General features: G+C 47.9%; 106 protein-coding genes, 1 pseudogene and 1 other annotated feature (1 of these 108 running past the window's edge). Of the genes and pseudogenes, 59 read left to right on the forward strand and 48 right to left on the reverse strand.

The window, feature by feature from the left end:
- The coding region (locus Q1A40_RS03415; RefSeq protein ID WP_299997933.1) for a hypothetical protein at positions 1 to 191 on the forward strand (191 nt) is incomplete at its 5' end.
- Complete coding sequence (locus tag Q1A40_RS03420) at positions 166 to 504, forward strand: FlxA-like family protein (protein ID WP_299997935.1); 339 nt, start codon at positions 166 to 168, stop codon at positions 502 to 504. The genes Q1A40_RS03415 and Q1A40_RS03420, both read left to right, overlap by 26 nt.
- Here Q1A40_RS03420 and Q1A40_RS03425 read toward each other — a convergent pair.
- Entirely contained in the window at positions 495 to 1,439 is a 945-nt protein-coding gene (locus Q1A40_RS03425; protein ID WP_299997938.1) for a LysR family transcriptional regulator, read from the reverse strand. The genes Q1A40_RS03420 and Q1A40_RS03425 overlap by 10 nt on opposite strands.
- A gap of 89 nt (positions 1,440 to 1,528) precedes the next feature.
- Here Q1A40_RS03425 and Q1A40_RS03430 point away from each other — a divergent pair, with 89 nt between their 5' ends.
- Positions 1,529 to 2,527, forward strand: coding sequence for a bile acid:sodium symporter family protein (locus Q1A40_RS03430; protein WP_299997941.1), 999 nt, complete (start codon positions 1,529 to 1,531; stop codon positions 2,525 to 2,527).
- Here the strand turns inward: Q1A40_RS03430 and Q1A40_RS03435 are convergent.
- From Q1A40_RS03435 to zipA, 3 genes are all read right to left on the reverse strand, one after another.
- Complete coding sequence (locus tag Q1A40_RS03435) at positions 2,524 to 2,742, reverse strand: DUF3820 family protein (RefSeq protein WP_259049449.1); 219 nt, start codon at positions 2,740 to 2,742, stop codon at positions 2,524 to 2,526. The genes Q1A40_RS03430 and Q1A40_RS03435 overlap by 4 nt on opposite strands.
- On the reverse strand, positions 2,735 to 4,759 hold the full coding sequence (ligA, locus tag Q1A40_RS03440; RefSeq protein ID WP_299997948.1) for an NAD-dependent DNA ligase LigA: 2,025 nt from the start codon (positions 4,757 to 4,759) through the stop codon (positions 2,735 to 2,737). The genes Q1A40_RS03435 and ligA overlap by 8 nt, the downstream gene beginning before the upstream one ends.
- A 110-nt stretch (positions 4,760 to 4,869) precedes the next feature.
- Positions 4,870 to 5,823 carry a cell division protein ZipA gene (gene zipA, locus Q1A40_RS03445; RefSeq protein ID WP_299997951.1) on the reverse strand — a complete coding sequence of 318 codons (954 nt, stop codon included), beginning with the start codon at positions 5,821 to 5,823 and terminating at the stop codon, positions 4,870 to 4,872.
- A 231-nt stretch (positions 5,824 to 6,054) separates the two neighbouring features.
- Here zipA and cysZ point away from each other — a divergent pair, with 231 nt between their 5' ends.
- From cysZ to crr, 5 genes are all read left to right on the forward strand, one after another.
- Positions 6,055 to 6,816 carry a sulfate transporter CysZ gene (gene cysZ, locus Q1A40_RS03450; RefSeq protein ID WP_299997954.1) on the forward strand — a complete coding sequence of 254 codons (762 nt, stop codon included), beginning with the start codon at positions 6,055 to 6,057 and terminating at the stop codon, positions 6,814 to 6,816.
- Between the two features lie 362 nt (positions 6,817 to 7,178).
- Positions 7,179 to 8,150 (forward strand): cysteine synthase A, encoded by a 972-nt coding sequence (cysK, locus tag Q1A40_RS03455; protein ID WP_299997957.1) that lies wholly within the window; start codon positions 7,179 to 7,181, stop codon positions 8,148 to 8,150.
- A gap of 370 nt (positions 8,151 to 8,520) precedes the next feature.
- A complete protein-coding gene (ptsH, locus tag Q1A40_RS03460; protein ID WP_259049456.1) occupies positions 8,521 to 8,778 on the forward strand; it encodes a phosphocarrier protein Hpr in 258 nt (85 codons plus the stop codon).
- A gap of 46 nt (positions 8,779 to 8,824) precedes the next feature.
- Positions 8,825 to 10,552 (forward strand): phosphoenolpyruvate-protein phosphotransferase PtsI, encoded by a 1,728-nt coding sequence (gene ptsI / locus Q1A40_RS03465; RefSeq protein ID WP_299997962.1) that lies wholly within the window; start codon positions 8,825 to 8,827, stop codon positions 10,550 to 10,552.
- A 33-nt stretch (positions 10,553 to 10,585) separates the two neighbouring features.
- Positions 10,586 to 11,089 (forward strand): PTS glucose transporter subunit IIA, encoded by a 504-nt coding sequence (crr, locus tag Q1A40_RS03470; RefSeq protein ID WP_299997964.1) that lies wholly within the window; start codon positions 10,586 to 10,588, stop codon positions 11,087 to 11,089.
- Between the two features lie 48 nt (positions 11,090 to 11,137).
- On the opposite strand, the gene pdxK is transcribed toward crr, so the two are convergent.
- The 10 genes from pdxK to Q1A40_RS03520 form a co-directional block, all read right to left on the reverse strand.
- On the reverse strand, positions 11,138 to 11,992 hold the full coding sequence (gene pdxK, locus Q1A40_RS03475) for a pyridoxine/pyridoxal/pyridoxamine kinase (RefSeq protein WP_299997967.1): 855 nt from the start codon (positions 11,990 to 11,992) through the stop codon (positions 11,138 to 11,140).
- 132 nt (positions 11,993 to 12,124) lie between these two features.
- Entirely contained in the window at positions 12,125 to 13,036 is a 912-nt protein-coding gene (cysM, locus tag Q1A40_RS03480) for a cysteine synthase CysM (protein ID WP_299997970.1), read from the reverse strand.
- A gap of 187 nt (positions 13,037 to 13,223) precedes the next feature.
- On the reverse strand, positions 13,224 to 14,309 hold the full coding sequence (gene cysA, locus Q1A40_RS03485; protein ID WP_299997973.1) for a sulfate/thiosulfate ABC transporter ATP-binding protein CysA: 1,086 nt from the start codon (positions 14,307 to 14,309) through the stop codon (positions 13,224 to 13,226).
- Positions 14,299 to 15,174 (reverse strand): sulfate/thiosulfate ABC transporter permease CysW, encoded by an 876-nt coding sequence (gene cysW / locus Q1A40_RS03490; RefSeq protein WP_299997976.1) that lies wholly within the window; start codon positions 15,172 to 15,174, stop codon positions 14,299 to 14,301. The genes cysA and cysW overlap by 11 nt, the downstream gene beginning before the upstream one ends.
- The gene (cysT, locus tag Q1A40_RS03495; RefSeq protein WP_299997979.1) at positions 15,174 to 16,007 is read right to left on the reverse strand and encodes a sulfate/thiosulfate ABC transporter permease CysT; all 834 of its coding nucleotides are present in this window, start codon (positions 16,005 to 16,007) and stop codon (positions 15,174 to 15,176) included. Before cysT ends, cysW begins: the two co-directional genes overlap by 1 nt.
- Complete coding sequence (locus tag Q1A40_RS03500) at positions 16,007 to 17,023, reverse strand: sulfate ABC transporter substrate-binding protein (protein ID WP_299997982.1); 1,017 nt, start codon at positions 17,021 to 17,023, stop codon at positions 16,007 to 16,009. The genes cysT and Q1A40_RS03500 overlap by 1 nt, the downstream gene beginning before the upstream one ends.
- 154 nt (positions 17,024 to 17,177) lie before the next feature.
- Positions 17,178 to 18,077 carry a Dyp-type peroxidase gene (locus tag Q1A40_RS03505; RefSeq protein ID WP_299997985.1) on the reverse strand — a complete coding sequence of 300 codons (900 nt, stop codon included), beginning with the start codon at positions 18,075 to 18,077 and terminating at the stop codon, positions 17,178 to 17,180.
- Between the two features lie 475 nt (positions 18,078 to 18,552).
- The gene (locus Q1A40_RS03510; protein ID WP_299997987.1) at positions 18,553 to 19,128 is read right to left on the reverse strand and encodes an RpoE-regulated lipoprotein; all 576 of its coding nucleotides are present in this window, start codon (positions 19,126 to 19,128) and stop codon (positions 18,553 to 18,555) included.
- 42 nt (positions 19,129 to 19,170) lie between these two features.
- Entirely contained in the window at positions 19,171 to 19,626 is a 456-nt protein-coding gene (locus tag Q1A40_RS03515; RefSeq protein WP_299997990.1) for a DUF2919 domain-containing protein, read from the reverse strand.
- Positions 19,627 to 19,639: 13 nt separating this feature from the next.
- Entirely contained in the window at positions 19,640 to 20,065 is a 426-nt protein-coding gene (locus Q1A40_RS03520) for a GNAT family acetyltransferase (protein ID WP_299997993.1), read from the reverse strand.
- 328 nt (positions 20,066 to 20,393) lie between these two features.
- Here Q1A40_RS03520 and amiA point away from each other — a divergent pair, with 328 nt between their 5' ends.
- Positions 20,394 to 21,263 (forward strand): N-acetylmuramoyl-L-alanine amidase AmiA, encoded by an 870-nt coding sequence (gene amiA, locus Q1A40_RS03525; protein ID WP_299997996.1) that lies wholly within the window; start codon positions 20,394 to 20,396, stop codon positions 21,261 to 21,263.
- A gap of 4 nt (positions 21,264 to 21,267) precedes the next feature.
- A complete protein-coding gene (gene hemF / locus Q1A40_RS03530) occupies positions 21,268 to 22,173 on the forward strand; it encodes an oxygen-dependent coproporphyrinogen oxidase (RefSeq protein WP_299998330.1) in 906 nt (301 codons plus the stop codon).
- Positions 22,174 to 22,180: 7 nt separating this feature from the next.
- On the opposite strand, the gene maeB is transcribed toward hemF, so the two are convergent.
- The 3 genes from maeB to nudK all read right to left on the reverse strand — a co-directional run bounded on the left by maeB (position 22,181) and on the right by nudK (position 25,480).
- On the reverse strand, positions 22,181 to 24,460 hold the full coding sequence (gene maeB, locus Q1A40_RS03535) for an NADP-dependent oxaloacetate-decarboxylating malate dehydrogenase (RefSeq protein ID WP_299997999.1): 2,280 nt from the start codon (positions 24,458 to 24,460) through the stop codon (positions 22,181 to 22,183).
- Between the two features lie 307 nt (positions 24,461 to 24,767).
- Complete coding sequence (locus Q1A40_RS03540; protein WP_299998002.1) at positions 24,768 to 24,911, reverse strand: hypothetical protein; 144 nt, start codon at positions 24,909 to 24,911, stop codon at positions 24,768 to 24,770.
- Positions 24,908 to 25,480, reverse strand: coding sequence for a GDP-mannose pyrophosphatase NudK (gene nudK, locus Q1A40_RS03545; protein WP_299998006.1), 573 nt, complete (start codon positions 25,478 to 25,480; stop codon positions 24,908 to 24,910). The genes Q1A40_RS03540 and nudK overlap by 4 nt, the downstream gene beginning before the upstream one ends.
- A 264-nt stretch (positions 25,481 to 25,744) precedes the next feature.
- On the opposite strand from nudK, the gene acrD reads away from it, so the two are divergent.
- Entirely contained in the window at positions 25,745 to 28,858 is a 3,114-nt protein-coding gene (gene acrD / locus Q1A40_RS03550; protein WP_299998009.1) for a multidrug efflux RND transporter permease AcrD, read from the forward strand.
- A 220-nt stretch (positions 28,859 to 29,078) separates the two neighbouring features.
- On the opposite strand, the gene ypfM is transcribed toward acrD, so the two are convergent.
- Positions 29,079 to 29,138 carry a protein YpfM gene (gene ypfM / locus Q1A40_RS23160; protein WP_367275729.1) on the reverse strand — a complete coding sequence of 20 codons (60 nt, stop codon included), beginning with the start codon at positions 29,136 to 29,138 and terminating at the stop codon, positions 29,079 to 29,081.
- Between the two features lie 523 nt (positions 29,139 to 29,661).
- On the opposite strand from ypfM, the gene Q1A40_RS03555 reads away from it, so the two are divergent.
- The 3 genes from Q1A40_RS03555 to Q1A40_RS03565 are packed head-to-tail and all read left to right on the forward strand — an operon-like array spanning position 29,662 to position 31,359.
- Positions 29,662 to 30,018 (forward strand): ArsC family reductase, encoded by a 357-nt coding sequence (locus Q1A40_RS03555; protein ID WP_299998331.1) that lies wholly within the window; start codon positions 29,662 to 29,664, stop codon positions 30,016 to 30,018.
- Between the two features lie 4 nt (positions 30,019 to 30,022).
- Positions 30,023 to 31,150, forward strand: coding sequence for a succinyl-diaminopimelate desuccinylase (gene dapE / locus Q1A40_RS03560; RefSeq protein ID WP_299998012.1), 1,128 nt, complete (start codon positions 30,023 to 30,025; stop codon positions 31,148 to 31,150).
- Between the two features lie 17 nt (positions 31,151 to 31,167).
- Positions 31,168 to 31,359: a YpfN family protein gene (locus Q1A40_RS03565; protein WP_299998014.1), complete on the forward strand. Its 192-nt coding sequence runs from the start codon at positions 31,168 to 31,170 to the stop codon at positions 31,357 to 31,359.
- 38 nt (positions 31,360 to 31,397) lie between these two features.
- Here the strand turns inward: Q1A40_RS03565 and Q1A40_RS03570 are convergent, their stop codons facing one another.
- The 5 genes from Q1A40_RS03570 to dapA form a co-directional block, all read right to left on the reverse strand.
- Positions 31,398 to 33,452, reverse strand: coding sequence for a GNAT family N-acetyltransferase (locus Q1A40_RS03570; protein ID WP_299998017.1), 2,055 nt, complete (start codon positions 33,450 to 33,452; stop codon positions 31,398 to 31,400).
- 2 nt (positions 33,453 to 33,454) lie between these two features.
- Positions 33,455 to 34,303: a neutral zinc metallopeptidase gene (locus Q1A40_RS03575; protein ID WP_299998019.1), complete on the reverse strand. Its 849-nt coding sequence runs from the start codon at positions 34,301 to 34,303 to the stop codon at positions 33,455 to 33,457.
- Between the two features lie 130 nt (positions 34,304 to 34,433).
- Positions 34,434 to 35,147, reverse strand: coding sequence for a phosphoribosylaminoimidazolesuccinocarboxamide synthase (purC, locus tag Q1A40_RS03580; RefSeq protein WP_259049501.1), 714 nt, complete (start codon positions 35,145 to 35,147; stop codon positions 34,434 to 34,436).
- 96 nt (positions 35,148 to 35,243) lie between these two features.
- A complete protein-coding gene (bamC, locus tag Q1A40_RS03585; protein WP_299998023.1) occupies positions 35,244 to 36,278 on the reverse strand; it encodes an outer membrane protein assembly factor BamC in 1,035 nt (344 codons plus the stop codon).
- A gap of 16 nt (positions 36,279 to 36,294) precedes the next feature.
- A complete protein-coding gene (gene dapA / locus Q1A40_RS03590; protein WP_299998025.1) occupies positions 36,295 to 37,173 on the reverse strand; it encodes a 4-hydroxy-tetrahydrodipicolinate synthase in 879 nt (292 codons plus the stop codon).
- 146 nt (positions 37,174 to 37,319) lie between these two features.
- On the opposite strand from dapA, the gene Q1A40_RS03595 reads away from it, so the two are divergent.
- Both Q1A40_RS03595 and bcp read left to right on the forward strand, forming a co-directional pair.
- Positions 37,320 to 37,874 (forward strand): glycine cleavage system transcriptional repressor, encoded by a 555-nt coding sequence (locus tag Q1A40_RS03595; RefSeq protein WP_299998027.1) that lies wholly within the window; start codon positions 37,320 to 37,322, stop codon positions 37,872 to 37,874.
- A gap of 18 nt (positions 37,875 to 37,892) precedes the next feature.
- On the forward strand, positions 37,893 to 38,363 hold the full coding sequence (bcp, locus tag Q1A40_RS03600) for a thioredoxin-dependent thiol peroxidase (RefSeq protein ID WP_299998029.1): 471 nt from the start codon (positions 37,893 to 37,895) through the stop codon (positions 38,361 to 38,363).
- Between the two features lie 56 nt (positions 38,364 to 38,419).
- Here bcp and Q1A40_RS03605 read toward each other — a convergent pair whose 3' ends face one another.
- The 3 genes from Q1A40_RS03605 to Q1A40_RS03615 all read right to left on the reverse strand — a co-directional run bounded on the left by Q1A40_RS03605 (position 38,420) and on the right by Q1A40_RS03615 (position 42,577).
- Positions 38,420 to 39,280 carry an MIP/aquaporin family protein gene (locus tag Q1A40_RS03605; protein ID WP_299998031.1) on the reverse strand — a complete coding sequence of 287 codons (861 nt, stop codon included), beginning with the start codon at positions 39,278 to 39,280 and terminating at the stop codon, positions 38,420 to 38,422.
- 114 nt (positions 39,281 to 39,394) lie between these two features.
- Complete coding sequence (dhaR, locus tag Q1A40_RS03610) at positions 39,395 to 41,320, reverse strand: dihydroxyacetone kinase operon transcriptional regulator DhaR (protein ID WP_299998033.1); 1,926 nt, start codon at positions 41,318 to 41,320, stop codon at positions 39,395 to 39,397.
- A 156-nt stretch (positions 41,321 to 41,476) separates the two neighbouring features.
- On the reverse strand, positions 41,477 to 42,577 hold the full coding sequence (locus Q1A40_RS03615; protein WP_299998035.1) for a glycerol dehydrogenase: 1,101 nt from the start codon (positions 42,575 to 42,577) through the stop codon (positions 41,477 to 41,479).
- A gap of 584 nt (positions 42,578 to 43,161) precedes the next feature.
- Here Q1A40_RS03615 and dhaK point away from each other — a divergent pair.
- The 3 genes from dhaK to dhaM are packed head-to-tail and all read left to right on the forward strand — an operon-like array spanning position 43,162 to position 46,316.
- Positions 43,162 to 44,232, forward strand: a complete 1,071-nt coding sequence (gene dhaK / locus Q1A40_RS03620) for a dihydroxyacetone kinase subunit DhaK (RefSeq protein ID WP_299998037.1) — start codon at positions 43,162 to 43,164, stop codon at positions 44,230 to 44,232.
- 10 nt (positions 44,233 to 44,242) lie between these two features.
- Entirely contained in the window at positions 44,243 to 44,875 is a 633-nt protein-coding gene (gene dhaL / locus Q1A40_RS03625; protein WP_299998332.1) for a dihydroxyacetone kinase subunit DhaL, read from the forward strand.
- A 16-nt stretch (positions 44,876 to 44,891) separates the two neighbouring features.
- On the forward strand, positions 44,892 to 46,316 hold the full coding sequence (dhaM, locus tag Q1A40_RS03630) for a dihydroxyacetone kinase phosphoryl donor subunit DhaM (RefSeq protein ID WP_299998039.1): 1,425 nt from the start codon (positions 44,892 to 44,894) through the stop codon (positions 46,314 to 46,316).
- Positions 46,317 to 46,384: 68 nt separating this feature from the next.
- Here the strand turns inward: dhaM and Q1A40_RS03635 are convergent, their stop codons facing one another.
- Positions 46,385 to 47,464: an AI-2E family transporter gene (locus Q1A40_RS03635; protein ID WP_299998041.1), complete on the reverse strand. Its 1,080-nt coding sequence runs from the start codon at positions 47,462 to 47,464 to the stop codon at positions 46,385 to 46,387.
- Positions 47,465 to 47,704: 240 nt separating this feature from the next.
- On the opposite strand from Q1A40_RS03635, the gene Q1A40_RS03640 reads away from it, so the two are divergent.
- Both Q1A40_RS03640 and arsC read left to right on the forward strand, forming a co-directional pair.
- Positions 47,705 to 49,168, forward strand: coding sequence for a M48 family metallopeptidase (locus Q1A40_RS03640; protein WP_299998043.1), 1,464 nt, complete (start codon positions 47,705 to 47,707; stop codon positions 49,166 to 49,168).
- A 10-nt stretch (positions 49,169 to 49,178) separates the two neighbouring features.
- Entirely contained in the window at positions 49,179 to 49,541 is a 363-nt protein-coding gene (arsC, locus tag Q1A40_RS03645) for an arsenate reductase (glutaredoxin) (protein ID WP_299998045.1), read from the forward strand.
- A gap of 215 nt (positions 49,542 to 49,756) precedes the next feature.
- Here the strand turns inward: arsC and opgB are convergent, their stop codons facing one another.
- On the reverse strand, positions 49,757 to 52,066 hold the full coding sequence (gene opgB / locus Q1A40_RS03650; protein ID WP_299998047.1) for a phosphatidylglycerol--membrane-oligosaccharide glycerophosphotransferase: 2,310 nt from the start codon (positions 52,064 to 52,066) through the stop codon (positions 49,757 to 49,759).
- 749 nt (positions 52,067 to 52,815) lie between these two features.
- Here opgB and ahpC point away from each other — a divergent pair.
- Together ahpC and ahpF are read left to right on the forward strand one after the other, a co-directional pair.
- Positions 52,816 to 53,379, forward strand: coding sequence for an alkyl hydroperoxide reductase subunit C (ahpC, locus tag Q1A40_RS03655; protein WP_299998049.1), 564 nt, complete (start codon positions 52,816 to 52,818; stop codon positions 53,377 to 53,379).
- Between the two features lie 162 nt (positions 53,380 to 53,541).
- A complete protein-coding gene (ahpF, locus tag Q1A40_RS03660; RefSeq protein WP_299998051.1) occupies positions 53,542 to 55,122 on the forward strand; it encodes an alkyl hydroperoxide reductase subunit F in 1,581 nt (526 codons plus the stop codon).
- A gap of 78 nt (positions 55,123 to 55,200) precedes the next feature.
- Here ahpF and cysS read toward each other — a convergent pair whose 3' ends face one another.
- Positions 55,201 to 56,586, reverse strand: a complete 1,386-nt coding sequence (gene cysS / locus Q1A40_RS03665; protein ID WP_299998053.1) for a cysteine--tRNA ligase — start codon at positions 56,584 to 56,586, stop codon at positions 55,201 to 55,203.
- A gap of 176 nt (positions 56,587 to 56,762) precedes the next feature.
- Here cysS and ppiB point away from each other — a divergent pair, with 176 nt between their 5' ends.
- The 4 genes from ppiB to purK all read left to right on the forward strand — a co-directional run bounded on the left by ppiB (position 56,763) and on the right by purK (position 59,692).
- The gene (gene ppiB, locus Q1A40_RS03670; RefSeq protein WP_299998055.1) at positions 56,763 to 57,257 is read left to right on the forward strand and encodes a peptidylprolyl isomerase B; all 495 of its coding nucleotides are present in this window, start codon (positions 56,763 to 56,765) and stop codon (positions 57,255 to 57,257) included.
- Entirely contained in the window at positions 57,257 to 57,979 is a 723-nt protein-coding gene (lpxH, locus tag Q1A40_RS03675) for a UDP-2,3-diacylglucosamine diphosphatase (protein ID WP_299998057.1), read from the forward strand. The genes ppiB and lpxH overlap by 1 nt, the downstream gene beginning before the upstream one ends.
- A gap of 136 nt (positions 57,980 to 58,115) precedes the next feature.
- Positions 58,116 to 58,625: a 5-(carboxyamino)imidazole ribonucleotide mutase gene (gene purE, locus Q1A40_RS03680; protein WP_299998059.1), complete on the forward strand. Its 510-nt coding sequence runs from the start codon at positions 58,116 to 58,118 to the stop codon at positions 58,623 to 58,625.
- The gene (gene purK, locus Q1A40_RS03685) at positions 58,622 to 59,692 is read left to right on the forward strand and encodes a 5-(carboxyamino)imidazole ribonucleotide synthase (protein WP_299998061.1); all 1,071 of its coding nucleotides are present in this window, start codon (positions 58,622 to 58,624) and stop codon (positions 59,690 to 59,692) included. The genes purE and purK overlap by 4 nt, the downstream gene beginning before the upstream one ends.
- 663 nt (positions 59,693 to 60,355) lie before the next feature.
- Here the strand turns inward: purK and ybbP are convergent.
- Complete coding sequence (gene ybbP, locus Q1A40_RS03690; protein WP_299998063.1) at positions 60,356 to 62,770, reverse strand: putative ABC transporter permease subunit YbbP; 2,415 nt, start codon at positions 62,768 to 62,770, stop codon at positions 60,356 to 60,358.
- Entirely contained in the window at positions 62,767 to 63,453 is a 687-nt protein-coding gene (ybbA, locus tag Q1A40_RS03695; protein WP_299998065.1) for a putative ABC transporter ATP-binding protein YbbA, read from the reverse strand. The genes ybbP and ybbA overlap by 4 nt, the downstream gene beginning before the upstream one ends.
- Between ybbA and tesA the strand changes: the two genes are divergently transcribed.
- From tesA to Q1A40_RS03725, 6 genes and pseudogenes are all read left to right on the forward strand, one after another.
- Positions 63,424 to 64,044, forward strand: coding sequence for a multifunctional acyl-CoA thioesterase I/protease I/lysophospholipase L1 (tesA, locus tag Q1A40_RS03700; protein ID WP_299998333.1), 621 nt, complete (start codon positions 63,424 to 63,426; stop codon positions 64,042 to 64,044). The genes ybbA and tesA overlap by 30 nt on opposite strands.
- Before the next feature lie 83 nt (positions 64,045 to 64,127).
- Complete coding sequence (locus Q1A40_RS03705; protein ID WP_299998067.1) at positions 64,128 to 64,937, forward strand: SDR family oxidoreductase; 810 nt, start codon at positions 64,128 to 64,130, stop codon at positions 64,935 to 64,937.
- Positions 64,938 to 64,995: 58 nt separating this feature from the next.
- Positions 64,996 to 65,850, forward strand: coding sequence for a co-chaperone YbbN (locus Q1A40_RS03710; RefSeq protein ID WP_299998069.1), 855 nt, complete (start codon positions 64,996 to 64,998; stop codon positions 65,848 to 65,850).
- Positions 65,851 to 66,637: 787 nt separating this feature from the next.
- Positions 66,638 to 66,850: pseudogene (locus tag Q1A40_RS03715) on the forward strand (methyl-accepting chemotaxis protein); the annotation flags it as partial.
- 209 nt (positions 66,851 to 67,059) lie between these two features.
- Positions 67,060 to 67,974, forward strand: a complete 915-nt coding sequence (locus Q1A40_RS03720; protein ID WP_299998071.1) for an SPFH domain-containing protein — start codon at positions 67,060 to 67,062, stop codon at positions 67,972 to 67,974.
- Positions 67,971 to 68,417: an NfeD family protein gene (locus Q1A40_RS03725; protein WP_299998073.1), complete on the forward strand. Its 447-nt coding sequence runs from the start codon at positions 67,971 to 67,973 to the stop codon at positions 68,415 to 68,417. The genes Q1A40_RS03720 and Q1A40_RS03725 overlap by 4 nt, the downstream gene beginning before the upstream one ends.
- Here Q1A40_RS03725 and cueR read toward each other — a convergent pair.
- Positions 68,414 to 68,818 (reverse strand): Cu(I)-responsive transcriptional regulator, encoded by a 405-nt coding sequence (cueR, locus tag Q1A40_RS03730; protein ID WP_299998075.1) that lies wholly within the window; start codon positions 68,816 to 68,818, stop codon positions 68,414 to 68,416. The genes Q1A40_RS03725 and cueR overlap by 4 nt on opposite strands.
- Positions 68,819 to 68,925: 107 nt before the next feature.
- Here cueR and copA point away from each other — a divergent pair, with 107 nt between their 5' ends.
- The 3 genes from copA to ybaK all read left to right on the forward strand — a co-directional run bounded on the left by copA (position 68,926) and on the right by ybaK (position 72,890).
- Complete coding sequence (gene copA, locus Q1A40_RS03735) at positions 68,926 to 71,430, forward strand: copper-exporting P-type ATPase CopA (RefSeq protein ID WP_299998077.1); 2,505 nt, start codon at positions 68,926 to 68,928, stop codon at positions 71,428 to 71,430.
- A gap of 147 nt (positions 71,431 to 71,577) precedes the next feature.
- On the forward strand, positions 71,578 to 72,384 hold the full coding sequence (locus Q1A40_RS03740) for a TraB/GumN family protein (RefSeq protein ID WP_299998079.1): 807 nt from the start codon (positions 71,578 to 71,580) through the stop codon (positions 72,382 to 72,384).
- A 26-nt stretch (positions 72,385 to 72,410) separates the two neighbouring features.
- Entirely contained in the window at positions 72,411 to 72,890 is a 480-nt protein-coding gene (gene ybaK / locus Q1A40_RS03745) for a Cys-tRNA(Pro)/Cys-tRNA(Cys) deacylase YbaK (RefSeq protein ID WP_299998081.1), read from the forward strand.
- Positions 72,891 to 72,893: 3 nt separating this feature from the next.
- On the opposite strand, the gene ushA is transcribed toward ybaK, so the two are convergent.
- Entirely contained in the window at positions 72,894 to 74,546 is a 1,653-nt protein-coding gene (ushA, locus tag Q1A40_RS03750; RefSeq protein WP_299998334.1) for a bifunctional UDP-sugar hydrolase/5'-nucleotidase UshA, read from the reverse strand.
- 537 nt (positions 74,547 to 75,083) lie between these two features.
- Here ushA and Q1A40_RS03755 point away from each other — a divergent pair.
- Together Q1A40_RS03755 and ybaL are read left to right on the forward strand one after the other, a co-directional pair.
- The gene (locus Q1A40_RS03755) at positions 75,084 to 76,298 is read left to right on the forward strand and encodes an MFS transporter (RefSeq protein WP_299998083.1); all 1,215 of its coding nucleotides are present in this window, start codon (positions 75,084 to 75,086) and stop codon (positions 76,296 to 76,298) included.
- Between the two features lie 218 nt (positions 76,299 to 76,516).
- A complete protein-coding gene (gene ybaL / locus Q1A40_RS03760) occupies positions 76,517 to 78,196 on the forward strand; it encodes a YbaL family putative K(+) efflux transporter (protein ID WP_299998085.1) in 1,680 nt (559 codons plus the stop codon).
- A gap of 56 nt (positions 78,197 to 78,252) precedes the next feature.
- On the opposite strand, the gene Q1A40_RS03765 is transcribed toward ybaL, so the two are convergent.
- From Q1A40_RS03765 to Q1A40_RS03790, 6 genes are all read right to left on the reverse strand, one after another.
- Complete coding sequence (locus tag Q1A40_RS03765; RefSeq protein ID WP_299998087.1) at positions 78,253 to 79,557, reverse strand: inosine/guanosine kinase; 1,305 nt, start codon at positions 79,555 to 79,557, stop codon at positions 78,253 to 78,255.
- Positions 79,558 to 79,620: 63 nt separating this feature from the next.
- Entirely contained in the window at positions 79,621 to 80,583 is a 963-nt protein-coding gene (hemH, locus tag Q1A40_RS03770; protein ID WP_299998089.1) for a ferrochelatase, read from the reverse strand.
- Positions 80,584 to 80,712: 129 nt separating this feature from the next.
- Positions 80,713 to 81,357 carry an adenylate kinase gene (gene adk, locus Q1A40_RS03775; RefSeq protein WP_299998091.1) on the reverse strand — a complete coding sequence of 215 codons (645 nt, stop codon included), beginning with the start codon at positions 81,355 to 81,357 and terminating at the stop codon, positions 80,713 to 80,715.
- Between the two features lie 315 nt (positions 81,358 to 81,672).
- On the reverse strand, positions 81,673 to 83,547 hold the full coding sequence (gene htpG, locus Q1A40_RS03780; RefSeq protein WP_299998093.1) for a molecular chaperone HtpG: 1,875 nt from the start codon (positions 83,545 to 83,547) through the stop codon (positions 81,673 to 81,675).
- 194 nt (positions 83,548 to 83,741) lie between these two features.
- On the reverse strand, positions 83,742 to 84,347 hold the full coding sequence (gene recR / locus Q1A40_RS03785) for a recombination mediator RecR (RefSeq protein ID WP_299998095.1): 606 nt from the start codon (positions 84,345 to 84,347) through the stop codon (positions 83,742 to 83,744).
- Positions 84,348 to 84,428: 81 nt separating this feature from the next.
- On the reverse strand, positions 84,429 to 84,986 hold the full coding sequence (locus Q1A40_RS03790) for a GNAT family protein (protein ID WP_299998096.1): 558 nt from the start codon (positions 84,984 to 84,986) through the stop codon (positions 84,429 to 84,431).
- Between the two features lie 236 nt (positions 84,987 to 85,222).
- On the opposite strand from Q1A40_RS03790, the gene Q1A40_RS03795 reads away from it, so the two are divergent.
- On the forward strand, positions 85,223 to 85,981 hold the full coding sequence (locus Q1A40_RS03795) for an SDR family oxidoreductase (RefSeq protein WP_299998099.1): 759 nt from the start codon (positions 85,223 to 85,225) through the stop codon (positions 85,979 to 85,981).
- Positions 85,982 to 86,053: 72 nt separating this feature from the next.
- On the opposite strand, the gene Q1A40_RS03800 is transcribed toward Q1A40_RS03795, so the two are convergent.
- Together Q1A40_RS03800 and dnaX are read right to left on the reverse strand one after the other, a co-directional pair.
- Positions 86,054 to 86,383, reverse strand: a complete 330-nt coding sequence (locus Q1A40_RS03800) for a YbaB/EbfC family nucleoid-associated protein (RefSeq protein WP_211992658.1) — start codon at positions 86,381 to 86,383, stop codon at positions 86,054 to 86,056.
- Positions 86,384 to 86,469: 86 nt separating this feature from the next.
- On the reverse strand, positions 86,470 to 88,413 hold the full coding sequence (dnaX, locus tag Q1A40_RS03805) for a DNA polymerase III subunit gamma/tau (protein WP_299998335.1): 1,944 nt from the start codon (positions 88,411 to 88,413) through the stop codon (positions 86,470 to 86,472).
- Positions 87,079 to 87,143: a sequence feature (DnaX frameshifting element), on the reverse strand. (Overlaps the previous gene by 65 nt.)
- Before the next feature lie 205 nt (positions 88,414 to 88,618).
- On the opposite strand from dnaX, the gene msrB reads away from it, so the two are divergent.
- Together msrB and msrA are read left to right on the forward strand one after the other, a co-directional pair.
- A complete protein-coding gene (gene msrB / locus Q1A40_RS03810; protein WP_299998103.1) occupies positions 88,619 to 89,080 on the forward strand; it encodes a peptide-methionine (R)-S-oxide reductase MsrB in 462 nt (153 codons plus the stop codon).
- Positions 89,070 to 89,561 carry a peptide-methionine (S)-S-oxide reductase MsrA gene (gene msrA, locus Q1A40_RS03815; RefSeq protein WP_299998105.1) on the forward strand — a complete coding sequence of 164 codons (492 nt, stop codon included), beginning with the start codon at positions 89,070 to 89,072 and terminating at the stop codon, positions 89,559 to 89,561. The genes msrB and msrA overlap by 11 nt, the downstream gene beginning before the upstream one ends.
- 89 nt (positions 89,562 to 89,650) lie before the next feature.
- Here msrA and apt read toward each other — a convergent pair whose 3' ends face one another.
- Entirely contained in the window at positions 89,651 to 90,202 is a 552-nt protein-coding gene (apt, locus tag Q1A40_RS03820; RefSeq protein WP_299998107.1) for an adenine phosphoribosyltransferase, read from the reverse strand.
- Positions 90,203 to 90,571: 369 nt separating this feature from the next.
- Here apt and priC point away from each other — a divergent pair, with 369 nt between their 5' ends.
- Positions 90,572 to 91,108: a primosomal replication protein PriC gene (gene priC, locus Q1A40_RS03825; RefSeq protein WP_299998109.1), complete on the forward strand. Its 537-nt coding sequence runs from the start codon at positions 90,572 to 90,574 to the stop codon at positions 91,106 to 91,108.
- Positions 91,109 to 91,132: 24 nt separating this feature from the next.
- A complete protein-coding gene (locus tag Q1A40_RS03830; protein ID WP_299998111.1) occupies positions 91,133 to 91,303 on the forward strand; it encodes a YbaM family protein in 171 nt (56 codons plus the stop codon).
- 46 nt (positions 91,304 to 91,349) lie between these two features.
- Here Q1A40_RS03830 and acrR read toward each other — a convergent pair whose 3' ends face one another.
- A complete protein-coding gene (gene acrR, locus Q1A40_RS03835; protein ID WP_299998113.1) occupies positions 91,350 to 92,009 on the reverse strand; it encodes a multidrug efflux transporter transcriptional repressor AcrR in 660 nt (219 codons plus the stop codon).
- A 144-nt stretch (positions 92,010 to 92,153) separates the two neighbouring features.
- Here acrR and Q1A40_RS03840 point away from each other — a divergent pair, with 144 nt between their 5' ends.
- From Q1A40_RS03840 to Q1A40_RS03860, 5 genes are all read left to right on the forward strand, one after another.
- The gene (locus tag Q1A40_RS03840) at positions 92,154 to 93,341 is read left to right on the forward strand and encodes an efflux RND transporter periplasmic adaptor subunit (RefSeq protein WP_299998115.1); all 1,188 of its coding nucleotides are present in this window, start codon (positions 92,154 to 92,156) and stop codon (positions 93,339 to 93,341) included.
- 34 nt (positions 93,342 to 93,375) lie between these two features.
- Positions 93,376 to 96,522 carry a multidrug efflux RND transporter permease subunit AcrB gene (gene acrB / locus Q1A40_RS03845; RefSeq protein WP_299998117.1) on the forward strand — a complete coding sequence of 1,049 codons (3,147 nt, stop codon included), beginning with the start codon at positions 93,376 to 93,378 and terminating at the stop codon, positions 96,520 to 96,522.
- A 624-nt stretch (positions 96,523 to 97,146) separates the two neighbouring features.
- On the forward strand, positions 97,147 to 97,542 hold the full coding sequence (gene tomB, locus Q1A40_RS03850) for an Hha toxicity modulator TomB (protein WP_299998119.1): 396 nt from the start codon (positions 97,147 to 97,149) through the stop codon (positions 97,540 to 97,542).
- 9 nt (positions 97,543 to 97,551) lie between these two features.
- Complete coding sequence (locus Q1A40_RS03855) at positions 97,552 to 97,770, forward strand: HHA domain-containing protein (protein WP_299998120.1); 219 nt, start codon at positions 97,552 to 97,554, stop codon at positions 97,768 to 97,770.
- 340 nt (positions 97,771 to 98,110) lie between these two features.
- Positions 98,111 to 98,587, forward strand: coding sequence for a YlaC family protein (locus tag Q1A40_RS03860; RefSeq protein ID WP_299998121.1), 477 nt, complete (start codon positions 98,111 to 98,113; stop codon positions 98,585 to 98,587).
- 3 nt (positions 98,588 to 98,590) lie between these two features.
- Here the strand turns inward: Q1A40_RS03860 and ykgO are convergent, their stop codons facing one another.
- Both ykgO and Q1A40_RS03870 read right to left on the reverse strand, forming a co-directional pair.
- Positions 98,591 to 98,731, reverse strand: a complete 141-nt coding sequence (gene ykgO, locus Q1A40_RS03865; protein WP_299998122.1) for a type B 50S ribosomal protein L36 — start codon at positions 98,729 to 98,731, stop codon at positions 98,591 to 98,593.
- 3 nt (positions 98,732 to 98,734) lie between these two features.
- Entirely contained in the window at positions 98,735 to 98,995 is a 261-nt protein-coding gene (locus Q1A40_RS03870) for a type B 50S ribosomal protein L31 (protein WP_299998123.1), read from the reverse strand.
- A gap of 334 nt (positions 98,996 to 99,329) precedes the next feature.
- Between Q1A40_RS03870 and Q1A40_RS03875 the strand changes: the two genes are divergently transcribed.
- The 6 genes from Q1A40_RS03875 to Q1A40_RS03900 all read left to right on the forward strand — a co-directional run bounded on the left by Q1A40_RS03875 (position 99,330) and on the right by Q1A40_RS03900 (position 105,563).
- A complete protein-coding gene (locus Q1A40_RS03875) occupies positions 99,330 to 100,367 on the forward strand; it encodes an isopenicillin N synthase family oxygenase (protein ID WP_299998124.1) in 1,038 nt (345 codons plus the stop codon).
- Positions 100,368 to 100,383: 16 nt separating this feature from the next.
- The gene (locus tag Q1A40_RS03880) at positions 100,384 to 101,190 is read left to right on the forward strand and encodes a MetQ/NlpA family ABC transporter substrate-binding protein (protein ID WP_299998125.1); all 807 of its coding nucleotides are present in this window, start codon (positions 100,384 to 100,386) and stop codon (positions 101,188 to 101,190) included.
- Entirely contained in the window at positions 101,187 to 101,975 is a 789-nt protein-coding gene (locus tag Q1A40_RS03885; RefSeq protein ID WP_299998126.1) for a methionine ABC transporter ATP-binding protein, read from the forward strand. The genes Q1A40_RS03880 and Q1A40_RS03885 overlap by 4 nt, the downstream gene beginning before the upstream one ends.
- Positions 101,972 to 102,631, forward strand: a complete 660-nt coding sequence (locus tag Q1A40_RS03890) for a methionine ABC transporter permease (RefSeq protein WP_299998336.1) — start codon at positions 101,972 to 101,974, stop codon at positions 102,629 to 102,631. Before Q1A40_RS03885 ends, Q1A40_RS03890 begins: the two co-directional genes overlap by 4 nt.
- A 230-nt stretch (positions 102,632 to 102,861) precedes the next feature.
- Positions 102,862 to 104,112 carry an MFS transporter gene (locus tag Q1A40_RS03895; RefSeq protein WP_299998127.1) on the forward strand — a complete coding sequence of 417 codons (1,251 nt, stop codon included), beginning with the start codon at positions 102,862 to 102,864 and terminating at the stop codon, positions 104,110 to 104,112.
- A gap of 2 nt (positions 104,113 to 104,114) precedes the next feature.
- Positions 104,115 to 105,563, forward strand: coding sequence for a glycoside hydrolase family 32 protein (locus tag Q1A40_RS03900; RefSeq protein WP_299998337.1), 1,449 nt, complete (start codon positions 104,115 to 104,117; stop codon positions 105,561 to 105,563).
- On the opposite strand, the gene Q1A40_RS03905 is transcribed toward Q1A40_RS03900, so the two are convergent.
- Entirely contained in the window at positions 105,555 to 106,550 is a 996-nt protein-coding gene (locus Q1A40_RS03905) for a LacI family DNA-binding transcriptional regulator (protein ID WP_299998128.1), read from the reverse strand. The two genes, Q1A40_RS03900 and Q1A40_RS03905, sit on opposite strands and share 9 nt — an antisense overlap.
- Positions 106,551 to 106,664: 114 nt before the next feature.
- Positions 106,665 to 107,747, reverse strand: a complete 1,083-nt coding sequence (locus Q1A40_RS03910) for an oxidoreductase (protein ID WP_299998129.1) — start codon at positions 107,745 to 107,747, stop codon at positions 106,665 to 106,667.
- Between the two features lie 174 nt (positions 107,748 to 107,921).
- Between Q1A40_RS03910 and Q1A40_RS03915 the strand changes: the two genes are divergently transcribed.
- The 4 genes from Q1A40_RS03915 to Q1A40_RS03930 all read left to right on the forward strand — a co-directional run bounded on the left by Q1A40_RS03915 (position 107,922) and on the right by Q1A40_RS03930 (position 112,833).
- Positions 107,922 to 109,427, forward strand: a complete 1,506-nt coding sequence (locus tag Q1A40_RS03915; RefSeq protein ID WP_299998130.1) for a sugar ABC transporter ATP-binding protein — start codon at positions 107,922 to 107,924, stop codon at positions 109,425 to 109,427.
- The gene (locus Q1A40_RS03920; RefSeq protein ID WP_299998131.1) at positions 109,424 to 110,422 is read left to right on the forward strand and encodes an ABC transporter permease; all 999 of its coding nucleotides are present in this window, start codon (positions 109,424 to 109,426) and stop codon (positions 110,420 to 110,422) included. Before Q1A40_RS03915 ends, Q1A40_RS03920 begins: the two co-directional genes overlap by 4 nt.
- Positions 110,423 to 110,434: 12 nt before the next feature.
- The gene (locus Q1A40_RS03925) at positions 110,435 to 111,499 is read left to right on the forward strand and encodes a sugar ABC transporter substrate-binding protein (RefSeq protein ID WP_299998132.1); all 1,065 of its coding nucleotides are present in this window, start codon (positions 110,435 to 110,437) and stop codon (positions 111,497 to 111,499) included.
- A 95-nt stretch (positions 111,500 to 111,594) separates the two neighbouring features.
- Positions 111,595 to 112,833: an LVIVD repeat-containing protein gene (locus Q1A40_RS03930; RefSeq protein ID WP_299998133.1), complete on the forward strand. Its 1,239-nt coding sequence runs from the start codon at positions 111,595 to 111,597 to the stop codon at positions 112,831 to 112,833.
- Positions 112,834 to 112,911: 78 nt separating this feature from the next.
- On the opposite strand, the gene mtnK is transcribed toward Q1A40_RS03930, so the two are convergent.
- Positions 112,912 to 114,111, reverse strand: a complete 1,200-nt coding sequence (gene mtnK, locus Q1A40_RS03935; protein WP_299998134.1) for an S-methyl-5-thioribose kinase — start codon at positions 114,109 to 114,111, stop codon at positions 112,912 to 112,914.
- Positions 114,112 to 114,344: 233 nt separating this feature from the next.
- Between mtnK and mtnA the strand changes: the two genes are divergently transcribed.
- Positions 114,345 to 115,343: the 5' portion of an S-methyl-5-thioribose-1-phosphate isomerase gene (gene mtnA / locus Q1A40_RS03940; RefSeq protein ID WP_299998135.1), read on the forward strand. It continues 24 nt past the right edge of the window; 999 of the gene's 1,023 nt are visible here — the first part of the coding sequence; it begins with the start codon at positions 114,345 to 114,347; the stop codon falls past the right edge of the window.

Below are 115,343 nucleotides of genomic sequence, written 5' to 3' on the forward strand. Positions count from 1 at the left end.
CTAAAGGCGCCTTTTTGCTGTCTGCAATTCGGGCGGGGTTCGAACCTGCAGCAGGTTCGGGTGAAGCGCAGCGTAACTCCGTTCACTATCTTCACTATCTTCACTATCAACTTTCTCACGTCACTGCCGATAACGGACACAGATACAACTCACTCAGGAGTGACGATGACAACAATCAGTACAACGGTTAGCCTGGCAACTTCCTCCACTTCTTCATCGGGCGGAACGGATAATAGTCTGGCAGCAAAAATTAGCCGTCTCACCAGTCAAATTACCAAACTCACTCAGCAATTAAAGGATATTGCTGAGAGTCCAGGCACGACTGAAGAGAAAAAAACGCAGCAAGAGCTGATACAAACACAGATAAAGGTGCTGCAAGCGCAGCTGGCAGAACTACAACGCCAGCAAGCTGAACAAGCGACACAAAAAAATCAGTCTCAGTCAGTGCAGGAAATCGGTATTAACCATCCAACTAATGGTAATAAGGTTGATATCTATATCTGAGGGTAAAGAGAATCATCAAAGAGTGGATGACCCTGGCGAGCCTTGGTTAATAATTGAGCCTGGTGGTGAACCACTTCCCAGATAACCTCTGCTGCCCGGGAGAGTGAACGATTTCGACGGCGAACCAGCATAATTTTTCGCTCGACTGTCGGAATCAATCTCTTAACAACAAGTGACTGGCCTTTTGGCAAAGGCAAAGCGAGAGCCGGCAGAATACTGATACCAATTCCTGCTTCAACCATCGGGTAGAGTGTCGCAGGATGTCCTATCTGTTGCACAATCTGCGCTTCTATTCCTTGCTTACAGAGCACCTCATCGATTAAAGGGCGGCTACCGGAAGCATAGTCCTGTAGTACCAGCTTAGCCCCTTGTAATTGTTTCCATGCCACCTGAGGTATATCAGCCAGGGCGTCATCGCTACGGCAAAGTAAGAAAAAAGGTTCTGACAGGACTTCTTCGCAATGTAAATCACTCGCCTCTCCCGGATCGATAACAATCGCCAGGTCTACCTCTCCCTGACGAACACTTTCCAGTACCCACTGCTGGGGCCTGTCATAGAGTGTAAAATGAATGTCAGGATAATGTTGAGCCGCCATCGCAATCGACTGAGGCACCAGATGGGCAGAGATGGTCTGACTGGCCGCAACCCGCACCGTACCACTCAGCTGATGGCCGACACTACGCGCATCCAGTAAAGTGGTATTAAGCTCATCCAGCAATCGTTCAAGCTTTACAGCCAGTTGCTCACCGGCAGCAGTCAGAACCACTTCTCGTGTCGTTCTGTCGAGTAATTTTACACTCAAGGCCGTTTCCAGCTCTTTGACGCTGTGGCTGACTGCCGACTGGCTCAGGCCAATTGCAGCCCCTGCCTGACTAAAACCGCCTTTGCGCGCAACAGCAACAAAAATGCGTAACTGACGTAGCGAATAATTCATTTATAAAATTCATCAATCTATTAAATAAATCAATTTTATTTCTAAAACCATAAGGAACACAATAGGCCTCTTTCGGCGGAGAACTGGTTATGCAATTGTTTCGTGTTTTGGACCCTTTTACACTCATCCTCGTTTTGACAGTCTTACTGGCCTCTTTTCTTCCGGCAGTAGGGGATGTCTATGTATTCTTTGAGTGGCTGACAACCGCCGCAATTGCCCTGCTCTTTTTTATGCATGGTGCTAAATTATCACGTGAAGCCATTATTGCCGGTGGAGGACACTGGCGCTTACATTTATGGGTGATGTGCAGCACCTTTATTCTGTTTCCGGCATTAGGTGTACTATTAAACTGGTGGCAACCTTTTGCCATTAGCCAGAATATCTATGACGGTTTTCTCTACCTCTCCATTTTACCTGCGACCGTACAGTCAGCGATTGCCTTTACTTCTATTGCCGGGGGAAATGTCGCTGCTGCTGTCTGTTCTGCTTCAGCTTCCAGTGTATTAGGTATTTTCCTGTCACCCGTTTTGGTGGGTATCGTGATGCATGTACAAGGTGCGAGTGGCAGTTTTCATGATGTCGGCAGAATTATGCTTCAACTACTACTCCCCTTTGTTCTCGGGCATTTAATGCGCCCGTGGATCGGTAACTTTGTAGCAAAACACAAAAAAATGATCGGTAAAACGGATCAAACATCAATTCTTCTCGTGGTCTATACCGCTTTCAGTGAAGCAGTATCGCACGGTATCTGGAATAAAGTAGGAATCAGTTCATTACTGTTTATTGTGCTGATAAGCATGATACTGCTGGCTATTGTTATCGGGGTTAATATTGTTGCCGCCCGTCGACTGGGCTTTAACAAGGCCGATGAGATTACGATTGTCTTCTGTGGTTCTAAAAAGAGTCTGGCCAATGGTATTCCAATGGCCAATATTCTGTTTCCGGCGGCAACGGTCGGCATTATGGTACTGCCACTGATGATTTTCCATCAGATCCAGCTGATCGTCTGCGCCATCATGGCCAAACGCTACCATCGTCAGGCCTTGGCTGCCAAAGCCGCAACTGAGGCGGTTTCCCGTCAGAACTAACGACGTTGCAGGGGCTGGACGAGTCCTTCCAGCCCCTCTGTTTTTATCAGAAGAGTCAGCGCCATCAGTTCACCCAGCTCTCCGGCAGGAAAGCCATCTTTGCGGGCAAACCACAGTAGATACTCTTCAGGGAGTGCTATCAGCACTCTCCCTTTGTATTTACCAAATGGCATCGTGGTGTTAGCTATCGTTATCAGCTTCTCTTTATCAAGCATGTTCACTCAACAGGCGGATCATCTCCGCTTCATCAATGACTTTAATGCCCAGTTCTTGCGCTTTAGCAAGCTTAGAACCCGCAGCTTCACCTGCAATCACTAAGTCCGTTTTCTTAGACACGCTTCCCGCAACTTTAGCCCCGAGCGCAATCAGCCTGTCTTTGGCTTCATCTCTTGCCATCAGGCTTAATGACCCCGTCAGAACAACCGTTTTACCGGCAAAGGGGCTGTCTATCTCTTCAACGTTAATCACCACTGGCGCAGGCCAGTGAATGCCAGCTTTGTCGGTTAACTGACGAATCACCTCACGGTTACTTTCTTCAGCGAAGAAATTAAAAACGTGTGTTGCGACCACAATACCGACATCAGGTACCCTTTGTAACTGTTCGATATCAGCAGCCATCAATGCATCAAGGGTGCCAAAATGTGCTGCAAGTCCCGCAGCCGTTGCTTCACCGACTTCACGAATACCCAGCGCATATAAAAAGCGTGCAAAGGTGGTTTCTTTGGCTTTTTGTAGGGCATTCACCACGTTTTGCGCTGATTTAGGCCCCATCCGCTCAAGCCCGGTCAGTTTACCCGGAGTCAGCTCAAACAAATCAGCCGGCGTATGGACGTACTCTTTATCTACCAGTTGATCGATTATTTTATCGCCCATTCCGTCTACATCCAGCGCCCGACGGGAGACAAAATGCTTCAATGACTCTTTACGCTGTGCTCCGCAAATCAGGCCGCCTGTACAGCGGGCAATCGCCTCACCTTCAACTCGTTCAACATCAGAGCCGCATACCGGGCAATGTGTCGGGAAAATAATCTCTTGCGTATTCTCAGGGCGCTCAGACTCAACCACGCCCACCACCTGCGGAATAACATCTCCGGCCCGGCGAATCACCACTTTGTCACCGATACGCAGCCCAAGACGCTCTATCTCATCAGCATTATGCAGCGTGGCATTACTGACCAGAACACCTGCTACCTGAACAGGCTCAAGACGGGCTACTGGTGTTATTGCCCCTGTTCGGCCGACCTGAAACTCCACATCACGTACCTGGGTCATTTCTTCCTGGGCCGGAAACTTAAAGGCTACCGCCCAGCGGGGCGCACGAGCGACAAATCCCAGTGTTTCTTGTAGCGCCAGTGAATCCACTTTAATGACCACGCCATCAATATCAAAGCCCAGCGTCGGGCGATCTGCTTCGACCTGGTGATAAAAACTCAGCACTTCCTCGGGGCTATAACACAGACGGGTCCGGGAACTGACCGGAAGACCCCAGGTTTTAAATTGTTGTAAACGTTCATAATGACTGCCAGGAAGCATTCCCCCTTCCAGCAGACCTACGCCGTAACAGAAAAAGGTTAATGGCCGTTTAGCGGTAATGCGAGGATCAAGCTGACGCAATGAACCTGCTGCCGCATTACGTGGGTTAGCAAAAATTTTCCCCCCAGTGCGACGTGCTTCGTTATTTATTTTTTCAAAACCCGCCTGAGGCAAAAAAACTTCGCCGCGCACTTCGAGACGACGAGGAATATTTTCGCCGTGTAGCTTTAACGGAATAGCCCGGATAGTACGAACATTCGCGGTAATATTTTCGCCGGTCGTTCCGTCACCACGCGTGGCTGCACGGACGAGAATACCATCTTCATAAAGCAGACTTACCGCCAGACCATCCAGCTTTAGTTCGCAACAGAGCGTTACCGCCTCAGTACTTTTTAATCGGTCCTGGATACGCTTATTAAAGGCCTGGTAACTGGTTTCATCAAAGACGTTATCCAGCGACAGCATCGGAACTTCATGACGTATTTGTGTAAATTCACTTAATGGTGCGGCGCCCACGCGTTGAGTCGGCGAGTCAGGCGTCACAAGTTCAGGATGAAGGGACTCCAGATCGCGCAACTCACGGATTAAACGGTCATACTCAGCATCGGGGATCTCAGGGTTATCAAGAACATGATAGAGATACTCGTGATGACGAAGGGTCGCCCGCAGCTGAGCGAGTTGTTTTTCAATTGAGTCCATATCGCACCATCAAAGATAAAAAACCCCCGACATGCGGGGGTGATTGATTACAAACTGAACGGGGGAAGCATTGCTTCCCCTGATTGAGATAAGAGCGTAACAACAAACTGTTAGTTGTTTGCATCCATGACTTCACGTATCCGGTCTTGATACTCACGCATCTTCTGCGGGGTCATCATCCGACGTCCGTCATCTAATACTACCCCACCGACTTCATCAGCAATGTGCTGAGCGGATTGCAGCATCAGTTTAAAGTTTTGCTGCGGATCGCCGTACGAAGGGACTTGCATAAAAATGGTTACGCCCGGCGTTAAAAACTCGGTCATAAAATCAGGATCAAAGGAACCTGGTTTTACCATATTTGCCAGACTAAACAACACCGGACCACTGCCATCCGGGCTCAAGTGACGATGAAAAATATTCATTTCACCAAACTTGAATCCCGCCTGTTGGATGCTGCCTAGCAACATTTCGCCATTCAGCATATTGCCAGGATGGGCTGCCACATTCATCACCACGACAGTTTCTTTCTGTCGCGGTTTTTCTACTGGCGCCTCAACAGGTTCAGCCTCAACCACGGGTTCAGGTTCAGGTTCCGGCTGACGAATCTGTTCTGGCTGTGCGGCCACAACAGGTTCAGGCTGAACGGGTCTCACAGGTTCCGGACGTGGAGCAACAGGTTCAGCACGAGGAACAACCGGTTCAGCATAGACCTCAGGAACAGGTTCTGCTGGCGGTGTTGCCTGACGCGGCTGAGCCGATGCATAAGGCGGTTCATACTGATGCTGAGGCGATGCCTGTGAAGTCGCGTTCTGCTGTTGGCGTGAAGCCAATTCAGGTGCGGGAGCGGTACGATGAACACGTACCTCCCCAACACTGTCCTGTTCTTCATCGTCATCCTCGTCATCGTATTCGTCTTCATCACGTTTAGACTTCATACGTTTCAGTGGACGATCGCGAAAAATAGACGAACGTTCCTTACGGCTGGTCCACAGTCCATGGACCAACAATGCTATTATGGCTATCGCGCCAACAATGATTAATATCAGACGCAAATCCTGCATCGTTATATTCTCTGTTGTTCTAACACCTTGCCTACATGGCAAACATTTATACACTAAGAGTATTTGCCCATCTGCACAAGTGCAAGTGTGAGCGCGCTTTTCTCAACATAAAGATAGATCCAAGATGTTTTTCGCCTCTTTTTCGACCAAATCCTGATACATATCTTCTGTTAAGCTCGGTTATGATAGACCAGCTAGCCTATGTCATCGATAACGGAGTCTGTTTAAATCATGGTATTACCTTCTGACAACCATCAACGTAATGGCGTTCACTATTTTACACAAGGTTGCAAATTAGTACTCGAGCCAGGTATCAAACGCTTCGTTATTTTACCTTTATTGCTCAATATCCTGCTGATGGGGGGGGCATTCTGGTGGTTATTTACTCGCCTGAATGATTGGATCCCAGCCATCATGTCTTACGTCCCTGAATGGTTACAGTGGCTGAACTACTTAATCTGGCCGCTGGCCGTCATTTCAGTGCTTCTGGTATTTAGTTACCTTTTTTCGACCATAGCCAACTGGATTGCCGCCCCCTTCTGCGGATTGCTGGCAGAGCAGCTGGAAGCCCGATTAACCGGCGCAACGCCGCCCGATACGGGTATTACTGATGTACTAAAAGACACCCCCAGAATAATGAAACGCGAATGGCAAAAACTTCGTTGGTATCTGCCCCGTGCGCTGTTACTGCTGGTGCTATATTTTATTCCAGGTATTGGTCAAACCGTCGCCCCAATCTTGTGGTTTTTGTTTAGCGCCTGGATGCTGGCCATTCAATATTGTGATTATCCTTTTGATAACCATAAAGTTTCGTTCAATGATATGCGTGCTGCGCTGCGAACGAACAAAATGACTCAGCTGCAATTTGGCTCACTGATCAATATTTGCACTCTGGTTCCTGTCGTAAATCTGTTTATCATGCCCGTTGCGGTCTGTGGAGCAACGGCTATGTGGGTAGACTGTTATCGTAACCAGCACGCACAGTGGCGATAATTTATCCTTACCTGTAGGTACAAAGCTTCTACCGTCGATGAGTATAGATAACTATGTAAGTCGGCGGACTGGATGCAGACAACACCAGGTAACTTGAAGTGTGACGGGTAATACCCTAAATAATTCGAGTTACCTGTAGGCGCCAAGTTCAGCCCGTCGATGAGCATGGATAACTATGTGATTCGGCGGGCTGAACGCAGGCAACACCCAGGTAACTTGAAGTATGACGGGTATGTCCTTATTCCAACTTTCGAGGCCTTATTTCTCTTACACATATAGATATGCTATTTCCTTACTTCCGCATATTGTCTGAGCAGGTATGCTGAACCGGTATCTCAAATTTCGACTATTAAGGATGAGTAATGAGCAAAATTTATGAAGATAACTCCCTGACAATTGGTCATACACCTCTGGTTCGCCTGAACCGTATTGGCAATGGACGTATTCTGGCAAAAGTGGAGTCCCGTAACCCGAGCTTTAGCGTTAAATGCCGTATTGGCGCAAACATGATTTGGGATGCTGAAAAACGTGGCGTGCTTAAGCCTGGCGTAGAGCTGGTTGAGCCAACCAGTGGGAATACCGGTATTGCTCTGGCTTATGTCGCTGCTGCGCGCGGCTACAAGCTGACTCTGACGATGCCTGAAACCATGAGTATCGAACGCCGTAAGCTGCTCAAAGCGCTGGGGGCAAATTTGGTGTTAACTGAAGGTGCCAAAGGCATGAAAGGCGCGATTCAGAAAGCAGAAGAAATTGTTGCCAGCGATCCGGCAAAATATCTGCTGCTCCAGCAGTTCAGTAACCCTGCTAACCCAGAAATTCACGAAAAAACAACGGGCCCGGAGATCTGGGAAGATACCGATGGCGAAGTTGATGTCTTTATTGCCGGTGTCGGCACTGGCGGCACGCTGACAGGTGTCAGCCGTTATATCAAGAAAACCAAGGGCAAAGAAGCACTGATAAGCGTCGCAGTAGAGCCAACTGATTCTCCGGTTATCACTCAAGCCTTGGCGGGTGAAGAAATTAAGCCTGGTCCTCATAAAATTCAAGGTATTGGTGCTGGCTTTATCCCTGGCAACCTTGACCTTAAACTGATCGATAAAGTCGTGACCATTAGCAACGACGAAGCCATTTCCACTGCTCGTCGCCTGATGGAAGATGAAGGGATTCTGGCAGGAATTTCTTCTGGTGCCGCGGTAGCCGCAGCGCTTAAGCTTCAGGAAGATCCGGCATTTGCCGAAAAGAATATCGTAGTGATTCTGCCATCTTCAGGGGAGCGCTACCTGAGCACGGCGTTGTTTGCCGATCTTTTTACCGAAAAAGAGTTGCAACAATAATATTACAATCCTAAAAAAGCCTAAAAAAGCACCCGTCAGGGTGTTTTTTTGTGGCTTACATCAAACTTTTGCCCCACCCAGCATTGCGTCAACCTTTCATGTCTGGTATTTAACGAGCAATTATTTTGAAGCGCGAAATTATTCGTTCTGTAATAGATAACGGCTGAATCGATTTAACTTGTTTGCAAAAGAGATGTTTTCAGCGGCATTATAACGTTAATCAGCGCTGCTTAGAAAGAATCTGTTCATGGTATCGACAAATACCTGATGTCGCATTTTATGCGTAAGAACTTTTTAGGCTAAAGTTTACTGTTAGAGTAAAGCTAAACTTTAGTTCCATAACACTTAACCTATAAGTTGAGGAAAGCACATGTTCCAGCAAGAAGTTACCATCACTGCACCAAACGGTTTGCACACTCGCCCTGCGGCTCAGTTCGTTAAAGAAGCTAAAGGCTTCGCATCTGACATCTCTGTAACCTCCAACGGTAAAAGCGCAAGCGCTAAAAGCCTGTTCAAATTACAGACTCTGGGTCTGACCCAAGGTACCGTTGTGACCATCTCTGCTGAAGGCGAAGATGAGCAAAAAGCGGTAGAGCATTTAGTAAAACTGATGGCTGAACTCGAGTAAGTTCCAGGTTCTTCTTCAAAAAATCAGTCACAAGTAAGGTAGGGTTATGATTTCAGGCATTTTAGCATCCCCCGGTATCGCTTTCGGTAAAGCTCTTTTACTGAAAGAAGATGAAGTCGTTATCGATCGGAAGAAAATTTCTGCCGCTAACGTTGAACAGGAAGTTGAGCGTTTTTTGAGTGGTCGTGCAAAAGCATTCGCTCAATTAGAGGCCATCAAGATTAAAGCCGGTGAAACGTTTGGTGAAGAAAAGGAAGCTATCTTCGAAGGCCACATGATGTTGCTGGAAGACGAAGAGTTAGAGCAAGAAATCATAGCCCTGATTAAAGATAAGCTGGTCACCGCTGATGCGGCAGCCTATGAGATTATTGAAGGTCAGGCTACCGCTCTGGAAGAGCTGGACGACGAATATCTCAAAGAACGTGCAGCTGACGTTCGTGATATCGGTAAGCGTCTGCTACGTAATATTCTGGGCCTGGCGATTATTGATTTAGGCTCCATTCAGGATGAAGTTATCCTGGTAGCTAAAGATTTAACACCCTCTGAAACGGCTCAGTTAAATCTGGACAAAGTGCTTGGGTTTATCACCGATATCGGTGGTCGTACTTCCCATACTTCAATCATGGCCCGCTCTCTTGAGCTCCCTGCGATTGTCGGCACCGGTAATGTCACCCAGCAAGTTAAGACCGGTGATTATCTGATCCTTGATGCGGTTAACAATGAAATTCACGTTAATCCATCTGAAGAAACCATCCTCACTCTGAAAGAAGCTCAGCAGCAGTTAGCCAGTGAAAAAGCTGAACTTGCTAAGCTGAAAGACTTACCTGCTATTACGCTGGATGGTCATCAAGTAGAAGTTTGCGCCAACATTGGTACTGTTCGTGATGTCGAAGGTGCTGAGCGTAATGGTGCAGAAGGTGTCGGCCTGTACCGCACAGAATTCCTGTTTATGGACCGTGATTCCCTGCCAACTGAAGAAGAACAGTTCAACGCTTACAAAGCGGTGGCTGAAGCTTGTGGCTCTCAGGCAGTGATTATCCGTACCATGGACATCGGTGGCGATAAAGAGCTGCCTTATATGAATTTCCCGAAAGAAGAAAACCCATTCCTTGGCTGGCGTGCTATCCGTATCGCAATGGACCGTACAGAAATTTTACGTGACCAGGTACGTGCAATTCTTCGTGCATCTGCTTTCGGCAAATTACGTATTATGTTCCCGATGATCATTTCCGTTGAAGAAGTGCGTGCACTGAAAGCAGAAATTGAGATCATGAAGGGACAGCTACGTGAAGAAGGCAAAGCTTTTGACGAGGCAATTGAAGTCGGTGTGATGGTAGAAACCCCAGCCGCAGCCGTTATTGCCCCTCATTTAGCCAAAGAAGTCGACTTCTTCAGTATTGGCACGAACGATTTAACACAATACACTCTGGCAGTTGACCGTGGTAATGATATGATTTCACATCTTTACCAGCCAATGTCACCGTCCGTACTGATACTTATTAAACAAGTTATTGATGCTTCTCATGCAGAAGGCAAATGGACTGGTATGTGTGGTGAGCTTGCGGGCGATGAACGTGCTACACTTCTGTTGTTAGGGATGGGTCTGGATGAGTTCAGTATGAGCGCCATTTCTATTCCGCAGATTAAAAAAATTATTCGCAATACAAACTTCAAAGATGCGAAGGTGTTAGCAGAACAAGCTCTTGCTCAACCAACAACGGATGATTTGATGGCGTTGGTTAACAAGTTCATTGAAGAAAAAACTATCTGCTAATACAGAAAAATTACTGCTTAGGAGAGAAGGCTAATGGGGTTATTTAGTAAACTTTTCGGTGATAAAGGCAATAGCGATACCGGGACCATTGAGATCGTTGCTCCACTGTCTGGTGAAATCGTAAACATCGAAGATGTACCAGATGTTGTGTTTGCAGAAAAAATTGTTGGTGATGGCATAGCAATTAAACCATCTGGCAACAAAATGGTTGCTCCGGTTGATGGAACTATCGGTAAGATTTTCGAAACGAACCATGCTTTCTCTATCGAATCAGACAGCGGCATTGAGCTGTTTGTCCACTTCGGTATTGACACCGTTGAACTGAAAGGCGAAGGCTTCAAGCGTATCGCCGAAGAAGGTCAGCGTGTGAAGAAAGGTGACGTCGTTATCGAATTTGACTTGCAGTTACTTGAAGATAAAGCAAAATCAACTCTGACACCGGTTGTCATCTCTAATATGGATGAAATCAAAGAGTTAATTAAGCTGACTGGTAGCGTAACGGTAGGTGAAACTCCCGTTATTCGTATCAAAAAGTAATACCGTCCATTCTGACAAAAAGGCACCTTTCAGGTGCCTTTTTCTTTATCACTGTGGCGGAAGAACCAGTTCATCAAGCTTAAGGTTCTGAGTCCAGGAAATAGCAGCGAAAACGCGCTCCGCCGCTGCCGCTGCCGCTTTGGCAATCGGCATTCCTTTCAGTACATGGCTCATCAATTCAGCACAGAATAAATCCCCGGTTCCTTTCAGGCTCATAACCACTCGTTCATGGCTGATGGTATCCACTGACTCAGAAGTCACCGTCACGACAGAAATCGTCTCTGGAGAATCTCCCGGTGCACTGGTGATAACCACCCACTTAAGCGTCTCAGAAAGAAGACTTTTAGCGGCTGCGACGGCCTGCTCCAGGGTATCGCACGGCATGCCCGTCAGAATGCCTAACTCAAACAGATTAGGGGTAATACCATGGGCAACAGGCAACAGTGCCGAGCGATAGGCTTCGGGTATCCCCGCTTTTACATAGATGCCACTGTCGGTATCACCGATAACCGGATCCACCATAATCACAACATTGGGATGGTGCCGCTGAATAGTGTGCAACCATTGCGCCAGTAACGTAATTTGCTCCGCGCTCCCCATATATCCGGTCATGACCGCTTTGAGCTCTCGCAGGGCATCACGCTCTTCCAGCGCCTGCAAATACCCTTTGAACCAGTCTGCCGGAATGACCCCACCATAATAAGTATCATAGTGGGGTGTATTACTGAACAGCACCGTCGGTACCGCCATCGCATGCCAGCCATGGTGTTTTATCGCAGGCATGGCAATACTGTTCCCCACGCTGCCATAGATAACCTGGGACTGTACTGAGACGATGTCAGCCTGCAATGCCCGTTGCGTATTGCTAAACAGTATCGACTGGATGTCGTTATCCTGACTCATATTCCCTCACCTGGATCCTGAATAATTCAAGCTGCCTGTGGGCTCTGAATTCCTTCAGACGATGAACATAGACAAACGATGTCATTCGACTGAAGAAAATCCCCAGACAGCTTGAAGGATGACGGGTATAGATTAAATCCCCGCCCCCTGAACATAGCTTTCTTCACCAAATACGCCTGTTGATAAATAACGATCGCCGCGATCGCAGATAATTGCCACGACAACGGATCCAGGCTTGGCACGTGCAACACGAAGAGCACCAGCAACAGCCCCCCCGGAACTGACCCCGCAAAAGAGACCTTCCTCTGTTGCCAGGCGACGCATCGTTTGTTCCGCTTCAATTTGTGACATATCGATCACTTCATCAACTAAATCGGGCTGGTAAATTTTGGGTAACCACTCTTCAGGCCAACGTCGGATACCGGGAATACTACTCCCTTCTTCAGGTTGCAGACCAACAATCGTGACAGTTTTACTCTGCTCACGCATAAAACGCCCTACTCCGGTAATCGTCCCTGTCGTCCCCATACTGGAAACAAAATGGGTAATACGCCCCTCGGTCTGCTGCCAGATTTCAGGTCCGGTAGTCCGGTAGTGCGCCAGAGGATTATCAGGATTATTAAATTGATCAAGGATCACTCCTTCTCCTCGGTCAGCCATTTCCTGCGCCAGTTCACGGGCACCTTCCATTCCTTGTGCTTTGGTCACCAGAATCAGTTCTGCACCATACGCCTGCATCGCCGCTTTACGTTCCATGCTCATATTATCAGGCATCAGTAATTTTATTCGGTAGCCTTTTAGCGCTGCGATCATTGCCAGCGCAATACCGGTATTACCACTCGTCGCTTCAATAAGAACGTCGCCCGGTTTAATCTCGCCGCGTTTTTCAGCTTCAACAATCATTGACAGTGCCGCACGGTCTTTCACCGAACCTGCCGGATTATTGCCTTCCAGTTTGACCCAAATCTCACTGCCATTATTAAGCCCGGTGCGTTGCAGACGTACCAAGGGTGTATTGCCAATTGTATTTTCTAAAGTGACCACTACCACTCCCTGATGACATAAAAAAACGGCCACTCAGGCCGCTATTAGGTGTTATATACCCTGAATAACTCGAGGCACAGGCAGAAGGCGGGCGAAAAACCCCGACGAGCTTACTCCCGTATGTGATTCGGGGGAGTAAGCGCTGCCAACGCACATGTAACCTGAAGTATGGCGGGTAATTAAATTATCAGGATGACTGCTTCAGGTCTAGCGACGAAATACGGTTATTACCCTGATAAATTCTCGCATGCTGTAAACCCACAAACAGACGCTCGCCGCGTTGCGGAGGAGTGCTGTCACGAAGCACCACGGTGATGGGCTCATCATGCCAGCCTAGTGGCTGTACCACTAGCTGGGTAAAGTGGCCTCGAGGACTGATTTCCAGTACCTGTACCGGTAAAGGTGAGTCGAGATTCGTACGTCGACTGACATCCACTTCCCAGGGACGCAGGAACAAGTCAACTTCACCTTGATAATTCGGGGTAAAATCTAATGACCAGCGATGGGCGCCAACCTGGAAATGGCTGGCGTTAATTGTGCCAGTAATCCGGTTTACCTCTCCCAGAAACTCCAGTACAAAGCGTGTTTCCGGCTCCCGCCACACCACTTCCGGGGTATCAACCTGTTCAATATTTCCGTTACTCATCACCACAACCCGGTCTGCCACTTCCATGGCTTCTTCCTGGTCATGGGTAACAAAGACACTGGTGAAGCGAAGTTCTTCATGAAGCTCACGCAACCACCGGCGCAGTTCTTTACGTACCTGTGCGTCCAGCGCACCAAAAGGCTCATCAAGCAGCAATATTTGCGGCTCTACCGCCAATGCGCGCGCCAGAGCAACACGTTGCTTCTGTCCGCCAGAAAGTTGAGCCGGGTAACGATCGGCAAGGTGAGATAGCTGAACCATTTCCAGTAATTTGGTGACTTTTTGCTTAATAACCGCAGCAGAAGGACGCTCACGACGCGGTAATACCGTCAAACCAAACGCAATATTGTCGAATACCGACATATGGCGGAATAAGGCATAGTGCTGGAAGACAAAACCAACTTTACGTTCACGGGCATGGACCTGGCTTACGTCTTTACCATTAAAACGGATCTGACCGCTATTCTGATGCTCCAGGCCAGCAATAATACGTAATAATGTTGTTTTACCTGAGCCTGATGGGCCCAGTAATGCCACCATCTGACCAGAAGGAATATCCAGCGAGATATCATTCAGTACCTGGGTTTTACCAAATGACTTATTAATGCCGGCAATATCAATGCTCATGATTTTCCTCCTGCTTGAGGCGTTTTTCCTGGTTATTCAGACGCCACTGCAGCGCACTTTTTAAGAACAATGTCAAAATAGCCATCACGGTTAATAGGGCGGCAGCGGTAAAGGCTCCGACGGTATTATAATCTTGCTGCAACAGTTCAATTTGCAGTGGTAATGAGAAAGTCTCACCCCGTATTGCTCCCGACACCACTGAAACAGCACCAAATTCGCCAATCGCACGGGCATTAGTCAGAACCACGCCGTATAACAGCGCCCAGCGAATATTAGGCAGTGTCACTCGACGAAACATCTGCCAGCCTGACGCACCCAGCAAAATCGCCGCCTCGTCCTCCTGGCTTCCCTGGCTGAGCATGACCGGTACCAACTCACGCACGACAAAAGGACAGGTCACAAAAATAGTCACCAGAACCATGCCCGGCCAGGCAAACATAATTTGCAGATCATAGGCTTCAAGGAAACCGTTCAGGGGGCCGTTTGAGCCGTAAAACAGTAAGTACACCAGACCAGCAACGACCGGAGATACCGCAAAAGGGATATCCAGTAAGGTTAAAAGCAGCTGGCGGCCAGGGAAATCAAATCGTGTCACCAGCCAAGCCAATAAGATACCAAACACCAGATTGACCGGTACCGTTATCAGCGCAATTAATACCGTAAGCCAGATAGCATGAAGCATATCGGGGTTAGCGATATTATTGAGTGCGGGCATTATGCCTTTAGAAAAGGCTTCGGAGAAAATAGAGATAACCGGTACTACCAGAATCAGAAACGAGACCAGCATACCTATGGCAATCAGCGACCATTTCCCCCAGTTAATACGCCCGGAGCGATTGTTATTTACTGCCGATTCATGCGCCATTAGTGACCTACCACGCGTCGACCAAAGCGACTCTGTATGGTGTTAACGGTGAACAACAGTAATAACGACGCGGCAAGAATAACCGAAGCAATCGCACTGGCTGCTGGATAGTCAAACTCTTGTAAACGCACAAAAATCATCAGTGAGGTGACCTCTGTTTTCCAGGCTATATTCCCGGCGATAAAAATAACCGCGCCGAACTCACCCAGACTACGGGTGAAAGATAACGCCACACCTGCCATCAATGCCGGAGAGAGCTCAGGCATAACCACCCGGCAAAAGCTCTGCCAGCGTGTTGCACCCAGCGTTTCTGCCGCTTCTTCATATTCAGGACCCAGCTCTTCCAGGACCGGTTGTACGGTACGCACGACAAAAGGAATACTGGTAAAAGCCATCGCGACCGCAATACCAAGCCAAGTGTAGGTCACTTTAATATCAAACTGAGCCAGCCATTCGCCGTACCAGCCATTGACAGAAAATAGCCCGGCGAGGGTTAAACCCGCTACCGCCGTTGGTAAAGCGAAAGGTAAATCCATCAACGCATCAAGCAGACTGCGCCCGGGGAATTGATACCTGGTCAGTATCCAGGCCATCAGCAAACCAAACACTCCGTTAAAAACGGATGCCACTGCCGCTGAAATCAGGGTCACTTTATAAGCCGCAACAACTTGCGGGTTAGTGATAACTTCCCAGTACTGGGCTAATGTCATTTCCGACAATTGCATCACTAACGCGCTTAACGGCAGTAACAGTATTAAGCAAACAAACAGCAAACTGGTGCCCAGGCTTAAAGTGAAGCCAGGAAGGACACGCTTTGAGGCCTGGGCAAACATTAACTACGCCCCGCTGCTAACAGTTTGTCCAGTTCACCGCCTGTTGCGAAGTGCGTTTTCATCACTTCCGGCCAGCCACCAAATTGTTCTTCCACACTGAACAGTTCAGTTTGTGGGAATTTATCTTTCAGTTTTTCCATAACCTGTGGATTATTCACCCGATAGTAGTAGTCAGTGATAATTTCCTGGGCTTTCGGACTATAGAGATACTCAAGATACTCTTTAGCCGCTTTTTCGGTGCCATTTGATTTGGTGTTTTTATCCACCCATGCAACCGGAAACTCTGCCAGAACGTTAACTTCAGGTACGACAACTTCGTAGCCTTCTTTCTCGTACTGATTACGAATATTGTTCACTTCTGATTCAAAGGAGATTAAAACATCCCCCAGACCACGTTCCACAAAGCTGGTTGTTGCGCCGCGTCCCCCGGTGTCGAAGACTTCAACATTACCCAAAAACTTTTTCATAAACTGCTCGGTCTTCGCTTTATCACCACCGTCGGCTTTATCTGCCGCACCCCATGCAGCGAGGTAGGTATAGCGCGCATTACCTGAAGTTTTTGGATTAGGGAAAATCAGTTTTACATCTGAGCGCGCCAAGTCGTCCCAACTCTTGATGTTTTTAGGATTACCTTTGCGCACCAGGAAAGCCATAGTGGAGTAGAATGGTGAGCTGTTATTGCCAAGACGGCTTTGCCAGTCAGCCGGGATCAGGTTGCCTTTATCATGCAAAATTTGCACATCGCTGACCTGGTTATATGTCACCACGTCAGCTTTCAAGCCCTGCAAAATGGCCAGTGCCTGTTTTGATGACCCGGCATGAGATTGTTTAATCGTCAACTTATCGCCGTTATTTTCATCAGCCCACTGTTTTTCAAACGGTGGGTTTAATGCTGAGAATAACTCACGAGACACATCGTAAGAGCTGTTCAGTAGCTCAGTTGCCTGAGCAGAACCAGCAAGTACTAAAGAAACTGCTAACGCGTTCCAGACATTTTTAACTGCTGTGATTGCCATGCTTTGCCCTTACATGTGGTGAAAGTAGTGGTTAACTGGCAACCAGTTTATTTATAACAAGTGTCAAAACTATAACGCTTTTATATACCGTTTAGCGATTTGCAATAAGAAACAAGCATAAGCAGATGTGGCGCGGTTCATGCCGCGCCAATCGTTAGACTTTTAGTAGGACATCAAGCGAAGGGGCGAAATAATAACCGCCAGTTACTGCCCGGGTGAAACGCAGCATACCGTCACGTTTACCGTCGGTATCACCAAACATACTCAGAAGCTGTTGCTCAATATTATGTAAACGCGCGCAATAGGCGATAAAATACAGACCGTGTACACCGCTGGCAGTACCATAAGGCAGGCTCTGACGCAGAATTTTTAAGCCTTTACCGTTTTCTTTCAAATCAACCCGGCTCAGATGTGAAGTCACCGGACGCTCGTCAGGCTCAATCTCTTCATTTTCTTGTTTGGTTCGCCCAATGATCATCTCCTGGTCATGGGTGCTCATGCGATTAAGCTGTTGCAGGTTATGTTCCCAGCGCTGTACCAGAACATAGCTACCACCTTCATCAACGCCTTCCTGAATAATGGCGACTTTTCGACGTTCTTCCTCACCCTGAGGATTTTCAGTACCATCAACAAAACCACTCAGGTCACGCTCTTCAACCCAACGGAAACCATGCGTTTCTTCTTCAATTTTCAGTGCACGACCAAAAGCATTGAGTGCTGCCTGCGCTAAAGTAAAGTTCACATCATGACGCAAGGAAAGAATATGGATCATGACATCATGCTGCGTTGCCGGTGCCAGCCCCCGCCCTAACGGCGTGAAATCTTTCAATTCTTTAGCGCTTTCATTTCCACGCAGTTCACGCCACAATTTGTTACCGAATGCCACTACTGCGCCAAGCTGTGCTTCAGGAAACTGCTGCTGAAGTCCATTCAGTGCATCAATGAACTTTGTGCAGCCAGCACGCAGCGCGGCAAAATCCCCAGTGAAAGAAGCTTCTAACCAGATAGCTGCACGACAATGCTCAGGCAGAATGCCACTTTGAGTCCGAGACATAAATTCTCCTACAATGGTAGCCACGACAGCGGCCCTCAGATTGCTAACAATATGAAAACACGTGTTTTCCACGCTTTATAATACATCTGCCATACTTCAAGTTGCCCAAGCTTTACCTGCGTAAATTTCGCAGAATCACAGCATTTATCTCAGCTTATCGACAACAGAAGCTTTGCGCCTGCAGGCACGCAACACCCAGGCAACTTGAAGTATGAAGGGTATATACCCAAAATAATTCGAGTTGCTTGTAGGCGCGACTCATGCACGCAACACCCAAGCAACTTGAAGTATGAAGGGTATAAATGACATAACGACACGTGAGAGATAACTATTCTCAAATGCCGTTATTGAGTCGGACCAATTTATGAATTTTTAAGTTTCGCTTTATTGACCTGCAACATGACTCATTACGATAATCATTATATACCCGCTACCCTTCACATTACCTAAACCAGACTAACAATGAATATCATGGTTATTGTTGCCAAATAATTTTATACAGAGTCCATTTTTTCAGTTGGTCATCTGAAGGTAACAGGCTTTCCGGTCCATTCCACTCACCTTTAAAGGCATAACTGATATGGGTACTCTGCGGTGCTTTGCAGACAACTAAATCAGCGTCATCTCCCCTGCCCTGCTCACAAACACCGAAAGCTTTATCGTATAAATCACCGAACGGTGTGCCTGGCTTAACGCCACTTTCACTCTCAATACTTGGATCCATCACATCAATTCGGCTGACTTTGCCATTACTGCCGTTAATGACAAGCATCACCTGTTTATCTTTCAGTGCTTCAAAGTAAGAAACAATTTCCCCGTTCGCGCTTTTCATGCCATTACGCAGACGATAATTATCATCCAGCCCATCGCGGATAGCGTCTTCATCCATGGGGGTTGTGGCATTAAGGCCTGCCACTCCCTGCTCACTGACAGTGGCAGATCCACCAAACCAATTCCAGGGAAGTGCCGAAGACCACTGAACAGACGACATCGTTGAACAGCCGGCTAAAATGAGTGGTAGTCCCAATACCATCAGGCGCAAAAATTTCATTAAGGGATCCTTTTTAAAAGAAGTGACGGCTTTTGGAGTACATCAATGATGAAAAGTGCCATTTGATTCATGATGTAAAGCAAAGTAATCACGCAGCCTGCGGTTCATCAGCAACCACCAGAGTGCCAGAATATCTATCACCAGTAACAGAATAGTGATACCACTAATAGTGTTATCAGCCAGTACGCTACACTGCCATACCAGCAAGAGTAGCTGAGTGATGATTAATACACCCTGTAATATTCGCCATAAACGTGGCCATAAGTGACGGCGGCCACTAAGCAAAAAAGCAATCGCTGCCGGAATACCGGGTAACAAACCGAGCCAGAAATAGTCACTATCAGGGTAAAATCCTTTGAGAATAGCCTCTCCCTGCTCACGAGAAGCACCCGCAATAACCAGTAATACCCAGGTTCGGGCCTGAAAAAGTAAGATAGCCCAAAACAGAACAGGTGCTTTCAGATATCCTTGTGAATCGAAATCATTATATGAGTACATATTCAGGTCTTACTCAATACTCCTGATCTTCAATCAGTCGTTTTCCCAGTAAAATCGTATCCTGATGCTCATATTCAAGCTTTTCATACAAACCAATGACCAAATCGTTTTCTTCCCGAATATGGATATGGATCTTCGGACATCCACGTGCTATTAGCTTCTTTTCCAGTCGGTTTAATAAGGCATTTGCAATACCGCGTCCGCGATATTCAGGATGCACGCCAAGATAGTAGGCCGATCCTCGGTGACCATCATATCCTCCCATCAATGATCCTATGACTTCACCGGCAACTTCAGCCACCAAAAATAAGTCCGGGGAGTGTTGTAACTTACGTTCAATATCCATTTCAGGATCATTCCAAGGGCGTAATAAATCGCAACGTTCCCAGAGAGTAATCACTTCTTCGAAGTCTTCCTGGCGAAAAACACGAATTTCCATGAGAGTAACCACCTTGAATCAGAAAAGTCTAATTATGGCGATAAGCGCCTTATAAACCAATATCTGCCACAAAACTGTTAAAAAAGTGGCATAATGATTGATTAGCTATTAAATGAATGAAAAAAAACATTTATGGCATAATTACTTGGGTTTTTTATACCATAAATAATTCGAGTTTCCTGTAGGCGCTAAGTTAAGGCCGTCGATAAGCATAGATAAATGCTGTGATTCGGCGACACTCACTGCGGCAACCCCCAGGCGACTTGAAGTATGACGGGTATACACCATAACTGTCTTCTGAATCATATAAGATAACGATTTCATCCGTATGAGCAAAATTAAATCGCTAACGCTACTGACAACACGCCGCCAGCTTCTGCTCACCGGACTGGCCGCGATGACACTGGCGGGAATAAATAAAGCCTTGGCCAGTGATACTGCGACAAAAAATACATCGTCAACTCCTGCTAAGGCTGCTGCCAGAAGCAGAACTCGCCGTATCGTTGTACTGGATCCCGGTCATGGAGGCATTGATACGGGTGCCATCGGGCCTAATGGCTCTAAGGAAAAACATGTCGTGCTGGCTATTGCCAAAAACGTGCGCAATATTCTGCGCAGTAAAGGTATAGAGACCCGGCTCACGCGCTCTTCAGATCAGTTTATTCCGCTTGATGAACGTATCGAAATCGCACACCAACATGATGCCAGTCTGTTTATGTCGATTCATGCAGATGGGTTTACCAATCCAAGTGCCTCAGGCGCTTCGGTCTTTGCTTTGTCTAATCGCGGAGCCAGTAGTGCAATGGCTAAATACATTTCAGAACGTGAAAACGCCGCTGATGATGTTGCCGGTAAGAAAGCAAAAAATAAAGATCAGTACTTGCAACAGGTGTTATTCGATTTGGTGCAGACCGATACCATCAAGAACAGCCTGACTCTCGGCTCTCATATTCTAAAAAATATTAAAGCCGTACATAAATTGCACAGCAAGCATACTGAGCAGGCTGCATTTGTCGTGCTGAAATCCCCTTCAATTCCTTCCGTGCTGGTTGAAACTTCATTTATTACCAATCCTGGCGAGGAAAAATTGCTGGGAACGACGGCATTCCGTCAGAAAATAGCCAATGCTATTGCCTCAGGCGTCATCAGTTACTTTAACTGGTTCGATAACCACAAAACTCATGGTAAAAAACGCTAACGTGATGGATAAACCTAACCTTCTGGCGGTAAAACAGTTCCTGCTCGACTTGCAGGAGCGGATTTGCCAGCAACTCAGTGCTATCGACGGACACAGCTTTCAAGAAGATAACTGGCAGCGCCAGGAAGGTGGTGGCGGACGTAGTCGTGTGCTGCGTAATGGTTCCGTTTTTGAGCAAGCAGGGGTGAATTTCTCGCATATTCAAGGAAGTTCAATGCCTGCCTCGGCGACCGCACATCGCCCTGAACTGGCCGGACGTCGTTTTGAAGCGATGGGAGTCTCACTGGTTATCCATCCCAATAACCCTCATGTTCCCACCAGTCATGCGAATGTCCGCTTTTTCATTGCTGAAAAACCGGGAACAGATCCGATATGGTGGTTTGGCGGTGGCTTTGATTTAACCCCTTTCTATGGGGTGATCGAGGATGCAATACACTGGCATCAAACTGCCAGAAATCTGTGCCTGCCGTTTGGTGAAGACGTCTATCCTCGCTATAAAAAGTGGTGTGATGACTACTTTTTCATTAAACACCGTAACGAACAGCGCGGTATTGGCGGACTGTTCTTTGATGATTTGAACCTGCCTGATTTTTCGACCAGTTTTCGCTTTATCCAGGCAGTGGGTAACGGCTTCCTTGAAGCCTATTTACCGATTGTTGAACGTCGTAAAGCAACGCCGTTTAGTGAACAAGAGCGTAATTTTCAGCTTTATCGTCGGGGTCGCTATGTGGAGTTTAATCTTGTCTGGGATCGTGGCACCTTGTTTGGTTTACAAACCGGGGGGCGGACTGAGTCTATTTTAATGTCAATGCCTCCCCTGGTTCGCTGGGAGTATGACTGGCAGCCAGAAGAAGGCAGCCCGGAGGCTGCCTTATACCGTGACTTCTTACCAGTAAAAGAGTGGGTTTAAACGCTGATTACATTGGCTGTGTCTGAGACTCCACCACAGCCAATGCCACCATGTTAACGATACGACGTACAGAGGCTATCGGCGTTAAAATATGTACCGGTTTTGCCACACCCATCAATACCGGCCCGACGGTTACCCCCTCAGAGCTGGATACCCTCAGTAAGTTATAGCTAATACGGGCCGCTTCAACGTCAGGCATAATCAGAATGTTCGCCGATCCTTTTAGTGGGCTATCCGGCATACGTTCCATACGGATACTTTCCACTAACGCCGCGTCGCCATGCATTTCACCATCAATTTCCAGTCCCGGCGCACGCTTACGAACATTCTCCAGAGTCTGGCGCATTTTACAGGCAGCTTTTGAGTCAGAAGATCCATAGTTAGAATGTGATAATAAGGCGACTTTCGGTTCAATACCGAAACGACGTACCGTTTCCGCAGCCAGCAAGGTGATTTCAGTGAGTTCTTCCACTGACGGATCATCATTGACATAAGTATCTGCAATAAAGGTATTACCGCTCGGTAGCAATAACGCATTCATCGCCCCGGCCGCCCGCACATTATCACGATAGCCAAAGAGTTTTTCGACTACCGAAAAATGTTCGTGGTAGTCGCCAATAGTGCCGCAAATCAAGGCGTCAGCTTCTCCCCTGTGTACCATAATGGCACCAATTACTGTGGTATTGCTGATAACTGCGCGCTGAGCCTGTTCCTGAGTGATACCCCGGCGTTTCATGATATTGTAGTACTCTTTCCAGTACTCTTTAAAACGCGGGTCAGATTCATTATTGACGATTTCAAAATCAATACCCGGCTGAATTTGCAGGCCCAGTTTTTTCAGTCGCATCTCAATAACGCTGGGACGACCAATCAGAATCGGTTTCGCCAGTCCCAGACTCACCAGTTCCTGCGTGGCATGCAGTACCCGTATCTCCTCTCCTTCACTCAGTACCACTCGTTTAGGATCTTTACGAGCCTGGGAGAAGATCGGTTTCATAAACAGATTGGTTTTATAGACAAATTCCGAGAGTTTATCTTTATAAGCGTCAAAGTCAGCAATCGGTCTGGTTGCCACGCCGGAATCCATCGCCGCTTTGGCAACGGCTGGTGCAATTTTGACGATCAGGCGCGGATCAAAGGGTTTCGGAATGATATATTCAGGGCCAAAACTCAGCTCTTCTTCACCGTAGGCAGAAGCCACCTCTTCACTTTGTTCAGCATGGGCCAAAGCCGCTATAGCATGAACGGCTGCCAGCTTCATCTGCTCGTTAATCGCCGTCGCACCAACATCCAGCGCTCCGCGGAAAATAAACGGAAAGCACAGTACGTTATTAACCTGATTAGGAAAGTCAGAACGTCCGGTACAGATAATAGCGTCAGGTCGAACTTCTTTCGCCAGTGGTGGCAAAATTTCTGGCTCAGGGTTTGCCAGCGCCAGAATTAACGGCGCTTTGGCCATTTTTTTGACCATATCCTGAGTCAATACTTTCGGCCCTGAGCAGCCGAGGAAAATATCCGCTCCGCCAATCACATCATCGAGCGTACGCTTCCCGGTATCCGCCACCGCATAAGTGGCCTTGGTTTCCGCCATCGGCTCTTCACGCCCCTGGTAAATCACACCTTTGGAGTCACAGACGACAATATTGCGCTTTTGCATACCCAGGGCGACCAGTAAATTCATGCAGGCTATCGCTGATGCGCCAGCACCAGACACCACCAGCCTGACTTCCGCGATATGTTTACCCACCACGCGCAAGCCATTGAGCACCGCCGCAGTACAGATAATCGCAGTACCGTGTTGGTCATCATGAAAGACCGGAATATTCATGCGCTCACGAAGCTGTTTTTCAATATAAAAACATTCCGGGGCTTTAATATCTTCCAGGTTGATCCCACCAAAGGTCGGTTCAAGTGCCGCTATAATCTCAATCAGTTTATCCGGGTCCATTTCATCAATTTCAATATCAAAAACATCAATATTGGCGAACTTTTTAAATAGAACCCCTTTACCTTCCATCACTGGCTTACCCGCCAGTGCACCAATATTACCCAGCCCCAACACCGCAGTACCGTTAGAGATAACACCAACCAGGTTACCCCGGGCGGTATATTTATAAGCCAACAGCGGGTCTTTTTCGATTTCCAGACAAGGCGCAGCGACTCCCGGAGAGTACGCCAGAGCCAGATCACGCTGAGTTGCTAAGGGTTTGGTCGGAGAAACTTGTATCTTTCCAGGAATGGGAAACTCATGAAAGTCAAGGGCACTTTGTTTCAATTGTTCATCCATCAGGTTATTCCTTGATAACAGTGATTAATAACAGCATCAGCCAAGCAGTATCCCCTGCCAGTGACAGATAAACGGTGAGCTAGCCCATATTATTGACATGCTATGTGGTAAAATTATCTATTCTCAGCATATTCCGCCGCATCTCGTAAGAATAGCGGTCTACTGCGCTTCTCATTCCAGATAAACGCCATGTAACCGGTATCACCTTGTTTGACGGACGATACTGCATATAAACCAGGACATGAGAGAGCGTTTTTAGCCGGGAGTTCGTCCCATCTAAAAGCGGCAGCCTGCCCCCCGCCATCGCTCAACTATTCTTTAAACTGGCACGAATGATGCCTTTGAGATAAGAAGTCGCTATATGAGAAGTCAGCGTTTCATCCAGCTGTTTTTCATTGGCCTGGCGCATGATTTCCTGCCAGGCCAGGACTCGTGATTCACGCAATATCACATGATATTTCGTAGCTGAAGCTGCTGCAGCAAAATCACCGTTTTTCCATCACAGATTTCCCCGCTAGCCACCATCTCCAGAGCCTGACTAAAGGGGAGTTCTAACACGTCGATATCTTCATCCTCGATACCTCCGCCAGTATATTTACGCTGTGCGTCGGTGTAGGCTGCAAGGTAGAAATAGACAATTTCGGTCACGCCACCCGGCGACATGTAGAGCTCAAAGACTTTTTCCAGCTCCTCCACCTCATAACCGGTCTCTTCCATTGCCTCTTTTCGCGCACACTGCTCAGGTTCATCTGCATCCAGCAATCCGGCACAGGTTTCTATTAGCGTGCCATCAGCATTACCGTTTAGCCAGGTTGCGATACGAAACTGCCGGGTCAAAACAACGGTTTTCTTCTCACGGTTATACAGCAGAATGGTCGCCCCATTTCCACGATCATACACTTCACGTTTATGGCGAATCGTTTCCCCATTACGGCGACGGAGGTCATAAGTGACATTACGCAGAATAAAATAGTTATCTGAAAGAAGCTGATTTTTAATAACATTAATCGCTAATGGCATCCTGTACCTCCAATATGGTAAGACAACTATTCTTCTGATATTACAGCAGAATTCATATTAACATCATCAGACAGAGGGAGGGGGTTTTGTCGGTTTTGTGACACTGCCGCCTGACGGGTATGTAAAGATATCCATGTTAACAGGCAGGCCGAATGAAAGTAATTTACATTATCTTCGTAATTTCCCCACGTTTGTTGCTTAAAGAACGCTTAAAGTGGGGATAGTTTCTAATAAAAAAGAAGTGTTTTTAAGGGGTTCCATCGCATGGCGAATTTTTTTATCTCACGCCCAATTTTTGCATGGGTGCTGGCGATAGTCTTATGTCTGACCGGAACACTGGCTATTTTTTCCCTTCCCGTTGAGCAATATCCGAATCTTGCGCCCCCCAATGTGCGCATCACTGCAAACTATCCCGGAGCATCTGCCCAGACACTCGAAAATACCGTTACCCAAGTCATTGAACAAAGTATGACAGGCCTGGATAACCTGATGTATATGTCATCCCAGAGCAGCGCTGTGGGTCAGGCTTCGATCACCTTAAGTTTTAAAGCAGGCACCGATCCGAATGAAGCGGTGCAACAGGTGCAGAATCAGCTGCAATCAGCGCTGAGACGGCTTCCGCAACCGGTTCAAGCACAAGGCGTCAATGTACGTAAAACGGGTGATAGCAATATTCTGATGATTGCCTTTGTCTCAACTGACGGCAGCATGGATAAGCAGGATATTGCCGACTATGTTGCCAGCCAGATCCAAGATCCGATAAGCCGTATCGATGGGGTCGGAGATGTTGATGCCTATGGCTCCCAGTATGCAATGCGTATTTGGCTCGATCCGATAAAACTGACCAGTTATCAACTGACTCCTCAGGATGTGGTTGAAAAGATTAAATCCCAGAATGCGCAAATTGCCGTTGGTCAGTTAGGAGCAACACCCGCTCTGGATAGTCAGATGTTGAATGCCACCATCAACTCCCAGTCGCTGCTACAGACGCCGCAACAATTTCGCGATATTGCCTTACGGGTCAATCAAAATGGTTCCGTGATTACACTGGGTGATGTGGCTGAGGTTGAACTGGGGGCTGAACGCTATGATTTCCTGAGCCGCTTTAATGGTCAGCCCGCCTCGGGACTCGGTGTTAAACTCGCCTCTGGAGCCAATGAAATAGCCACCGATAAATTGGTCAGAGATAAGATAACGGAACTTTCACGCTATTTTCCGCATGGACTGGAAGCCAAAGTTGCGTTTGAAACCACCCCCTTTGTTAAAGCATCGATTCAGGATGTGGTTAAAACCCTGCTGGAAGCCATTCTGCTGGTATTTCTGGTGATGTATCTGTTCTTGCAGAATTTCCGCGCCACCTTAATTCCCACTATTGCCGTCCCGGTCGTATTACTGGGTACCTTTGCGGTGCTGTATGCCTTTGGCTTTAGTATTAACACCCTGACGATGTTTGCGATGGTACTGGCTATCGGCCTGCTCGTTGATGATGCGATCGTTGTTGTTGAGAACGTCGAACGGATCATGAGTGAGGAAGGACTTTCACCTGCCGAAGCGACCCGAAAATCAATGGGGCAAATTCAGGGTGCCTTGGTGGGTATAGGCCTTGTTCTGTCAGCTGTTTTTGTCCCTATGGCCTTCTTTGGCGGTACCACAGGGGCTATTTACCGACAGTTCTCCATCACTATTGTTTCGGCAATGGTACTTTCTGTGCTGGTGGCATTGATTTTAACTCCGGCATTGTGTGCAACCTTATTAAAACCCCTGCGTAAAGGTGAACTGCACGGTCAGAAAGGTTTCTTTGGCTGGTTTAACCGTCGATTTGATAAAGCAGCTCACGGCTATGAAGGTATGGTCGGTCGCATTATCAACCGGAGTCTGCGCTGGCTGGCTATCTACGTATTGCTCATTGTAGCAATGGTTATTCTGTTTATGCGTCTACCGACCTCATTTTTGCCCATAGAGGATCGCGGCGTGTTTTCCACCTCGGTACAGTTACCTAGCGGTTCAACTCAACAACAAACCCTTAAAGTTGTTGAAAAGATAGAGCAATATTACCTTACTCAGGAAAAGGATAATGTCGTTTCCGTCTTCGCTACTATTGGTTCGGGCCCCGGAGGCAACGGACAAAACGTTGCCCGTTTGTTTGTGCGCCTCAAAGACTGGAGCCTGCGTGACAGTAAAGCCGCGAGTGCCGAAGCTATCATTGAACGGGCCACTAAGGAGCTTTCGAAGATTAAGGAAGCGCGTGTGTTTGCCAGTAGCCCTCCGGCAATCAGTGGGCTGGGGGGTTCGGCAGGTTTCGATATGGCATTACAGGATAATGCAGGTATCGGACACCAAGGTCTGATGGAAGTACGCAATCAGTTACTGAGCCTGGCTAACGCCAGTCCTCAGCTCACCCGTGTTCGTCATAATGGTCTCGATGATAGCCCCCAATTACAGATAGATATCGATCAGCGTAAAGCCCAGGCGTTGGGTGTATCGGTGGATGATATTAACAATACTCTCCAGACAGCATGGGGTTCCAGCTATGTAAATGACTTTATGGATCGGGGACGAGTTAAAAAAGTCTATGTCCAAGCCGCCGCACAATATCGTATGCAACCGGATGATATTCAACGCTGGTATGTGCGTAACAACCAAGGAAATATGGTGCCCTTCTCGGCCTTTGCCTCTTCTCATTGGGAAACAGGGTCATCACGTCTTGAACGTTATAATGGCTTCTCTTCACTGGGGATCGTCGGTGAGGCAGCCCCGGGCGTCAGTAACGGTACCGCAATGGATATTATGGAACAACTGGTAAGCCAGCTACCGACAGGATTTGGCCTTGAGTGGAGCGGGATCTCTTATCAGGAACGTTTATCTGGAGCCCAGGCTCCTGCCCTGTATGCCTTGTCATTACTGGTTATTTTCCTTTGTCTGGCCGCATTGTATGAAAGCTGGTCAGTGCCCTTCTCCGTCATGCTGACTGTTCCTCTGGGAGTGATTGGTGCGCTGGTCGCCACCTGGCTACGCGGGCTGGAAAATGATGTCTATTTTCAGGTCGGACTACTGACCGTCATCGGCTTGTCAGCGAAAAATGCCATTCTGATTGTTGAATTTGCTAATGACTTAAACGCCCGTGGGCAGGATTTAGTCGCGGCAACACGCGTAGCCTGTCGTCAGCGTCTGCGCCCGATACTGATGACCTCTCTGGCTTTTATCTTCGGCGTCTTACCTCTGGTGATTAGTAGCGGTGCAGGATCAAGTAGTCAGCATGCGGTAGGTACAGGGGTGATGGGGGGAATGATCTCAGCGACATTCCTGGCGATTCTCTTTGTGCCGTTATTCTTTGTTCTGGTGCGCAGACGGTTTCCTGTACATAAGCGTCCTGAATAGCCACCAAAGATAAAGCGCCCGTTCAAAAAGAGGGCGCTTTATTTGTTTAACCTACTGGTCAGTAAATTTATTGTCATATCACGTTTTATATTCCCAAAATAATTCGAGTTACAGGAGGCAACAAGAGAATGAATCCCGAAGAGCTTACTCTGGTAAGTGATTCGAGTGAACGCAGCCAACGTATCTGTAACTTGAAGTATGACGGGGATATTCTGGATTTTTATTTGCGCAACATTAGCTCAATAAAATCTTTCCAGTGCCCTAGTTCAGTATCAATCATAGATTCCTCAAGTATTACAATCTTATCACTCTGAGTCTGTTTCAGTGGTTTATCCGGGATAATCCCTTGCCAGCTCAGTGGGTAATTAATACGTCATTCGATGATTAACAGTCAATCAGAACTTTAAACATTTTTTAACAGGATCGCATTTACCATAATTCTGCATCACAGCCACCAAAAACAGAAAAAAACAAAAATTAATATAAAACAACCAATTAAATTAAAATAAAAAATGAAATACGTCTGTTATTCTGATGTGTATATTTGTTAAATAAATCATTCTGAAGAAGATAATCAAATAATTTGTAAACGATTTTATAGGATAGCTCACATGGACTGAGGTCTCTGGAGAGCCAACAGATGAAGTATTGCGGGGATATGTTATCGAACTACTCGCTGATTGAGTTATTATCAGCCTCCTTTGCTCAGTATTATCCTTGTTCTCTCTTGTCGAGATAACAACTGACTGGCTCTCATTTGCCAACAGGAGTGGTATTTTATGTCAGACAAGCTTAAACACGCGTTGCCTGTACTTTATGGTATTAAAAACTGCGACACGATAAAGAAAGCCCGCCGTTTTCTTGAGCAACAGAATGTGGATTATCAATTTCACGATTATCGTGTTGATGGCCTTGATCCCGCTCTGTTGAATAGCTTTATCGCCGAACTGGGCTGGGAAGCGTTACTGAATACACGCGGAACAACCTGGCGTAAGCTTGACGAAACGCTACGTGCCAGCATCACTGATGCATCTGGTGCTGCAAAATTAATGCTTTCGATGCCAGCAATTATCAAACGCCCATTGCTCTGTGCGCCCGGTAAGCCTATGCTTTTGGGCTTTAATGAATCAAGTTATCTGAAGTTTATCAACGAGGTATAGCCTTATGTCGTGCCCGGTTATTGAGCTGGCCCAACAGCTTATTCGTCGCCCTTCCCTCAGCCCTGATGATGCGGGATGCCAGGCGTTAATGATAGAACGTCTGCGTGCTATCGGTTTTACGGTTGAACGCATGGATTTTGGCGAAACACAAAATTTCTGGGCCTGGCGCGGGCAAGGTGAGACCCTGGCATTTGCCGGACATACCGATGTAGTCCCTCCCGGTGACGCGGATCGCTGGATTAACGCCCCTTTCGAACCCACTATTCGTGATGGCATGCTGTTTGGTCGCGGTAGTGCGGATATGAAAGGCTCACTGGCGGCAATGGTGGTTGCTGCGGAGCGTTTTGTTGAACAGTATCCTCATCACAGAGGCCGCCTGGCGTTTTTAATTACCTCCGATGAAGAGGCCAGCGCTAAGGACGGTACTGTCAAAGTCGTCGAAGCGTTGATGGCTCGTCAAGAACGTCTGGATTATTGTCTGGTCGGTGAGCCCTCCAGTACCGAAGTGGTCGGTGATGTTGTCAAAAATGGTCGCCGCGGTTCTCTGACCTGTAACTTAACTATTCATGGGGTTCAGGGCCATGTTGCCTATCCGCATCTGGCGGATAATCCAGTACATCGCGCAGCGCCAATGCTGAATGAACTCGTCACCACTGAATGGGATAAAGGCAATGAGTTCTTCCCTGCGACCAGTATGCAAATTGCCAATGTTCAGGCCGGAACAGGCAGTAACAATGTGATCCCGGGTGAACTGTTTGTGCAGTTCAACTTTCGCTTTAGTACCGAACTGACGGATACCGAAATCAAACGTCGCGTCACCATGTTACTGGATAAATACCAGCTCCGTTATACGCTGGACTGGTGGCTTTCAGGGCAGCCCTTCCTGACACCGCGTGGTAAATTGGTCGATGCTGTAGTCCATGCTATTGAGCATTATAATGAGATTAAGCCGCAACTATTGACCACTGGTGGAACATCTGACGGACGCTTTATTGCCCGTATGGGGGCTCAAGTTGTCGAACTCGGCCCGGTCAATGCGACTATCCATAAAATCAATGAGTGCGTGAAGGCGTCCGATCTGCAGTTGCTGGCGCGGATGTATCAGCGCATTATGGAACAGCTCATTGCCTGACAACAGGGGGTATCAGCATGGAATGGCTAGCGAGTTACTGGTGGATTTTTATTCTGGTGGCACTGGTAGGCGTGTTTATTAATGTCATTAAAGATCTGAACCGGGTCGATCATAAAAAATTTCTGGCCAATAAGCCCGAATTACCGCCCCATCGGGACTGTAACGATAAATGGGATGACGACGACGATAATCCTCCCAAAAAATCCTGATAACACAACACCAGCGGGCTGAATATTCAGCCCGTTTTTTATTGTCCTGCAATATTCACATCTGGCCTGACTTGTTGAATCCAATGCTGTAATGCTTCACAGCGGACAGTATCAAGCTGTCTCAACGCCCTTTCTGTTTCCAGGCGCTGGGCAGATAACAGGGCTTTACGCCCGGTTAAATTAAATAACTGACATAGCTCACTGGGAATGTATCCACTTTCAAGCTGCCCACGTAACAAGTCTGAGGGATACTCGCACACCAGCAGCAAGCGACGCAGAGGTGCACGGGTGGAATCAAGCGGGCGGTGGGCAAAGGCAAAACCAGCCAATTCAAGCCAGTCGCTTTCATTGAGTGAATCCTCAACCGGGGCCCGGTAGTCACAGGTAATATCAAGCGGCAACGGTGGATACCAGCGCCAATCACGGAATAAACGTTGTTGCTCAGTATCAGTTAGCCTGAGACCCGCTTCAGACAGGGGTAACAGAGCCATCACGGTATAACAGCCACTGCTGGCTTCCCGTTGCGTCCCGACGCGTACCATTTTAAAACCACAACGCTGCCAGAAGCGCCATAGCGCTTCGGTATAACCAAAGCTAACTGACAGATAGTCATACTGTCCTTGGGCCAGTAACAGAGCCTGTTTTATCAGCTCACTGCCTAGCTGCTGACGTTGATGGCCTGGATGAACCGCAATACGGCTCACCCGTAACCCACGCAGCGTTGCTGCCAAAGGGCTTCCACCATGGGCCGCCAGCGACTGAGCAACCAGATTACCTCTGGGCCGTCGAAATCCCGCCCAGACTTGCTGACTAAGCAAAGGATCAAGCCCTCCCTCTTCCACCAGCCATAATGCACCTGCACAATGCTGTTCTATGGTGGCAGCCAGGTAATGCATCCCTGGCGCATCGAGCAGCCGACGCCAGTCAAGGGGTGAGGTACGGTAATGTGCCGCGGATAACAGGCGGTAAATATCCGTCAGTGGGCGAGCATTAACCGGCCAGTCGAGCTTATCAATAACCTCAAACTGTATCTCTCCCGCTGGCAGAGCATCAAGGCAAGGCTCATCGAATAGCATTATCCGATCGATTAATTGTTCCAGGGGATCATTTTCGGCCCAGCGAATAGGCGTATTGAGCGTAAAGGCGTGGCAGGAAGGCAGCGCTGCGCAAAACTTCAGCAAGAATCCGCGCCCGGTGCCTTCGTAACCCTGTACCGTGGTCGTAAGCAAAACACGAGGAAAAGGGGCAATCATTTGCTGTAGCAGTGGTGCGGGAATAGCCGCAGCCTCATCGACAATCAGCCAGTCAAAATCCCCTTCTGGTTTATTTTCTACCAGAGCATCCGGCGCGATAAAGTGAAATTGTTCTCCGGCAAATTGCGCTAGCACATCCGTTGCAGCTTTGGCTGGCGCACTGACCAGGCAGCAACCTGAACTACGGTTTACCAGCATTCCCGCCAGCGCAGATTTTCCTCGCCCACGGCCGGCGGTAACCACAGCAACACCACTTTCCATCGCGGCCAGCCGTGTGAGTAATTCTGCCTGCTCCTGCTGTGGCCCCTGATGAATCGGATGCCACTGGGGATAATCAGGCAAAGCATTCACACTGAGTGGATGATTTTGCCGCCAGACCACCGTATCAGGTGAGTCCGCGACACAAGACTTCAACCAGGTAATAAAATGGGGCGTCGGTATTGCCTCAGGAGTGTCACTCCAGCGACAGGAATCCGCATCCGGCAGCGTCGGCCAGCGTTGCCAGTCCGGCGTTAACAGTACCAGCCAGCTACCCGCCTTCAAAGTCCCCGCAAGTGCTGCCAGAGCGGCAGCATCGAGCCCCGTACGCGCATCAAAAACCGCATGCTGAAACTCTCGCCCCAGCAGAGAACGTAGCGCACCTGGCGTACAATGTAACGACCACTCGTCAGTTTTATCTCCCACCCATAGCCAGTCCCCCGTTATTCGGGCGGCTAATGCTTGGATATGCTGATAGCACCACTGCGATTCTCCTGTAATCACCAGTAAGCGTCGTATACCGCTGTCACGCATTCGGGTGGTCAGGTGTGAGAAATCATTTAACAGTGGGATATCTGGCATTATCATTTGCCGTATGTAAAGTCAGAGGACAGGCATTGTTCTGGAGAACCATTAACGAAGCCTTGGTTAAATGCCTGATAGCGTTGTTGTAGCGTACCGTAAGTGAAATTTTCCGGCATCACCGCTCCGGGAGATAACTGGGACTGTTCTTTATTAATAACCTGAGCAATATTTATCGCCGTTTCGATATCTCCGCTACTCAGGATCTGCTGTTCTGCCATACGATGCCCCCAGAGTCCGGCAAGGCAGTCCGCCTGTAGCTCTTGTTCTGGTGACACACTTGGCAGGTTATCAGACCGGCCCGGTACCAGCAGTTTTTGCACATGATGTCCGACCGCATGAGCCATCACATAACCTTGGGTAAAATCCCCTCCCGCACCAAGAACGTTTTGCATATTGTCATACAGCGTTAAAGAGACATAAACCGTATTATCCTGCGAACAATAAAATGTCCCGGAGGCCGGATTTTTACCATTACAAGTCTGGCTGACCGTATCGCGGTAGGTCACAAATCTGGGTGGCTGATACTTAAGCCCACGACGTTCAAATAGCGTTTGCCAGGTTTCATCGAGCGTTACCACTACCATGGACGTAAATTCAGTGGCTTCATTGGCGGGCAATACGGCTTGTTCATCAGGTATCGCAGACGTTTGTACCGTCGTCTTTTTAGTAAAGAAATCCAGGATCGCGGACTGGTAATAACTGGCCAGAATAACCATCATCAGCAAAATAAAAAAACCTTTGCCTCGAGGAAGACGAAAAATACCGCCCCCTGAACGCATAGCAGACGAACCAGTAGTACGTCGTTTCGGTTCCGGGTGATTATTTTTAGGCTGTTCCTGCTGGCGCATGTTTGCTACCTCCCGACCTTTCATAAGCAGAAATTCTAGAGGGATAATGGTCGGATAGCTACTGTAACACAATGAAAAAAAAGGACGCTTAGCAGCGTCCTGATTCAGCAAAACGAAAACGATTGCGCAACTAGTCTAATTTAACGCCCAGACGGTGTGCTACAGCTTCATAGGCTTCAATCAACCCACCGAGGCTCTGACGGAAACGGTCTTTGTCCATTTTGTCGAGGGTTTCTTTATCCCAAAGACGGCTGCCATCTGGTGAGAATTCATCGCCCAGAACCACTTCACCGTTGAACAGACCGAACTCCAGTTTAAAATCAACAAGGATTAATCCTGCATCATCAAACAGTTTGCTCAGAACGTCGTTGGCTTTGTAGCTCAGCTCGCGCATACGGGCAAGATGCTCTTTGCCAACCCAGCCGAAGGTTTCGCAGTAAGACTCATTGACCATCGGGTCATGCATCGCATCGTTTTTCAGGAACAAGTCGAATAACGGTGGATTAAGCAGTGTCCCCTCTTCGATACCCAGACGCTTAACCAGCGACCCTGCTGCACGATTGCGGATAACACACTCAACCGGCACCATATCCAGTTTCTTTACCAGCACTTCGTTATCGGAAAGTAGCGCTTCCATTTGGGTAGGAATACCCGCTTCTTCCAGCTTAGTCATAATAAAATGGTTAAACTTATTGTTCACCATACCTTTACGATCAAACTGTTCGATGCGTGCGCCATCTCCTGCTGACGTATCATTGCGAAACTCAAGTACCAACAGATCGGGATTTTCCGTACTGTAAACGGTCTTCGCTTTGCCGCGATACAACTCAGCTTGCTTTTGCATCTTTCTGTCACTCCAGGTGTTATAACCGCTTTGCGGTCAAGGATTAATACATAGTGCTTAATTAAAAAGGGTCGGTAAAAACCGACCCCTCTACAATCATTTATTAAATGCGGCCTGGAATACTGCGACCAGAGCGTCATTTTGCGACTGCGTCAAGGCATGTCCTTTCGGATCGATAAACTGCATGCTACTGCGGTTATCCAAATCACCTATCTGCAATTTGTAGTCGCCACTGGCAAGATCCGGATCTCTTGCACCCAGTTCAGTCCAGGCACCATCAGAAAGCGGTTTATATGTCACCGCGATACTGCCTTTAGAACGGGTAGCATCAGTGACTTTCATGCCCATTTTTTCAAGCGTTGCAGGCAATTTTCCCCAGACGGCGTTAAACGGTGCACGCACCACCAGCATAGGTAAACCGGTGTCATCAAATGCGCTTTGCACGTCGAATTCGGAAACAGAACGATTGTTCTGCATATTCTGCCGGGTCGTTTGTGCGTTATCCAGACCTAAACTGATGCTGTTGAGCATTTCAGAACTGTAACGCTGCACTGCAGCAGGATCAGAGACAGGTTTGCCACCCTGCTCCAGGTTCAGCAACTTAACCACGATAGACTGCTGATAGCCCTGAGGTAAGAGACTTATCTGATAGCGCCCACGGTATTGCTGATCTTCGTCGGCACGATTCCATTCAACCCAATCGGTGGTGAGGGTTTGCTGACCATCACTACGCTCAGCGATGGTATAGTTTTTCTCCTGGAGAATACTCACTACTTGTGGCCACAGGCCATTCGCCAGAGCCGCCTCGACGAGCAATGTCGCGGTATCTCCTGCAAATGCGGTCCGTCCACCGTTAATTAAAGCCAGAGCTTGAGTCGGTGGACGAATATCCAATTCTTTACCAATTGCAGCGCTACTACGAACCACAGGAACGTCATACCTACCATTCTGAACGGGCAAGATCATTCCGGCTGGAGCATGCAAATCGGAAAGCGGTGCCGCTTGCAGATAGGCCTCATCGCCGCTCACCTGACGTTTATAACGCTGATCGCTGCTACATGCAGCAAGCAACATGGCGAGCGAGACAACAGCAACTTTTGCCACCGTCGATTTCTGTACTGAGTAAGCCATTAAATCTCCCTAGCTTTTACAGCAAACCTGCATGCTTAAGTGCCTCAAGAATGACCGGGCGACTTGCGTCGGTTATCGGTGTCATTGGCAAACGTAAGGTGTCGGTTGCTACAAGACCCAATTCCTTTGCAGCCCATTTGACTGGAATAGGATTAGGCTCTACAAATAGTTTATGGTGTAGCGGCATCAGACGCTGATTAATCTCACGAGCTTTTGCAAATTGCCCTTCGGCAGCCAGTTTACACATTTCTGCCATCTGGCGCGCGGCTACGTTTGCGGTAACAGAAATAACGCCGTGACCACCGAGCTGCATAAAGTCTAATGCATTAGCATCATCGCCGCTAACCAGGATAAAATCATCGTTAACCAGCTCTTTGATCTGGTTTACACGACTTAAGTTCCCGGTAGCTTCTTTGATACCGATAATATTTTTTATCGCTGACAGTCTGCCAACGGTTTCAGGCAGCATGTCACAGCCGGTACGCGATGGTACATTGTACAGCATCTGTGGCAAGTCGGTACTTTCAGCAATCGCTTTAAAGTGCTGATACAACCCTTCCTGAGTAGGACGGTTATAGTAAGGAGTTACAGAAAGACAGCCAACAATGCCGCTATTGTGGAAACGTTTCGTCAGAGAGATGGCTTCAGAGGTGGCATTCGCCCCCGTCCCTGCGATAACTGGAATTCTGCCGTCAGCCAGTTCCAGAGTTAACATCACAACATCACCGTGTTCGTCATGACTCAAAGTCGCAGACTCACCGGTTGTTCCCACCGAGACAATTGCCGACGTTCCAGCGTCGACATGATAGTCAATCAGTTTTTTCAGACTGGACCGACAAACATGACCTTTCTCATCCATCGGTGTAATTAACGCGACAATACTTCCCGTAAACATTGGCGACCCTCTGTGCAAACATGTTCCCCAATGTTACGTTTGGTGCTATCACAAAAGCAAGCAGCCAGAAGGCGCTAAGCGGTTGGCAGCAGGTTTTTTTTGTGCTTTCCTAATGAATATCGCTCTCATACACAGGAAGAAGACGTTTGACACCCTCACCACACCATTATTTGGTTATCACAGCACTGGGAACCGCTCGCCCGGGTATCGTCAATACTATCACCCGCCATGTCAGCAGCTGTGGCTGTAATATTGAAGATAGCCGTCTTGCTATGCTGGGGGAGGAATTCACTTTTATTATGTTACTTTCGGGTAGCTGGAATGCGATAACCCTGATTGAATCAACGCTTCCGTTAAAAGGTGCTGAGCTCGATCTGTTAATTGTGATGAAGCGTACCGCCGCGCAAGGCCTTTCTCGGATGCCGGTGAGTGTCTGGGTACAAGTCGAGGTGGCTGATTCACCCCACCTGGTTGAACGTTTTACCCATCTGTTTGATGCGCATAACATGGATATCGCTGAACTGGTATCCCGCACCACTCCAGCGCAAGACAGCCAGGAGCCAAAGCTGTATATTCAAATCACTGCACATAGTCCTGGCTCAGAAGATGCGAGTATTATCCAGCAAGCCTTCAAATCCCTATGTACAGAACTCAACGCAGAAGGCACTATTAGCGTGGTTAACCTACAACAAGAAGATTGAGAGAGACGGAGAGAATCGATGAATCCACTGAAAGCCGGTGACAGCGCACCTAAATTTAGCCTGCCAGATCAAGATGGCGAGCAAGTAAATTTAACCGACTTCCAGGGACAGCGCGTATTGGTTTATTTCTATCCGAAAGCGATGACTCCCGGCTGTACTGTGCAAGCCTGTGGTTTACGCGACAATATGGATGAACTCAAGGCGCATGGCGTCGAAGTGTTGGGTATCAGCACTGATAAACCAGAAAAACTGTCCCGTTTTGTCGAAAAAGAGATACTTAACTTCACCCTGCTGTCTGACGAAGATCATCAGGTGAGTGAACAGTTTGGTGTCTGGGGTGAAAAATCCTTTATGGGAAAAACCTACGATGGCATCCATCGTATTAGTTTCCTGCTCGATGGTGAAGGTAAAGTCGAGCATGTATTTGATGACTTCAAAACCAGCAACCACCATGAGATTGTTATTAACTGGCTAAAAGAAAACGGTTAGTTCAGATTTTTACAGTATTAAAACGCTCGATGTGCCTCATCGAGCGTTTTTTATTATTACGACAGGTCAATATTTTTTTCTGGCTCAGACTCTTTGGCGAGCGTTTTTTTATCTGATACCCCTGCCACGATTCCCGCAGGCAAATGAGGGGCCACAAGACGACGATATCCCCATGCTCCCAGCAGTGCACCGACCACGGGTGCCGCCAATGGAATCAGAAAATAAGGGACAGTATACCCGCCGGTAAAAGCCACTTTCCCCCACCCTGCCAAGGCCGCAAAAATTTTCGGACCTAAGTCACGAGCAGGATTAAGCGCAAATCCGGTTAATGGCCCCATCGAAGCACCAATAACGGCAATCAGTAAACCAATCAGTAACGGTGCCAGTGCCCCGCGCGGTATGCCGTTACCCTCATCAGAGAGTGCAATAATCATTGCCATCATCACCGCAGTGATAACCATTTCCACACTAAATGCCTGAATCAATCCCAGGCGACTATCAGGATAGGTAGAAAAAATACCCGCCAGCGGCAAACTGTCGAGGCTACCACGCACAATATGATGCGTTTGTTCGTAATCAATCAGTAGATTAACATACAGCCCGTAGACTAAAGCCGCGCCGCAGAAGGCTCCTGCGACTTGGGCCATCATATAAGGTAATACTTTACGCCGTTCAAAATGGGCGAACAGGCAGAACGCCAGGGTAACAGCAGGATTCAAATGTGCGCCAGAAACTCCGGCAGTCAGGTAAATGGCCATAGCAACGCCAAATCCCCAAATAACGCTGATTTCCCACTGACCAAAATTAGCGCCTGCAACTTTATATGCCGCAACACAACCGACACCGAAAAACACCAGTAGTCCGGTACCCAGCATTTCAGCAATACACTGTCCTTTTAAACTCGCTGCCTGACCCATAATCTACCCCGCTATAAATAAATGACACCCCTGAATACAGGTACTGTATATGCTGAGAGGATAGCCAACTATGCAATACCCTTTCCGCCATGAGTTGATTTGATAAATTCTATTTTAATACAGATGTTTACGCTTAAACTGGCTGGCATCAATGTCATATTGCTTCATCTTGCGCCATAACGTTGTACGCCCAATATTGAGCATCTGAGACATCTCTTGTACGCGACCGCTCGTCACTCGGGCGGCATGAATAATGGCCTCTTTTTCGATAGCCGTGAAAGTCAGACTCGCGGGTAGCAATGATGAGTGCCCCCTGTTTCCGGGACGCTCATTAAATAAATGAGCCGGAATATGACTCAAGCGGATACGACCGTGCTCGCTACTGATAGCAATATTTTCAATCACACTGTTAAGTTCGAAATCGTTACCCGGCCATGAGTAAGCGACCAGTTGCGCCTGGGCATCTTCATCCAGTTTAAGGCGAGAAGAAAAGCGTCTCTCAAGACTGCGTAGCCGATTATGTATCAGAGCGGGAATACTGCTATTTCGTTCCCGCAGAGGAGGAATAACAATTTCAAAGGAATGTAGCGCATAGTAGAGTTGACGACTGAAGCGGTTCTGCTCTACTTGATTGCCCAAATCAACCGTCGTCGTGGCAATAATTTTTACATCGATGGGGGTCAGGCGTCGAGTATCCAGCCGGGTGAGCACTCCTTGCTTAATAACCTGCAATAATATCGACTGCAGTTCCGGAGCCAGATATTCAATTTTATCCAAAAAAAGCGTGCCACCATTCGCCAGTTCCAGACGACTTAATCGCCCGTTTTCTTCATGGGTCTGCGTGCTTCCCATAAAGTCATGCCCCAGAATATTGTCTGCATCTAACTGACAATTTACCGCAACATAAGGGCCATCAGCTTGTTCACTTTCATTATGAATAGCCTGTGCAATCAGTTCCTTACCGACACCTTCTTCCCCACGCAGCAATACAGGGAAACGGCCTCTGGCAGCCTGTCGTCCAAAATGGATCAAACGCCGAGTTTCAGGACAGTCAGCCGACATTTGTTCGAAAGTGTGGGTGACTTTTCCCAACTGACTGGTCATTAACTGGCGCATCTGCTCAACGGGATGGAGCAATAGAATAAAACTGTTGCCCTGCTCTTCCACAATTGGCTTTAAAGTAATCACTGCATCAATAAACTGATGCTGACTTTCAAATGTCACTTCGGCATGATTCAGGACTTTGGCATGTTTAATCGCGCGACGTAACAACGTCGGGAGCGTTATCAGTTCGTTGATGTTCCGCCCCTGGCTTTTCTGGTTATCCAGATAAAGCATAGTCGCGGCTTGTACATTAAGAAATTGCAGCACACCTTGCTCATTCCATGCCATCACTCCAGCATCCATGCTTTCCAGCAACCCATACATTTGGTTCAAATGACGATTAGATTCAGCCAGTAAACTGTCTGTTAATAATGCGTTCCCTACTTCTCTGGCAATAGCGAGTGTTAACGAGAGATCGGCAACAGAGGCCTCTGTGGTCTGACAGCATAAAGCGATTGAACCAAATAGCCGGCCATTATTGTCAAATACCGGAGTAGAGCAGAATGACCATGGGAACAATACTTGCTTAAAATGTTGCTCGCCCTGGGTTTTTATCGGCAAGCCCTGTATGGCTGCCAGTGAAAGTGCACTCGTTCCGATGATGCTCTCGGCACAATAACTTCCAGTAAAGAAACCCAATTCCTCAAGCTGTTCTCGTACTTGAGGATGACCATAGTGGCTGAGGATGCAGGCGGATTCATCAAGGATAAAGAGCGCACAGGCTCGGTTATCCATAAATTCCCATGCATCTTCCAGAGCTGCCTGAGCAATCGTCAACAGCGCTGTTTTACGACGGCAGATAGACTCAAAAGTCAGCCCCTGAGCCTGATGAGGAATACCCCAGTTTTCCCGCTGCATGATTTTCCCGCAACGCTGCCAGGATTGGTCGATAAACGAAGAAACATCATGCTCTGTTTTTTGGTTTTGTGTAGCCATTACCTGTCCTGGAGCTCCAAATAGATCTACCAGAGATATCTGCTGACCATCATTTCATTTTGTAGTGAGTGTATCTGCAAAAAAGTAAAAACACCCCTTAAAATAGCAGGGGCAAGTCACAAAACAACAATATTATGGTTGTCTTAGTGTGGTACGTTATTTGCGAGCCAGCCATTGCTCACCAAAACGGTCAGCGGTGAGGATAGCGGCATAGACACTTTCTGCTGAGACTGGGAACGGCATATTATGAATGGTTTCACCAGGTGCACAGGTTGCTTTTGCAACCGCCATAATTTTGTCTTCAATGCCCTCTTTAACCCCCATTTGTGCAAGAGTCACTGGCAGGCCGACTCTCTGACAGAAGCCCAGTACCGTTTCGATTTCTGTCGTTGGGCTATTTTGCAATACCAGCTGAGCCAGCGTACCAAACGCGACTTTTTCACCATGGTATAAGTGATGACATTCTTCAAGAATAGTGAAACCATTATGAATAGCGTGAGCCGCCGCAAGTCCGCTACTTTCAAAACCGATACCACTCAGATAGGTATTCGCTTCGACAACACGTTCCAGAGCCACGGTCACAACGCCCGCTTTTGCAGCCAGTAAGGCTTTTTCACCTTCAGTCATCAATGTGTCATAGCAAAGACGTGCCAGACTCAATGCAGCAGCTGTGGACTGACCGCCTGCCATACTAACGGCTCTGGCGTCATAGCAGGCTTTTGCTTCGAACCAAGTAGAAAGTGCATCACCCATGCCAGCGACCAATAAGCGTACCGGTGCTTTGGCAATAATGGTCGTATCCATGACCACCATGTCAGGGTTTTTCGGATAAATAAGATACTCTTCGAACGCCCCCTCTTCAGTATAGATAACAGATAGCGCACTGGTTGGCGCATCAGTCGAAGCAATTGTCGGAATAATCACCACTGGCAGTTTCTGGTAATAGCCTATCGCTTTTGCTGTATCCAGCGTTTTGCCGCCGCCGATACCGACCACGCCTTTACAGCCTTTTTGTTTTAAAATATCTATCAGACGGTTAATTTCCACATGGCTGCATTCACCGTTAAAACGTTCTGCGTGACAGTGAATATTATGCTCATGCAGGCCATTGAGTACTTTATCCCCCGCCAGTTTCATCACGAAATCATCAGCTATGACAAAAAAACTGTCTGCCAGATTTTTAGCGTATTGGCCAAACAATGCGGATGCATCAGGACCCTGGAGATATTTTGCCGGAGATTGAATAACTTGTAGCATTCTCTTCACCCTCAAATTAAGTATTGAACTCGTCTTCATGATGGCGCCTGGCCTTGTTCACTTCTGCTAATTCATTTCAGCGAGAGGTTGAACACTAGCGGCGCGATAACATCACTCTAGAGCGGGTGGACGGCAAAAAAACTTTCATCAATTTTGTTCTTATATGAAACCTAAAATCAAAATACATGTTTCAATGTGGAACATAAAATCAGGCAAACTATAAGGATTGAGATCTCTATCCGTCTTTACCTTACAGTCCGCACCAGAACCAGAACTGAACAGCGCTTCTCTGTCAGTTATAAAAATAATATTCGGCACAAATATGGCGAACCTGAGTATCGTTGATAGCTGTCAGAATGTAGCTTTGTCTCTCATTGTTGTTCTTTTTCAACAAAACAGGTTCCATTTTGAAACGAATTAATAAACTCAAGTTTCACTATGGAACCTATTTTTCCGCTGTATTTCTTTTTCGCTATCGAAGCCAAAATCACTCTATCGACCATGAGAGAAGGTCTCATGCCGCCAGCTTACATCGGGCCGGAATAAATCCTGTAGCCCTGTTGATATTTTGCGGAGTATAGAAAATGAAAAAATTGATTAACCGTGTCGAAGATGTACTAAGTGAACAACTTATCGGTCTGACTAAAGCACATCCTGAACTGCAACTGCATCAGGATCCTGTCTATATTACCCGAGCGGATGCCCCTGTGGCCGGAAAAGTCGCGCTATTATCCGGCGGCGGCAGTGGCCACGAACCTATGCACTGTGGGTTTATCGGAAAAGGGATGTTAGCCGGTGCCTGCCCGGGTGAAATTTTTACCTCACCGACACCAGACAAAATGTTCGAATGTGCAATGCATATTGATGGTGGGAAAGGGGTTCTGCTAATTATTAAAAATTACACTGGCGATATTCTTAATTTTGAAACGGCCACCGAGCTGTTACACGAAAGTGGCGTAAAAGTGGCAACCGTCGTGGTAGATGATGATGTCGCCGTCAAAGACAGCCTCTACACTGCCGGGCGCCGTGGCGTAGCCAATACAGTATTGATTGAAAAATTGGTGGGTGCAGCAGCAGAGCGTGGCGACTCTCTGGAAGCCTGCGCCGAACTGGGACGCAGGCTGAATAATCAGGGCCATTCTATCGGTATTGCATTAAGTGCCTGTACTGTTCCTGCGGCGGGGATCCCTTCTTTTGAGCTTCAGGATAACGAGATGGAATTTGGCGTCGGGATCCATGGAGAACCCGGTATTGACCGCCGTCGTTTTACTTCCCTCGACAATACCGTTGATGAAATGTTTAACACCTTACTGGAAAATGGGCATTACACCCGTACGTTACGTCAATGGGACAGTGTTAAAGGCAACTGGCTGGAAATAAAACAAGAAAAACAAGCACTACAACGCACCGACAAAGTCATTGCTATGGTCAATAATCTCGGTGCGACCCCCCTTTCAGAGTTATACGGAGTCTATAACCGCCTGGAAAAATGCTGCCAGGAAGCCGGTATCACTATCGTTCGTAATCTGGTTGGTACCTGGTGTACTTCCCTGGATATGGCTGGCTTCTCCATTACTTTACTGAAAGCCGACGATGAGACGCTCACTTTATGGGACGCCCCCGTTCACACCCCTGCCCTGAACTGGGGTCACTAAGGAGATAATGATGCCATTAAATAAGAATCAAATTGTTAGCTGGCTCTACCGCTGTGGCGACATTTTTACCACCGAACGAGACTTTTTAACCGGTCTGGACAGAGAAGTGGGTGATGCTGATCACGGGCTGAATATGCATCGTGGCTTTAGTCAAGTGGTAGAAAAACTCCCGGCAATTGCCGACAAAGATATTGGTTTTATTCTAAAAAATACCGGTATGGTGCTGCTCTCTAATGTCGGAGGTGCCAGTGGCCCCTTATTTGGCACCTTCTTTATTCGTGCAGCTCATGTCACCCAAGCCCATCAGAGCCTGACACTGGATGAACTGTATCAAATGATCAGCGAAGGTGCTGATGGAGTAGTGAACCGAGGTAAAGCTGAACCAGGTGACAAAACAATGTGTGATGTCTGGTTACCCGTTGCAAAATCACTCAAACAGTCCAGCGAGCAGCATCTGTCACTACAAGCAGCGCTTGATACAGCCTGCCAGGTCGCAGAACAGGCAGCACAAGCAACGATAACCATGCAGGCACGTAAAGGACGCGCCAGCTATCTGGGTGAGCGCAGCATTGGACACCAGGATCCGGGGGCAACATCGGTGTTGTTTATGATGCAAATGCTGGCAGCAGCAGCCAAAGAGTGACGTAAAGGATAAGGCGATGGTGAATCTGGTAATTGTTTCTCATAGCGCCCTACTGGGCCAGGGAGTCGGGGAATTAGCCCGACAAATGTTGAGGGAGGATGGCTGTCGGCTTGCCATCGCTGCGGGTATAGATGATCCCGAGAATCCTATTGGTACCGACCCCATCAAAGTGATGGAAGCGATTGAGTCCGTGTCAGACACTGATCATGTGTTGGTGATGATGGATATGGGAAGCGCTTTGCTGAGTGCTGAAACAGCGTTAGAACTGCTTGATCCTGACATCGCACAGAAAGTACGTTTATGTGCTGCTCCGCTAGTAGAAGGGACTCTGGCCGCAACCGTCAGCGCCGCCGCGGGTGCCAGCATCGAAAAAGTGATGCTGGATGCACAAAATGCCCTGCAGGCAAAACGTGTTCAGTTAGGGCTACCTGCACAGGAAGTCGCGATACAAGCTCCAGAACAGCCTGACTTAAAAGATCCTGATGCTCAGTCAGCCACCGTTGTTATCTACAATCCTAATGGTTTGCATGTCCGCCCGGCGGCCCGACTGATTGATGCTCTGTCAGGGTTTGATGCCCATCTGCTATTAGAAAAAGGCGGTAAATACATCAAACCCGACAGTATTAACCAGATTGCTCTGTTGCAGGTTCGTTGCCACGATAAACTTCAGCTTATCGCGACAGGAACCGAGGCGACAGAAGCATTAGCGGCATTTCGTGCTCTGGCAGAGGAGAACTTTGGTGAGCATATCGCTCCCCCTGCGCCTCAAAACCCACTCGTTGCAGGAAAGGTCAGTATGCATGGCTGGGTATTACAGTACACGCCAGTCGATTTTGCCCTGGCAAAGTCAGTCAGCTCCCAGCCAGATGATGAAGTAAAACGTCTGCAAAAAGCCATTAATCAGACGCTTGACGATCTTAATCATTTGGCCCAGCTCGCCGCTGAAAAATATTCCGCCGATATTGCCGCTATCTTCTCAGGCCACCACACCCTGCTGGATGACGCTGAACTTTTCGACAGTGCCTGCTCGCTCCTGCGCTCTCACCAGTACAGTGCTGAATGGGCGTGGTATCAGGTGATGACAGACCTGAGTAATGCGTATCAAAATTTGGATGATGCCTATCTTCAGGCTCGCTATATCGACACAGAAGATATTTTACACCGTACCCTTAGCCATCTGAAACAGACGGCAGATGTTTTCCCGGTGTTACAGCACCAGACCATCCTCGTTGCCGATGATATTTATCCTTCAGTGGTGCTTCAGCTAGATGCCAGCAAAGTGGCAGGGATAATCCTGAAAAAAGGGAGTCCGGAGTCTCATAGCGCGATTATTGCCAGAGAAGCGGGGATCCCGTATCTCTGTCTGCAAGGCGATGCGTACCACGGCTTACACAACGGCGAGCTCCTGACGCTGGATAACGTCCCTACCCGTCCGCGGTAATAAGCCTCATTTGTTTATCTCTGGCGTTCCTCCGAAAACCGTTTTTGGAGGAACGTTATCTGTTCGGCTCAGGGTGAGACTACGTTATCTTCATCGACGATGTCATCATCCGGCCAGGCATAGACCACCGCTTTAACCAGTGTTGCGAGCGGAATGGCAAAAAAGACGCCCCAGAAGCCCCAGAGACCACCAAAAATAACCACGGATAAAATAATCACTAAGGGGTGAAGATTGACCGCTTCTGAGAACAATACTGGCACCAGTACATTACCATCCAACGCCTGAATTGTCAGATAGACCGCAAACAGGGTCCAGAATTCGGGACCGTGACCGAACTGAAATAACGCGACAAATACCACTGGAATGGTAACGACAAAAGCCCCAATGTAGGGAATAAGCACAGAGAAACCGACCAGTACAGCCAGCAGCAGCGAATAATTTAAGCCAAAGACGATAAAACCAAGATAAGTCGCTGCCCCGACGACGACCATTTCCAGCACTTTTCCGCGAATATAATTGGTAATTTGCTGATTCATCTCGATCCATACGCGCCCGGCTAAGGTACGATTGCGGGGCAACACACGGCGTACGGCATTGAGCATCTGTTCTTTATCTTTGAGTAAAAAGAACACCATCAACGGCACCAGGATCAGATAAATAGCCAGGGTTAATAATCCCACCAGTGATGCCAGGGAAAATTTCACCACCTGATCTCCAACGCCAGTCAGCCTGGAGCGCATATTTTCGGTCATTGCGTCAAAAATACCCACATCCACCAATGCCGGGTAACGTTTCGGTAAGGTCGCTGCAAAGTCAGTCAGATGATTCAACATCGTCGGTAAATCACGGATCAGATAAATACCTTGCTGCCAGGCAATGGGTGCCACGACGAGGGTAAATAGCAGAAGAATGCCTACGGAAAAAATCAGCATAATACTGGCCGCCCAACCACGTGAGCAGCCGAGCCTTTCCAGTCTTGCCGTTGGCCATTCAAGTAAATAAGCCATAACAAGTGCAACTAATAACGGTGCAAGCAGACTATGGAAGAAAAACAGTATGCCAAACCCCACCACCAGAATCACCAGCAGCGCAATCGCTTCTGGATCGCTGAAGCGGCGACGATACCACTGTAATAACATACCGAGCATATAAACATCCTGAGTCTTTTTGGCGGAGATGAATTGTAACCAATTGGAATGGAAAAGACTTTGCTTTTTACTTCGTCATGGGGAGATAGTAACTGATTGAATGAGTGGTTTATTCCATGCTGTTTATGAGCTTTAACAGTGACTTCCCCACTACCGCGAGTTAAAGTAAATATTATATATGAAAATTTGCTTCTGCATTGACATATCAAAATTGGACTTCGACTCTACAGGACAGCTGTTATGATCAGGCCGTTGAAAAAGAAACTGATTACCGCGCTTATGTTCGCGTCACTGGCTGGAAACCTGCCAGCGACCGCTGCCGATTTCAATGATCAACTTCCCGATATCGGCACAACGGCGGGTAGTACCCTGTCGATAGGTCAGGAAATGCAAATGGGGGACTATTATGTTCGCCAGCTGCGTGGAAGTGCGCCATTAATTAATGATCCATTGCTGAATCAGTATATTAATCAGCTGGGTACACGCCTTGTCAGCCATGCCTACTCGGTTAAGACTCCGTTTCAGTTTTATTTAATTAATAATGACGACATTAACGCTTTTGCCTTTTTTGGCGGCAATGTTGTGCTCCATTCAGCGCTGTTCCGTTATGCCGATAACGAAAGCCAGCTGGCTTCAGTACTGGCACACGAAATATCTCACGTCACCCAGCGCCACCTGGCGCGGGCAATGGAAGATCAGCAAAGAAAGGCGCCACTGACTTGGGTTGGTGCGTTGGGTTCTATCCTGCTCGCTATGGCAAGTCCGCAAGCGGGTATGGCGGCATTATCAGGCACCATGGCGGGTACTCAACAAAGTATGATCTCCTTTACTCAGCAAAATGAGCAGGAAGCTGACCGGATTGGGTTACAAGTTTTACAGCGTGCTGGTTTTGATCCTCAGGCAATGCCAAGTTTTTTTGAAAAATTGCTCGATCAGTCGCGTTATTCCACTCGTCCACCTGAAATGCTGTTAACCCACCCACTGCCAGAAAGCCGTCTTTCTGATGCCCGTAACCGTGCTAATCAGATGCGTTCTGTAGTCGTCCAGTCATCTGAAAATTTTTACTTAGCAAAAGCTCGTGTTCTGGGGATGTATAACACCGGTCGTAACCAGCTGTCAGACGATCTATTGAATAGCTGGTCAAAGGGGAATATTCGCGAACAGAATGCCGCCCAATACGGGAAAGCGCTCCTGGCCATGAACGATAAAAAGTGGGATAAAGCGCGTAATCTGTTAAAACCACTGTTAACTGCCCAACCCACTAACCCTTGGTTTATCGACCTGGCGACAGATATCGATATAGGTCAGCATAAAACGGCTGAGGCAGTGAATCGGTTGAAGAATGCCCCAGGGTTAAAAAATAATCCTGTGCTGCAAATTAACCTTGCCAATGCTTATGTTGAAAACTCACAGCCAGCCGAAGCCGTCACTATACTTAACCGCTATACCTTTGCTCATCCCAATGATCCCAATGGCTGGGATCTTCTGGCACATGCTCAGGCCTCTTTGGGTCATCGCGATCAGGAATTAGCGGCACGTGCTGAGTTACTGGCGATCAACGGTCAACTGGATCAAGCTATCACCATGCTCGGTGGTGCCAGCCGTCAGGTTAAACTGGGTAGCTTACAGCAAGCCCGTTATGACGCGCGAATTGATCAGTTGCGCCAGTTACAACAACGCTTTAAACCTTATACCAAGATGTAATGGAGCCTTTATGTCCGCTATTGTCACTCTCTACCATAACCCTCGCTGCTCCAAGAGCCGTGAAACGCTTAAACTATTGCAAGATTCAGGTGTGGAGCCTGCAGTGGTACGCTATCTGGAAACGCCTCCGGATGCGGCAACCATCACCTCATTACTTGATATGTTAGGTTTTAGCGACGCACGAGAACTGATGCGTCGTAAAGAAGAGGTTTACCGTTCACTGCAACTTGATAATCCGCAATTAAGCCAGGAATTCCTGATTCAGGCGATGATCAATAATCCGATTTTAATTGAACGCCCAATTGCAGTGGCCCATGGCAAAGCACGTATTGGCCGTCCACCAGAGCAAGTTCTGGAAATTATTAATAACTAGTCTGTTATCGCCATCATAAAAAAACAGGGAAGGCTATCGCCTCCCTCAGATTGCTGACAAAGAAGGAAAAAACGTGGTTTTTCCTTCTTTGTGTTATCAGCCGAAAATCAATGAATTGATTTTCCTGTTTATTTTCATAAATAAGCGCTGAGAATTAGATATCACTTTAGCTTTGTCATCAGTCTCAGGGAAGGCTGTCGCCTCCCTGTTTTTTATCACCGTACTGTGTTTCTGTAGACCTGTGCACCCGGTTCGATATAAATACTCTCGATGCCTACCCCTAATTTACGCGGATCGTGCCCAAGAATGTTTCCTTCATTAGACAGTTGCGGAGCTGGCGGAACAATAGTCAGTATATGACTGCCTTGCGGATTACTCATATGCAATGTTATCTCGGAGATTTGTTCCCCTAGAGTAATGCTGTGTTCTTCGTTTCCGACTTTAACTAATACCGGCTGATTAATATTCTGGCCAAAAGCTTTCGCCTTCATCTTCAGGGTAAACTGTTCCGGAAGGGGCTCCCGATACTCAATCGTTATCTCTGGTGCCAGATTTGCATTCGACCAGCGTCCCCATGACTCAGGACGCGAAATCCCGCTAAATTTTGCAACAGTATCGGGAGCACCTGGAATGTTAAAGATAAAACCAGGGGCCTGATAACGAATATTATTTTCTTCAATTTTTAACTGCTCAACATTCTGCTGAAAACGTTCGTTACTGCCTTGCTGCGTTTCCCAGACAACAGGTCGGGTTTCTTGCGGACTGGATAACAGACTCACTACAGGCTGTCCGTCAAGCTGGCCCTGCGCGGCACACAGTTCGGTAGAAAGCACCAGTTCAGGATCCCAAAGACGGGCCATTTTAAAACACTTATCCACCCAGATAAATTTATCATCACCTTTAAAGCCTGCAAGCTGATAGCGAAGCGGCGCGGAATACTCACTTTCTGGCAATGGCTCAATTTTATCTTCACCGACTTTAAGCAGCATAGGTAAACGGAAATGCGCTCCGGAGTAGCTAAATAGGTTGTTATCCCGGTCAACCGTAAACTCAGAGATCGTTTTCGGGAAGTTCCACAAATCAATGATGTCAGGTTTCCACTCCATGATTTTATCTTTCAAATTAAGGAAGATAAAAGAGAGTGATTGGGCAGAAAAACTACTTCTTCCCAAACCAATTGCGTTGCCTCCTCCTAAAAGATCCAGCACGGTTGCTCCGTTATCCATCGGATTACGTTTCAGTGCCTTTAGCTCGGCCTCAGGAGCATTGCCCTGCAGAATAAAAAACAGATTATTTCTGTCCTGCGGAGTGAGATATTTATAGGCGCTATTGTTCATTGCCAGGTGATCGGAGGAGACCACAATTAGCGTCTGATCAAAATAAGGAGAAGCTTTAATTTTTTCGATAAGTTTCGCAATATGCTCCTGACTACAGGCAACGGCACTGAAACTCTTATTATTTTTCCCTTCGTAGCTGTAACTCTGGCGTTTACAGCTTTGCGAAATGAAGCCATCCGGATGATGAGTATCAACAGTGAGCGTGAATAAAGAGAAACGCTCCCCTTTCTTTGATAGCTCAATAAATTTCTCATAGACCTCGTTCAGAACCGTATCATCGTAGAAGCCCCAGTTATTACGATAAGACTGGTCTTCAACAATATTTTTAAGTTCCTGTGCGCCATAGGTGTGATCGAAGCCGTGGGAAGAGAGAAAAACATCTTTTCCGGCAAAGCGCAGATCTGCGCCTTGAATAAAGTAGTTTTTATATCCTGAAGCTTTCAGGATATCGCCAAGGCAGATATTTTTAGGGAAAAAACTCGACATTGACGCCGATGAGTTGCCTTCAAACGGAGCAAATAGCGGAATACCACATTGTGAAGCCACCATTCCGGCAATAGTATAGTCCATTCCGGGTAACTGGCCGGTATGACTAAAGTCTATCCCGGTCGCTTTTACTGCGTTTAATTCAGGAGTGAGTTCCGGAAATAGATTGTCGTCAAAATAGGTGCGTTCAAGACTTTCGGCATAGATATACACCAAATTCAGCTTAGGATCCTTGATGGTCTTCTGCGGTATCTGGTAGTAATCTGCGAAATCAGACTGTCCATGTGGTTTTTGCGAAACAACCAGTGACTTAACTTGCTGAAAAGCCGGGGCAACATAAACAGAAAACAGTGCCAGAACTAAAGCCAACAGACTGTAGCCCCAATGACAAGGCTGGTTTCTGCGGCGTAAAACCCAAGTTAATGTCCCGATAATCACAATCAGACCAACAACAATTCCCAGGCCCGGTAAAATATATTTACCAATACCAGCCCCTGTCATACTGCTGGTCAGGGTATAGAGAACGGCATCATTGATCCCTTCCCCGGTAAAGTAATCGCTGGCGATAAAAGTGATGTTAAGAACAATAAAAAGACAGGAAATCAGTAAAATAGCGGAAAACCATCCGATATTTCTCCCTGCTTTAAGTGAATACAATGCAATAGCTGCACAAAAGAGAAAAATTGAAAGTAATTCCAACAACGCCAGTCCCTCAAGAATCGCGCAACCTGGCGCAGTATCATAACCGGGCGCTAATTTAACTCTGTTGCCATCTTGCTGCAATTTTCATGACATAAATTTGCGCATTACCACTAAAACATTGCACTTCTGCCGGGGGTTTATCTCAATAATATTTCTGTTCTACGCCTTTTTGTCAGAACAGCCCCAGTCTCAAATCGGCCATGAAAATGACGAGCCATGCCGTAAAACGTAACCGGAACCCATTCCGAGCCAATCTTTTATACATTCAAGGGCGTAAAAAAGCCCTGAATCAAGGAGAGAGAATGATGTTTGAAACAGTCCGCTATGATTTTTCGGCAGGTAAGCAACTCAGTGATTATAGTCTGGAGCAAAGCTAATCCTTTCCTCTTGAATCAATAAATGTTGAAAGAAACGTACTCAGATTAGTCGCATCAAATCTTCAAGATGGCGAACTCATCATTAAAACCAAAGCCAAATCCACTGGCATCAGCCTTCTGCTAAATGTGAAGAATATAAAAGGAGCAACATCAAACAACGGCACACCACTGTCCAAAATTCAGCGATAAAAATATCAACACGGGTCCACGATGACGCGATTATTGCTGTTAAGCAGGGTGAATCCTTTGAATTCACCGGGTATAAACTGGCTTATGTCAGGTATTTACCTATCAATTCTATACGGCTAACCCATTAGAGCTACTCCATGAATCAAGGTATCTTTCCCCCATCGCTAAACGGAGGATATACAGATGTCTTTAATTAATACCAAAATCAAACCTTTCAAAAACAGCGCTTTTAAGAAAGGTGAGTTCATCGAAGTGACAGAAAAAGATGTTGAGGGCCGCTGGAGTGTGTTTTTCTTTTACCCGGCTGACTTCACGTTTGTTTGTCCGACTGAACTCGGTGATGTGGCCGACCACTATGAAGAATTCCAGAAACTGGGTGTTGATATCTACTCTGTTTCAACCGATACCCACTTTACCCACAAAGCCTGGCACGGTAGTTCTGAAACAATCGCCAAAATTGACTATGCCATGATAGGCGACCCTACAGGTGCCCTGACCCGTAACTTTGAAAATATGCGTGAAGATCAGGGCCTGGCTGACCGCGGCACCTTTATTGTTGACCCGGAAGGTATTATCCAGGCTATCGAAGTGACTGCCGAAGGTATTGGTCGCGATGCTTCAGACCTGTTGCGCAAAGTCAAAGCAGCGCAGTATGTTGCCAGTCACCCAGGTGAAGTTTGCCCGGCAAAATGGAAAGAAGGTGAAGCGACCTTGGCTCCCTCTCTCGACCTGGTCGGTAAAATCTAATATTTCACCTTCCGATGCGTTTATCGACTGTCACGGCAGTCGATAAAACTCATCACCAAACTGCCGGCATACTCCTGCCAGCAACAGAATAATATTTGCTATCTCTCTTCTCTTTCTCGGCAGTGTTAAGCCTATATTTTTCAGGTAATAAGGGGGCCTTTTATGCTCGATACTACAATGAAAAACCAGCTCAAGGTCTACCTTGAAAAACTGACCAAACCGGTTGAATTAATTGCCACTCTGGATGACAGCGCTAAATCTGCTGAAGTAAGTCAATTACTCACTGATTTAGCAGAACTTTCAGATAAAGTGACCTTATCCGTTGATAACACTTTGTCTGTGCGTAAGCCCTCATTTTTGATCACGAATCCGGGTTCAAATCAGGGTCCTCGCTTTGCAGGCTCACCGCTTGGCCATGAATTTACCTCTCTGGTGCTGGCGTTATTACAAATGGGCGGACACCCTTCCAAAGCCTCAGTTGAAATTCTTGAACAAATCCAGGCTATCGAGGGTGATTTTCACTTCGAAACCTATTATTCCCTGACTTGCCATAACTGTCCTGATGTCGTACAGGCTCTGAATCTAATGAGCATTCTTAACCCGCGAATCACTCATACAGCGATTGATGGTGGGGTTTTCCAGAATGAGATCCAGGAGCGCAATATCATGGGTGTTCCTGCCGTATTGCTGAATGGTAAAGATTTCGGTCAGGGACGTATGACGCTCGAAGAGATCGTCAGTAAAATTGATACCGGTGCCGAAAAACGTAAAGCCGAAGCACTGAATGCTCGTGCACCTTACGAAGTATTTATTGTTGGCAGTGGCCCGGCTGGTGCAGCGGCAGCAATTTATGCCGCACGTAAAGGTATTCGCACCGGTCTGATGGGCGAACGATTCGGCGGTCAGGTGCTGGATACTGTCGATATTGAGAACTATATTTCCGTGGCAAAAACGGAAGGTCAGAAACTGGCTTCCGCACTCAAAGTCCATGTCGATGAATATGATATCGATGTCATTGACAGTGAAAGTGCCAAAACCTTAATTCCCGCAAGCGAGGAAGGTGGGATGCATCAACTGGTTACTGCTTCAGGCGCAATACTCAAAGCCCGTTCGATTATTATTGCCACCGGTGCAAAATGGCGCAATATGAATGTACCTGGTGAGGAACAATACCGTACCAAAGGGGTAACCTATTGCCCACACTGTGATGGCCCGTTATTTAAAGGTAAACGTGTCGCCGTTATTGGCGGCGGTAACTCTGGTATAGAAGCCGCAATCGATCTTGCAGGACTGGTGGAGCATGTCACCGTACTGGAATTTGCCCCGGAGATGAAAGCTGACAAAGTATTACAAGACAAAGTCCGTAGCCTGAAAAATGTCGATATCATCCTTAATGCCGAGACCCGGGAAGTCAAAGGAGATGGCAGTAAAGTCACTGGCTTGCTGTATCGGGATCGTGTCAGCGGTAACCAACATGATATTGCCCTGTCAGGTATCTTTGTGCAGATAGGTCTGCTACCCAACACTCAGTGGCTGGATGGTGTGGTTGAGCGCAATCGCATGGGCGAAATTGTCATTGATACCAAAGGTGAAACCAGTGTCAAAGGTATCTTTGCCGCCGGAGACTGCACAACGGTACCTTATAAGCAGATAATCATTGCTACAGGTGAAGGCGCGAAAGCTTCTCTGAGCGCATTTGATTACCTGATTCGTACTCCTGTTGCGGTCGCTAACGCGGCATAACATCCTGAAATGATACTGATAGCATAAAAAAAGCGGCAATATTGCCGCTTTTTTACTGGTATGACGTGACGGATATTTTTATTTACGACGCCAAATGGTGCCTTCAGCGCCATCTTCCAGCACAATACCCAACTCATTCAAACGGTCGCGCGCCTGATCCGCCTGAGCCCAATTTTTGCTCGCACGGGCTTCATTACGTTGTTTGATTAGGGCTTCTATTTCTGCCACTTCGCCATCATCGGCCTGTGCGCTGCTTTGTAAGAACTGCTCCGGATCTTGTTCCAGCAAGCCCAGTACACCAGCCAGGGAACGTAATGCCGATGCGAGGCCATTTGCTGCCTGCGGGTTTTCACTCTTCAGACGGTTAATTTCACGCGCCATATCAAACAATACGGCATAGGCTTCCGGAGTATTGAAATCATCGTCCATGGCTTCACGGAAGCGGGCTTCATACGCTTCACCGCCCGCAGCTGCAACGCTTGTATCGGTACCGCGCAAAGCGATATACAAACGTTCAAGAGAAGCGCGCGCCTGTTGCAGGTTCTCTTCACAGTAGTTCAACTGGCTGCGGTAATGCCCGGAAATCAGGAAGTAACGTACGGTTTCAGCATCATAATATTTCAGGACATCACGTACGGTGAAAAAATTACCCAATGATTTAGACATTTTTTCACGATCAACCATCACCATTCCGGAGTGCATCCAGGTGTTAACATAGTCACCGCTATGGGCACAAGTTGACTGTGCCATTTCATTTTCATGGTGAGGGAAAATCAGGTCTGAACCGCCACCGTGTAAATCAAAATGATTACCCAGCTGTTTGCAGTTCATTGCCGAACACTCAATATGCCAGCCCGGACGCCCGGCTCCCCAAGGGGAAGTCCAGCTAGGCTCACCGGGTTTCGACATTTTCCACAAAACGAAGTCCATCGGATTACGCTTCGCGTCAACCACATCTACGCGCGCGCCGGCCTGGAGCTGCTCAAGATCCTGGCGAGACAAGGCACCATAATTCGGATCGCTTTCAACAGAGAACAGTACGTCACCGTTGTCAGCGACATAGGCGTGTCCGCGCTCCAAAAGCTGCTCAACGAGCCCTATAATTTCCGGAATATGATTGGTGGCGCGCGGTTCGCTATCAGGACGCAAAATATTCAGGGCATCGAAGTCGTTGTGCATTTCAACAACCATACGATCGACCAGGGCGACGAAATCTTCGCCATTTTCATGCGCACGCTTGATAATTTTGTCGTCAATATCGGTGATATTGCGTACATAGGTCAGTTCATAACCACGATAACGTAAGTAGCGAGCAACCACATCGAAAGCGATAAAAGTGCGTCCGTGTCCAATATGACAGAGATCGTAAACCGTGATACCACACACGTACATGCCGACTTTTCCAGCATGAATAGGCTTAAATTCCTCTTTTTGGCGAGTCAGGGTATTAAAAATTTTTAACATCGGGAGATTCCATGTCTGTGTGTGGAAAAAGCAATAACTCATCTTATTCTGGGATTTTACCCCGAAGTAGCTTGCTTTGCATTACTGACGCGACGCTAAGAGTTATGTTATAAAAACACCTTGGTAAAACGGCACCCTTTGCCGAGATATCCACTGACACTTACTAGGATACAAAAATGGTTACTTTTCACACTAATCACGGCGATATTGTTATTAAAACCTTTGATGATAAAGCGCCAATTACAGTTAAAAACTTCCTCGACTACTGTCGTGAAGGTTTCTACAGCAACACTATTTTCCACCGTGTGATTAATGGCTTCATGATTCAAGGCGGTGGCTTTGAGCCAGGCATGAATCAAAAAGCAACCAAAGATACTATTCAGAACGAAGCAAATAACGGCCTGAAAAATACCCGCGGTACCCTGGCAATGGCCCGTACTCAGGCACCACATTCTGCCAGCTCGCAGTTCTTCATCAACGTAGTTGATAACGACTTCCTGAACTTCAGCAGCGAAAGTATGCAAGGCTGGGGTTACTGCGTGTTCGCTGAAGTTGTGGAAGGTATGGATGTGGTTGATAAAATTAAAGGTGTTGCAACCGGCCGCAGCGGCATGCACCAGGACGTACCTAAAGAAGATGTCATTGTTCAAAGCGTAACTGTTAGCGAATAATGTCTACTCTGTTCATTGCAGATTTACATCTGTGTGATGAGGAACCGGCGCAAACCGCCGGTTTTCTTCGTTTTCTGACCCACCAGGCTAGCAGCGCCGATGCTCTTTATATTTTAGGCGATCTGTTTGAAAGCTGGATTGGTGATGACGATTCCACACCCTTGCACAGACAAATCGCCGCAGCAATAAAAAACCTGGTAGATTCCGGTGTCCCTTGCTATTTCATTCATGGCAATCGAGACTTCTTGCTTGGGAAACGCTTTGCCAGAATGAGCGGAATGATTCTGTTACCTGAACTGCAGGTGGTTAATCTTTATGGTCGCAACATGCTAATTATGCATGGCGATACACTCTGTACTGATGATACTGATTACCTGGCCTTTCGGGAAAAAGTCCATAAACCCTGGCTACAAACGCTTTTTCTGGCACTGCCACTGTTTTTTCGTCGTCGTATTGCGGCAAAAATGCGTGCCGGCAGTAAAGCAGCCAATAGCAGTAAATCACTGACCATTATGGATGTGAATCCACAAACGGTGGTGGATACGCTAACGCAGTATCAAGTGCAATGGTTAATCCACGGTCATACGCATCGCCCGGAAATTCATGAGCTGGTCGCCAACCAACAACCCGCCTTTCGCTGCGTGTTAGGGGCCTGGCATCATGAAGGTTCAATGATTAAAGTGACCCCGGAAGACGTCGAGCTAATTTCATTTCCTTTTTAGTTAATATCGTTTTTTTGCGTGTTTTGGCTCCGCGCAACCGTTTTCCTTCGGTAATGTTCGTGCTATTCTCTCAAGCCTTGTGACCGAATGCGCCGCGTTCGGTGATGTCTGCACACCCACAGGAGTTTTGAGACGCATGTCTTCTGAGCATACCCCGGCATCTATCGCCATTGTTATGGGTTCAAAAAGTGACTGGGCAACCATGCAGTTTGCCGCTGAAATCCTCACTGCCCTGAACATTCCTCACCATGTTGAAGTCGTCTCCGCACATCGTACCCCCGATAAACTGTTTAGCTTTGCTGAACAAGCTGAAGCTAACGGCTATCAGGCGATTATCGCGGGCGCTGGCGGGGCTGCACATCTTCCGGGCATGCTGGCGGCAAAAACGCTGGTTCCGGTATTGGGTGTTCCCGTACAAAGCGCGGCGTTGAGTGGGGTGGACAGTCTCTACTCTATCGTTCAGATGCCTCGCGGTATTCCGGTCGGTACACTGGCAATAGGTAAAGCGGGCGCTGCCAACGCAGCCTTGTTCGCAGCACAAATCCTCGCGTTGCATGATAAAACCCTGCACCAGCGCCTGGTGGAATGGCGTCAAAGCCAGACCGATGAAGTACTCGACAACCCGGATCCACGGGGTGAGGCATGAAACCGGTCTGCGTCTTAGGTAACGGCCAGCTTGGACGTATGCTGCGCCAGGCAGGTGAACCTCTGGGGATCGCAGTCTACCCGGTCGGGCTGGATGCAGAACCTGAAGCCGTTCCTTTTGCCCAAAGTGTGATCACCGCAGAAATTGAACGCTGGCCGGAAACGGCTTTAACCCGCGAACTGGCACTGCATAACGCTTTTGTAAACCGTGATGTCTTTCCGATTATTGCCGATCGTCTGACGCAAAAGCAGTTATTTGACCGACTGGGTCTGGCGACAGCCCCGTGGCAATTGCTGGAAAATGCTCAGCAATGGACCGAAGTGTTTAATACCCTGGGTTCTCTGGCAATAGTCAAACGACGCACTGGGGGCTATGACGGCCGGGGTCAGTGGCGATTACGCAGTGATGAAACCGCGCAGTTACCGGACGAGTGTTACGGTGAGTGTATTGTTGAACAAGGGATTAATTTCTCTGGTGAAGTTTCACTGGTGGGCGCCCGGGGACATGATGGCAGCACAGTATTTTATCCGCTGACCCACAACCTCCACCAGGAAGGTATTCTGCGTACCAGCGTCGTCTTCCCTTATGCTAATCGCGAGCATCAGGAGCAGGCTGAAGCTATGCTTAGCGCGATAATGAACGAGCTAAACTATGTTGGCGTGATGGCAATGGAGTGTTTTATCACCCCTGCCGGGCTGCTGATTAACGAGCTGGCACCAAGAGTACATAACAGCGGTCACTGGACGCAAAACGGCGCATCCATCAGCCAGTTTGAGCTGCATTTACGCGCCATTGTAGATTTACCGCTACCAAAACCGGTTGTTAATGCACCGTCAGTAATGATCAATCTGATCGGTACCGACCTCAATTATAACTGGTTGAAACTGCCGCTGGTTCACCTGCACTGGTATGATAAAACTGTCCATGCGGGCCGCAAAGTCGGGCACTTGAACCTGAATGACAGCGATACCTCACGTCTTATTGCTTCACTCGAGGCGTTAGTTCCGCTACTGCCGCCTGAGTATGCAAGCAGTATCGTTTGGGCACAACATCACTTAGCTAAATAACAGCAACTTTTGCACTGCTACATCAGCCCATACAATGATTACCTCAAGTAGTTTATTTTTCGGCTATTTGAGGTATCCAATCCTCCTCTTTTTTCTTCAGCTCGTCATTCAATTTCAGTTAGAAGTATATTGATACAGATCGACAGAGGTTCGCCCGGCTCAGCTATCGTTACAACGTAGCTAACCCCAAAACCCATATACCGTTCATCCTGAAGCGAGTCCTTGCACATGCGTTTGGCTCTCGCATGCTCTGACTTTAAAGCCTTTTCTGTACTATTAAGCCAGTTTAAGATCGCTTGCTACATGACTGACGCCTGGCGGGTATACCGAACACTGCTGGCTTCAACCAGCCATATTATAAATACGTATATTGTTGCACCCCATTTGGCCCCGGACAGCGCGGAAAAACCGGAGCGTACACGCGGTACATGTGGATTGTGAGCTGCCTGCGATCAGAATGGCAAATAAAATAGCCTGATGGATCGACTATAAGCATTCTCTGCCCACAAACAGCGGAGTTTTGTCAAAGTTATTCGGGAAACGGTTTTACTGTCAGCGTACCGCTCACAGGGTGGGTGCAACCATCCGATTACGGCACCTTACTGAGTAAGGTGCCGTCTACTATTCGAGCCTTGGTTAAGATAAATGTCAGAATGTCGTATATCAGGCCACAAAACGGCGGAACAACGCCTTACCTTTCAGTAACCTTAAGCCCAACCAACCACCACACAGTGAGAGTAAAATAGCACCGGTTACCGGTAAGATAACCCACAGTCGCCAGTCCGGCTGCCAAGGGAAGTCAAAGACCTTGGTTTGTAACAATCCCAGAGCCGTTTCAGCGCCCATCGCCGCAACCAGTCCTGATACCAGGCCCAGTAAGGCGAACTCCCACCATAGCGTGATCTGCAACAGTTTCTTGCCTGCACCAAGAGTACGGTAGACCACCAGTTCCTGATGACGCTGGCGCATACCGACCTGTACTTGCGCCAGTAACAGTAACAGACCACAAGCGGTGACCAGTACTACCATGAGTTCCAACGCCCGACTGACTTGCTCCAGTACCTGGCTTACTTGCTTAAGAATAGCGCCAATATCCAACAGGCCAACCGTTGGAAACTCCCGATTTAACTCGGTCAGCAGGCGATTATCCCCCTGCCAGCGGAAGCTGGTCAGTAAGCTTTGTGGCTGATTTTCCAGTGCACCCGGCGGGAAGATAAAGTAGAAATTCGGCCGCATACTTTCCCAGTCGACTTTACGCAGACTTGTCACTTTGGCAGAAAACGGCTGGGTATCCCCCATAAAGGTCAGGGTATCTCCCAGTTTGATATTCAGCCGGGCAGCCACCGCTTCGTCCATCGAGGTTTCACCCGCTTTTGGCGGCCAGTAACCGCTGGTTATCGGGTTATGCTCCGGTTTATGGCTCTGCCAGGTGAGGTTTAACTCACGGTTCAGAGCTTCGTCCGGGTTACCTTCTGTCGACTTACCATTAATCTCCGTCATACGCACCCGAACAATCGGATAGAAATTCTCCGTCTTCACGCCGTGACTGGTGAGGAAGGTTTTCACTGGCTCGGCCTGCTCAGGTGCAATATTGATCAGGAAGTAGTTCGGGCTTTCTTCTGGTAACTGCTGCTGCCAGCGATCCAATAAATCACCACGCAGTACTAACAGCAAAGCCAGCAACATAAAGGATAATGAGAAGGCGGCCAGCTGGCTGAGTGTTACCCAAGGCTGTCTTAATAAACGGTTTATCGCCAGTCGCAAAGCAAGATGCTTAACCGTCAGCACCCGCAATAACTTCAGCACAACAAAACCGATGCCCCCCGCCAATAGAGCCAGTACTAACATACCTGCAAGAACCGCCCACAGCAGCGTATTACCACCCATTAAAATTGCCAGCAGCGCGACGACAATACCTGCCATCACCGGCAGATAGATTTTCAGCGGCCAGAGATTAGCCACGGCATCCTGACGCAAAACACGTAATGGCTGAGTCGCCAGTAACAGACGATAAGGGCGGACCCCCACGAGGAATGAAATAGCGACCATCGATCCCATCGCCCATACCCAGGGCCAGAAACTGGCGGCAGGCAGGTCATTAGGCAGTACCGGTCTTAACATCTGCATCAGTAAGGATTCAAAGACCAGACCGATCAGACTTCCGGTAATGGCCGAGAGCAACAACAGCATAAACCACTGGCCAACAATCAGTTTAGCCAAAGCCACCCGACCCGCACCAAGCGTTTTTAGAATCGCTACCAGATCATAACGGCTACGGCAATAATGGCTCATCGCAACAGCAACCGCAGCAATCGCCAGCAACAGTGTCAGCAGCGCAGAAAGTAACAGAAACTGTTGCGCACGTTGCAATGATTTACCCAGCGCACCTTCGTCTTGCTCCATGCCAACCCAGCGCTGTTCAGGCTGTAACACTGGCAGTAAGAAGTTTTCATATTGCTCTAATTGTTCCGGCGTACCGGCAAACTTATAACGCCAGGAGATACGACTGCCCGGCTGAACTGCGCCGGTTTTTTCCACATCAGCCATATTCATCATCAAACGTGGAGCAAGCTGAAACGGATTAAATCCGGCATCAGGCTCCTGTAAAACTTCGCCAATAATACGCAGTTTCACGTCGCCGACATCGATACTGTCCCCGGATTTTAGATTTAACAGTGCCATTAAGCGAGGAGCCAGCAGCACGGTGCCAGGTTCAGCTTTCAGGCCTGGAGGCTGCGTGTTCAGGCTGCCATAGATAGGATAAGTTTCATCCACCGCTTTAACATCAGCCAGCTGTGGTGTATCACCGGCAAAAGTCATGGTCGCAAAAATCAGCTGTTTTCCAACCGTTAACCCCACTTTCGTCGCTTCGTTCAGCCATTCATCCGGTACTGCGCGTGGACTACGCAACACCCGGTCGCCCGCCATAAAATCACGGCTTTGCTGGGTCAGTCCTCGTTCCATGCGGTCACTGATACTGCCCAGCGCCAGCACGCAGGCAACGGCAAGGCTTAAGGCTAACCAGACAATAAGCAGCGCCGGGGAGCGCCACTCTCGCCAGAACCAACGTGCAATCATGCTTCCTCCCACAACTTACCGTCACGGACGCGCAAACGCCGGTCACAGCGCGCGGCAAGTTGTTCATCATGGGTAACCAGAATCAGCGTTGTCGCATTATCGCGGTTCAATGAAAACAGCAGCTCGGCAATACGATCCCCGGTCTGTCTGTCGAGATTTCCGGTAGGCTCATCGGCAAACAGCACGCCTGGACGGCCATTAAACGCACGGGCAAGTGCCACACGCTGCTGCTCCCCTCCCGATAGCTGGGCTGGCAGATGATGCAGGCGTTTACCAAGGCCTAACTCTTCCAGTAACGCTTTAGCCTGGGTGCGGCTGGCAGCATCATTTTCGCCACGTAATAGCGCGGGTAACTCGACATTTTCCAGCGCGCTCAGGGTCGGAACCAGCATAAAGGACTGGAAGACAAACCCGACATTACGTGCCCGTAAAGCCGCACGTTGTTCCTCATCCATTTTATGCAACGGTTGCCCCAGCAAGAAGACTTCACCGGCTGTACCATCATCGAGACCGGCAAGGATCGCCAGCAATGTCGATTTACCCGATCCTGACTCGCCTATCAGGGCAATCGTTTGTGCCGGTTTGACAAGTAGCTCAACTCCGGTAAGGATGGACAGCTCATGCTCCCCTTGACCTACGGATTTGCTAAGATGATGAACTTCAACACTGTATTCCGCTGGCATTTGCCCTTCCTGTTTCTGACCTTGATGACATTTCGTGTCGCTGCTGCTGACACCTTGTTAGTTTTGGGTGACAGTTTGAGTGCCGGTTACCGCATGGCGGCAAATAGCGCCTGGCCTGCTCTGCTCAACAAGCAATGGTCGCAGAAAAATATCCACGTTGTGAACGCCAGTATCAGTGGTGATACCGCAGCACAAGGGCTTTCTCGTCTGCCTGTCCTGCTGGAACAACATAAACCGCAATGGGTTTTGATTGAGCTTGGTGGTAACGATGGTCTGCGCGGTTTTCCTCCGCAAACGGTCGAAGACACCTTGCAACAAATCATCACACAAGTACAGGCAGCTGGCGCTAAACCATTACTGATGCAAATTAGACTACCTGCTAATTATGGTCGCCGTTACAATGAAGCTTTTAGCGCTATTTATCCGCAACTCGCTCAAAAATATGACCTTCCTTTGCTGCCCTTTTTTATGGAGCAAGTCTACCTGAAACCCGGGTGGATGCAGGATGATGGTATCCACCCAACGGCTGAGGCCCAGCCTTTTATCGCCGATTTGATGGCAAAAGAGCTGACACCTTTACTCAGTAAATAACCTCTTTACTGAAAGCCACATTCACTTTGATTTGGCAGGACTACCCATTGGATATCTGCGAAACCAGGACGGAATAGTTAACCATGACTAATACATTAACGGGGCATACTTCTGGTAAAGTTATGCAAAAGTCTATTTTAATCACCGGTTGTTCAAGCGGTATCGGCCTCGCCAGCGCTGAGCGACTCAAAACCGAAGGGTACCGGATCCTCGCTGCTTGTCGTAAGCCTGAAGATGTTGAGCGAATGAATCAGGCCGGTTTTACTGGTATTTTGCTGGATCTGGACTCAGAGCAGAGCATCCTGCAGGCGGCTGAACAGGTCATTGCTCTGACCGATAATCAATTATATGGTCTGTTTAATAACGCCGGATATGGCGTCTATGGCCCGTTAACGACGCTGAGTCGGGAGCAGTTTCAGCAGCAATTTTCGACCAACCTTTTTGGTCTTCACCAGCTAACGATGCTGCTATTACCGGCCATGCTGCCCCATCGAGAAGGGCGTATTGTTATGACCAGTTCGGTGATGGGCTTAGTGGCAACGCCAGGCCGTGGGGCCTATGCTGCCAGTAAATATGCCCTGGAAGCCTGGTCCGATACGCTGCGAATGGAGCTGTACCACTCCGGTATTCAGGTCAGCCTGATTGAACCCGGCCCAATCAGTACCCATTTTACCGCAAATGTTAACCAGACTCAGGCGGATAAACCGGTTCATAATCCCGGTATTGCCGCCCGCTTTACGCTGGGTCCGGATGCGGTTGCCAATAAGGTCTACCACGCATTTTCCAGTCCGAAAGCAAAATTACGTTATCCGGTAACGCTGGTTGCCCATGCCTTAAGCTGGCTGCGTCGCCTGCTGCCAGCCTGTCTGATGGATAAAATTTTACGGGGATGAGTTGAAGACCGCACACTCGTCCCCATTAAGAACTTAAATACTGAACTGAGAATCGCTTATGTCTACCGAACACATTATTAATATTACTGAAGCGAACCTACATCAAACGCTTGAGCAGTCAACGGTGAAACCGGTCCTGTTCTATTTTTGGTCTGCCCGTAGCCAGCACTGTGAGATGCTGACACCTGTTCTTGAAAGCTTGGCCGCGCAGTATCACGGCCAGTTTATTCTCGCCAAGCTAGACTGTGACGCCGAACAGATGATTGCTTCCCAGTTTGGCCTGCGTTCTATACCCACGGTTTATCTGTTCCAGAACGGACAGCCTGTTGATGGCTTCCAGGGGCCACAGCCAGAAGAAGCGATTCGCGCTCTGCTCGATAAAGTCCTGCCGCGTGAAGAAGAGATCAAAGCGCAGCAAGCAGCAGAGCTGATGGCCACAGGCAATCATGCAGAAGCTTTACCCCTGCTGAAAGATGCCTGGCAGCTTTCCAGTCAGAACAGTGAAATAGGCCTGATGCTGGCAGAAGTCCAAATCGCCCTGAATCGCAGCGAAGACGCTCAGGCAGTACTGCAAACTATCCCAATGCAGGATCAGGATAGTCGCTATCAAGGACTGCTGGCCCAGATTGAGCTACTTAAACAAGCTGCCGACACGCCCGAGATCCAGTTACTGCAAGAACAAGTTAAAAACGATCCGGAGAACGCTGCGATTGCCAGCCAGCTGGCGCTGCAACTGCATCAGGTTGGTCGAAATGAAGAAGCTCTTGAACTGCTCTACAGCCATTTGCAGAAAGACTTAACTGCGGGAGAAGGCCAGGTACGTAAAGTGTTTATGGATATTCTCGCCGCACTCGGTACCGGGGATGCGCTGGCCTCTAAATATCGTCGCTATATGTACGCTCTGCTGTATTAATCAGACTATTTAAATCAGCCAGATAAAATAACGGCCCTTTTCTTTTCAGGGCCGTTTTATCGTCAGTTATCTTGTAAATAACGCCATTTAGCCGCTTCAAAGCGTCTCAGGCCGGTCTCTTAAATGTTCAAGGACAATAACAATTAATTTAGCAAAACTTTTTAATTATTTATTGTAAAGCATGCTTATTTTAGAATAAAAAATAACAAGAAAGTATTTATTAAAACAGTGACTTCAACTGTTCTGAAAAAACTTATTTAAATAACTCTTGCGGAACAACCAATCACCCACACCAACAATTTGATATATAACCAAAATAATTAGAGTGAGTTGTAGATAATGCACCATCATAAACATCTTTGTGATGGTGTTTCCCCCTCTTCAACGACAAAAAAATTCTCTTATTTATCAAGAGCATCTATCTTTAATTTTCATTTTTAAAAATCAATATTTTTAATGGAGAAATATTTATTTGTGCCGTTATAATTTAACGCAATAAAAAAATAGCAATGGTAAACTAACACCTGAAGGGAAATATTGCTTCAGGTGATTAGACATATCTTTTTATAAAGTAAAACCGTCATTCGGAGACTATCTTTTTGAGAAAAAACCTTACAAAGGTGAGGTTATAATATATACTTTATAAAATTAAGGAATGAATATGTTTTTAGCTGGTTCGGAATGGTGCAGATACTATTTCAATTGCAGCCACACAAATCGCCACGGTTAAAAAAATACAGCGGAAAATACCATCCAGGCAGCCCATATTGCAAACCAGGCTTCTGACAGTGAGACCTCACAAACCAGTAGAGAACAGAGTGAAGGTATTCATCAGATAAACATCGCTGTCGGACAAATAGATACCACAACGCAACAGAATGCGGCTCTGGTTGAAGAATCTGCCGCTGCCGCATTTTCTTTACAAGCCCAGGCCTCTTCACTGACCGAAGCTGTCAGTGCATTTAAATTACTCACTGATGCCGAACAACAAGCGACATAATCAATGTTACAGGATAGATAGTCTCCATGCTCAGTCGGGCTTGGCACACTCTACCCTAAAGAGATGCCTCCATCTGAGACTGAAATCAATCTCTGGACGCTTTTTAACTGGCTTATGTTGCCAAGACAAGAGATGATTGTTTCAGCACTAATATATCCCGTCATACTTCAAATGATTTGGATAATGGATAAAACAATCAGGAGGTTTTAATGTTAGCTGTGATCCCTATTTTTATTGTTGTGGCACTGATTATCGTCTTTGCTGGCGTAAAAATTGTGCCTCAAGGATTCCAGTGGACGGTGGAGCGCTTTGGCCGTTATACCAAAACGCTGATGCCCGGCTTAAATCTGGTGGTGCCATTTATGGACCGGATAGGCCGCAAAATTAATATGATGGAGCAGGTGCTTGATATCCCTTCCCAGGAAGTTATCTCAAAAGATAACGCCAATGTGGCGATTGATGCCGTCTGCTTTATCCAAGTTATCGATGCACCACGTGCGGCTTACGAGGTCAGTAACCTCGAACTGGCGATCATTAACCTGACCATGACTAATATTCGTACGGTTCTGGGTTCCATGGAGCTGGATGAAATGCTCTCTCAGCGTGATAATATCAACACTCGCCTGCTACATATTGTCGATGAGGCCACCAACCCGTGGGGGATTAAAATCACCCGTATCGAAATTCGCGATGTTCGCCCGCCGGCAGAGCTGATTGATGCAATGAATGCCCAGATGAAAGCCGAGCGTACGAAACGCGCCTATATTCTGGAAGCTGAAGGTATTCGTCAGGCTGAAATTGTTAAAGCCGAAGGGGAAAAACAGTCGAAGATCCTGAAGGCGGAAGGCGAGCGTCAGTCTGCATTTTTAGAAGCTGAAGCCCGTGAGCGTAGTGCAGAAGCAGAAGCGCGAGCAACACAGATGGTTTCAGAAGCGATTGCTAAAGGGGATATTCAGGCAATTAACTACTTTGTTGCCCAGAAGTATACCGATGCGCTGCAGCAGATTGGTTCTGCCAATAACAGCAAAGTGGTCATGATGCCTCTGGATGCTACCAGCCTGATGGGCTCTATTGCCGGGGTCAGTGAGTTACTGGGCCAAAGCCAGATTGAGCGTAAAAAATGATAGGTTACCTTCTTGCCCAACCACATGCTTTCTGGCTGGCGCTGGGAGGCATATTACTGGTAGCAGAGATGCTCGGCACGTCAGGATATTTATTGTGGAGTGGTATCTCCGCCATCGTCACTGGCCTGCTGGTCTGGGTCCTGCCGCTCGGCTGGGAAGCTCAGGGCGTGTGCTTTGCAGTTCTGACGCTGGTGGCGGTTTTTCTTTGGTGGCGCTGGTTAAATCGTCGTAAGCAGCCCCCTCAGACTGAAGTTCTCAATCAGCGAGGACAACAGTTAGTGGGACGCAGGTTACGGCTGGACTCTGCCCTGGTAAATGGTCGCGGCAATATTCGCATCGGCGACAGTAGCTGGCCGGTAGTGGCAGACAGTGACCTGCCAGCTGACAGCGAAGTGATTGTTGTGGCGGTCGAAGGTATTTTATTAAAAATTCGCGCCAGCTAGTTTTTGTTACGCCCGCAGCCTGCCAGATTATCAATAATCGGGCAGGCTGCACTCTCATCTCCAGGGCAGGCTTGAGTCAGCGCCAATAACTGTTGATGCATATCTTGCAGCGCCTGGATTTGTTGCTCTATTTCCGCCACCTTATGCAGTGTTCTGGCCTTTACATCCGCGCTGTGTCGCGTCGGGTCATTAAACAGGTTCAGCAACTCCTGACACTCTTCCAGGTTAAACCCCACCAGCCGAGCCTTACGTAAGAAGGTCAGCTCATCCAGTTGCTTCTGACCATAAGTACGATAGCCGTTGTCTGCCCGGTAAGCTGCACTGACCAGCCCCTTTTGCTCATAAAAACGAATCGCTTTGCTGGTAAGCCCGGTTTTTTTGGCGACGTCGCTAATATTCATTTTTTCTCCTTGACCTTGACCTTACTGGAAGGTTTAACCTTCACTATAGTTAGCTGAAGTTTCAATTAGGGTCAATACTTCCCTTACCTTCCAAAAGGAGTTTACATATGTCCCAGATAATCGATTTGAATCTTGACGGCCTGACCTGCGGTCACTGCGTTAAACGGGTTAAAGAAAGCCTGGAAAAACGTGCGGATGTTGAACAAGCAGAAGTTACGCAAACCCATGCCCGCGTCACCGGGAGTGCCAGCGCTGAAGCACTGGTAGAAACAGTGAAAGAAGCGGGTTATGACGCCGAGGTAGCAAGCTTCCCAAAGGCTGATCCGCTGACAGAATCGTCAACTCCGTCGGAAGCCCTGACAGCGGATAGTACTTCCCTTCCGGCAAGCAGCAATGAAGATGACAGCCAGCAATTACTGATTGGTGGTATGAGCTGTGCCAGCTGTGTCTCCCGGGTACAAAATGCTTTGCAAAAGGTGCCGGGAGTCAGCCAGGCACGGGTTAATCTGGCAGAGCGCAGTGCTCTGGTTATGGGCTCTGCCAGTGCCGAATCACTGGTGCAGGCAGTGAGTAATGCGGGTTACAGTGCTGAAGTGATTGATGATGAACAGGCGCGTCGGGAACGTCAGCAAGAGACGGCCAATGCCGCAGTGAAGCGTTTTCGCTGGCAGGCTACCGTCGCTTTACTGGTCGGGATACCCGTCATGGTGTGGGGAATGCTCGGGGACAATATGATGCTCTCCGCCAGTAACCACAATATTTGGCTGACGATTGGTATTCTGACCCTGGCGGTGATGGTGTTCGCCGGCGGCCATTTCTATCGCAGCGCCTGGCGCAGTCTGCTGAATGGCACGGCCACTATGGATACCTTAGTGGCGCTGGGAACCGGGGCTGCCTGGCTTTACTCAATAACCGTTAACCTCTGGCCGCAACATTTTCCGATGGAAGCCCGACACCTTTACTACGAAGCCAGCGCCATGATTATCGGCCTAATCAACCTCGGTCATATGCTGGAGCAGCGCGCCCGTCAGCGGTCATCGAAGGCTTTGGAACGCTTACTCGATTTGACACCGCCGACAGCACGCGTCGTCAGCGACGAAGGCGAAAAAGTGCTTCCGCTGGCTGAAGTCACCGCCGGGATGATCCTGCGTTTAACCACCGGTGACCGGGTGCCGGTAGACGGTAAGATAACCCAAGGTGAAGGCTGGTTTGACGAAGCAATGCTGACAGGTGAGCCTGTTCCATTACAGAAAGTACAAAATGATACTATTCATGCCGGAACCTTGATTCAGGATGGCAGTGTGCTGTTTGAAGCGACCGCAACCGGCAGTCACACCACTCTGTCGCGTATTATTCGCATGGTTCGTCAGGCGCAAAGCAGTAAACCGGAAATCGGTCAACTGGCAGATAAGATCTCCGCCATCTTCGTCCCTGTAGTCGTCCTGATAGCCCTGTTTAGCGCCGCTATCTGGTACTTCTTTGGTCCGGCACCACAAATTGTTTATACCCTGGTCATCGCCACCACGGTACTGATTATTGCTTGTCCTTGTGCTCTTGGTCTGGCGACGCCAATGTCGATTATTTCTGGTGTTGGCCGTGCCGCAGAATTTGGTGTCCTGGTGCGTGACGCCGATGCTCTGCAACGGGCCAGTACCCTGGACACTATCGTCTTTGACAAAACCGGCACCCTGACCGAAGGCAAGCCTCAGGTGGTGGCAGTGAAAACCGCGTCAGAGGTCGATGAATCTCAGGCGTTACGACTGGCAGCGGCACTGGAGCAAGGCTCCAGCCATCCATTAGCCCGGGCTATCATCGAAAAAGCCGCTCAGGCTCAGCTCCCGGAAGTGAATGCCTTCCGCACTCTCCGGGGTCTGGGGGTCAGTGGTGAGGTTCAGGAACATAGTCTGCTACTGGGTAACAAAGCTCTGCTGACAGAACAGGGTATTGATACACATCTCTTTGATAGTGCTATTGAAGAATACGGCCATCAGGGAACCACCCCGGTATTGCTGGCAATAGACGGTAAAATTGCCGCGTTGTTTGCTATTCGAGATCCCTTGCGTAGCGACAGCGTCACGGCGCTACAACGGTTGCACCGTCAAGGCTATCGCCTGGTGATGTTAACCGGTGATAACCCAATTACCGCCAGTGCAATTGCTAAAGAAGCGGGGATCGATGAAGTGATTGCCGGTGTGCTCCCTGATGGAAAATCAGCGGCTATTAAGGAGCTTCAGCAGAAAGGGCACCAGGTTGCTATGGTGGGCGACGGGATCAATGATGCCCCGGCACTGGCTCAGGCGGATGTCGGCATGGCGATGGGCGGCGGTAGTGATGTCGCGATTGAAACGGCCGGGATAACCTTAATGCGCCATAGTCTGACAGGTGTTGCCGATGCACTGGCCATTTCTAAAGCCACTCTGGGTAATATGAAACAAAACTTACTCGGCGCCTTTGTCTATAACTCGCTGGGGATACCGATTGCGGCGGGCATACTTTATCCGTTAACCGGTACACTGCTTAATCCCGTTGTCGCCGGAGCAGCGATGGCGCTCTCTTCAATTACTGTTGTCAGTAACGCCAATCGATTATTACGGTTTAAACCTGAAGACTAAGTCATAATAGCCTCCCGGAAACTGATTCAACGCGGTTTCCGGGAGAAATAATTATCGAGGCAGTCTTAAATAAGGTGGATCGACAGGGAGAGATTTGCACCATTCGAGGCTCAATAGTAGCATGAGTTTTTGCCGGGAATTTGCGACATGGGTTTATTTCAACGTCTTCGTTCAATGTTTTCGCTGCTAACTGCTACCACATACCCATGGCCGGCCATCGATATTCGCCTGCCCGGCAAGCAATATTTGCATTTAGTCGGCAGTATTCATATGGGGACCCAGGATATGGCCCCCCTACCCGATCGCTTACTGAAAAAACTGCAGCAGTCAGACGCCCTGATTGTAGAAGCCGATATCAGTATCAGTGGGTCACCATTTACTGAAGTAACCCCCGAAGCCCCCCTGGAAACACGTCTGGCAGCTGAACATTATCAACAAATAATGGCGCTGTGTTCTGAGTTTTCAATTCCGCTCGCAATGATTGATACTGTCCCGATGTGGCAAGTCGCTTTAATCCTGCAGGCTCACCAAGCCCAGAAGCTGGGGCTGCGTGCTAATTATGGTATCGACTATCAGTTACTGGAAGCGGCCCATAAGAACGATATTGCCATACAGGAACTGGAAGGAACGCAAAATCAGGTTGAACTTTTAACCAGCCTGCCCAACGGCGGAATAACGCTCCTTAATGATACTTTGCATCACTGGCACACTAACGCACGTATGCTACAAACGATGATTAGCTGGTGGTTATCAGCCACTACACCTAAAGACAATACCAGCCTTCCGGATACCTTCAGCGATGAACTGCATGATATTCTTATCGCGCAACGTAATCAGCAATGGTGTACTTTTTTACAACAGCTACCACCGGGCCATTATGTGGTCGCTGTCGGGGCACTACATCTTTTTGGCGAAGGTAATGTGCCCTCATTATTAAAAGCAAAGCGCTCTTAACCTCAGCAATCATAAAGAAGGAAACCATGACTCCAGCGGTAAAACTCCTCGAAAAAAAAGGGATCACATTTACTCTTCACAGCTATGATCACGATCCTCAAGAAACAAACTTTGGTGATGAGGTGGTACGTCTTCTCGGCCTCAACGCAGAGCAGGTGTATAAAACGCTGTTAGTGGCGATTAACGGGGATATGAAAACCTTGGCTGTCGCAGTCACACCCGTGGCTGGACTGCTGGACTTAAAGAAAGTTGCCAAGGCCCTGGGGGCAAAAAAAGTCGAGATGGCAGATCCGATGATAGCGCAGCGGGTTACAGGTTATCTGGTCGGGGGAATAAGCCCGCTGGGCCAGAAAAAAAGCCTGCCAACGGTAATCGATGCCTCTGCACAAACGTTTGATAGCGTGTTTATTTCCGGTGGCAAGCGTGGGCTGGATATCGAAATTGCGGCAGGCGACTTGGCAAAGTTGCTGAATGCACAGTTTGCCGATATCGCTCGCCGCGATTAACAGTTACTGCCAGCTAACTTCACCTTTTGGCTGGTAGTGCTCACTATCCAGCGGTGAGTTTTTCTCTATATACTCCTTCAGCACTTCAGCATCGACAAAACCGGTATTCACGTAACCCGGTTTTCCTTCAATCACAGGGTAGCCGTCTCCCCCTGTGGCATTAAAATTCAGGGTAGCCATGCGGTAGGTCTTTGCCGGGTCAACGGGCTGTCCGTTGATTTTTAAATCCTGCAGTTTGCCTGCCTTAGAAACGAAACTGACGTTGGAGAACTGCGGGTAAGCGCCCGAATCGGGGGTTTTCTGAGCCACTGCGGTCAGATAGTCCACGACGTCTTTGCCGTTCATATCGATATACACCACGGTATTGCCAAAAGGCTGAACTTTCAGTACATCTTTATAGGTAATTTCACCGGGTTCAATCGAGTCACGCACACCGCCGCCACTCATCACCGCAAAGTCTGCATTAGTACGCGCCATTTGTGCAGCCAGGAGCAAGCGGCCCATATTGGTCTGTACAAAACGCACTTTACTGCGATCGCCTTCAAAATGGCCGTTGGTACTGCCCACGCTACCTTTCAGAGCCGCTTCGCCTTTCTCCTGGAATGGTGTCAACAGACTCAGCATTTTCTCATCTTCAGGAATAGCCGTAGTGTAAAGTACGCGCTCACTTTTGCCTGACGCATCGGTCACTTTATGTTTCAGGTTGACTGGCAGCAGCTGGTAATTTACCAGTTTCATTTCACCATTGCGGAATTCATAGTCAGCACGACCGACATATTTTCCCCACTCATGCGCCTGAACAATCCATGTTCCGTTTTGACGATCCGGAGTACAGGGCGTCCCCGGAACATAGTCGGCTTGTTTTTGATTTTCCGAAGCCATGCAGACAGGATTTTGTGAGTGACCACCCACAATCATCGTCAAGGCACCTTCTGGCAGACTGCGCGCCATTTCTACATCGCCCGGAGCATTAGAACCATGATTGCCGTTGTCATAGTGCCCCATATGGGTCGCAGCAATAATGACATCCGGTTTTTCGGTTTTCTTTAACTCTTCAATGAGCTTACCCGCTTCTGCAGCGGGCGCGCGAAATTCAATATCGGTGAAAAATGCAGGATTACCAATTTTTGCCGTATCGTCTGTAGTCAGACCAATAACAGCAATTTTAACCCCTTGTGGGTCAAACATAGCGTAAGGTTTAAACAGACGCTCACCGGTACTTTTTTGATAGATGTTGGCCGACAGTAACGGGAAATTAGCCCACTTTTCTTGCTGACGCAGAACACTCATGGGATTATCAAACTCATGGTTACCAATCGCCATTGCATCATAGCCAATCATGCTCATACCGCGAAAATCCGGTTCGGCGTCTTGTAAGTCTGACTCTGGCACACCGGTATTAATATCACCGCCAGACAGTAACAGAACGCTGCCTCCTTTCTCTGCGACTTCTTTGCGCACGCTATCCACTAAGGTTTTCTGTGCCGACAGACCATATTCACCATTTTCATTTTGCCAGAAGCGTCCATGATGGTCGTTAGTATGAAGAATCGTGATGTTATAGGTTTTATCTTTTTCCCATGCCAGTGCCTGAAAACTGGTTACGCTCAGAGCCGCCAGAAGTGCAGTAGCCACCCTTTTCTTTAATAAGGTCATCGAAATCTCTCCCAGATTAACGTTACGACAACAAGTATTAGCGGTAAAAACATTAGTCACCGCACTATATCCCGACAGGCGCGTTATCGTCGCGTCAATTTGTTGAGATTTATGGCATTAGACTCGTTTTATGATGGATTTTTCGATAACAACACTATTTCATTACCCTTAAATGAAGGGAGTTCATTTCCTGTCAAACTCGCACCTTCTCTACGAATAACCGAAGCCCTCCAGACCACCAGTAGCTCTCTGCCCCAGATATATACCCAAAATAATTCGGGTTGCTTGTAGGCGCCCAGTTCAGCCCGTCATGAGCATAGATAAACTCTGTGATTCGGCGGGCTGGACGCAGGCAACTTGAAGTATGGCGGATATAACCATGCTAATTATGTGACTTTATTAGATGAGCGTGCACAGGTATGTTAGAGGTAGCAGTGGACAGTTAATCACCTCTTCTGCCTCTAACTTCAATCGTCTGTGTGGCTTTCAGGTTACGCGAAAGATGATGGCATAATAATTAATATTGATAGGTTCTTAATGGCAAGCTCTGACAACACACTTCCGGGGAGTACCTCGGCACAAAAAAAATCGCGTACCGCCTTTGGTATTCTGGGTGCTATCAGTTTTTCTCATCTGCTGAACGATATGATTCAGTCTCTGATTCTGGCTATTTACCCGCTGCTTCAGTCTGAATTTTCCCTTTCATTTATGCAGATAGGTCTGATTACACTAACCTTCCAGCTGACTTCCTCGTTATTTCAGCCCCTGGTAGGTCACTATACCGATAAACACCCGCTTCCCTGGTCACTCCCTGTCGGCATGTGTTTTACTCTCAGTGGTTTGATTCTTCTGGCGGTAGCGGGCAGTTTTACGTCTGTATTGCTGGCAGCGGCCTTAGTGGGAACCGGGTCCTCTATCTTCCATCCTGAATCATCACGCGTCGCACGTATGGCATCTGGTGGGCGTCATGGATTGGCCCAGTCTATTTTTCAGGTAGGGGGGAATTTTGGCAGCTCTCTGGGACCATTGCTGGCTGCTTTGATTATCGCGCCTTACGGACAGGGGAATGTTGCCTGGTTTGGCCTTGCAGCACTTCTGGCTATCGTTGTGTTATTACAAATTAGCCGCTGGTATGCCGCCCAGCATCGTATCGCTAAAAGCCACCCACCAGTCACCGTTGTGGGTCCGCTCGGGCGTAATAAAGTGATACTGGCTATCTCTATTCTGCTGATCCTCATCTTCTCTAAGTACTTCTATATGGCGAGTATCAGTAGCTACTATACGTTCTATTTAATCGATAAATTCGGGTTATCGGTGCAGAACGCCCAAATCCACCTGTTTACTTTTTTATTCGCCGTTGCAGCAGGAACGATGATCGGTGGACCTGTTGGCGATAAAATAGGCAGGAAATATGTTATTTGGGGTTCAATTCTTGGCGTTGCGCCATTTACCTTATTACTACCTTATGTCTCTCTCTATTGGACTGGGGTGTTAACCGTCATTATTGGCTTTATTCTGGCATCGGCATTTTCAGCCATTCTGGTCTATGCCCAGGAGCTCCTTCCAGGACGTATCGGTATGGTTTCAGGACTCTTTTTTGGTTTTGCTTTTGGTATGGGTGGGCTGGGTGCCGCCGTTCTTGGTGTAATAGCTGACCATACCAGTATTGATTTAGTCTATAAAATTTGTGCATTTCTGCCATTGTTGGGGGTTGTTACTGTATTCCTGCCCAATATTCGACATAAAGCCTAAAAGCATTTGGCCAAAGTTTTTCTTTGGCCACGCTTTTCAGCCTTGAGATACGGGAATTCTTCTTATAATAACTATCTGAAACATCAGTCAGAGACTTTTTCTTCTCGAAAAGTGTTTTTTTTTCAAATTTGTTCAATTTTTCATAAACGCTTTGGGCTAATTTGTCATAAACTATCGTTAAGAATTTTGGACCACCTGCCAAACCAAAAGGAGACGGAATGCATCACGCTACACCGCTTATCACCACCATTGTTGGTGGACTTGTGCTTGCTTTTTTACTGGGTATGCTCGCTAACAGACTCCGTATCTCTCCGCTGGTCGGTTATCTGTTAGCTGGCGTATTATCAGGGCCTTTTACTCCGGGTTTTGTTGCGGATGCCAAACTGGCCCCTGAACTGGCAGAATTAGGTGTTATTCTGCTGATGTTTGGCGTTGGCTTACATTTTTCACTAAAAGATCTTATGGCGGTAAAGGCCATTGCTATTCCCGGTGCTATTGCACAAATCGCTGTCGCAACACTACTGGGAATAGCACTCTCCGCAATGATGGGTTGGTCACTGATGACCGGCATCGTATTTGGCCTGTGTTTATCAACCGCCAGTACCGTGGTACTGCTCAGGGCGCTTGAAGAACGACAATTAATAGAAAGTCAGCGAGGGCAGATAGCTATTGGCTGGTTGATTGTTGAAGACTTAGTGATGGTTCTGGCTTTGGTTCTGTTGCCTGCGGTCGCCAACATGCTGGAAAAAGGGGATGTTGGATTTGTCACCCTGAGTCTGGATATGGCTATCACTATTGGTAAAGTCGCCGCATTTATCGCCCTGATGCTGCTGGTGGGCCGTCGCCTGGTTCCCTGGATTCTGGCACGTAGCGCTGCCACAGGCTCACGTGAGCTATTTACCCTCTCTGTCCTGGCGATGGCGCTGGGTATTGCCTTTGGTGCTGTTGAGCTGTTTGACGTCTCCTTCGCGTTAGGCGCCTTCTTTGCCGGTATGGTGCTCAATGAGTCTGAGCTGAGCCACCGTGCTGCACACGATACCTTACCACTACGCGATGCCTTTGCGGTTCTGTTCTTCGTTTCAGTCGGAATGCTGTTTGATCCATTCATTCTGATTCAGGAACCCTTGGCTGTTCTGGGTACCCTGATTATCATTATCTTTGGTAAATCTCTGGCAGCATTTATCCTGGTACGCATGTTCGGTCACTCGCAACGTACCGCCTTAACCATTGCTACCAGCCTGGCACAAATCGGTGAATTCGCCTTTATTCTGGCCGGTCTGGGTATGGTACTGGATCTGTTGCCGCAAACCGGACAAAACCTGGTTCTGGCAGGAGCGATTCTGTCCATTATGCTGAATCCCATTCTGTTTGCTGTCCTTGAGCGTTACCTGGATAAAACCGAAACGCTGGACGAGCAGACCTTTGAAGAAGCCATTGAAGACGAAAAACAGATCCCGGTGGATATCTGTAACCATGCGGTACTGGTCGGTTTTGGTCGCGTCGGTCGTTTACTGGGTGAAAAGCTGATTGCACAAGGTACACCGGTGGTAGTGATTGAAATGTCACGTACCCGCGTAGATGAACTGCGTGAAAGAGGGATTAACGCGGTGCTGGGTAATGCCGCCAGCGAAGAAATCATGAATCTGGCGCACCTTGACTGCGCGCGTTGGTTATTGCTGACTATTCCGAATGGCTATGAGGCAGGTGAGATTGTGACCTGTGCACGCGAGAAGTGCCCGGATATCGAAATTATTGCCAGAGCACACTATGACGATGAAGTCGATTATATTACCGAACGTGGTGCCAATCATGTGGTCATGGGTGAACGTGAGATAGCGGCAACCATGCTGGGCATGCTGCCAAAACCGCAGCCGCAGGAACAGCCTATGGCATCCTGATATTTCAGCAGGATCACTCAAAAGAAAGGCGAGCCATATTGGCCCGCCTTTCTTATTTAGCGATCCCAGTAGGCCTCTTCCAGACTATCTTCCCGCTCCGGCAACCCACGCATTAATCTCGGCGAGTGCTGATTAAGTACCTGATAGCTGACCCGATTAGCATACTTACAGACCTGGGCAAGCGAGGAGTAAGTCAGCCAGGTATGCTGGTGCTTACTTGAGTTAGGGACATTATTACGATGGTAGTTATTGGCCGTAATATCATGCAGTAACGCAGCCAGTGCAGCGTCTCCCGCCCCGTTAGTATTCATTATCTTCTCAGGCCCGCCCATATAAGGGGCAATATGCGAATAGACCCGTAGTGGTTCCTGACAGTCTTTTAAACGTTTAGCGCGACTGAATTCATACTGGTTAAATTCGGCAATCACACCGGGTAATAGAGGGTGCTGTGTTTTGCGCTTAGCGCTCTCTTCGGTATAGCCCGCCATGTATAATCCTACCGGACCTGCGGTACAAAGCACCAGATCAACCCAGTCCAGTGTCTTATCAGATGCTTTCAGAGGGTCACTTTCACCAGTGAGCGCTTCTCCCTCTTCTTCATTCATAGCCAGAATAGAGATATGGTCGCGCAAGAAAGCCTGCCACCATTCTGGATTTTCAGCAATCACGTATTTAGTGCCAAGCGTCAGAACAACCGGAACATCATGTTTTTTCGCAAGAGAAATCGCGCGCATCGTGGCTTCAGCCATAGGTTCATCCGGTTTACAGCGCACCAGGTAAGAGGTCAGTACTAACGCTGAAGCCCCGGCAATAACCTCTTCAGGAATACTGTCAGCGCTTAGCTGGTTCATATGTCCGGGACTGATAGCAAATGTCCGCTCTCCCTGCTCGCCGATCAGCGTGAAACAACGCCCTATCGCTCCAGAAATCCCCTGAAGGTAATTGAGATCGGTACGGCTGGAGGTATTACAAAGATAACGGTAGGCATAACTGCCGATTTCAATATTACTGCACATTACCCCCAGTAATACCGAGCGATCATCGGCCAGAACCGAGTAATTATGCAGAGTATTACCGATGGTGCCACCGGCAAACTGATGGGTTATCAGATTATTACTGCTCAATTCCTGATACAAAGCTTCAGCAACATCATCTTCAATAACCAGAGAATGCCCCACACTGAGTCCATAGCGCTGAATAAAATCATCGTCTACTTTTGCTTCAATATCGACCAGTGTCTGATCGATACCGACAACCCAGGAAGTACTATTTTCAGCCTCAGACTGAACTTGTTTCAGTAACGGATCGCGGGCGCTTACCGGGAAATAATGTTTGGATTTTCGTTTTCCGGGAAATTTCATGATGTCGTGTCACGCTTACTAATAAGACGGAGAATGGTAGCATTCTCCGTCTCAGGATCCTATTTAACGAAAGCGATCTGTCAGCGTTACCATCATTTTTATATGCTCAGGGGAATCATTTAAGGCTGGAATGTATTCATATTTAACACCACCGGCTTCAATAAAGACCTCCCGATTCTCTACCATCATCTCTTCAAGCGTTTCCAGACAATCTGCGGAAAACCCCGGACACATCACCTGAATATGTTTCACGCCTTTTTCTGCCAGCATTTTGAGCGTTTCGTCGGTATAGGGCATCAACCATGGCTCGCGGCCGAAACGCGACTGATAACTCATCATCAGTTTCTCTGGCGGCAGTCCAAGATGATTCAGTAACGCATGGGTGGTGTCACGACAACGCTGAGGGTAGTCATCCCCTTCATCAGCAAAACGTTGAGGAATGCCGTGATAAGAAAGCAGCAAGATATCAGGCTCACCGTGTTCAGCAAAAGAACGTCTGATTGAGCTTGCCAGAGCCTCAATATAGGTCGGCTCTGTAGCATAGTCACGAATAAATGAGAAGGACGGCAGGCTACGTGAGTCCGCAAAAATGCGGCCCAGCGCATCCCAGACAGCGGCAACCGTTGAGCAGGAGTACTGAGGGTACAACGGCAGGACGATGATATGGTTAACATGGTGTACCAGCAGCTCATCAACGGCACTCTTTAAAGATGGTTCACCGTAACTCATTCCCAGTGCCACAGGGGTATCAGGCAGTTGTTCAGCCAGTGCTTTTTTCTGACGCTGGCTGTATACCAGAAGCGGAGAGCCTTCCTCCATCCAGATTGACTGATAGAGCTTTGAAACGCGGCCGGAGCGCAGTGGCAGAATCACACCTCGCAACAACGGCCACCACAGAATACGCGGAACATCAACCACTCGGCGATCGCTGAGAAACTGGCATAAGTAACGTCTGACGGCAGGTGCAGTTGGCGCACTTGGCGTACCCAGATTGGCCAGCAAGATACCTATTTTTTCCTGACTCATTATCATCCCTCATTATTCAATTGCCATGATTGTAGCGTAAATGATCGCTTTACCCATCGATTACAACAAAAGACGAATTTTGGGCAAAAAAATACCAGAGTCACCTCTGGTATTTTTATTTCGGTAAACTTAACCGAGTACTTTTTCCAGCTCTGCACGAACGGCATCAACCGTTTGCGTACCATCAATTTTTGCGTAGCGAGTATTGCCCGCTTTGGCTTCCTGCTGATAGTAACCAATCAGTGGTGCTGTCAGCTGATGGTACTCAACCAGACGCTTACGCACCGTTTCTTCCTGATCGTCTTTACGGATTGTCAGTTCTTCACCAGTCACATCATCCTGGCCTTCAACCTTCGGTGGATTATGCTTGATATGATAGACACGACCGGAGCCCGGATGAACACGACGACCAACAATACGATCAACGATCAAATCGTCCGGTACATCGAACTCAAGAACAAAATCAACGTTGATGCCGGCTTCTTTCATCGCATCAGCCTGCGGAATAGTACGTGGGAAGCCATCCAGCAAGAAACCGTTACGGCAATCTTCCTGCGCAATGCGTTCTTTCACCAGAGCAATAACCAGTTCATCCGTAACCAGTTTGCCTGCATCCATGATGCCTTTGGCAATAATACCCAGTTCTGAACCAGATTTGACTGCAGCACGTAACATATCACCGGTAGAAATTTGCGGAATACCGTATTTCCCCATAATGAATTGAGCCTGAGTCCCCTTACCTGCACCCGGCGCACCGAGCAGAATAATACGCATTGCGTAATTCCCCATACGTTTAAATATTCACACCCATCATGCTGCAAACTGCCAGAATATTACCTGAGTTTAAGCGCACTTAATCACATAGTCTGTCTATGTTCATCGGCATTTTTAGCTCTGGACCTGGAAGCAATTTGAATTATTCAGGGTAAAGATAAAATTAGAAGCGAAAACCATACCACTAAAGACGGTATCATCACAAGAAAGGCAGCATCTGACAGTGGGTTTAGATCCATTCATCTCTGCTGAATCGTTATCTTCTGGTTAAATATTCCCCTCCCGGATGGGAGAGGAATAAAAAACAGGATGGTACTACGAAACCAGCAACTGGTTCATGCGGCGAATAAACTGGTTCGGGTCTTCCAGTTGTCCACGTTCAGCCAACAGAGCCTGATCCAACAGTAACTCAACCCACTCACCAAATGTCGCATCGTCCTGAGTGTCTGCCGCACGTTTCACCAGCGGATGATCCGGATTCAGTTCAAAGATATATTTCACTTCCGGAACAGCCTGACCCGCCGCTGCAAACAGTTTCGCCATCTGTGTACTCATGTCGTTACTGTCGGTGGTCACAATTGCAGGGGTGTCAGTCAGACGGTGAGTGAGACGCACTTCTTTCACGCGATCGCCCAGCAGAGTTTTGATGCGGTCAACAAACGGCTCCAGTGCTTTTTCGGCCTCTTTGGCTTGCTCAGTTTCTTCATCAGCCAGTTTTTCCAGTGACTCGTCAGTTTTGCTGACCGACTGGAAGGATTTGCCATCGAACTCGGTCAGATAGCTCATCATCCACTCATCGATACGATCGGAAAGTAGCAGAACTTCAATACCTTTCTTACGCAGCAATTCCAGATGCGGGCTGCTCTTCGCCGCGGCATAGCTGTCTGCGGTGATGTAGTAAATTTTTTCCTGCCCTTCTTTCATACGCGCAACGTAATCTTGCAGCGATACGGTCTGCTCTGAAGAATCAGTATGGGTGGAGGCAAAACGTAACAGTTTAGCAATCGCTTCTTGGTTAGCGTTATCCTCAGCAGGGCCTTCTTTCAGTACCAAACCAAAGCTCTTCCAGAATGTCTGGTATTTATCATTGTCTTCTTTGGCCAGTTTATCCAGCATCTGCAATACACGTTTAGTCAACGCACTACGCAGGTTTTGTGTCACCCGGCTGTCTTGTAAAATTTCACGCGAAACGTTAAGAGGCAGATCGTTAGAATCGATTAATCCGCGCACAAAACGCAGATAATTAGGCATAAATTGTTCAGCGTCATCCATGATAAATACGCGCTGTACATACAGTTTCAAACCATGTTTATGGTCGCGATTCCACATATCAAACGGTGCCTGGGATGGAATATATAACAGGCTGGTATATTCCTGTTTCCCTTCTACACGGTTATGGCTCCAGGTCAGCGAATCACTGTAATCATGGGAAATATGCTTATAGAACTCCTGGTACTCTTCATCGCTTATTTCTGACTTACTGCGAGTCCACAGGGCTTGTGCCTTGTTAATTTTCTCCCAGCTCACCACGGTTTCACCGTCGTTTTCTTCCTGGTGTTCAATCTCTACCGGCAGAGCAATATGGTCTGAGTATTTGCTGATGACAGAACGAACGCGCCAGTCATCGAGGAACTCATCTTCACCTTCACGCAGGTGTAAGGTAATTTCCGTTCCACGGTCCGCTTTAGTGATATCCGCGACGGTATAGTCACCTTCACCGGCAGATTCCCAGAAGACGCCGTCTTCTGCACTGGCACCCGCTGCACGAGTACGGACAGTAACTTTATCCGCCACGATAAAGGAGGAATAAAATCCTACCCCGAACTGGCCAATCAGCTGGCTGTCTTTAGCCTGGTCTGAGCCCATAGACTCAAGGAATGATTTGGTGCCAGATTTGGCGATGGTGCCCAGATGATCAATAACCTCATCGCGGGTCATACCGATACCATTATCAGCAATAGTCAGGGTGCGTTGCTCTTTATTGAAAGAAACGCGAACGTGTAGTTCACCTTCTCCTTCATACAGGCTGGTATCTGACAATGCGCGGAAACGTAATTTATCTGCCGCATCGGAGGCGTTGGAGATCAGTTCACGCAGGAAGATTTCTTTATTTGAATAGAGAGAGTGGATCATCAGATGCAGAAGTTGTTTTACTTCTGACTGGAAGCCGCGAGTCTCTTGTCCTTTCATGGTCATTGATACCTCAACAAAATCAAATGGGGATGTAGTACAAACGTTGAGGGAGATATGGTAACGATTTGTGCTTTTTCAAGCGTCCGGAAAAAAATCCTCTGATATTCAGACTATACAGAGGTAAAAAAATGTCTCACCTCTCACAACCCGGAAGGAAGTAAGAGGCTTACTGATAAGAAGAAGGGCAAGAGCTAAAACTGAATTTTACGACGTCCCAGCAGAGAGTGCGAAAGCGTAGTGCCGTCAACCATTTCCAGCTCGCCCCCCACAGGAACACCATGAGCAATACGGCTGGCTTCTACCCCATGATGTGAACATAACTCAGCAATGTAATGTGCCGTCGCTTCACCTTCAACTGTCGGGTTGGTAGCCAGAATAATTTCTTTAATATTCTCACCTTCCAGACGTTCTTCAAGACGTCCCAGACCAATATCATTCGGTCCGATACCGTCCAGAGGTGATAAATGCCCCATCAAAACAAAATAGCGCCCGGAGAACTGCCCGGTCTGCTCAATAGCTTGAATATCTGCGGGTGTCTCTACGACACAAATCTGGCCATTTTCCTGGCGACGCGGATTCGCGCAAATCGCGCAAACTTCCTGCTCAGTAAAGGTACGGCAGTCAGCACAATGACCGATTTCAGACATCGCGCGCGTCAACGCTTGCGCCAGCCGCATTCCTCCACTACGGTCGCGCTGTAATAAAGTAAAAGCCATACGCTGAGCGGATTTAGGCCCGACGCCAGGCAGGCAACGTAACGATTCCATCAAGGCTGTAAGTAACGGGCTGGTTTGCATGGTTCAACTATCTAAAAACAAGGAGGTCTCTAGCGTATCATCAGCCTCGCGACCATAGCAAAAGATTAACGGATTCGCTTATCAAACAATGGTTCTGGAAACGTCGTACTCCTGTTTTAATAAAGCATAAACGAACTCGTCTCCCCACTGACCATTAAAACGGTCATTTTGGCGAAAATGGGCTTCTTTACGCATTCCCAGACGTTCAACAATACCAATTGATCCCTGATTATTGGCGTCCAGACGGGCAAAAATACGGTGGAATCCACCTTCAGTAAAACCTTGTGCCAGTACTGCCTCAACCGCTTCGCTAGCATAGCCTTTTCCCGCATAAGCTGGGTTAAAGATATAGCCAATTTCCGCCTGTAATGCCGCCTGACTTGCCAGCTTTAATAGCACTTCCCCTATCAGAGTCTGACTCTCTTTCAGGGTTACAGCGTAATACAAAGTATCACCATCATTATTGAGCGCTGAATTAATGGCGCTGGATAATTGGTTCGCCAATTGTTCTGGTTCTGGCGGTGAGGCATATAAATAACGATAAACTTCTGGCAATTGATGATATGCCCGATAGGCAATCAGATCTTCCGGAGTAAATCGGCGTAAGCACAAACGGTCAGTGATAACTGGAAAAGTCATTAAAAACAAAACAATACCTTTTTTTAACTAAGTTTCATTATTTTTCAAAAGATAAGCTACCCGTTAAATATCCATAACCATTAAAAATTTACTTTAATTTTCATTATGGCTTCAACACGCGATCAAAACACTAAAACAGTATTTGATCATTTGTAGCACCCTATTTTGCTGCTTATCGAAAAACTTATTAGGATGTCGCCATAAAATATTTAAGCTCAGAGCAAAGAGGAATAATAATGTTAAAAGGAAAAAAAGTTGTCGTGACCGGCGGGGGGCGCGATTTTGGCCGGTCATTATCGATCTGGCTGGCCCGGGAAGGTGCTGAGGTGGCACTGTGTAGCCGCAGTCTCGATCAAGCTCAGTCTACTGTCGACAGGATTCATGCTGAAGGCGGTAAAGCAAAAGCTTATCAGTGTGATATATCAGATATGCACTCCGTGCAGCAGTTTGCCCAGTCTCTGGCTGACGGCTTACAATCCATTGATATTCTTATTCTCAGTGCGGCGCAATGGCTGGAAGGTGATTTAGCTCAAGGCGAGCAGGATGAGGACATTATCAGTACCATTAATTCAGGCCTGACCGGTTCGATTCTTCTGACCAAGGCGCTATTACCTTATATGAATCGGGAACAAGGTAGCGATATTATTGGTATGGTTTCAGTCTGTGGTATTCCTCATTTTACGCAATCAATTGCACATCCCGCTTTTTTTGCTGCCAAACAGGGCATGGGCGGTTTTCTTAATATCCTTTCAGAAAAACTGGCATCAGAGAATATTCGTGTTACCGCTCTGTATCCACCCGATTTTGACACGCAGGATCCCAGTGAAGAACCGCCCCATCAGCCAGTCACTGGCCGCTCTTTATTGAACGGACATGCGATATGGCAAACAATTAAGTTTGTCGTATCACAACCGCGTGGATGCCACATTAGCGCGATTTATTTTCAGGGGCCCGACCGCGAGGCTGTTGCCCGATCAGAACAACACGGCCACTGAAAAATAAAAGGCGGGAGCCCAGAGCTCCCGCCTTTTATTTATGTGCTGAAGGTGAATGACTTCAGGCAAGGATCAGAATGGCATTTTAAAGCCAGGAGGCAGCTGCATACCGCTGGATACGCCAGCCATTCTCTCTTTCTGGGCTTCACCGATACGGCGCGCAGCATCATTGAATGCAGCAGCCACCAAATCTTCAACCATTTCTTTGTCGTCTTCCATCAGGCTGGGATCGATTTCCACCCTACGGCAGTTATGTGCACCATTGATGGTGACTTTAACCAGGCCCGCACCAGATTCACCAGTGACTTCCATTTTGGCGATTTCTTCTTGCGCTTCAGCCATTTTTTCTTGCATCTGCTGGGCCTGTTTCATCAGGTTACCCAGACCGCCTTTTCCAAACATAATTATCTCTCTTTCGTCGGGCCATCGGTCGCGTTATGCGATTATGGTTATCAGGGATTACACAATGCCGCCTGTAGAGCAACATATTAAACAGGACGAATACTATCCTCATCCAGCACCGCATCAAAGAATCTTTTTATCGTCTGGATATTGTTATCACTGTTCAATGACGCACGTGCTTGCTCGAGTTTTTCTTCATAAATAGCCTGACGCCATTCTAATGGCGTACGCTGTGTCAGATTATCGTCTTCAACAATCGTTAATTCAACCGCCTCACCTTGTAACTGAGCGAGCGCCTCGCTCAGTGCCTTTTGTGCACCTGATGAGTTCAGATGCCGCAAGGCAGGCCGCAGATGCAAACAAATTTGCGATCCTTGTTGCTCTTTCCAGGCATTCAATGCCAGTTGCTGTACCAGCTTGGGGAGCGTCAATTTTTCAATTTCAGCCGACCAGTTATCACGTAAAGCGGCTTCCTCCGCCAGTTTCAATGCCAGTTCAGGTGTTTTTTCGTGTTCAAGCGCTTTTTTCAACGCTTTTGGAGTGGCTACCGGTTCAGCCACCTCTTCACTAACCGACTGAGATGTCCAACGATAAGCTTCCGGTTTTGCAACCACCGCGGGCTTTGATGAAATAGCTGATGTCGCAGAAGCTTGAATGCGATCGGTCACCGATGCCAGGCGTTCTGCCGCAGAACGTTTCGCCGACCGCGCTACTCCAGGCGCAGCCGGCTCACTCTTTTTTGCTTTGTCAGTTCCTTGCTGGCGCAGTAATTGGTTACGTGCCTGAAGGATCTGACTGGTACTTTCCGAAAGTGCAGGCGCTTCGCGTGCAGCTTGAGGGGCTCTGGCGGGTACTGACGCTGCTGTACCCGATGATGTGGATGATACTGAATGAGCAACATTCTGTTGCAGAGCAGGACGTACCTCGGGCTCAGGCAAGGGTTTCTGTGGATGAAATGCCAGAGCACGCAATAAGGTCATTTCCACGCCCATACGGCGATCAGGGGCCCAAGGGAGTTCTTTGCGACCAATCAGCAGCGTCTGATAATAGAGCTGCAAATCTGCTGGCGGAATAGTCCGCGCCAGTTCGCGCATTCGGGCTTCAGTCGCTGCCATATCATCGCCCAAAGCAGCCGGAGAAAGCTGAATCATTGCCAACCGATGGAATAACGATGACATCTCAATCAATAAACTTTCCCACTCAACGCCACGCGAGGCAACATCATTCAGCAGAGACATCACTCGCTGGCCATCAGCTTGTACCAAGGCTTCGATCAGAGAGAGCGCCTGGCTGTCATCCAGCGTTCCTAGCATCGAGCTGACCGCAGACGTAGTAACCTGACCGTCACCGCTCGCGATGGCCTGGTCGGTTAAACTTAAAGCATCGCGTAAGCTACCATCAGCTGCCCGGGCTAAGAGTTGTAGGGCGCGGGTGTCAAAGGCAATATTTTCCTTGCCCAGAATATGTTCCAGCTGTTGCCCAATTTGCTCAACGTCCAGTGCCTTAAGATGAAACTGCAAACAACGGGATAAAATCGTCACCGGTAGTTTCTGTGGGTCTGTCGTGGCGAGCAAGAATTTCACATGCGCCGGCGGCTCTTCCAGCGTTTTTAACAGCGCATTGAAGCTATGGCGGGAAAGCATGTGAACTTCATCAATCAGATAGACTTTAAAACGCCCTCTTGCTGGAGCATACTGCACATTGTCCAGCAGATCGCGGGTATCTTCGACTTTGGTACGCGATGCGGCATCAATTTCTATCAGATCGACAAATCTTCCCTGCTCTATTTCGCGACAGTTATCGCACACACCACAAGGCGTCGCGGTGATCCCTGTTTCGCAATTCAGCCCTTTGGCCAGTAAGCGGGCGATGGATGTCTTTCCGACCCCACGGGTTCCGGAGAAAAGATAGGCGTGATGGATACGTCCTAGCGTTAAACCATTCGCTAACGCGGTCAGGACATGTTGCTGGCCAACAACATCAGCAAAAGTTTGTGGGCGCCATTTGCGGGCTAAGACCTGGTAGCTCATCTGGAATTCAGCTCTGATTCGCGGGAAAGGTGAGTCAAAGAAGGTCATGCTACCACAAGCCTCACCCGGCAAGCGAGCAAGGCGTATTGAAGTCAACGTCATTTATATTGCATCGATCATTTTATTGCTTGCCAGCTTGCCTGCTGAGTGGCAGCTTAAATTCAGAAGCACAGTAAAGAGCGATGCAGAAAAAAGGATAATCATCATGACCAAACAGTATAAAAAAGACCCAAATCAGCTTGGAAAACTTACTGAAATTCAGTTCAACGTCACCCAAAACAATGCTACAGAACGCCCATTTACCGGGATTTACGATGAACATTTTGAAGAAGGTCTGTATGTAGATATCGTTTCTGGTGAACCTCTGTTTACCTCATTGGATAAATTTGACTCAGGTTGTGGCTGGCCAGCATTCAGCCGCCCGGTAGAGAATAACATCCGTAATATCAGCGACAAAAGCCATGGCATGATTCGTACCGAAGTTCGCTCCCTGCACGGAGACAGCCATTTAGGCCATGTCTTCCCGGATGGCCCGCAAGAAACAGGCGGTTTGCGTTATTGTATCAACTCTGCGGCATTACGCTTTGTTCCTAAAGCAGCATTGGCAGCAGAAGGCTATAGTGATTATCTGCCACTATTTGAAGACGGAGGAAAAGATGAAAACTGAGGTCGCCATTCTTGCCGGAGGTTGTTTCTGGGGTGTCCAGGAACTGATACGCAAGCTAGACGGCGTTATCAGCACCGAAGTCGGTTATACCGGCGGGCGCAATGATTCGCCAACCTACAGCTATCATCCGGGTCATGCAGAGGCAATCAGGATTGAATTTTTACCCGAAACACTGAGTTATCGGGAACTGCTGAAATATTTCTTTCAGATTCATAACCCGACAACACCTTTTCGGCAGGGTAATGATATCGGTTCCAGCTATCGCTCAGCCATTTTCTACTTATCAGAAACACAGAAAGTTGAAGCTGAAAAACTGATAACAGAAATGGATAATTCAGGTATCTGGCCCGGCCCGGTAGTCACTGAAGTGAAAGAAGCCTCATCCTTCTGGTCTGCCGAAGCTGAGCATCAGGATTATTTACAGAGAAATCCAAATGGCTATACCTGCCATTTTGAACGTCCTGACTGGCAGTTGCCCTAAAAATCTGATGGCAATAAGACAGAAAAGCCTCCTTGTCGGAGGCTTTTAACTTGCGGGTAAATAAAGAAAAAATATTATTTTCTTTGTGATTAATGACCCGGAAATGGCACCAGACTAAAAATATTAAGGCCCATTTTTTCCAGACGCTGCTCACCGCCCAGATCGAATAAATTGATAACAAAGGCAGCGTCGGTTACCTCGCCCCCAAGACGACGGATCAATTTAACAGTCGCCTCAATTGTCCCACCGGTTGCCAGAAGATCATCAATCACGAGCACTTTATCGCCCGCTTTAATCGCATCAACGTGAATTTCCAGCTTATCAGTGCCGTATTCCAACTCGTAGCTTTCTGACAGTGTTTCACGAGGTAATTTATTCGGTTTGCGTACTGGAACAAATCCGACTCCCAGTCCTAGCGCAACAGGAGCACCAAATAAGAAGCCACGGGCTTCAGTACCCACGATTTTGGTAATACCCGCATCTTTAAATTGCGAGACTAACAGTTCAATACTGAGCGCATAGGCTTTCGGATCTTCCAGCAAGCTGGTAACGTCACGGAATAAAATGCCCGGTTTTGGATAGTCTTGGACGCTTTTAATACTGTTTTTGAGATACTCAAGCTGCTGAACGGTCGCGGTCATCGATTTATGCCTGCTGAAAACATGATACTAGTCAGGGTACGTTTTCAGTTCATTCTTGAACCCGGCTGTTTTTAACCCGCCGTACCCATGCCCGAAAACGCTCGAATTTACTGCCTGGCAGCTATAATTGCAACTTCGTTGGTCAAGGTTATGGCTTTTCAGCCTCTGCTGCGCAGTTAATTAAAGAATAGCATCCGTTTCATATCCAAAACAATTCAAGTTGCTTGTAGGCTCCCAGTTCAGCCCGTCGATGGGCACAGATAAACAATGTGATTCGGCGACTGGATGCAGGCAACACCCAAGTAACTTGAAATATAACGGGTATATTTGCTACCTAATATAATCAGAACAATTAAGGGAGATTCACCGGTGAACACGACGTCACTGTTACAGGTGCTACATTCACGCATTGAGGAACTGGCCGTGGCTATCGCCCCTCTTTCTCAACAACGCACTTCGCAGGCCAGATTCGACAAGAAACTGTTTACCACCCATAGCACGCAGTTAAAAGATTATCTGCTGGAAGTCCGCGCTAATATGGAAAAGCTCCAGCACAGCGTCGAGCAAAAAAGGACCGCACAGGTTGCTTTTTTGGCTGAAAAGCTAGTTGAACAGCTGGCCGCTCTGCAAAGAGAACTGGCAACCAAAGAATTGCGTAAAAATGAATGGCAACAACCTGAAGCTGTAAATTTTTATCAAAAATTGGCTACACATCAAGATTATGAACGCCGTCTTCAAGCTATGATTAATGACAGAGAAAATCAGTATGCCGTGCAAGAAACACGGGTAGGACAGCAGAAATTACAGCGCGAAATTCTGGCCCTGGAAGGACGCTTGCAACGATGCAGACAGGCACTTACCCGCCTGGAACGTATTATCGAACGTCAGGAACGGGGTCTGGGGTAAATTTTATTTGTTCAAGAGAACGCAATGTCACTAGAAAATGCAGCGGATGAAATTAAATTAGCGGTCGATTTGATTATGCTGCTAGAACAACATGCTATCCCGACAGATACGGTGCTAAAAGCACTGAAAATCGTTGAACAGGATTTTTTGCGAAAAAAAGAACAAAACGCCAAAGAAGAAGATACGGCCACTTGAACAAAAATCGCTGGAAAAACTTTTTATGCCAATGATTTACATGATTTTACGTTTGGAGTTCATCGCTCTTTTTTGCCTGGCGAAGCGTAGGGCAAAATAGAAACATCTCCAGCAAAATAGCAACATAATCATCCGCGTTTTTGTATAAATCAAAACTGTCTGGTGCAACCAGCCAGTTCTCGATCAAGCCGGTGATATAGCTGCGCATGGTGATAACTGCGTAGGATAAATTAAGGTTAACAGGAAGATAGCCCGCATCAATGCAGCGTTGTAAACTGGCTATGATACGTTCATTTCCTTCCAGGTAGAGGGCACGTCGTGCTTCCCGCATTACGGCAAGCTCACCCACAAATTCACATTTGTGAAAAATAATTTCTGTCATTAAGCGTCGGCGCTCTTCTGAAACGGTCGCCTGTAAGATATAAATAAGTAATTCTCTGACGACAGAAAGTGGATCGTCCGGGTATTTTGCCTGATACTCAATTTCTAAATCACCAATACTGGACTCTGTGAGTGTCCAGATTTCGTTGAATAACTCCGACTTATTTTTGAAATGCCAATAGATAGCTCCGCGTGTGACACCCGCAGCTTTTGCAATATCTGTCAGTGAAGTCGCAGATACGCCGTGTTGCGAAAACAGAGTAATCGCCACGTCGAGGAGATGCTGTCGAGTTTCAAGCGCTTGCGCTTTAGTTTTTCGTGCCATATGTCAGTGAATATGCGAGCGTCAGATTTACATACATTTGTGAATGTATGTAACATAGCACGACCAGAAGATAAACACAGTAGTGGGATTGTGGACATTTGCTCCATTGAATTAACGTTGAATTCGGACACTTGAGGTTTACATATGAACAAAAACAGAGGGTTTACGCCTCTGGCGGCCGTTCTGATGCTTTCAGGCAGCTTAGCGCTTACAGGATGTAACGAAAAAGAAAGCCAACAAAGTGCGCCGCCCACCCCTGAAGTGGGTGTAGTCACTTTGAAAAGCGAACCTTTGCAAATCACTAATGAACTTCCGGGGCGTACCAGCGCTTATCGTATTGCCGAAGTTCGTCCACAGGTAAGCGGGATCATTCTTAAACGTAACTTCACTGAAGGTAGCGATGTTCAGGCTGGTGTATCACTTTACCAAATCGATCCTGCTCCCTATCAGGCAGCTTACAACAGTGCGAATGGTGAACTTGCTAAAGCACAAGCCAGTGCGAATATTGCTCAACTAACCGTTAAACGGTATCAGAAATTACTCGGCACTCAGTATATTAGCCAGCAAGATTACGATCAGGCTGTCGCAACCTCTCAGCAAGCGAATGCTGCGGTCGTTGCAGCTAAAGCCGCTGTAGAAAGTGCACGTATTAATCTGGCCTACACCAAGATGACCTCGCCTATCAACGGTCGTACTGGCATGTCTTCAGTTACTGAAGGCGCTCTGGTGACCAGTGGTCAGGCTAATGCCTTAGTTACAGTTCAGCAAATCGACCCGATTTATGTTGATGTTACTCAATCCAGCGGCGAGTTTTTGCGTTTAAAGCAAGAACTGGCTGACGGTAAACTGAAACAAGAAAACGGTCAGGCTAAAGTTAAACTGATCACTAATGACGGTGTTGCCTATCAACAAGAAGGGACGCTGGAGTTTTCTGAAGTGACCGTCGACCCTTCTACCGGGTCTATCACTCTGCGCGCGGTATTCCCTAACCCGGATAAATCCTTACTGCCAGGCATGTTTGTTCGTGCCGAACTTGAAGAAGGGATTAATCCGACGGCTATTCTTGTTCCACAACAAGGTGTGACTCGTACGCCGCGTGGTGATGCATCAGCAATGATCGTCGATAAAGACAACAAAGTTGCTGTCCGCCAACTGACAACCGGTGCCGCTATTGGCAACAAATGGTTGGTGACGGAAGGATTACAGGATGGCGATCGCGTCATTATCAGTGGTCTGCAGAAAATAAAACCGGGTATTCAAGTAAATGCGCAAGAAGTTGCTGAAAGTGATGAAGGTCAACAGCAGTCCGCGACCGGTGCAAAGTCTGAATAGTAGTAGTCTTAACCCAAACAGGAGCCGTTAAGACATGGCTAAGTTTTTTATCGATCGCCCTATTTTCGCCTGGGTTATCGCCATTATTGTTATGCTGGCGGGGTTGCTTGCAATATTAAAGCTACCCGTGGCGCAATATCCAACGATTGCGCCTCCGGCTGTAACTATCGCGGCTAACTATCCAGGTGCGGATGCGAAAACAGTACAGGATTCTGTTACCCAGGTCATAGAACAGAATATGAACGGCCTCGATGGCCTGCTTTATATGTCTTCGGCCAGTGATTCTTCGGGTACAGTACAAATCACATTAACTTTTGATGCCGACACTGATGCAGATATTGCACAAGTCCAGGTTCAAAATAAACTGCAGCTCGCTATGCCGTTACTTCCTCAGGAAGTTCAGCAGCAAGGTGTTAACGTAGAGAAGTCCTCCAGTAGTTTCCTGATGGTTCTCGGTATGATCAATACCGACGGAACCATGCTTCAGGAAGATATTTCTGACTACCTCGGAGCAACAGTTAAAGACCCCATTAGTCGTACCAGTGGGGTGGGTGACGTGCAACTGTTCGGTTCTCAGTACGCGATGCGTATCTGGTTGAACCCGCATGAACTCAATAACTATAACCTGACGCCAACCGACATTGTCACTGCACTGAAAGCACAAAACGCCCAGGTTGCAGCTGGCCAGTTAGGCGGTACGCCGCCAGTTAAAGGCCAGGAATTAAACGCCTCAATCATCGCCCAGACACGTCTAACCTCTGTCGATGAATTCAGCAAAATTTTACTGAAAGTGAACGCTGACGGCTCCCGCGTTTTGTTACGTGATGTAGCAAAAGTTGAGCTAGGTGCCGAGAATTATGATGTTATTGCCCGCTATAACGGCAAACCAGCATCAGGGCTTGGTATCAAACTGGCAACTGGTGCGAATGCGCTGGAAACCGCACAGGCTGTCCGGGATACTGTCGAAAGACTTAAACCTTTCTTCCCTGCCGGGCTGGAAGTCGTTTATCCATATGACACCACTCCCTTCATTAAAATCTCTATTAATGAAGTAGTGAAAACGCTGCTGGAAGCGATTTTACTGGTGTTCTTGGTTATGTATCTGTTCTTGCAGAACTTCCGTGCAACATTGATTCCAACCATTGCTGTCCCGGTTGTTATCCTGGGGACTTTTGCCGTTCTTGCCGTGTTTGGTTATTCGATAAACACCCTCACGATGTTCGGGTTGGTGCTCGCGATAGGCTTGCTGGTAGATGATGCCATCGTGGTGGTTGAGAACGTTGAACGTGTGATGGTTGAGGACGGTCTGTCGCCGAAAGAAGCAACGCGTAAGTCGATGGGGCAGATCCAGGGAGCCTTGGTCGGTATTGCCCTTGTTCTGTCGGCGGTATTTATACCAATGGCATTCTTTGGTGGCTCAACCGGTGCTATCTATCGTCAGTTCTCGATAACTATCGTTTCGGCGATGATCCTTTCTGTTCTGGTGGCCATGATTTTGACCCCAGCACTGTGTGCAACGATGCTGAAGCCTCTTCAGCCAGGTCACGAACACAAGAAAGGCTTCTTCGGCTGGTTTAACAACATGTTCGAGAAGAGCACACACCACTATACCGACAGCGTTGCCAGAATTCTGCGTAGCACCGGTCGTTATTTAGTGCTGTATGTGGTGTTGGTTGCGGGTATGGCTCTGATGTTTGTCCGCTTACCAAGCTCCTTCTTACCTGATGAAGATCAGGGTGTTCTGTTGTCAATGGCGCAGCTGCCTGCTGGCTCAACTCAGCAACAAACACAGAAAGTGCTCGATCAAGTTAATGACTACTATCTGACCAAAGAAAAAGACAACGTTAACTCAGTATTTACCGTTAACGGCTTTGGTTTCTCAGGTCGTGGACAGAACGTGGGTCTGGCATTTATCTCACTGAAAAACTGGGATGAACGTAAGGGTGAAGAAAACAAAGTTCCTGCTATTGCGCAACGAGCGAATATTGCTCTGTCGCAAATTCGGGAAGCCATGGTCTTTGCCTTTAACTTACCAGCAATTGTTGAACTGGGTACCGCCACCGGTTTTGACTTCGAGTTAATTGACCAGGCAAACCTCGGTCATGAGCAACTGACACAAGCGCGCAACCAGCTGCTTGGAATGACAGCTCAGCACCCTGATTTATTAGTGGGTGTGCGTCCGAATGGTCTGGAAGATACACCGCAATTCAAAATTGAAGTGGATCAGGAAAAAGCACAAGCACTGGGTGTCTCTATCACTGACATTAACACCACACTCAGCTCAGCCTGGGGGGGAAGTTATGTTAATGACTTCATCGACCGTGGCCGTGTGAAACGTGTTTATGTTATGGCTGATGCACCTTATCGTATGCTGCCATCTGATATCGGTAAATGGTACGTACGTAGCAGCTCAGGTCAAATGGTGCCATTCTCAGAATTCACCAGTTCACGCTGGGAGTATGGTTCACCGCGTCTGGAGCGCTATAACGGGCTTCCGTCTATGGAAATTCTCGGTCAGGCAGCGCCAGGTAAAAGTACCGGTGAGGCTATGCTGATGATGGAAGAGCTGGCCGCTAAACTGCCTACAGGTATAGGTTACGACTGGACAGGAATGTCGTATCAGGAACGTCTTTCAGGTAACCAGGCTCCGGCTCTGTATGCTATCTCACTGATTGTGGTGTTCTTGTGTCTGGCAGCCTTGTATGAAAGCTGGTCGATACCCTTCTCGGTTATGCTGGTGGTTCCGCTCGGAGTATTTGGTGCATTAGCGGCAACCACGATACGCGGTCTGACAAATGATGTTTACTTCCAGGTGGGTCTTCTCACAACCATTGGTTTGTCGGCGAAGAATGCGATACTTATCGTAGAATTCGCCAAAGACTTAATGGAAAAAGAAGGAAAAGGCCTGGTAGAAGCTACTCTGGAAGCAGTACGTATGCGTCTGCGTCCGATTTTGATGACCTCGCTGGCATTTATGCTCGGTATCATGCCACTGGTTATCAGTAGTGGTGCAGGCAGCGGTGCACAGAATGCAGTAGGTACAGGCGTACTTGGGGGGATGATAACAGCAACTATCCTCGCCATATTCTTTGTACCCGTATTCTTTGTGGTCATTCGTCGTCGCTTTAGCCGTAAAAGCGAAGATATTGAACACGCGCATCCTGTTGAACATAAAAACTAAGTAACGCTAAGGCCGTGGAAACCCCACGGCCTTAAATTTCTGATTGAAAGGGAAAGGAGGATGACAGAGTATTTTTATTATTGAATTTTATTCAATAATAAAAGGATGCACCTATTTAACGTTTCAGCTCTTTATTTAACCTCTTCTGTTTTGTAATAATTATTTTTCTGACCTCACAATCTATTCATAATTTTAATCAACTCGAACTCAACTATTAGTCTTGATAATATTTGGTATATCGAATTTGTACACTGACTGATTCGCTTCCGCTATTCCCATACCAGGAATATTCTTAGTTACGTGCTGCTACGCCAACAATTAACAAAAAGAACAAAAAACAACCACAAGAATAACCATCTTTTGCATGGCCAAGCTTCGTCAATCATCTTTAATCATTATTTGTAAATTTACGTTAACGTTAATATCAAAGAGTTAATTGCTCCACTTACCTGTACCCTGTTTGCTATAAACTCTCCTTTTCTTTTCTCACACCATGAAATCTTATCGTTATTGCTTTATAATGAATCTGCATGTAATAATCATAACCGCAGTTCTTCACCTGTTTAGGTTTTGTCCACTCCAACGGATTACGTTTATTGTTGTTGTCGATAAAGGGGCTGTTATATGGATGAGTATTCACCAAAGCGACATGATATTGCAGAATTGAAGTTTCTGTGTGAGAGTTTGCAGCGAGATTGCTTGCTCAACCTCGATAGCAGCAACCACGGCTGGGTTAATGACCCAACATCGGTGACTCATTTGCAACTCAATGAATTGATTGAGCACATCGCTGCATTCGCACTTAATTATAAAATTAAGTACGTTGATGATAGCAAGCTTATTGAACTCGTTGATGAATACCTTGATGATAGTTTTGCGCTGTTCAGTAACTACAGTATAAATGGGCAAGATCTCCAAAAGTGGCAAGGTTCGGAACATCGCCTGTTCCAAAGCCTCATTAATGAGGATCATGATAATTCTGTGAACATTTCGTTAGAAAAAAATATTAAAAATACTTAAGGCTAATTTATGACAGATAAACCTTTAACTAAAATTGATTATTTGATGCGCTTGCGGCGATGCCAGACAATTGACACGCTAGAGCGTGTGATTGAAAAAAATAAATACGAATTATCGGATAATGAACTAGCAGTGTTCTATTCAGCTGCGGACCACCGTCTTGCCGAGCTCACAATGAATAAGCTTTACGATAAAATTCCAGCTTCAGTATGGAAATTCATTCGCTAATTCATTCGTAAATTTGAACGAATTAGTAGCAGCATATTTTCCTGTAACTCTACCCTGCTTTTAGATGCCATCACCTAAAAAGCGTAAGCAATTGTTTTAAAACAGAAAAATATAGAAATACTATGCACTTCATACGCGGTCCCAGGTCTGGGCTACGAAAAAACAGGATGGCATTAGGTGATTACCCAAGACTTATGGTAAAGAGTATCTTCGCAGGTGGAAACATCAACTGTTATGGTTTTTTTTAGTCTTTCTGTTACTTTCTTGCCAGGCATGAGCTTCTTAAAATAGCGTTGTCCTATGTCTAACTCGAACAGTTCTGAACATTAAAAGGCTTACCATGAATGAAATCCAACGCCTGCTGATCAACACCATTGAAAAATTGAATGTGGCTGAGAAGCGTGATAATAAACCACGCTTTAGTATCAGTTTTATTCGTAAGCATCCAGGCCTGTTTATTGGCATGTACATCGGATTGTTTGCAACACTGTGGGTCATGCTGGCGTCTGAGACGCTGGCCGGGCAAGCTTGGTTACTGATTGTTCTTTTTGCTCTGTTGAATGTATTTTTCTTTTTTGATGTTAACCCGCGTTATCGCTACAGCGACATTGATGTGCTTGATTTTCGGGTCTGCTACAACGGTGAGTGGTATAACACGCGTAATGTGCCAGATACATTGATCAACGATATTTTACATTCCCCTCAGGTCGATGATGCGCAGAAATCATTACTGAACACAATGCTGGACCGAAAAGGGGAATTATCATTTTATGATGTATATTCATTAACTCGCCAGCAATCCGTTGCCAGCAACTAATCATCAACGACGTTTTTTCTTGCCCTGAACAGCTTTGAAACGTGGATTAGTTTTGCAAATGACATAGAGTCGCCCCTTACGTCTGACTATCTGACAATCGGGGTGACGATTTTTTGCGCTGCGTAACGAATTGAGTACCTGCATAATTTAATCTTTCTTCCCACCAAAAAAATTGCCAAAGCGTTGCTGGAATCGTGCCGGCCCGCCTTCATTGGTATAAACCTTCTGTTTTCCGGTGTAATACGGATGCGATGAGGATGAAACTTCAATTGTGACATACGGATAATTCACACCTTCAAGCTCAATGGTTCTTTCCGTTTTAATCGTCGAACCAATTTTAAAATACTCATTCGCACTGGTGTCATGAAATACGACTGTGCGATAGGCAGGATGGATCCCTTGCTGCATAACGGCCTCACTGATATGTTATAATATAACATCACTTTAAAATGACTTGACCAGAAAAGCAAGCTTTCTGCCACAGTTCCAATGCCGACCATTACCATCATATGGGTTAAGTCTCCCTTCCCATCTTCCTTTTCTTATTTATGCAAAAGCTAAGAACCCCACAACGGAATAGCTTAGAAGATAACAATATTGGGCGAACTTATACGCTTACAGATAAGTTATGTTCATCGCCACCCGAACCAACAAAAATAGGATATAGCCATGAAACAGTGCCGCTGTTGTACCGAACATCGCCAAGATTACTCTACTCACTTATTGATTTTTGGAGTACAAAATGAGCAACAATCCAGACCTGGCACTGCCAATACTTGATCTCTCCCAATTAAAAGGAACGCCAACCGATCGCGCAGCATTTCTGAGTCAGCTACGCTACGCCGCACGTGAAATCGGCTTCTTCTATCTCATCAACCATGGTATTAGCAATGAGCTGCAACAAGCGGTTCAACAGCTATCTCGCCTGTTCTTCGCTCTTTCTGATGACCAAAAAGAAAATGTCAGCATGATCCACTCCCCCCATTTTCGTGGCTATAACCGTGCAGTCAGCGAACTGACAAGGGGGAAACCTGACTGGCGTGAACAATTTGATATTGGCGCTGAACGCCCGGCCCTGGCCTTTGATGAAAATACTCCCGTATGGAGCAGGCTTCAGGGACCTAACTTATGGCCAGAAGCACTGCCTGCATTAAAAACCACGGTTTTGCAATGGCAAAGTGAAATGGCTGAGGTCGCACTCACGCTGTTGAAAACACTTGCCACGGCACTGAGCCTGCCAGAAAACGCTTTTGAAAAACTCTACGGCAACGAACCAAATGAACACATTAAACTCATTCGTTACCCAGGAGTGCAAGGTACTCAAAGCAATCAAGGGGTCGGTGCGCATAAAGATTCCGGCTTCCTGAGCTTTTTGCTCCAGGATGACCAAAAAGGTCTGCAAGTTGAAGTCTCTCCAAATAACTGGATTGATGCCAGCCCTCTGCCCGGCAGTTTTGTAGTCAATATTGGTGAGTTATTAGAACTGGCGACCAATGGCTACTTACGTGCAACGGTACACCGTGTTGTCTCACCCCCCGCCAATCAAGAACGCCTGTCTATCGCGTTCTTCCTCGGCGCACAACTGGATGCCGTAGTACCTGTTTATGAACTACCCGAAGAACTCTCTCGTGAAGCACAAGGACCGGAAAGCGATCCACAGAATCCGCTGTTGCGTGATGTTGGCTGGAACTATTTGAAAGGTCGTCTACGCTCACATCCTGATGTAGCTGAACGTTACTACCCTGAAACTATTAAAAAAACCTCAGAAATTGTTGCTTAAGCATAGGAAGAAATCGATGAAAATAACGTCATTTAAGTTGGCCAGTATCGCTCTGTCACTCTCCTTTGCTTTTGCCGCTCAGGCTGCGAATGCACTGCGAATTGCAGCAGATCCCGTACCTCACGCAGAGATCCTCGCCTTTGTGCAGAAAGAAGACCCGGCCAATAAACTCAAAGTGATTGAACTGAGTAACGGCATTAACGCCAATGAGTTATTAGCTAATGGTGACGTTGATGCCAACTATTTCCAGCATTTACCTTATCTGCTGGATCAGGAAAAAGCGCTCGGTAAGAAATTTGTTGTAGCAGCGACCGTACATATTGAACCGTTTGGCGTTTATTCGAGAAAATATAAATCACTCAATGATGTTCCGAATGGCGCAACTGTCGCCATCCCGAATAACGTAACGAACTTGAGTCGTGGGCTATATTTATTACAGGACAACGGGTTGATTACCCTGAAACCTGAATTTAAAGATGCATCTTTGAAGCTTGCCACACCAAAAGATATCGTCGATAACCCGAAAAACCTGAAGATTGTTGAAGTCGAGTCCCCGCAGATCCCACGTTCTCTCGATGATGTTGACTTAGGGATAATCAATGGAAATTACGCCCTTGAAGCAGGTTTAGTACCGGCAAAAGATGCTCTGGCTCTGGAGAGTGCCGTGAATAATCCTTATGCCAATCTTCTGGTCACCACGCCTGAGCTGGCTAACGATCCGCGCATTAAAGCTCTGGCCAAAGATCTGGAATCAAAAGCGACCGCTGATTTTATTAATCAACAGTATAACAACTCCGTTATTCCGGTTGCTCACAAACCATGATTACACTTGAGCGGCTGAGCAAAGTGTATGCTGGAGAAGGCCAACCGGCGCTTGATGAGATAAACCTGATGGTGCCGAAAGGCGCCATCTATGGGATCCTTGGCCGCAGTGGCGCAGGAAAAAGTACACTGATCCGCTGCCTAAATTTACTGGAGCGGCCCACCTCGGGCCGCATCATTATGAATGGTCAGGATATCACCACTTATTCTCAGCGAGATTTACGATTACATCGTCAACGCACGGGGATGGTATTCCAGCATTTCAATCTTATCCATGCGCGTAATGTTGAAGACAATATTGCCGTTCCGTTAGAAATTGCCGGTGTTTCAAAGGATAAGCGAAAATTACGCGTCCTGGAGTTACTGGACTTGGTTGGTCTCAGTGATAAAGCCAAAGCCTTTCCTTCCCAGTTATCTGGCGGGCAAAAGCAGCGGGTAGGTATTGCCCGCGCCTTAGCAGCGCACCCCAATATCTTACTGTGTGATGAAGCCACCAGCGCACTTGATCCGGAAACGACCGCTTCTGTGCTGGGATTACTGTCAGAAATTAACCGTCAGTTAGGCCTGACGATTGTTCTTATTACCCACCAGCTAGAGGTAGTCAAAACAATTTGTGACCATGCCGCATTGCTGGAAAAAGGCAGGTTGATTGAGAGTGGCCCTCTGTCTGAAAGACTGGTTGATCCCTTCTCGCGCTTGCGTAGTGCTTTGCTTCACAACAGCGAAGCCGAAAAAGAATTTTTACGCCGTCATGGTGTTGAAGAGAGGGTATTATGCGTCGCCTGACTTGGGAAGACTTATGGTCGTTATTACTCGACGGTACGCTGGATACGCTTTATATGGTGGCTCTGGCGGCATTATTTACGTTGTTAATCGGTTTACCATTGGGCGTATTACTGTTTGTGACCCGCCGTGGAGGGGTTATGTCCGCGCCACGTTTGAATCAGCTACTCGGCAGCATTATTAATGTCGGCCGTTCATTACCCTTTATTGTGTTACTGATAGCGCTTATTCCTTTTACTCGCGTGATTGTCGGCACCACGCTCGGGAGTACTGCCGCTGTTGTCCCTATCACTATCGGCGCTTTTCCCTTCTTTGCACGTATTGTGGAAAGCGCTTTGGATGAAGTCGATAAAGGACGTATAGAGGCCATTCTCTCGATGGGCGGTAATGCCTGGCACGTCATCAGTAAAGTGCTCTTACCCGAAGCCTTACCTGCCCTGCTGGCTGGTATCACGCTAACCATAGTGATGCTGATCGGCTTTTCTTCCATGGCAGGAGTGATTGGCGGCGGTGGCTTAGGTGATTTAGCTATCCGTTATGGTTATCAGCGTTTTAATGACCAGGTGATGATAGGCACCGTGGTTATCATGGTCGCTATGGTTCAACTGGTACAAAGTACCGGCGACCGTTTGGTTCGTCGTCTTGCTCATCGTCGTTAAACTTTCTTAACCCTTCCTGTCCGGTATCCTGTCCAGATGCCGGATATTTCTTTTCAAGCCTCGTTATACCCTGCCAGCCATTCCGAAACGTTTTTTTTGGCTGTAGATCACAAAACCAATTTGTTAACGATAACAAAGGTGATTTCAATCACATTTTTATTGATTTTTACTTCCAACAATAAAAGTTAACGTTAACAATTGGCTCAATAAATCTTCAGGGGATAGCCGCTATGGCTCTGACAATACGCAAACAACATCATTATTTGGTTCTGAGTGGACTCCTGTTTACCTTCTTCTGGACTTGGTCTTCTGTCTTTTCACTGATCTCTCTCTGGTTACATCAAAAAATAGGGCTCAGTGGCGCAGAAACCGGTCTGATATTTTCTATTATCGCGCTGACAGCTTTGTGCGCACAGCCGTTATACGGTTTTATACAAGATAAACTGGGTCTGAAAAAAACACTGCTGCAGGTCATTGGTTTCTTATTGGTCATCAGTGGCCCTTATTTTATTTTTGTCTGCACCCCCCTGCTTCAGACTCATATTGTACCGGGGGCTGTCAGCATCGGGCTTTATGTCGGCGCGACCTTCTTTGCCGGTATTGGGGCTTTAGAGTGTTATACCGAACGTGTCAGTCGTATCGTCGGTTTTGAATACGGACGAGCCAGAATGTGGGGGTCGCTGGGCTGGGCCGGTGCCACCTTACTTGCCGGGTTATTGTTTAACATTAACCCACAACTAAATTTCTGGATGGGGAGTATTTCAGCGCTGATTTTCATCACGCTTTTATGGTGGATGAAAGATGTTCAGACTAATGCATTTAATGAACTGGAATACGGCAAAACCAGTGCTCTTTCGCTCAATGATGCATTAAGCCTGCTTAAACTACCGCGCTTCTGGGCATTAGTGGTCTTTGTCTGTGGTGTCAGCGTTTATAACGTTTACGATCAACAATTTCCTATCTATTTTGCCTCGCTATTCAGTGACATCAATCATGGGAATGAGATGTTCGGTTTTCTGAACTCATTCCAGGTATTCCTTGAAGCGATAGGCATGTTCCTCGCCCCCTTCCTGGTGAATAAAATTGGTGCAAAACGTGGCTTATTGCTGAGTGGTTTTATTATGGCACTGCGTATCTTTGGCTCCGGTATGGCTGCCGATACGGTAACGATTTCACTGATGAAATTACTGCATGCGGTTGAGCTACCAATCTTATTAATCGCGATGTTTAAATACATCACGACCCAATTCGATCAGCGACTTTCTGCCACACTCTATTTGGTCGGATTCCAGTTCATCACCTCCATTTGCGCCAGCGTTTTATCACCACTGGTGGGCCAAGGCTATGACCAGCTTGGGTTCCCGGATACCTATATGATCCTCTCCGGTCTGGTGCTCTTCTTTACACTGATTTCAGGTTTCTTGCTTAATGGCGATACGCCAAAACAGCCCGTTGCTCCTCTTAATTTACAAACCAGGTAATGATCATGAAAAGCCAACTTTTCCAGGCACAACAAGCCTTAGAAGCGAATATTAAGACCAGGGGTAATACCTTTTATCCGCAGTTCCATCTGTCACCACCCGCAGGCTGGATGAATGATCCTAATGGGCTGATTTACCACAATGGCCTCTACCATGCTTTCTATCAGCATCATCCGTTTGATGAGAACTGGGGTCCGATGCACTGGGGGCATGCTACAAGCCAGGATATGGTGCACTGGACAACACAACCTATCGCCCTGGCACCTGGTGATGAATGGGATACCGATGGCTGTTTTTCTGGCAGTGCGGTCGATGATAATGGCGTACTATCCCTTATCTATACCGGCCATATCTGGCTGGACGGTAGTGGCAATGACAGCGCTATTCATCAGGTTCAGTGCCTGGCAACCAGTCAGGACGGGATCCATTTTGAAAAGCAAGGTGTCATTCTGAACCCACCGCCTGGCATCATGCATTTTCGTGACCCAAAAGTCTGGCTGCAGGATGGAGAATGGTGGATGGTCATCGGTGCACGCGATATTGACGATCGCGGTCTGGTTCTTCTCTATCGTGGGAGCTCACTGCGCGACTGGCAATTAGACAGGGTACTGGCACAAGCTGATGCTGAGATGGGATATATGTGGGAATGCCCTGACTTTTTCCCACTCGGTGAAGAGCAACTCCTCATGTTCTCTCCTCAGGGTATCCAGGCTCAAGGCTTTGAGAATCTTAATCTGTTCCAGAGCGGATATCTACGCGGTAAGTGGCAGCCTGGTCGTGATTTCACCGCGGTACAGAACTTTGTTGAAATGGACAGAGGCCACGATTTTTATGCCCCACAATCTTTTATTGCTGCCGATGGTCGCCGTATAGTGATGGGCTGGATGGATATGTGGGAATCGCCTATGCCAGGAAAAAAAGAAGGCTGGGCGGGTTCTTTGACTCTGCCACGCGAACTGAGTCTCGGTCCACAAGGCCAAATTCTGCAACGCCCCGTTGCCGAGCTAACCAGGCTACGTACTGAGCACTACACAATAACTCCATGCTGGCTGGATATCGAGCCACAACAACTTCAGCAACAGGCGAAAACCATTGAACTGGAACTGAGCTGGGATTGTGCGGCAAGCAGCGCTGAGTGCTATGGCCTGCGCTTAGGTAGTTGCCTTGAACTGTATGTTGATTCAGGCGAAAAACGACTGATTCTGTCTCGCCGTTCAGATGACGAAGCACTCAACAGTGAACGTAGTGTTGCCATCGATACCACAAGTGAGCTGAAACTACGGATATTTATCGATCATAGTTCGGTTGAGGTGTTTATTAATCAAGGTGAAGCCTGCATGACCAGCCGTATCTATCCACAGCCTGACGACCGCCAGTTAGCCCTGTTTGCCGATAAAGGCCGGGCACTCTGCCAGGGCGGTCTGTTATGGGAGCTCAGCAGTTTACAATGAAACCCGCTTCAGTAACGGGCAAGGCAGATAGTTAATACCGCGGCTTTGCCGCCCTTCAATTACGTGCAATGCCGCCTGACGACCCAGTTCGTGGTGCGGTAATTGCACGGTACTCAGCGGCGGTAAAAAGAGCTCGCCAACACCAATCAGATTGTCATATCCCAGCACTGCCACTTGTTGTGGAATATTGACGCCTTTTGCCAGCAGCTGCTGATAACCGACAAAAGCAATTCTGTCGTTACCACATACCAGCACATCAAAATCGGGCAGTCCCTGTGCGCAATGCGTCTCCAGTAAAGGAGCGAGATCGGTATAGTGAGCATCTCCCATTGTCATATGATACTGCTGAACGTCATCCAGATTCAGACCGGCTTCTTGCCAGGCTTTTTCAAAACCCTCACGTCGCGCTTTGCTGGCGAGAGTTTCAACGGGCAGCCAGAAACAAAGCGGTCGTCGATAGCCCTGAGCAATTAAATAACGGGTAGCTTCATACTGACCGGAAAAGTCATCGGGAATATAACAAGGCAGTGAGGGATCATCAGTGACACAGTTCGCCAGCACGATGGATTTATCTTCAAGAGCTTTAGGCAGTGTAACGTGACGTAAACCCATGGTAGTAAAAATAATCCCGTCTGGCCGCTGGGATAATAGCTGTTTAACCGCTCGTTCACTGTCATCAACAGAGAGAATATTAATCAGAAAACTGTTCCATCCCGATTCACGTGCAGTCTGTTCAATCGCCAGTAACATTTCGACCGAAAAGGGTGTGGTCGCCGTATCGAGAGCCAAAATAGCAATCGTCGAGGCACTGACCCCTTGATTACGAATTTTTCGCGCGGAATAATCGGGCACGTAATGCAGGGTATCAATGGCCTGCTGCACCCGTTCTCTGGTGGCGGGTTTAACATTATCGGGATGATTGATCACCCGCGAGACTGTCATTAAAGAAACCCCGGCCATCGTTGCTACGTCTTTTAAAGAAGCCATATCATCCGCGAAAAGAGAGGGAAACCATGATATTAACGTGTTTTCTGCGAGTTTAACAATCACAGACAACCTGATTCAGTGGCCAGATTGCCTGCCGGGATAAATACAGAAGGGTTATGACAAGGCTTCGACTTTCTTAAAAGCTTCCAATAAAACTTCAGGTGAAAGTTCGATCGGTAAAGCATGAATCGACTCACCCGGTTGTAATACCCGGGTAATAACTTGATTCAACTGTTCTGTTTGATGAATATCAACATCCAATTGCGCCAGCTTCGTTGGCAGATTAAAGCGAGCAAAGGCGTGGGTTAACTGCCGCAGAACATCGTCCTGGCCAAGCAAAGCACTTTGTACCAGAATGCCGTAAGCCACTTTTGTACCATGCAGAAAACGATCTGTTTGTGGCAACGTCGTCAGGCCATTATGTATCGCATGTGCAGCTGCTACGCGGGTATAACGCTCTCCCAGCCCCCCGACCATACCGCCACCGGCAATAATCGCATCAACCACATCGAAAAACTTTTGGCTAAGCAATCCATTTGCGCTGTCCTCCAGCGCCTGTTCACTGCTTTCCAGTAATACGTCACGTATGCTGAGCGCAGCACTTAACCCTAACCGCACCGTCAGCGGCAAGTTTTCTGGCTGTGGGCTAAGAACCACGGCTTCATACCATTTTGCCAGCGTGTCGCCAATGCCGGCGAGCAAATACTCAGCGGGTGCATGCAGAATAATTTCAGGCTCAACCAGTACCAGATGGTTAGCATCGTTAAAAATTTCATAACCCAAGGCCTGCCCGGCATCGTTATACCAGACTGACAGCGGAGTCCAGGCAGCACAGGTCGCAGCGATAGTCGGCACAGCCACCAGCGGCGCTTTCAGCCTTCTGGCGACAGCTTTTACGGTATCCAGCAATGCCCCACCACCAATGCCAATCACTACCTGGCTATCTCCCGCCTCGGCGACCAGACGCTGAACATCGCTTTCGCTACAGTGACCGCGAAACAGAATATGTTTCGCCCCTGACAAAGTAAAAGCCGCAGGTAAAAATGGTTTAGCCGCCGCCAGGGCTCGTTCACCGTAAATCCACACAGCCTGACTTAGCTGTTCTTCAGAATAGAACTCATTCAGCCGAGAAAGGCTACCCGGATGAGAGAAATAATTAGCGGGCCCGGTAACGACACGAATAGCGGTGCTGGACATGATTTATTTCCTTTACATACGTTGTCGTAGGAACGATTTAACTCTAATATATGTCCAGACTTCTGGACGGCTAATAACATTTAGTTTTATCTTATTCCTTTTCACTCATTGCACGCAACTCGGAAGGTCGTTAAAAATTTGAATCAGTTTACTATTTCGAAAACAGGTCCCAGTATGACCCCGCCTGACCGTCTTGAAATGCGTGATATTTCTATTGCCTTCGGTGGCTTCAATGCCCTGACTCAGGTGGGCTTTGTGCTCAATGGTGGATCCATTCACGCCCTGACAGGTGCCAATGGTGCCGGAAAATCGACGCTGATGGCCGTACTTTCCGGGGCCTATAAGCATTATCAGGGTCACATTCTGATCAATGGTAAAGAAGTCAGCATCCGTACTCCGCGTGACGCCAAACTTGCCGGTATCCATCTGGTTCAGCAAGAAGTTGACGTTGCCCTGGTTCCGGGTCTGAGCGTGGCTGAAAATATCATGCTCGATAAGCTGGCAGAGCCGGGTCATGTTTATCGCTGGGGAGAGATTTATCAACAAGCCCGGGCGGCGTTAGCACCGTTGGAAGTGAATATTGATATCCGTAAACGGATTGAACAGTGCTCTCTGGCAGAAAAACAACAAATTCTGCTGGCTCGCGCCCTCTCTCACCACTGTCGCTTTCTGATCCTCGATGAGCCCACAGCCCCCCTTGACGGCCAGGAAAGCGCACATCTGTTTAAGGTGGTCAGAAACCTTCAGCAACAAGGGATCGGGGTAGTATTCATCTCACACCGTATTCATGAACTGAAAGAGATCTGTGACCAGATGACGGTGCTACGTGACGGCAAATTTATCTGTAGCGAAGCCATGGCACAACTGAGTGGTGAGCAAATTGTCGAAAAAATGCTCGGCCATAATCTGGAAGACATTTACCCTCCACACCGACCTGATGTCGCGGATATTCCGCTACTGCGCGTCACGGGTCTGCATGATGAAGCTCTGCTACGCAATATTTCATTACGCCTGCGTAAAGGAGAGATCCTCGGTATTGCCGGACTGGCCGGTGCGGGTAAAACCGAATTATGCAAAGCCCTGTTTGGCGCCACCCCGAGTCAGCTGGAAAGCGGTGAGTTACGGGGTAAACCCTGGCGTCCCAGAGACCCCGCCGATTCTGTCAGCAGGGGCGTCGTGCTGGTCCCTGAGGAACGTCGTAAAGAAGGTATTTTCATCGATGAGTCTCTGACCATGAACTTGGCGGTCAGCGCTGACTGGCAGTTCTCACGTTTTGGTTTTTTTAGCCACCGCAAGGCACAAGGCTGGGCACAGGAAGTGATTAAACGCCTGGCGATCCGCACTCTCGGTCCGGCGCAGACCTTAAGGCGACTGTCAGGAGGTAACCAGCAAAAGGTTGCTATCGGAAAATGGCTACGTAATGAAGCGGAGGTGCTGATTTTCGATGAGCCAACCAAAGGCGTCGATATCAAAGCCAAAACCGATTTATTTGTCTTAATCGATCAGCTAGCACGGCAAGGTAAAGGGGTGATTTACGCCTCTGGTGAATTTGCTGAACTGGTTGGACTCTGTGACAGAATTTGCGTCCTGTGGGACGGAAAAATAGTAGCAGAGCTCGATGGCCATCAGGCCACAGAAGAAACCCTTTTATATTACTCCACTGGAGGAGCACCTGCGTGAGTCATAACGCCCCCCTGAAAGCCACCTTATCTGGCCGCCATCAGTTCTTTGAGTTTCTCTATAAATGGGGGATGTTGCTTACCGTTGTGGCACTGATTGCCCTGTTCGGCATTGCTTCTGACAGTTTTCTGGAACTGAACAATATCATTAATATTTTGCGCTCAATTGCGATAGTCACCGTTATCGCGATTGGCGTTTCTATTTCACTCACCGTAGGCGGTTTTGATTTATCTGTCGGTTCAACCGCATCCTTGGCCAATGCGCTGGTGATTTCGCTGTTTGTCTGGCACGGCTTCGGCACAACTGAGGCGATTATCGTCACCTTATTACTCTGTACTCTGGTGGGGCTGTTTAATGCCTTTCTTATCGTGATATTGAAAATTCCCGATATGCTCGCCACCCTCGCCAGCCTGTTCGTTATTCAGGGAGTCGCCATGACCTACAGCTATGGCGGCTCAATTACCACCAATATGATGCTGCCTGATGGTGAAATGGCAGAAGGGGTTATCCCGGCCAGCTTCTCATTACTCGGCCAGGTCCCGACTATCGTTATCATTATGCTGGTAGTCACCCTGGTCGCACAGCTAGGGCTTTCACTCACCAAATATGGCCGCCGGATGTACGCCATTGGCGGTAACCCGCAGGCTGCAAGACTGTCAGGTATCCGCACCACTCGCTATCGTGTTGCCGCTTATGTACTGGCCTCTTTATTGGCGGGTTTAGGCGGTATTTTACTGGCCTCTCGTATCGGTTCTTCTCAGGTGAACGCCGGGGGAGGTTATCTGATGGATGCGGTTGCCGCTGCGTGGATTGGTTTTTCTCTGGCAGGTTCCGGCAAGCCAAATGCTTTGGGTACCTTAGTCGGTGCCATCATTCTTGGTGTATTACAGAACGGACTGGTGATGTTATCCGTTCCTTATTACGCCATGGACATTATTAAAGGCCTGGTGCTGGCAGCAGCCTTAGCCATTACTTATATCCAACAACGACGCTAACAGGACATAACCATGAAAAAATTAACTGCTTCATTACTGGCGCTAAGCCTGCTTGCCGCTTTGCCTGTCAGAGCTGCCGTTGTCGCACCTGTACCGGATAAAATTGCTCAGCACGACGGACCTATTCGCATTGCGGTTATTCGTAACCTTGGCTCTGATGACAACACCACTCAGTTTGTCTCCGGTGCGATACAACAAGGTAAAAAACTGGGCTTTCAGGTCAGCACTTTTCTGAGTAATGGTGACGATGCCCGTTTCCAGGATTTTGTTAATCAGGCAATCAGCCAGAAATATGACGGTATTATTCTGTCCCAGGGCCGCAGCCCTTACTCCACTGAGCTGATTAAAAAAGCCATTGATGCCGGGATCGCCGTATCCGTCTTTGATACCGCTGTTGAAGGTGTAATCCCCGGGCTTACCGTCAGTCAACAAGACGACACCTCTCTGACCAACCTCTCCTTTGGTCAGTTGGTGGAAGACTTTAATGGCAAGGCCAATATCGTCAAACTCTGGGTGGCCGGATTCCCGCCAATGGATCGACGCCAGGCCGCCTATCAGCAGCTGTTAAAAGCAAACCCGGGCATTGTTGAACTGGAGTCTATTGGTGCCGTTTCTTCCGATGTACAGGGGGATACGGCCAATAAAGTCGGCGCTATTCTGGCTAAATATCCGAAAGGCAAAATTGATGCTATCTGGGGCACATGGGATGCCTTCACCCAGGGCGCTTATAAGGCCCTGCAAGAAAACGGTCGTAACGAGATTAAACTGTACAGCATTGATATTTCCAACCAGGATTTACAGTTAATGCGTGAAGCCAACAGCCCATGGAAAGTCAGCGTTGCGGTTGATCCAAAATTGATTGGTGCGACCAATGTGCGTCTGCTGGCGAAGAAAATTGCCGGGGAACCCACACCTGACAGCTACGACTTTAAAGCCGCAGTGATCCCGCAGGCGCTGCTGGTGAGCCAGGCAGAACCGGTTAACGTGGCCGGCCTGGCAAAAATTATTCCAGGATGGGGCCAGACCGACGATTTTGTTGCCCCGTGGTTTGCCACCCTGGAAGCAAAAAACAAATAACCACGTAAAATCATTTTTTTGATTTTGGATGACAAATTAAAGGGAAATAAGCGGGTTTATTTCCCTTTTTTACTCTTCATTCACAGGAGACAGCGATGGGCTTGCCACAACCCGAATACAGCCACAATATGCGTCTGATTAGTCACAGCGATCAGGGTGGAAAACCAGATGGTGTGCAGGTCATGGTACATCGGGGCTATGCCTACATTGGCCATATGGTATCGCAGGGATTTTCAATTGTTGATGTTCGCGATCCCAGACAGCCAAAGGCGGTGGGCTTTGTTCCCGCTCCCCCGGGAACCTGGAATATTCATCTGCAAACACATGATGATTTATTGCTGGTTATCAATGCTCGTGATTTATTTGCCGATACCCGTTTTGCCGATGAAAAAGTCTATTACACGCGCTCGGTCGGTGAAACCGTCAGTGATGTTACCGATAAGGGTTGGAGCGCAGGACTACGAATTTTTGATATCTCTCAGCCTGAGCAACCGCGTGAAATCAGCTTTCTGTCATTAACAGGCATTGGTATTCATCGCTGCTGGTATGTTGGCGGGCGCTGGGCTTATGTCTCCGCTTTAATCGACGGTTTCAGCGATTATATTTTTCTGACTATCGATCTCGCCGATCCGCGTAGCCCTAAAGTTGCCGGAAACTGGTGGCTACCCGGTATGAATACCGCCGCAGGTGAACAACCCGACTGGCAGGAGGGCAAGCGTTATGCTCTGCACCATGCGATTATTAACGGGGATACCGCCTATGCCAGCTGGCGTGATGGTGGACTGACGTTGCTGGATATCGCCGATCGTAGTCAGCCGAAGCTTATCAGCCATAAAAACTGGAGTCCGCCATTTGGCGGCGGGACACATACAGCGCTACCGTTACCGGACAGAGACTTACTGGTGGTGTTGGATGAAGCCGTGCTGGATAATCAAGAGGACGGAGAAAAACTGATCTGGCTGTTTGATATTCGCGATCCGGCAAATCCTGTGAGTATTTCGACTTTCCCGCAGCCTAATGAAACAGATTATGTGGCGAAAGGGGCACACTTTGGTCCGCATAATTTGCATGAAAACAGACCCGGCAGTTTTATCAGCTCGACGTTAATTTTTGCCACTTACCAGAATGCCGGGGTGCGAGCCTATGATATCTCCAACCCTTATCGTCCGGTTGAGACCGGCGCGCTGGTTCCTGCCGCACCTGAAAAAATGATGGATACCCGGCCGGGACGGCCACAGATTATTCAGTCCTGCGATGTTTTTGTTGATGCCCAGGGCATCATCTACAGCACCGACTATAACGGCGGTTTGTCGATTATTGAATATCTGGGTTAACAAGAAAGAAGGAAAAACCACCTTTCTCCTTCTTTGTCTGCAATCTGAAGGGCCTTCTCTCTGAGAAGGCCCTTTGTCTTAGCTCTTCTGACGAACCCGGGCAATAAATTCGTCCACAGAGTTTATCTGTCCGGCAATCAAAATCAAAAAACGACCTAATTCTATCGCCGAACTGATACAAGCCAGGCGCATCTCTTCATCCTGGATCGTTTCCAGATCGGCAACATGTGATAAGCCTACCGTTCTGCGGATAAGCTCTGTACCACAAAAACCAATGGCATCAGTCCAGACTTTCTCCAGAAACAGTTCAACATAGCCCGGAGTTGCCAGCGCACTGTCACGAGTACTGTTATGTGCCAGGGTGGCAAAACGCTCTGCAAAGGTAGACCACAAAACGCGAATATCATCTAAGCGCTGCTCACGGTAGCTGGCCGCATCACGTGGGCCAAAATGACCAGGTAAAGCACAGTAATTCAGTAATAGATTGCCTGTTGCGGTACCAAGATCAAAACCTACCGGGCCGACATAACCGAATTCAGCATCAATCACTTTCAGGCTGCCTTCGGCGACAAAAATGGAACCGCTGTGAATATCACCGTGTAACAGGGCTTCTGCATGAGTGAGGAAACGGTGCTTCAGCTGGGCTACGGCCAGCTTTAACGAGCTGTCCGTGCGTAAAGCCGCAACCTGTGACTCCAGCGCCGCAGGGTAGTTATTACGCTCATGTTGCTGGTAGGGGTCATTAAAGAACAGGTCTTCGGTTATTTCACACATTTCCGGATTAATAAAACGGGCAACCAGCGCTTTTTTATCATGCGGGTGCAACCAGAAATCGGAAGTATGGAACAGGGTTTGTGCCAGATACTCCGACAGTTGAGCGGTAGCTTGCGGGTAGCCCTTACCGCCAATCAGTTCGCCGCGCCAGATCCGGTAATTGGACAGATCCTCCATCACCATCACAGCAAGGTCTGCATCATAATGGAGAATATTAACCGTATGTTGTGGACTGTGCTTATAGTGTTCCACCAGGGTTTCGGCTTCCAGGCGGGCACGATCGAGGGTCAGGGGCCAGGACTCTCCGACGCAGCGTACATAAGGTAGCGCCTGCTTAACAATAATCCGGCTGATACCCTGGGTATCAAAAATTTTAAACACTAAATTAAGATTACCATCCCCCACTTCTTGCGCGTCCACCAGACTCGATGGATTATCCAGCCCGCCAAATTTTTGGGCATAAGCCACTGCATCTGCAGCAGTAAACGTGCGATATTGGGACATTGAGCAACCTCTTATCAATAAAGTCATCTTTGCTGTAGACCCACCAAAATAATTCGAGTGACAGAAAAGCGGCAAGCGAACGAATTCCGATGAACTTACTAAAGTAAGTGATTCGGGTAAGTGAACGCAGCCAACGCATCTGTAACTTGAAGCGTGACGGGTATAGACGTCTATACATCTGGAAGGCATGTTGGCACAATATACCGCAATAACGCAATATGGAATCCGCATCAATGCAAAATTTAAAAACCACCAGCCTTGAGGTTAAACAGAATCAACTGTGGATCCTCTGCCAGCAAGCCTTGCCCCAGCAACAAAACTGGCTTCCCGCCCATACCGTCGAGCAACTGGTTGCGCATATTCATAGCCTGAGTGTTCGCGGAGCCCCCCTGATTGGCCTTTCTGCCAGCCTGTTACTGGCATTACTTGCCGAAAATGGACAATCACGGCAACAACTGGCAAGCGCGCTAGAAATTCTGCGGGCATCAAGACCGACTGCGGTTAATCTGATGAATAACCTCGACCAAATGAAACTGGCGCTGGCACAGCCTGATTTTGTCACGGCGCTGGGTAAAGAAGCTTTACGCCTGGTAGAAGAAGACAAGCAGCTTTGTAACAATATTGCTGATGCAGGCGCTGCCCTGGTTAAGCCAGGTAGCCGTTTGCTGACTCACTGCAATACTGGCGGTCTCGCCACGGCAGGGGTCGGTACGGCGCTGGGTGTTATTCAACGCGCCTTTTCCCTGGGCAGAGTTGAACAGGTCTGGGTGGATGAAACTCGTCCATTGTTGCAAGGTGGCAGATTAACCGCCTGGGAACTGGGGGAGCTCGGTATTCCTTATCAGTTAATCTGTGACTCAATGGCCGCCACTCTGATGGCAAAAAAACAGGTGGATGCAATTTGGGTCGGCGCTGACCGTATTGCTGCGAATGGTGATGTAGCCAATAAAATCGGTACCTACAGCCTGGCAGTACTGGCACATTATCACCAGATCCCGTTTTATGTTGCAGCACCCAATACCACGCTGGATAGCCATTGCCCGTCAGGAGAGGCGATTCCGATTGAACAACGTGCCGCGCGTGAAGTAACAGGCGTCACAGGCAGTTTTGGTGAGGTTCAGTGGGCGCCTGCCAATGCTCAGGTGTATAACCCGGCCTTTGATGTCACTCCGGCAGCACTTATCAGCGGCTGGGTGCTGGATACCGGAGTGGTTACACCAGAACAAGTCAGA

The sequence above is a fragment of the uncultured Cedecea sp. genome, assembly GCF_947498825.1.
Lineage (GTDB): Bacteria > Pseudomonadota > Gammaproteobacteria > Enterobacterales > Enterobacteriaceae > JGM124.

Bases quoted from the DNA above. Each gene is read 5' to 3' on its own strand.
- Q1A40_RS03420 (WP_299997935.1), top strand. From the start codon at position 166: ATGACAACAATCAGTACAACGGTTAGCCTGGCAACTTCCTCCACTTCT.
- Q1A40_RS03425 (WP_299997938.1), bottom strand. From the start codon at position 1,439: ATGAATTATTCGCTACGTCAGTTACGCATTTTTGTTGCTGTTGCGCGC.
- Q1A40_RS03430 (WP_299997941.1), top strand. From the start codon at position 1,529: ATGCAATTGTTTCGTGTTTTGGACCCTTTTACACTCATCCTCGTTTTG.
- Q1A40_RS03435 (WP_259049449.1), bottom strand. From the start codon at position 2,742: ATGCTTGATAAAGAGAAGCTGATAACGATAGCTAACACCACGATGCCA.
- ligA (WP_299997948.1), bottom strand. From the start codon at position 4,759: ATGGACTCAATTGAAAAACAACTCGCTCAGCTGCGGGCGACCCTTCGT.
- zipA (WP_299997951.1), bottom strand. From the start codon at position 5,823: ATGCAGGATTTGCGTCTGATATTAATCATTGTTGGCGCGATAGCCATA.
- cysZ (WP_299997954.1), top strand. From the start codon at position 6,055: ATGGTATTACCTTCTGACAACCATCAACGTAATGGCGTTCACTATTTT.
- cysK (WP_299997957.1), top strand. From the start codon at position 7,179: ATGAGCAAAATTTATGAAGATAACTCCCTGACAATTGGTCATACACCT.
- ptsH (WP_259049456.1), top strand. From the start codon at position 8,521: ATGTTCCAGCAAGAAGTTACCATCACTGCACCAAACGGTTTGCACACT.
- ptsI (WP_299997962.1), top strand. From the start codon at position 8,825: ATGATTTCAGGCATTTTAGCATCCCCCGGTATCGCTTTCGGTAAAGCT.
- crr (WP_299997964.1), top strand. From the start codon at position 10,586: ATGGGGTTATTTAGTAAACTTTTCGGTGATAAAGGCAATAGCGATACC.
- pdxK (WP_299997967.1), bottom strand. From the start codon at position 11,992: ATGAGTCAGGATAACGACATCCAGTCGATACTGTTTAGCAATACGCAA.
- cysA (WP_299997973.1), bottom strand. From the start codon at position 14,309: ATGAGCATTGATATTGCCGGCATTAATAAGTCATTTGGTAAAACCCAG.
- cysW (WP_299997976.1), bottom strand. From the start codon at position 15,174: ATGGCGCATGAATCGGCAGTAAATAACAATCGCTCCGGGCGTATTAAC.
- cysT (WP_299997979.1), bottom strand. From the start codon at position 16,007: ATGTTTGCCCAGGCCTCAAAGCGTGTCCTTCCTGGCTTCACTTTAAGC.
- Q1A40_RS03500 (WP_299997982.1), bottom strand. From the start codon at position 17,023: ATGGCAATCACAGCAGTTAAAAATGTCTGGAACGCGTTAGCAGTTTCT.
- Q1A40_RS03505 (WP_299997985.1), bottom strand. From the start codon at position 18,077: ATGTCTCGGACTCAAAGTGGCATTCTGCCTGAGCATTGTCGTGCAGCT.
- Q1A40_RS03510 (WP_299997987.1), bottom strand. From the start codon at position 19,128: ATGAAATTTTTGCGCCTGATGGTATTGGGACTACCACTCATTTTAGCC.
- Q1A40_RS03515 (WP_299997990.1), bottom strand. From the start codon at position 19,626: ATGTACTCATATAATGATTTCGATTCACAAGGATATCTGAAAGCACCT.
- Q1A40_RS03520 (WP_299997993.1), bottom strand. From the start codon at position 20,065: ATGGAAATTCGTGTTTTTCGCCAGGAAGACTTCGAAGAAGTGATTACT.
- amiA (WP_299997996.1), top strand. From the start codon at position 20,394: ATGAGCAAAATTAAATCGCTAACGCTACTGACAACACGCCGCCAGCTT.
- hemF (WP_299998330.1), top strand. From the start codon at position 21,268: ATGGATAAACCTAACCTTCTGGCGGTAAAACAGTTCCTGCTCGACTTG.
- maeB (WP_299997999.1), bottom strand. From the start codon at position 24,460: ATGGATGAACAATTGAAACAAAGTGCCCTTGACTTTCATGAGTTTCCC.
- nudK (WP_299998006.1), bottom strand. From the start codon at position 25,480: ATGCCATTAGCGATTAATGTTATTAAAAATCAGCTTCTTTCAGATAAC.
- acrD (WP_299998009.1), top strand. From the start codon at position 25,745: ATGGCGAATTTTTTTATCTCACGCCCAATTTTTGCATGGGTGCTGGCG.
- dapE (WP_299998012.1), top strand. From the start codon at position 30,023: ATGTCGTGCCCGGTTATTGAGCTGGCCCAACAGCTTATTCGTCGCCCT.
- Q1A40_RS03565 (WP_299998014.1), top strand. From the start codon at position 31,168: ATGGAATGGCTAGCGAGTTACTGGTGGATTTTTATTCTGGTGGCACTG.
- Q1A40_RS03570 (WP_299998017.1), bottom strand. From the start codon at position 33,452: ATGCCAGATATCCCACTGTTAAATGATTTCTCACACCTGACCACCCGA.
- Q1A40_RS03575 (WP_299998019.1), bottom strand. From the start codon at position 34,303: ATGCGCCAGCAGGAACAGCCTAAAAATAATCACCCGGAACCGAAACGA.
- purC (WP_259049501.1), bottom strand. From the start codon at position 35,147: ATGCAAAAGCAAGCTGAGTTGTATCGCGGCAAAGCGAAGACCGTTTAC.
- bamC (WP_299998023.1), bottom strand. From the start codon at position 36,278: ATGGCTTACTCAGTACAGAAATCGACGGTGGCAAAAGTTGCTGTTGTC.
- dapA (WP_299998025.1), bottom strand. From the start codon at position 37,173: ATGTTTACGGGAAGTATTGTCGCGTTAATTACACCGATGGATGAGAAA.
- bcp (WP_299998029.1), top strand. From the start codon at position 37,893: ATGAATCCACTGAAAGCCGGTGACAGCGCACCTAAATTTAGCCTGCCA.
- Q1A40_RS03605 (WP_299998031.1), bottom strand. From the start codon at position 39,280: ATGGGTCAGGCAGCGAGTTTAAAAGGACAGTGTATTGCTGAAATGCTG.
- dhaR (WP_299998033.1), bottom strand. From the start codon at position 41,320: ATGGCTACACAAAACCAAAAAACAGAGCATGATGTTTCTTCGTTTATC.
- Q1A40_RS03615 (WP_299998035.1), bottom strand. From the start codon at position 42,577: ATGCTACAAGTTATTCAATCTCCGGCAAAATATCTCCAGGGTCCTGAT.
- dhaK (WP_299998037.1), top strand. From the start codon at position 43,162: ATGAAAAAATTGATTAACCGTGTCGAAGATGTACTAAGTGAACAACTT.
- dhaL (WP_299998332.1), top strand. From the start codon at position 44,243: ATGCCATTAAATAAGAATCAAATTGTTAGCTGGCTCTACCGCTGTGGC.
- dhaM (WP_299998039.1), top strand. From the start codon at position 44,892: ATGGTGAATCTGGTAATTGTTTCTCATAGCGCCCTACTGGGCCAGGGA.
- Q1A40_RS03635 (WP_299998041.1), bottom strand. From the start codon at position 47,464: ATGCTCGGTATGTTATTACAGTGGTATCGTCGCCGCTTCAGCGATCCA.
- Q1A40_RS03640 (WP_299998043.1), top strand. From the start codon at position 47,705: ATGATCAGGCCGTTGAAAAAGAAACTGATTACCGCGCTTATGTTCGCG.
- arsC (WP_299998045.1), top strand. From the start codon at position 49,179: ATGTCCGCTATTGTCACTCTCTACCATAACCCTCGCTGCTCCAAGAGC.
- ahpC (WP_299998049.1), top strand. From the start codon at position 52,816: ATGTCTTTAATTAATACCAAAATCAAACCTTTCAAAAACAGCGCTTTT.
- ahpF (WP_299998051.1), top strand. From the start codon at position 53,542: ATGCTCGATACTACAATGAAAAACCAGCTCAAGGTCTACCTTGAAAAA.
- cysS (WP_299998053.1), bottom strand. From the start codon at position 56,586: ATGTTAAAAATTTTTAATACCCTGACTCGCCAAAAAGAGGAATTTAAG.
- ppiB (WP_299998055.1), top strand. From the start codon at position 56,763: ATGGTTACTTTTCACACTAATCACGGCGATATTGTTATTAAAACCTTT.
- lpxH (WP_299998057.1), top strand. From the start codon at position 57,257: ATGTCTACTCTGTTCATTGCAGATTTACATCTGTGTGATGAGGAACCG.
- purE (WP_299998059.1), top strand. From the start codon at position 58,116: ATGTCTTCTGAGCATACCCCGGCATCTATCGCCATTGTTATGGGTTCA.
- purK (WP_299998061.1), top strand. From the start codon at position 58,622: ATGAAACCGGTCTGCGTCTTAGGTAACGGCCAGCTTGGACGTATGCTG.
- ybbP (WP_299998063.1), bottom strand. From the start codon at position 62,770: ATGATTGCACGTTGGTTCTGGCGAGAGTGGCGCTCCCCGGCGCTGCTT.
- tesA (WP_299998333.1), top strand. From the start codon at position 63,424: ATGAACTTCAACACTGTATTCCGCTGGCATTTGCCCTTCCTGTTTCTG.
- ybbA (WP_299998065.1), bottom strand. From the start codon at position 63,453: ATGCCAGCGGAATACAGTGTTGAAGTTCATCATCTTAGCAAATCCGTA.
- Q1A40_RS03705 (WP_299998067.1), top strand. From the start codon at position 64,128: ATGACTAATACATTAACGGGGCATACTTCTGGTAAAGTTATGCAAAAG.
- Q1A40_RS03710 (WP_299998069.1), top strand. From the start codon at position 64,996: ATGTCTACCGAACACATTATTAATATTACTGAAGCGAACCTACATCAA.
- Q1A40_RS03720 (WP_299998071.1), top strand. From the start codon at position 67,060: ATGTTAGCTGTGATCCCTATTTTTATTGTTGTGGCACTGATTATCGTC.
- Q1A40_RS03725 (WP_299998073.1), top strand. From the start codon at position 67,971: ATGATAGGTTACCTTCTTGCCCAACCACATGCTTTCTGGCTGGCGCTG.
- cueR (WP_299998075.1), bottom strand. From the start codon at position 68,818: ATGAATATTAGCGACGTCGCCAAAAAAACCGGGCTTACCAGCAAAGCG.
- copA (WP_299998077.1), top strand. From the start codon at position 68,926: ATGTCCCAGATAATCGATTTGAATCTTGACGGCCTGACCTGCGGTCAC.
- Q1A40_RS03740 (WP_299998079.1), top strand. From the start codon at position 71,578: ATGGGTTTATTTCAACGTCTTCGTTCAATGTTTTCGCTGCTAACTGCT.
- ybaK (WP_299998081.1), top strand. From the start codon at position 72,411: ATGACTCCAGCGGTAAAACTCCTCGAAAAAAAAGGGATCACATTTACT.
- ushA (WP_299998334.1), bottom strand. From the start codon at position 74,546: ATGACCTTATTAAAGAAAAGGGTGGCTACTGCACTTCTGGCGGCTCTG.
- Q1A40_RS03755 (WP_299998083.1), top strand. From the start codon at position 75,084: ATGGCAAGCTCTGACAACACACTTCCGGGGAGTACCTCGGCACAAAAA.
- ybaL (WP_299998085.1), top strand. From the start codon at position 76,517: ATGCATCACGCTACACCGCTTATCACCACCATTGTTGGTGGACTTGTG.
- Q1A40_RS03765 (WP_299998087.1), bottom strand. From the start codon at position 79,557: ATGAAATTTCCCGGAAAACGAAAATCCAAACATTATTTCCCGGTAAGC.
- hemH (WP_299998089.1), bottom strand. From the start codon at position 80,583: ATGAGTCAGGAAAAAATAGGTATCTTGCTGGCCAATCTGGGTACGCCA.
- adk (WP_299998091.1), bottom strand. From the start codon at position 81,357: ATGCGTATTATTCTGCTCGGTGCGCCGGGTGCAGGTAAGGGGACTCAG.
- htpG (WP_299998093.1), bottom strand. From the start codon at position 83,547: ATGAAAGGACAAGAGACTCGCGGCTTCCAGTCAGAAGTAAAACAACTT.
- recR (WP_299998095.1), bottom strand. From the start codon at position 84,347: ATGCAAACCAGCCCGTTACTTACAGCCTTGATGGAATCGTTACGTTGC.
- Q1A40_RS03790 (WP_299998096.1), bottom strand. From the start codon at position 84,986: ATGACTTTTCCAGTTATCACTGACCGTTTGTGCTTACGCCGATTTACT.
- Q1A40_RS03795 (WP_299998099.1), top strand. From the start codon at position 85,223: ATGTTAAAAGGAAAAAAAGTTGTCGTGACCGGCGGGGGGCGCGATTTT.
- Q1A40_RS03800 (WP_211992658.1), bottom strand. From the start codon at position 86,383: ATGTTTGGAAAAGGCGGTCTGGGTAACCTGATGAAACAGGCCCAGCAG.
- dnaX (WP_299998335.1), bottom strand. From the start codon at position 88,413: ATGAGCTACCAGGTCTTAGCCCGCAAATGGCGCCCACAAACTTTTGCT.
- msrB (WP_299998103.1), top strand. From the start codon at position 88,619: ATGACCAAACAGTATAAAAAAGACCCAAATCAGCTTGGAAAACTTACT.
- msrA (WP_299998105.1), top strand. From the start codon at position 89,070: ATGAAAACTGAGGTCGCCATTCTTGCCGGAGGTTGTTTCTGGGGTGTC.
- apt (WP_299998107.1), bottom strand. From the start codon at position 90,202: ATGACCGCGACCGTTCAGCAGCTTGAGTATCTCAAAAACAGTATTAAA.
- Q1A40_RS03830 (WP_299998111.1), top strand. From the start codon at position 91,133: ATGTCACTAGAAAATGCAGCGGATGAAATTAAATTAGCGGTCGATTTG.
- acrR (WP_299998113.1), bottom strand. From the start codon at position 92,009: ATGGCACGAAAAACTAAAGCGCAAGCGCTTGAAACTCGACAGCATCTC.
- Q1A40_RS03840 (WP_299998115.1), top strand. From the start codon at position 92,154: ATGAACAAAAACAGAGGGTTTACGCCTCTGGCGGCCGTTCTGATGCTT.
- acrB (WP_299998117.1), top strand. From the start codon at position 93,376: ATGGCTAAGTTTTTTATCGATCGCCCTATTTTCGCCTGGGTTATCGCC.
- tomB (WP_299998119.1), top strand. From the start codon at position 97,147: ATGGATGAGTATTCACCAAAGCGACATGATATTGCAGAATTGAAGTTT.
- Q1A40_RS03855 (WP_299998120.1), top strand. From the start codon at position 97,552: ATGACAGATAAACCTTTAACTAAAATTGATTATTTGATGCGCTTGCGG.
- Q1A40_RS03860 (WP_299998121.1), top strand. From the start codon at position 98,111: ATGAATGAAATCCAACGCCTGCTGATCAACACCATTGAAAAATTGAAT.
- ykgO (WP_299998122.1), bottom strand. From the start codon at position 98,731: ATGCAGGTACTCAATTCGTTACGCAGCGCAAAAAATCGTCACCCCGAT.
- Q1A40_RS03870 (WP_299998123.1), bottom strand. From the start codon at position 98,995: ATGCAGCAAGGGATCCATCCTGCCTATCGCACAGTCGTATTTCATGAC.
- Q1A40_RS03875 (WP_299998124.1), top strand. From the start codon at position 99,330: ATGAGCAACAATCCAGACCTGGCACTGCCAATACTTGATCTCTCCCAA.
- Q1A40_RS03880 (WP_299998125.1), top strand. From the start codon at position 100,384: ATGAAAATAACGTCATTTAAGTTGGCCAGTATCGCTCTGTCACTCTCC.
- Q1A40_RS03885 (WP_299998126.1), top strand. From the start codon at position 101,187: ATGATTACACTTGAGCGGCTGAGCAAAGTGTATGCTGGAGAAGGCCAA.
- Q1A40_RS03895 (WP_299998127.1), top strand. From the start codon at position 102,862: ATGGCTCTGACAATACGCAAACAACATCATTATTTGGTTCTGAGTGGA.
- Q1A40_RS03905 (WP_299998128.1), bottom strand. From the start codon at position 106,550: ATGGCTTCTTTAAAAGACGTAGCAACGATGGCCGGGGTTTCTTTAATG.
- Q1A40_RS03910 (WP_299998129.1), bottom strand. From the start codon at position 107,747: ATGTCCAGCACCGCTATTCGTGTCGTTACCGGGCCCGCTAATTATTTC.
- Q1A40_RS03915 (WP_299998130.1), top strand. From the start codon at position 107,922: ATGACCCCGCCTGACCGTCTTGAAATGCGTGATATTTCTATTGCCTTC.
- Q1A40_RS03925 (WP_299998132.1), top strand. From the start codon at position 110,435: ATGAAAAAATTAACTGCTTCATTACTGGCGCTAAGCCTGCTTGCCGCT.
- Q1A40_RS03930 (WP_299998133.1), top strand. From the start codon at position 111,595: ATGGGCTTGCCACAACCCGAATACAGCCACAATATGCGTCTGATTAGT.
- mtnK (WP_299998134.1), bottom strand. From the start codon at position 114,111: ATGTCCCAATATCGCACGTTTACTGCTGCAGATGCAGTGGCTTATGCC.